The 115,343-nt window shown below is 39.2% G+C and carries 95 protein-coding genes, 2 tRNA genes, 1 other RNA gene and 3 pseudogenes (2 of these 101 running past the window's edge); 44 read left to right on the top strand and 57 right to left on the bottom strand.

Features of this window, described 5'->3' with window-relative positions; genetic code table 11:
- Nucleotides 1-229 carry the start of an efflux transporter outer membrane subunit gene (locus BLS33_RS13425; protein WP_089890021.1) on the bottom strand. 1,166 nt of this gene lie to the left of the window's left edge, so the window shows 229 of its 1,395 coding nt (coding positions 1-229); the start codon lies at nucleotides 227-229; its stop codon lies beyond the left edge, outside the window.
- A 373-nt stretch (nucleotides 230-602) separates the two neighbouring features.
- Here BLS33_RS13425 and BLS33_RS13430 point away from each other — a divergent pair, with 373 nt between their 5' ends.
- Nucleotides 603-2,957, top strand: a complete 2,355-nt coding sequence (locus tag BLS33_RS13430; RefSeq protein ID WP_218129560.1) for a hypothetical protein — start codon at nucleotides 603-605, stop codon at nucleotides 2,955-2,957.
- 17 nt (nucleotides 2,958-2,974) lie between these two features.
- On the opposite strand, the gene BLS33_RS13435 is transcribed toward BLS33_RS13430, so the two are convergent.
- From BLS33_RS13435 to BLS33_RS13445, 3 genes are all read right to left on the bottom strand, one after another.
- Nucleotides 2,975-3,196 (bottom strand): hypothetical protein, encoded by a 222-nt coding sequence (locus tag BLS33_RS13435; RefSeq protein ID WP_089890024.1) that lies wholly within the window; start codon nucleotides 3,194-3,196, stop codon nucleotides 2,975-2,977.
- A gap of 476 nt (nucleotides 3,197-3,672) precedes the next feature.
- The gene (locus BLS33_RS13440; RefSeq protein ID WP_089890028.1) at nucleotides 3,673-5,808 is read right to left on the bottom strand and encodes an outer membrane protein assembly factor BamB family protein; all 2,136 of its coding nucleotides are present in this window, start codon (nucleotides 5,806-5,808) and stop codon (nucleotides 3,673-3,675) included.
- 113 nt (nucleotides 5,809-5,921) lie between these two features.
- On the bottom strand, nucleotides 5,922-6,809 hold the full coding sequence (locus tag BLS33_RS13445; RefSeq protein ID WP_089890031.1) for a LamG-like jellyroll fold domain-containing protein: 888 nt from the start codon (nucleotides 6,807-6,809) through the stop codon (nucleotides 5,922-5,924).
- Nucleotides 6,810-8,335: 1,526 nt separating this feature from the next.
- Between BLS33_RS13445 and BLS33_RS25425 the strand changes: the two genes are divergently transcribed.
- The 4 genes from BLS33_RS25425 (at nucleotide 8,336) to BLS33_RS13465 (ending at nucleotide 12,528) form a co-directional block, all read left to right on the top strand.
- Nucleotides 8,336-8,527 carry an acyl-CoA-binding protein gene (locus BLS33_RS25425; protein ID WP_089890034.1) on the top strand — a complete coding sequence of 64 codons (192 nt, stop codon included), beginning with the start codon at nucleotides 8,336-8,338 and terminating at the stop codon, nucleotides 8,525-8,527.
- A 90-nt stretch (nucleotides 8,528-8,617) separates the two neighbouring features.
- Entirely contained in the window at nucleotides 8,618-10,315 is a 1,698-nt protein-coding gene (locus BLS33_RS13455) for a pentapeptide repeat-containing protein (protein WP_089890038.1), read from the top strand.
- A gap of 111 nt (nucleotides 10,316-10,426) precedes the next feature.
- Nucleotides 10,427-10,903, top strand: coding sequence for a patatin-like phospholipase family protein (locus tag BLS33_RS13460; protein ID WP_089890041.1), 477 nt, complete (start codon nucleotides 10,427-10,429; stop codon nucleotides 10,901-10,903).
- A gap of 38 nt (nucleotides 10,904-10,941) precedes the next feature.
- Nucleotides 10,942-12,528, top strand: coding sequence for a hypothetical protein (locus tag BLS33_RS13465; RefSeq protein ID WP_089890044.1), 1,587 nt, complete (start codon nucleotides 10,942-10,944; stop codon nucleotides 12,526-12,528).
- 580 nt (nucleotides 12,529-13,108) lie between these two features.
- On the opposite strand, the gene BLS33_RS13470 is transcribed toward BLS33_RS13465, so the two are convergent.
- The 6 genes from BLS33_RS13470 to BLS33_RS13500 form a co-directional block, all read right to left on the bottom strand.
- Nucleotides 13,109-14,059 (bottom strand): hypothetical protein, encoded by a 951-nt coding sequence (locus BLS33_RS13470; RefSeq protein ID WP_089890047.1) that lies wholly within the window; start codon nucleotides 14,057-14,059, stop codon nucleotides 13,109-13,111.
- Between the two features lie 261 nt (nucleotides 14,060-14,320).
- Nucleotides 14,321-14,653, bottom strand: coding sequence for a hypothetical protein (locus BLS33_RS13480; protein WP_143017612.1), 333 nt, complete (start codon nucleotides 14,651-14,653; stop codon nucleotides 14,321-14,323).
- 189 nt (nucleotides 14,654-14,842) lie between these two features.
- Nucleotides 14,843-16,615 (bottom strand): amidohydrolase family protein, encoded by a 1,773-nt coding sequence (locus tag BLS33_RS13485; RefSeq protein WP_089890056.1) that lies wholly within the window; start codon nucleotides 16,613-16,615, stop codon nucleotides 14,843-14,845.
- Between the two features lie 33 nt (nucleotides 16,616-16,648).
- Entirely contained in the window at nucleotides 16,649-18,124 is a 1,476-nt protein-coding gene (locus BLS33_RS13490; protein WP_089890059.1) for a ComEC/Rec2 family competence protein, read from the bottom strand.
- Between the two features lie 5 nt (nucleotides 18,125-18,129).
- Nucleotides 18,130-20,175: a gluzincin family metallopeptidase gene (locus BLS33_RS13495; RefSeq protein ID WP_089890062.1), complete on the bottom strand. Its 2,046-nt coding sequence runs from the start codon at nucleotides 20,173-20,175 to the stop codon at nucleotides 18,130-18,132.
- 1,345 nt (nucleotides 20,176-21,520) lie between these two features.
- Complete coding sequence (locus BLS33_RS13500; RefSeq protein ID WP_245731445.1) at nucleotides 21,521-21,799, bottom strand: LuxR C-terminal-related transcriptional regulator; 279 nt, start codon at nucleotides 21,797-21,799, stop codon at nucleotides 21,521-21,523.
- 138 nt (nucleotides 21,800-21,937) lie between these two features.
- Between BLS33_RS13500 and BLS33_RS25460 the strand changes: the two are divergent.
- A pseudogene (locus BLS33_RS25460) lies at nucleotides 21,938-22,121 on the top strand (hypothetical protein); the annotation flags it as partial.
- A 278-nt stretch (nucleotides 22,122-22,399) separates the two neighbouring features.
- On the opposite strand, the gene BLS33_RS13505 reads toward BLS33_RS25460, so the two are convergent.
- The 3 genes and pseudogenes from BLS33_RS13505 to BLS33_RS25465 all read right to left on the bottom strand — a co-directional run.
- Nucleotides 22,400-22,834 carry a hypothetical protein gene (locus BLS33_RS13505; protein ID WP_089890065.1) on the bottom strand — a complete coding sequence of 145 codons (435 nt, stop codon included), beginning with the start codon at nucleotides 22,832-22,834 and terminating at the stop codon, nucleotides 22,400-22,402.
- Between the two features lie 19 nt (nucleotides 22,835-22,853).
- Nucleotides 22,854-23,708, bottom strand: coding sequence for a hypothetical protein (locus BLS33_RS13510; protein WP_143017613.1), 855 nt, complete (start codon nucleotides 23,706-23,708; stop codon nucleotides 22,854-22,856).
- 155 nt (nucleotides 23,709-23,863) lie between these two features.
- A pseudogene (locus BLS33_RS25465) lies at nucleotides 23,864-24,055 on the bottom strand (IS256 family transposase); the annotation flags it as partial.
- Nucleotides 24,056-24,382: 327 nt separating this feature from the next.
- On the opposite strand from BLS33_RS25465, the gene legP reads away from it, so the two are divergent.
- From legP to BLS33_RS13540, 4 genes are all read left to right on the top strand, one after another.
- Entirely contained in the window at nucleotides 24,383-25,921 is a 1,539-nt protein-coding gene (gene legP, locus BLS33_RS13520) for a Dot/Icm T4SS effector Zinc-dependent metalloprotease LegP (protein ID WP_089890071.1), read from the top strand.
- 1 nt (nucleotide 25,922) lies between these two features.
- On the top strand, nucleotides 25,923-26,267 hold the full coding sequence (locus BLS33_RS13525; protein WP_089890074.1) for a YbaY family lipoprotein: 345 nt from the start codon (nucleotides 25,923-25,925) through the stop codon (nucleotides 26,265-26,267).
- 367 nt (nucleotides 26,268-26,634) lie between these two features.
- A complete protein-coding gene (locus tag BLS33_RS13535) occupies nucleotides 26,635-26,919 on the top strand; it encodes a hypothetical protein (protein ID WP_089890080.1) in 285 nt (94 codons plus the stop codon).
- 15 nt (nucleotides 26,920-26,934) lie between these two features.
- A complete protein-coding gene (locus BLS33_RS13540) occupies nucleotides 26,935-28,734 on the top strand; it encodes a hypothetical protein (protein WP_089890083.1) in 1,800 nt (599 codons plus the stop codon).
- A gap of 304 nt (nucleotides 28,735-29,038) precedes the next feature.
- Here BLS33_RS13540 and BLS33_RS13545 read toward each other — a convergent pair whose 3' ends face one another.
- The 9 genes and pseudogenes from BLS33_RS13545 to BLS33_RS13590 all read right to left on the bottom strand — a co-directional run bounded on the left by BLS33_RS13545 (nucleotide 29,039) and on the right by BLS33_RS13590 (nucleotide 35,513).
- Nucleotides 29,039-30,670: an FAD-binding protein gene (locus tag BLS33_RS13545; RefSeq protein ID WP_089890456.1), complete on the bottom strand. Its 1,632-nt coding sequence runs from the start codon at nucleotides 30,668-30,670 to the stop codon at nucleotides 29,039-29,041.
- A gap of 1 nt (nucleotide 30,671) precedes the next feature.
- Complete coding sequence (locus BLS33_RS13550; RefSeq protein WP_143017614.1) at nucleotides 30,672-31,010, bottom strand: hypothetical protein; 339 nt, start codon at nucleotides 31,008-31,010, stop codon at nucleotides 30,672-30,674.
- A gap of 604 nt (nucleotides 31,011-31,614) precedes the next feature.
- Entirely contained in the window at nucleotides 31,615-32,640 is a 1,026-nt protein-coding gene (mobB, locus tag BLS33_RS13560) for a MobB family relaxase (protein WP_089890093.1), read from the bottom strand.
- Between the two features lie 3 nt (nucleotides 32,641-32,643).
- Nucleotides 32,644-33,201 carry a BfmA/BtgA family mobilization protein gene (locus BLS33_RS13565; RefSeq protein WP_143017615.1) on the bottom strand — a complete coding sequence of 186 codons (558 nt, stop codon included), beginning with the start codon at nucleotides 33,199-33,201 and terminating at the stop codon, nucleotides 32,644-32,646.
- Nucleotides 33,202-33,591: 390 nt separating this feature from the next.
- Complete coding sequence (locus BLS33_RS13570; protein WP_089890098.1) at nucleotides 33,592-33,810, bottom strand: hypothetical protein; 219 nt, start codon at nucleotides 33,808-33,810, stop codon at nucleotides 33,592-33,594.
- A 6-nt stretch (nucleotides 33,811-33,816) separates the two neighbouring features.
- Nucleotides 33,817-34,271, bottom strand: a pseudogene (locus BLS33_RS25430) (JAB domain-containing protein).
- Nucleotides 34,272-34,340: 69 nt separating this feature from the next.
- Nucleotides 34,341-34,838, bottom strand: coding sequence for a DUF6876 family protein (locus BLS33_RS13580; RefSeq protein ID WP_245731446.1), 498 nt, complete (start codon nucleotides 34,836-34,838; stop codon nucleotides 34,341-34,343).
- Entirely contained in the window at nucleotides 34,789-35,148 is a 360-nt protein-coding gene (locus BLS33_RS13585) for a single-stranded DNA-binding protein (protein ID WP_089890100.1), read from the bottom strand. The genes BLS33_RS13580 and BLS33_RS13585 overlap by 50 nt, the downstream gene beginning before the upstream one ends.
- Nucleotides 35,145-35,513: a hypothetical protein gene (locus BLS33_RS13590; protein ID WP_089890102.1), complete on the bottom strand. Its 369-nt coding sequence runs from the start codon at nucleotides 35,511-35,513 to the stop codon at nucleotides 35,145-35,147. The genes BLS33_RS13585 and BLS33_RS13590 overlap by 4 nt, the downstream gene beginning before the upstream one ends.
- A 29-nt stretch (nucleotides 35,514-35,542) precedes the next feature.
- Between BLS33_RS13590 and BLS33_RS13595 the strand changes: the two genes are divergently transcribed.
- From BLS33_RS13595 to BLS33_RS13605, 3 genes are all read left to right on the top strand, one after another.
- Nucleotides 35,543-35,746, top strand: coding sequence for a hypothetical protein (locus BLS33_RS13595; protein ID WP_089890103.1), 204 nt, complete (start codon nucleotides 35,543-35,545; stop codon nucleotides 35,744-35,746).
- Nucleotides 35,747-36,015: 269 nt separating this feature from the next.
- Complete coding sequence (locus BLS33_RS13600; RefSeq protein ID WP_089890106.1) at nucleotides 36,016-36,528, top strand: hypothetical protein; 513 nt, start codon at nucleotides 36,016-36,018, stop codon at nucleotides 36,526-36,528.
- A 368-nt stretch (nucleotides 36,529-36,896) separates the two neighbouring features.
- On the top strand, nucleotides 36,897-37,670 hold the full coding sequence (locus BLS33_RS13605; RefSeq protein WP_089890108.1) for a DUF1206 domain-containing protein: 774 nt from the start codon (nucleotides 36,897-36,899) through the stop codon (nucleotides 37,668-37,670).
- Nucleotides 37,671-38,018: 348 nt separating this feature from the next.
- On the opposite strand, the gene BLS33_RS13610 is transcribed toward BLS33_RS13605, so the two are convergent.
- Complete coding sequence (locus BLS33_RS13610; protein ID WP_089890110.1) at nucleotides 38,019-38,261, bottom strand: helix-turn-helix transcriptional regulator; 243 nt, start codon at nucleotides 38,259-38,261, stop codon at nucleotides 38,019-38,021.
- A 194-nt stretch (nucleotides 38,262-38,455) separates the two neighbouring features.
- Nucleotides 38,456-38,740: a DUF2188 domain-containing protein gene (locus BLS33_RS13615; RefSeq protein ID WP_089890112.1), complete on the bottom strand. Its 285-nt coding sequence runs from the start codon at nucleotides 38,738-38,740 to the stop codon at nucleotides 38,456-38,458.
- 219 nt (nucleotides 38,741-38,959) lie between these two features.
- Here BLS33_RS13615 and BLS33_RS13620 point away from each other — a divergent pair, with 219 nt between their 5' ends.
- Nucleotides 38,960-39,412, top strand: a complete 453-nt coding sequence (locus tag BLS33_RS13620; protein ID WP_089890114.1) for a ferritin-like domain-containing protein — start codon at nucleotides 38,960-38,962, stop codon at nucleotides 39,410-39,412.
- A 187-nt stretch (nucleotides 39,413-39,599) separates the two neighbouring features.
- Here the strand turns inward: BLS33_RS13620 and BLS33_RS13625 are convergent, their stop codons facing one another.
- On the bottom strand, nucleotides 39,600-39,971 hold the full coding sequence (locus tag BLS33_RS13625) for a hypothetical protein (protein ID WP_089890117.1): 372 nt from the start codon (nucleotides 39,969-39,971) through the stop codon (nucleotides 39,600-39,602).
- Between the two features lie 211 nt (nucleotides 39,972-40,182).
- Between BLS33_RS13625 and BLS33_RS13630 the strand changes: the two genes are divergently transcribed.
- Nucleotides 40,183-40,785: a DUF4403 family protein gene (locus tag BLS33_RS13630; RefSeq protein ID WP_089890121.1), complete on the top strand. Its 603-nt coding sequence runs from the start codon at nucleotides 40,183-40,185 to the stop codon at nucleotides 40,783-40,785.
- A 3-nt stretch (nucleotides 40,786-40,788) separates the two neighbouring features.
- Here the strand turns inward: BLS33_RS13630 and BLS33_RS13635 are convergent, their stop codons facing one another.
- Entirely contained in the window at nucleotides 40,789-42,033 is a 1,245-nt protein-coding gene (locus BLS33_RS13635) for a site-specific integrase (RefSeq protein WP_089890124.1), read from the bottom strand.
- A 238-nt stretch (nucleotides 42,034-42,271) separates the two neighbouring features.
- Nucleotides 42,272-42,671: a transfer-messenger RNA gene (ssrA, locus tag BLS33_RS13640) on the bottom strand.
- Between the two features lie 524 nt (nucleotides 42,672-43,195).
- Here ssrA and BLS33_RS13645 point away from each other — a divergent pair.
- Entirely contained in the window at nucleotides 43,196-44,401 is a 1,206-nt protein-coding gene (locus BLS33_RS13645) for an NAD(P)-dependent oxidoreductase (protein WP_089890127.1), read from the top strand.
- A gap of 105 nt (nucleotides 44,402-44,506) precedes the next feature.
- Here BLS33_RS13645 and BLS33_RS13650 read toward each other — a convergent pair whose 3' ends face one another.
- Complete coding sequence (locus tag BLS33_RS13650; protein ID WP_089890130.1) at nucleotides 44,507-45,619, bottom strand: Sb-PDE family phosphodiesterase; 1,113 nt, start codon at nucleotides 45,617-45,619, stop codon at nucleotides 44,507-44,509.
- Nucleotides 45,620-45,857: 238 nt separating this feature from the next.
- Between BLS33_RS13650 and BLS33_RS13655 the strand changes: the two genes are divergently transcribed.
- Nucleotides 45,858-46,217 (top strand): DUF1801 domain-containing protein, encoded by a 360-nt coding sequence (locus tag BLS33_RS13655; RefSeq protein ID WP_089890134.1) that lies wholly within the window; start codon nucleotides 45,858-45,860, stop codon nucleotides 46,215-46,217.
- Between the two features lie 58 nt (nucleotides 46,218-46,275).
- Here the strand turns inward: BLS33_RS13655 and BLS33_RS13660 are convergent, their stop codons facing one another.
- The 3 genes from BLS33_RS13660 to kdsA all read right to left on the bottom strand — a co-directional run bounded on the left by BLS33_RS13660 (nucleotide 46,276) and on the right by kdsA (nucleotide 50,149).
- Nucleotides 46,276-47,886, bottom strand: a complete 1,611-nt coding sequence (locus BLS33_RS13660) for a sulfatase family protein (RefSeq protein WP_089890138.1) — start codon at nucleotides 47,884-47,886, stop codon at nucleotides 46,276-46,278.
- Nucleotides 47,887-47,896: 10 nt separating this feature from the next.
- Nucleotides 47,897-49,243 (bottom strand): sulfatase family protein, encoded by a 1,347-nt coding sequence (locus BLS33_RS13665; RefSeq protein WP_245731447.1) that lies wholly within the window; start codon nucleotides 49,241-49,243, stop codon nucleotides 47,897-47,899.
- An 87-nt stretch (nucleotides 49,244-49,330) separates the two neighbouring features.
- Nucleotides 49,331-50,149 (bottom strand): 3-deoxy-8-phosphooctulonate synthase, encoded by an 819-nt coding sequence (gene kdsA / locus BLS33_RS13670; protein ID WP_089890141.1) that lies wholly within the window; start codon nucleotides 50,147-50,149, stop codon nucleotides 49,331-49,333.
- A gap of 155 nt (nucleotides 50,150-50,304) precedes the next feature.
- Here kdsA and BLS33_RS13675 point away from each other — a divergent pair, with 155 nt between their 5' ends.
- The 4 genes from BLS33_RS13675 (at nucleotide 50,305) to BLS33_RS13690 (ending at nucleotide 54,743) form a co-directional block, all read left to right on the top strand.
- Nucleotides 50,305-50,862, top strand: coding sequence for a hypothetical protein (locus BLS33_RS13675; protein ID WP_143017616.1), 558 nt, complete (start codon nucleotides 50,305-50,307; stop codon nucleotides 50,860-50,862).
- A gap of 86 nt (nucleotides 50,863-50,948) precedes the next feature.
- Entirely contained in the window at nucleotides 50,949-51,545 is a 597-nt protein-coding gene (locus BLS33_RS13680) for a hypothetical protein (RefSeq protein ID WP_245731449.1), read from the top strand.
- 413 nt (nucleotides 51,546-51,958) lie between these two features.
- Nucleotides 51,959-53,758 (top strand): translational GTPase TypA, encoded by a 1,800-nt coding sequence (typA, locus tag BLS33_RS13685; protein ID WP_089890148.1) that lies wholly within the window; start codon nucleotides 51,959-51,961, stop codon nucleotides 53,756-53,758.
- An 82-nt stretch (nucleotides 53,759-53,840) separates the two neighbouring features.
- Nucleotides 53,841-54,743 carry a hypothetical protein gene (locus BLS33_RS13690; protein WP_089890471.1) on the top strand — a complete coding sequence of 301 codons (903 nt, stop codon included), beginning with the start codon at nucleotides 53,841-53,843 and terminating at the stop codon, nucleotides 54,741-54,743.
- Nucleotides 54,744-54,921: 178 nt separating this feature from the next.
- Here the strand turns inward: BLS33_RS13690 and ppgK are convergent, their stop codons facing one another.
- From ppgK to BLS33_RS13710, 4 genes are all read right to left on the bottom strand, one after another.
- A complete protein-coding gene (ppgK, locus tag BLS33_RS13695; RefSeq protein WP_089890153.1) occupies nucleotides 54,922-55,674 on the bottom strand; it encodes a polyphosphate--glucose phosphotransferase in 753 nt (250 codons plus the stop codon).
- 157 nt (nucleotides 55,675-55,831) lie between these two features.
- A complete protein-coding gene (locus BLS33_RS13700; protein WP_089890156.1) occupies nucleotides 55,832-57,322 on the bottom strand; it encodes a sulfatase in 1,491 nt (496 codons plus the stop codon).
- Between the two features lie 60 nt (nucleotides 57,323-57,382).
- Nucleotides 57,383-58,198, bottom strand: coding sequence for an NUDIX hydrolase (locus BLS33_RS25370; protein ID WP_089890160.1), 816 nt, complete (start codon nucleotides 58,196-58,198; stop codon nucleotides 57,383-57,385).
- A 29-nt stretch (nucleotides 58,199-58,227) separates the two neighbouring features.
- Nucleotides 58,228-58,911, bottom strand: a complete 684-nt coding sequence (locus BLS33_RS13710) for a cell division ATP-binding protein FtsE (protein WP_089890163.1) — start codon at nucleotides 58,909-58,911, stop codon at nucleotides 58,228-58,230.
- A 165-nt stretch (nucleotides 58,912-59,076) separates the two neighbouring features.
- Between BLS33_RS13710 and BLS33_RS13715 the strand changes: the two genes are divergently transcribed.
- The 6 genes from BLS33_RS13715 to BLS33_RS13740 all read left to right on the top strand — a co-directional run bounded on the left by BLS33_RS13715 (nucleotide 59,077) and on the right by BLS33_RS13740 (nucleotide 70,790).
- A complete protein-coding gene (locus BLS33_RS13715; RefSeq protein WP_089890167.1) occupies nucleotides 59,077-62,097 on the top strand; it encodes a tetratricopeptide repeat protein in 3,021 nt (1,006 codons plus the stop codon).
- A gap of 102 nt (nucleotides 62,098-62,199) precedes the next feature.
- Complete coding sequence (locus BLS33_RS13720; protein WP_089890171.1) at nucleotides 62,200-63,954, top strand: TonB-dependent receptor; 1,755 nt, start codon at nucleotides 62,200-62,202, stop codon at nucleotides 63,952-63,954.
- A gap of 327 nt (nucleotides 63,955-64,281) precedes the next feature.
- Nucleotides 64,282-65,370: a lactonase family protein gene (locus BLS33_RS13725; protein ID WP_176801389.1), complete on the top strand. Its 1,089-nt coding sequence runs from the start codon at nucleotides 64,282-64,284 to the stop codon at nucleotides 65,368-65,370.
- 13 nt (nucleotides 65,371-65,383) lie between these two features.
- Nucleotides 65,384-66,676, top strand: coding sequence for a hypothetical protein (locus tag BLS33_RS13730; protein ID WP_089890178.1), 1,293 nt, complete (start codon nucleotides 65,384-65,386; stop codon nucleotides 66,674-66,676).
- 390 nt (nucleotides 66,677-67,066) lie between these two features.
- Nucleotides 67,067-69,379, top strand: a complete 2,313-nt coding sequence (locus BLS33_RS13735) for a GH92 family glycosyl hydrolase (RefSeq protein WP_089890182.1) — start codon at nucleotides 67,067-67,069, stop codon at nucleotides 69,377-69,379.
- A 310-nt stretch (nucleotides 69,380-69,689) separates the two neighbouring features.
- The gene (locus BLS33_RS13740) at nucleotides 69,690-70,790 is read left to right on the top strand and encodes an OmpA family protein (RefSeq protein WP_245731450.1); all 1,101 of its coding nucleotides are present in this window, start codon (nucleotides 69,690-69,692) and stop codon (nucleotides 70,788-70,790) included.
- Nucleotides 70,791-70,793: 3 nt separating this feature from the next.
- On the opposite strand, the gene BLS33_RS13745 is transcribed toward BLS33_RS13740, so the two are convergent.
- On the bottom strand, nucleotides 70,794-71,582 hold the full coding sequence (locus BLS33_RS13745; protein ID WP_089890185.1) for an NIPSNAP family protein: 789 nt from the start codon (nucleotides 71,580-71,582) through the stop codon (nucleotides 70,794-70,796).
- 208 nt (nucleotides 71,583-71,790) lie between these two features.
- Between BLS33_RS13745 and BLS33_RS13750 the strand changes: the two genes are divergently transcribed.
- The 4 genes from BLS33_RS13750 (at nucleotide 71,791) to BLS33_RS13765 (ending at nucleotide 75,066) form a co-directional block, all read left to right on the top strand.
- The gene (locus BLS33_RS13750) at nucleotides 71,791-73,095 is read left to right on the top strand and encodes an MFS transporter (protein ID WP_089890188.1); all 1,305 of its coding nucleotides are present in this window, start codon (nucleotides 71,791-71,793) and stop codon (nucleotides 73,093-73,095) included.
- A 164-nt stretch (nucleotides 73,096-73,259) separates the two neighbouring features.
- Complete coding sequence (locus tag BLS33_RS13755) at nucleotides 73,260-74,021, top strand: NYN domain-containing protein (protein WP_089890192.1); 762 nt, start codon at nucleotides 73,260-73,262, stop codon at nucleotides 74,019-74,021.
- Between the two features lie 88 nt (nucleotides 74,022-74,109).
- Nucleotides 74,110-74,538: a hypothetical protein gene (locus BLS33_RS13760; protein ID WP_089890196.1), complete on the top strand. Its 429-nt coding sequence runs from the start codon at nucleotides 74,110-74,112 to the stop codon at nucleotides 74,536-74,538.
- Between the two features lie 84 nt (nucleotides 74,539-74,622).
- Complete coding sequence (locus tag BLS33_RS13765) at nucleotides 74,623-75,066, top strand: hypothetical protein (RefSeq protein WP_089890200.1); 444 nt, start codon at nucleotides 74,623-74,625, stop codon at nucleotides 75,064-75,066.
- 174 nt (nucleotides 75,067-75,240) lie between these two features.
- Here BLS33_RS13765 and BLS33_RS13770 read toward each other — a convergent pair whose 3' ends face one another.
- Nucleotides 75,241-75,780, bottom strand: coding sequence for a DUF2911 domain-containing protein (locus tag BLS33_RS13770; RefSeq protein ID WP_089890478.1), 540 nt, complete (start codon nucleotides 75,778-75,780; stop codon nucleotides 75,241-75,243).
- A 242-nt stretch (nucleotides 75,781-76,022) separates the two neighbouring features.
- Between BLS33_RS13770 and asnB the strand changes: the two genes are divergently transcribed.
- Nucleotides 76,023-77,693, top strand: a complete 1,671-nt coding sequence (gene asnB / locus BLS33_RS13775) for an asparagine synthase B (protein ID WP_089890204.1) — start codon at nucleotides 76,023-76,025, stop codon at nucleotides 77,691-77,693.
- A 108-nt stretch (nucleotides 77,694-77,801) separates the two neighbouring features.
- On the opposite strand, the gene BLS33_RS13780 is transcribed toward asnB, so the two are convergent.
- The 4 genes from BLS33_RS13780 to BLS33_RS13795 all read right to left on the bottom strand — a co-directional run bounded on the left by BLS33_RS13780 (nucleotide 77,802) and on the right by BLS33_RS13795 (nucleotide 83,220).
- The gene (locus BLS33_RS13780) at nucleotides 77,802-79,592 is read right to left on the bottom strand and encodes an IPT/TIG domain-containing protein (RefSeq protein WP_089890207.1); all 1,791 of its coding nucleotides are present in this window, start codon (nucleotides 79,590-79,592) and stop codon (nucleotides 77,802-77,804) included.
- A gap of 135 nt (nucleotides 79,593-79,727) precedes the next feature.
- On the bottom strand, nucleotides 79,728-80,363 hold the full coding sequence (locus BLS33_RS13785; protein ID WP_089890210.1) for a response regulator: 636 nt from the start codon (nucleotides 80,361-80,363) through the stop codon (nucleotides 79,728-79,730).
- Nucleotides 80,360-82,261 carry a tetratricopeptide repeat-containing sensor histidine kinase gene (locus BLS33_RS13790; RefSeq protein WP_089890213.1) on the bottom strand — a complete coding sequence of 634 codons (1,902 nt, stop codon included), beginning with the start codon at nucleotides 82,259-82,261 and terminating at the stop codon, nucleotides 80,360-80,362. The genes BLS33_RS13785 and BLS33_RS13790 overlap by 4 nt, the downstream gene beginning before the upstream one ends.
- A gap of 47 nt (nucleotides 82,262-82,308) precedes the next feature.
- Nucleotides 82,309-83,220 carry a hypothetical protein gene (locus BLS33_RS13795; protein ID WP_143017617.1) on the bottom strand — a complete coding sequence of 304 codons (912 nt, stop codon included), beginning with the start codon at nucleotides 83,218-83,220 and terminating at the stop codon, nucleotides 82,309-82,311.
- A gap of 647 nt (nucleotides 83,221-83,867) precedes the next feature.
- Between BLS33_RS13795 and gyrB the strand changes: the two genes are divergently transcribed.
- On the top strand, nucleotides 83,868-85,823 hold the full coding sequence (gene gyrB / locus BLS33_RS13800; RefSeq protein WP_089890219.1) for a DNA topoisomerase (ATP-hydrolyzing) subunit B: 1,956 nt from the start codon (nucleotides 83,868-83,870) through the stop codon (nucleotides 85,821-85,823).
- A gap of 517 nt (nucleotides 85,824-86,340) precedes the next feature.
- Here gyrB and BLS33_RS13805 read toward each other — a convergent pair.
- Nucleotides 86,341-86,712, bottom strand: coding sequence for a hypothetical protein (locus tag BLS33_RS13805; protein ID WP_089890222.1), 372 nt, complete (start codon nucleotides 86,710-86,712; stop codon nucleotides 86,341-86,343).
- Nucleotides 86,713-87,010: 298 nt separating this feature from the next.
- On the opposite strand from BLS33_RS13805, the gene BLS33_RS13810 reads away from it, so the two are divergent.
- Both BLS33_RS13810 and secDF read left to right on the top strand, forming a co-directional pair.
- Entirely contained in the window at nucleotides 87,011-87,937 is a 927-nt protein-coding gene (locus BLS33_RS13810; protein WP_089890225.1) for a malate dehydrogenase, read from the top strand.
- A gap of 161 nt (nucleotides 87,938-88,098) precedes the next feature.
- Entirely contained in the window at nucleotides 88,099-91,077 is a 2,979-nt protein-coding gene (gene secDF, locus BLS33_RS13815; RefSeq protein WP_089890228.1) for a protein translocase subunit SecDF, read from the top strand.
- Nucleotides 91,078-91,142: 65 nt separating this feature from the next.
- On the opposite strand, the gene BLS33_RS13820 is transcribed toward secDF, so the two are convergent.
- From BLS33_RS13820 to folE, 7 genes are all read right to left on the bottom strand, one after another.
- Nucleotides 91,143-92,381, bottom strand: coding sequence for an ATP-binding cassette domain-containing protein (locus BLS33_RS13820; protein ID WP_089890232.1), 1,239 nt, complete (start codon nucleotides 92,379-92,381; stop codon nucleotides 91,143-91,145).
- Nucleotides 92,382-92,484: 103 nt separating this feature from the next.
- Complete coding sequence (locus tag BLS33_RS13825; RefSeq protein ID WP_089890235.1) at nucleotides 92,485-93,012, bottom strand: GNAT family N-acetyltransferase; 528 nt, start codon at nucleotides 93,010-93,012, stop codon at nucleotides 92,485-92,487.
- Between the two features lie 4 nt (nucleotides 93,013-93,016).
- A complete protein-coding gene (locus BLS33_RS13830) occupies nucleotides 93,017-93,505 on the bottom strand; it encodes a DUF192 domain-containing protein (RefSeq protein WP_089890238.1) in 489 nt (162 codons plus the stop codon).
- A 47-nt stretch (nucleotides 93,506-93,552) separates the two neighbouring features.
- Nucleotides 93,553-94,524, bottom strand: coding sequence for a prolipoprotein diacylglyceryl transferase (gene lgt, locus BLS33_RS13835; protein ID WP_089890241.1), 972 nt, complete (start codon nucleotides 94,522-94,524; stop codon nucleotides 93,553-93,555).
- Nucleotides 94,525-94,646: 122 nt separating this feature from the next.
- A complete protein-coding gene (yidD, locus tag BLS33_RS13840; RefSeq protein ID WP_089890245.1) occupies nucleotides 94,647-94,868 on the bottom strand; it encodes a membrane protein insertion efficiency factor YidD in 222 nt (73 codons plus the stop codon).
- Between the two features lie 82 nt (nucleotides 94,869-94,950).
- Nucleotides 94,951-96,432, bottom strand: coding sequence for a cysteine--tRNA ligase (gene cysS, locus BLS33_RS13845; protein ID WP_089890250.1), 1,482 nt, complete (start codon nucleotides 96,430-96,432; stop codon nucleotides 94,951-94,953).
- Nucleotides 96,433-96,447: 15 nt separating this feature from the next.
- The gene (gene folE, locus BLS33_RS13850; RefSeq protein WP_089890252.1) at nucleotides 96,448-97,128 is read right to left on the bottom strand and encodes a GTP cyclohydrolase I FolE; all 681 of its coding nucleotides are present in this window, start codon (nucleotides 97,126-97,128) and stop codon (nucleotides 96,448-96,450) included.
- A 137-nt stretch (nucleotides 97,129-97,265) separates the two neighbouring features.
- Here folE and BLS33_RS13855 point away from each other — a divergent pair, with 137 nt between their 5' ends.
- Both BLS33_RS13855 and BLS33_RS13860 read left to right on the top strand, forming a co-directional pair.
- Complete coding sequence (locus BLS33_RS13855) at nucleotides 97,266-99,068, top strand: T9SS type B sorting domain-containing protein (RefSeq protein ID WP_089890255.1); 1,803 nt, start codon at nucleotides 97,266-97,268, stop codon at nucleotides 99,066-99,068.
- Between the two features lie 119 nt (nucleotides 99,069-99,187).
- The gene (locus tag BLS33_RS13860) at nucleotides 99,188-100,630 is read left to right on the top strand and encodes a T9SS type B sorting domain-containing protein (protein WP_089890258.1); all 1,443 of its coding nucleotides are present in this window, start codon (nucleotides 99,188-99,190) and stop codon (nucleotides 100,628-100,630) included.
- 66 nt (nucleotides 100,631-100,696) lie between these two features.
- Here the strand turns inward: BLS33_RS13860 and BLS33_RS13865 are convergent, their stop codons facing one another.
- A complete protein-coding gene (locus BLS33_RS13865) occupies nucleotides 100,697-102,202 on the bottom strand; it encodes an OmpP1/FadL family transporter (protein WP_089890261.1) in 1,506 nt (501 codons plus the stop codon).
- A 43-nt stretch (nucleotides 102,203-102,245) separates the two neighbouring features.
- A complete protein-coding gene (locus BLS33_RS24655; RefSeq protein ID WP_143017618.1) occupies nucleotides 102,246-103,511 on the bottom strand; it encodes a hypothetical protein in 1,266 nt (421 codons plus the stop codon).
- Nucleotides 103,512-103,604: 93 nt separating this feature from the next.
- On the opposite strand from BLS33_RS24655, the gene proS reads away from it, so the two are divergent.
- The 4 genes from proS to rpsT all read left to right on the top strand — a co-directional run bounded on the left by proS (nucleotide 103,605) and on the right by rpsT (nucleotide 105,754).
- On the top strand, nucleotides 103,605-105,080 hold the full coding sequence (proS, locus tag BLS33_RS13880; RefSeq protein WP_089890270.1) for a proline--tRNA ligase: 1,476 nt from the start codon (nucleotides 103,605-103,607) through the stop codon (nucleotides 105,078-105,080).
- Between the two features lie 150 nt (nucleotides 105,081-105,230).
- Nucleotides 105,231-105,302 (top strand) — tRNA-Glu (locus BLS33_RS13885).
- A 69-nt stretch (nucleotides 105,303-105,371) separates the two neighbouring features.
- Nucleotides 105,372-105,446 (top strand) — tRNA-Glu (locus tag BLS33_RS13890).
- A gap of 56 nt (nucleotides 105,447-105,502) precedes the next feature.
- Nucleotides 105,503-105,754 (top strand): 30S ribosomal protein S20, encoded by a 252-nt coding sequence (gene rpsT, locus BLS33_RS13895; RefSeq protein ID WP_089890273.1) that lies wholly within the window; start codon nucleotides 105,503-105,505, stop codon nucleotides 105,752-105,754.
- 188 nt (nucleotides 105,755-105,942) lie between these two features.
- On the opposite strand, the gene BLS33_RS13900 is transcribed toward rpsT, so the two are convergent.
- The 3 genes from BLS33_RS13900 to rho all read right to left on the bottom strand — a co-directional run bounded on the left by BLS33_RS13900 (nucleotide 105,943) and on the right by rho (nucleotide 109,438).
- Nucleotides 105,943-106,671: a hypothetical protein gene (locus BLS33_RS13900; RefSeq protein WP_089890276.1), complete on the bottom strand. Its 729-nt coding sequence runs from the start codon at nucleotides 106,669-106,671 to the stop codon at nucleotides 105,943-105,945.
- A 42-nt stretch (nucleotides 106,672-106,713) separates the two neighbouring features.
- The gene (locus tag BLS33_RS13905; protein WP_089890280.1) at nucleotides 106,714-107,433 is read right to left on the bottom strand and encodes a hypothetical protein; all 720 of its coding nucleotides are present in this window, start codon (nucleotides 107,431-107,433) and stop codon (nucleotides 106,714-106,716) included.
- A gap of 322 nt (nucleotides 107,434-107,755) precedes the next feature.
- The gene (rho, locus tag BLS33_RS13910) at nucleotides 107,756-109,438 is read right to left on the bottom strand and encodes a transcription termination factor Rho (RefSeq protein WP_089890283.1); all 1,683 of its coding nucleotides are present in this window, start codon (nucleotides 109,436-109,438) and stop codon (nucleotides 107,756-107,758) included.
- 193 nt (nucleotides 109,439-109,631) lie between these two features.
- Between rho and BLS33_RS13915 the strand changes: the two genes are divergently transcribed.
- Entirely contained in the window at nucleotides 109,632-110,042 is a 411-nt protein-coding gene (locus BLS33_RS13915; RefSeq protein ID WP_089890481.1) for a DUF4293 domain-containing protein, read from the top strand.
- A 93-nt stretch (nucleotides 110,043-110,135) separates the two neighbouring features.
- Here BLS33_RS13915 and BLS33_RS13920 read toward each other — a convergent pair whose 3' ends face one another.
- Complete coding sequence (locus BLS33_RS13920) at nucleotides 110,136-111,587, bottom strand: sialate O-acetylesterase (RefSeq protein ID WP_089890286.1); 1,452 nt, start codon at nucleotides 111,585-111,587, stop codon at nucleotides 110,136-110,138.
- 89 nt (nucleotides 111,588-111,676) lie between these two features.
- Nucleotides 111,677-112,171 carry a metallophosphoesterase family protein gene (locus tag BLS33_RS13925; protein ID WP_089890290.1) on the bottom strand — a complete coding sequence of 165 codons (495 nt, stop codon included), beginning with the start codon at nucleotides 112,169-112,171 and terminating at the stop codon, nucleotides 111,677-111,679.
- A 101-nt stretch (nucleotides 112,172-112,272) separates the two neighbouring features.
- Between BLS33_RS13925 and truA the strand changes: the two genes are divergently transcribed.
- Both truA and BLS33_RS13935 read left to right on the top strand, forming a co-directional pair.
- Complete coding sequence (gene truA / locus BLS33_RS13930; protein ID WP_089890295.1) at nucleotides 112,273-113,031, top strand: tRNA pseudouridine(38-40) synthase TruA; 759 nt, start codon at nucleotides 112,273-112,275, stop codon at nucleotides 113,029-113,031.
- A 72-nt stretch (nucleotides 113,032-113,103) separates the two neighbouring features.
- Entirely contained in the window at nucleotides 113,104-114,870 is a 1,767-nt protein-coding gene (locus BLS33_RS13935; RefSeq protein ID WP_089890298.1) for an ABC transporter ATP-binding protein, read from the top strand.
- Here the strand turns inward: BLS33_RS13935 and cdaA are convergent, their stop codons facing one another.
- A protein-coding gene (gene cdaA / locus BLS33_RS13940) for a diadenylate cyclase CdaA (protein ID WP_089890303.1) crosses the window boundary here: on the bottom strand, nucleotides 114,871-115,343 show its 3' portion. The gene runs 313 nt beyond the window's last position; the window shows 473 of its 786 coding nt (coding positions 314-786); its start codon lies off the right edge, out of view — the gene reads right to left on this strand; the stop codon is at nucleotides 114,871-114,873.

Raw genomic sequence — 115,343 nt, forward strand, 5'->3', positions numbered from 1 at the left:
CGAAGTTTGATTGTAATGCACTATCGATTAATTGATTGAGTCTTTCATCTTCAAAGGACGTCCACCATTTATCTTCCACAACGCTTGCTCCATTATATGAGAATTCTTGTACATCATCTATAGGCAACGCTACATTTGAGTAACGGGGCGAACAACCAAAAAAGAACAAACCAATAGTAGCAATAAAAAATAGAAGTATGCTTTCTGTTCCTTTTGATTTGATTTTCATCTTGGTCTAGAAGAATGGTTTGTTGGTGTAATTGGTATGTCGAATATCGATACCCACCTAAAATAAATCTTTTTGTGGAACTATTGTATTAACAAAAACATAATTATCTATGAATGTACCCTTAGATTTGAGGCAGGGCCACCCTCCATTTTTCCTTTTGACTCATTCCATAGCGGGAAACGAACCGTTTGCTTTAAGGATAAGGAGCTTTCATTCTCGGTTGCCAAACAAAATTCGATTGTTTATAGAAGCTATTTAAACATATTCGATATTTGGAGGGACTATTCCATAATTTTTTTGCCTCAAAAAGAGTAATTTGCAAATTTAAAATGAACATTTATTACGTTCTCAAAGGTGTGAAATATTTAATAATATGGTAAACAAATTCGTCGCTATTACCAAGAGATTAAAATCCATTTTTCAGCGGAGTGGGATTGGCTCTAATTTGATTAGTTATAGAAGTAGTTGGCTTTTAACAGTAGTCCCCATATTGATTATGAGTTGTGGTAATAATGCCCCAACCAACTTCAAGACCAAGTATTTGGATATTAGCTTGAATGATAGAGGGCTAATTTACAGTATGAAGGACATAACCAAGCAACAGCCTCGCGAATTAAGTCCGTCAGACAAGCCATCCCCATTATTGACTTTGTACAATAGTAAACTGGACACCTTGTTTGAACCCATAAGTGCTGTTTATAATAGATCTAAGAATGTTTTAAACCTAACCTATGGAAACAATGCTGTAGCCGAAATCAGTGTTGAGCCAAAGGACAAGTATCTTAAATTTACCCTTATTTCATTGACCAACCGTGAAGATATCGAGGGAGTGCAATGGGGGTCCATCCATACGAACATCACCAATCTTTTTGGGGAAATTATTGGGGTAGCAAGGGATACCTCTGAAACCGTTAATTATTCCATCGGGATGCTTGCCCTCAACGACAATACGTTGGGCGGCACTTCAAGGACCATTGCCGATGCCGCACCTTTCCAATATATAATCCACTCCCCCGATAGCCTACAATACCCATTGCCGAAGGACCTTCATGAAGGACAGGTTTTTACACTTGGGGGCAATGGAATAAGTGATGTGGCATTTTACGCCCACAAGGAGCCCTATTATAGGATTGTTTACGGTAACGCAGCTGAGGTTGATGAAAAAGGAAGAATATCAATCACTTATAATTCAAGGGATAGGTCAAAAAAAAGAGAAGTATATTTTTCCTTGATACCCAATATGCCTGCCAACACGCCCAACCATCTGGAGATACAACCGCTACAAGGAGTCGATTATATAGGATCATCCGTAGCGTTATGGGGAAGTCCTGACAGTACCGCTCTTATGGGTGTAGTTCAGGATATTGTTTTGTCGGAAGGACTACCTTATCCCACTATAGATGGAAAATGGGTAAAGGATCCGACAGCTTATGTTCCCGATGCCATTACCAGTGGAGGTTTGTACGATAGTATAATATCCTACACCTCTCGATTAGGTTTTAAGGCAATCAGCCTATATGATCAAAGTTTCTTAAGACCAGATCGCGGAAATGAAGGGTATATTGATGGAAAGAATTTCGAGAAGAAACCATTAAAATTAACATCCGGGAATAAGTCGCACAAAGAATTCTCAAAAATGGCAGCAAAATATGGCATTACCATTGGGAGAACACCGATAACTAGTTCATTGGCACCTGGAACCAAGGATGCCAGCCCCATTCCTAGTGATAGTCTGTGTTATCAGCAAAAACGCTTGTTGATGAATAATATCACTTCTACAGATACTATAATTGTAGTGGACGATCCCAAATATATGGAGGAGATAGCCAGTTGGGAAGGGCATGCCGAAAATCTGAATATGGTGAAGATTGGTAAGGAGCTAATTCATTACCTAGGTATTTCCGATGCAGAACCATACAAACTTTTAAATGTCGAGCGAGGCTATTGGGGCACCACACCGACAGAACACGCAACAAATGACACCATTTACAAATTGCAAGTAACAATCAACTATGGCTATGACGGATTGATACCCAATATGCAACTTCAAGATAAGATTGCCGAATACTATGCCGATGTTGCTTTTATAAATGGTTTAGGATATTACGATTTCGATGGACAAGAATTTTTGTTCAACAACGGGCATGGTTATTACTCTGCCAAACGTTTCTTTAGAAAAATGTTCGAAAGGGCTACATTTCATGGTATTCCACCAATCCGTTTTACAGGTGCCACATTATCGGAAGGTTCTTGGCATTATCAGAGTATTTGGAATGTAGGAGGAGGAAAAAATCTTTATGATGTGGAAACTAGGGAATGGGGCAGTACCACTAGCCAAGGTAAAGATCTTAGAGATGTTACCTATGCAAATTATTTTCCGACGGGTATGGGAGGTAATTTTCCAATCAATGCCACTTCAACTGTGGATCAATACGAACATATACAAGCAATTTCTGTCGGTCTCGGAACCACTTATAGTCTGTATTTAAATCAGAAAGATGTGGAAAGCTGCCCTCACAAGGATGCCATTTTTAAGGTAATAAGGACGTGGGAAAATGCTAGAGCGGCAAATGCATTTCCACGTTACATAAGGAAACTTCTTATGAAACCCGATAGGGATTGGAAATTGGAACAAGTTGATAATAACAATTGGAATCTCTATCCTGTGGTCAATAAAACCTTGGGCACCGCAATAAAATTATCTAGGGATGTTGCCGAAGGATCTTAAATCAGATAATCTAGTGATTATGCAGCCGGCCTCCCTTTTAATCGTTTTTCGATTTTTCGTTTTTTATCGGTCAACCGCTTCATGACATCCATCAAATCAGGGTCTTTCGTCTGCTTATAGATTTCGTTGATAGCCAAAATCAATTTTTTAGCTTCACGAGAGGCTACAACCCTATCGCTAGTGGACATATTATTCATTTTCATATCTTCCAGTTCTTTTGCTTTATTCAGTAAATCCATTTTGTATTATAGTTAACGGTTTGATTTAAAGTTAAGGATATTCCGTTTTATATCAGGGTATAACGGATTGTATTTGGTTATAATTCGATAACGATTCTTTATGACAGAAAGTCAGATTTTTGTGTAGTCGAAGGGATTGCTATGGGTTTTCTCTTTAAGAGCCAGTCCTGTAAATGCAATTTGTTGGGCGTTTAGCCCCGGGCAAATAACCTTAAATGTGCAAGTAAGTTACGCTTAATCGTGAAGCCCATAGCCATTGGAATGAACCAAAGCTCATCGCTGAAAAAATCTTGGACATAAGGCATTCCTGCAATAGGGTAACCTATACCAATTACGGGGGGGCTAATGTGTAGCTTTTTTGAAATTATTCCTTTAAAAAACTCTAAACCTATTGTTCTTTCTTACATCATTTTGTTGTCGGTACTTACATTAATATGCTTTGCATAGTTATGAATTCAATACATTGCAGAATTTGCTTAGAGGCTAAAAGCTAAATAGCGGTCACCAGACTTCGTGCCGGCTTTGCCACCACCACAGGCGATGACTACATACTGCTTGCCTTTTATTTCATAAATGCTGGGTGTTGCATAACCTGCGGCGGGCAACTTGTATTTCCATAATTCTTCTCCCGTATCTTTATCGAAAGCCCTGAAATATTCATCGACTGTCGATGCAATAAAAATGAGTCCGCCAGCGGTGACTACAGGCCCTCCATAATTTGCAAGTCCTGTTTTGGGAATGCCTCTTTTAGTCAATTCTTCATATTCCCCAAGCGGTACCTGCCATGCCAAGGTACCTTCGTTCAGGTTTATTGCCGAAAGTGTTCCCCAAGGCGGTTTTATAGCGGGGTAACCTTCTGGATCGTAAAAGCGATTATAGCCGGTGTGCCTATATTTCGAGAGTCGTTCATTGGCCTCTTTCCCGAATTCGTGCACGTTTTCGACCGAGTTTTCAAGTCCGAAAATGTAATTGACGACTGCCGTTTTTTCCTTTTCGGAAATGTGTTTGAACCCGGGCATAAATCCGCGGCCATTGTTGATAATTTCGATAGCTTCCTCCATAGAAAGTCTTTCAGCACTATTTTTTAAGGGTGGGTAGATTCCCGATGCGTCCCCTTGCATTTGCTTGCCGTGGCACATCACACAACGAGATTGGTATACGTACGCTCCCGGATTCGCGATTTCCTTTTCGTCGGAAGCTCTGGTTTCTTCCATGGTAATGATACATGGAATTTCCTTGGCATTGACATACAAAAGTCCAGTCGAAGGGTCAAAAGCCGCACCGCCCCATCCGCCACCGCCATCAAAACCGGGAAAAACGATTGTACCTTGTTCGCTAGGGGGAATAAAAGGTTCACCGGTACGTAGTTGTGCCAACCTTTTGGCAACACTATCATGGGAAGCCGGAGACAGATCGGTTATCTCCTCTTTAGTGAATTTCTGTCGTGTGAACGGAGGCGGTTTTATCGGGAAGGGCTGGGTCGGCGAAGCCATTTCTCCCTTAAGGTCGGAAGGGGGAATCGGTCGCTCTTCAACGGGGAATAGTGGTGTGCCGCTTTCACGGTCGAGCAGGAATATAAAGCCCGATTTGGTATGTTGCGCTACGGCATCTATTCGCTTGCCATTGTGACTGACCGTTACCAATGCCGGGGGGGCGGGTACATCTCGATCCCACATATCATGGTGCACTGTTTGAAAATGCCAGATGCGCTCACCCGTATCCGCATTCAGGGCAAGTATACAATTGGCAAAAAGATTATCACCTAGCCTGTTCCCTCCCCAAAAATCGAACGAAGCAGATCCTGTAGGAACGTAAACTATACCACGTTGTAAATCGAGACTCATACCCGACCAAGCATTTGCCCCACCTGTATTCTTATAAACTTCTTCGGGCCAAGTGTCATAGCCTATTTCTTCTGGTTTTGGAATCGTGCTGAACGTCCATTCGAGCGCGCCGGTATGCACATTGAACGACTGTATGGTGCCGGGAGCGGCATCGGCATTTTCCGAAACCCTGGTACCATAGATGATCTTGTCTTTGTACAGCACACCCGGTGTGGTAGATACTACATACCTGTCTTTTGCATTTTCCCCAAGACCATCTTTCAAAGATACTTTACCGTCAATGCCAAAGTCGTCTGCCAATAGTCCAGTTTTGGCATTCAAGGCGAACAATTCGGGTCCGGCGGTAAAAAAAATGCGCTCTTTGTCTCCTTCCTTAAAATAGGTCACGCCACGGTTGACGTTCATGCCAAAATTAATTTTAGCATTGGGATCGAATATCCATTTTTTTTCTCCTGTGGTCGCATCAAGGGCAAAAATATTCAGTTTTGGGGAGCTACCGTACAGTACGCCGTCGATTATTATCGGATTGCATTGGATCTGTGTTTTTCCATTCGGATCGGCATCGCCGGTGGCGAACTCCCAAGCAACCTTTAGCTCCGTGACGTTTTTCTTGGTAATCTGGTCTAGTGGCGAATACTGAATACTATTGTTTCCACCCAAATAAACCGGCCAATCCTTGTCTGCTTCTCCTTGCTCTTTACTGTGCTCACTACACCCTGTTAAAATTAAAACTGCGGATAAAGCCCAGGTAACACATTGAATTCTCATATCAATTTTCTATCATATTCTTGGTAAAAACTCCCGACTTAGGAAGTTGTTTGGCGTTAATTATGTTGTGCTACACAAATAAGCACAAGTTTTTATATTGATCAAAGGAGGACTCATTTGTTGATGATAAAATTTGATTTTTCCCCAATATCACTTAATTCCTTATCGGACAAGGCTCGATCAAAAACAGCCAAACCTCCAATTAAACCTTTAAAGAAATTTCCCATACCTCGTTTTAATAAGACAGCTCCGACCGTGAAATCGGAACCATTATTTCCCATGCCAGATGGAAAATAATATGGATTTTTTGTCTGGGTCAATCCGTTCGGGTAGCCTTCAAATCCGATGGTGTGATCAATCAGTTCTGGTTTACGTTTTTCGAATTTACCATTTAAATAGGATTTGATATAAGTGCCATCGTAGGTGAAAGCGATGCACTGCCATGCATTTTTTTTAATTTCACCCTTGCTTGCTGAATAATCAATGGAGTACGGAAAAGGAGGTGTTGGTTTTCCCGTATTGGATATGTGTCCGCACACTTGGTTTCTGCCATTATAATGGGGCAAGGAGGCAAATAAACCATATTGGCGCTTGCCCCCATCTTTGTATTCGTTCCACATACCTCCTACAAAGCCGGTTTGTTCTCCTGTCCATTTTACCCAGGCTATTACCGTAACTTCTTTACTTGGTCCAAAGATATTGAGCGCTCCAGTTTTTGAATTTGCCAGTGTCAAGAAATTCGACCCTTCAAAACTGGCTGAATAGCCTGATAACGGGCCTTCATTAATTCTTGTCGTTGTGCCTCCAGCTTCTTTTAGAGGGAAGTCGCCGACGCCATATGCGTTACGCTCTTGGCCTTCAGGTTCCTTAAAATCCCATAAAGCAATTAGATTAGCAGTTGCTTTCAGCTCTTTTGATAGTCCCGATGTATGCTGCGCAATTATGACTGAGGTTTGAAGTGTTAAAACACAAAGTAAATAAACTGATTTTCTATTGTTCATTTTAAAAACGCTCCCTCTTTTAGTTATGACTTGGATATTGCAATATAAGAAGCAACTTACGGAAACAGATGGAGAATGTCGATAAATTAGTCAACCTAAAAATAAAAACCCTGTAAATCAATGATTTACAGGGTTTGTGGGTTGAGATAGTATCATTTCAGTGGAGCCGGAGGGACTAGAACCTACCGATGGAAACGTCTATTGATAGGGGTTTGGAAGGAGTAGGGAAATTGTGCTCACCGAATAGGCGACTTTTCAAAAGCATTTCTAATAAAACTTTAATTTTCGTCTAAGTTAAGAGAAGAACTTTTTTAACATTTCACTGCATTTAGGGCAAACAGCTTCACTACATAGTCTTCGACACTAACCCCTATTTTAGTTTTACCGCTCCTTTGCCCTCCGCTCTTAAACTAAAATACATGAAATGACAGTCAATGGAGAAAAAGAAAAGTATGTTTTCTAATCTGCACCATTTGTCAAGGTATTGCACGCCGATTTCTTGGAAATCGAGAAAGTGAGGAGATTTTTGGACAATCCACTTTTGGATTAGAGACAAAGGATTAAAACTTAAAGGCAAGGAGAATAAAAACTTTGAATAAGGATGCGGTCATGCCGATCAATACCTTTTGGAAATATTGGGAATTTCCCTGGTCGAAGACGATAGTCAGAATATACCAAGAGAAATAAGGACCCAAGTTATTTCAATGACGAAAGCAAATAAATATATTCCAAATGGAAACGCCATGATTAAGGCCCTTATTTTGTAAAAGGATAATAAGAAGCCCTACAAAATCATAGGTATGATGGACGATTCCCAGAATAAATCCTATTTTGACTATGGTTTTTTTGCGATAATGTAGTGCCATAATTATTATGTCGAGGAAGATTTTAACTGGCCGGCACAGAATTATTAGGCCCATGTTTAAATCATCAACTAAGCCGATGACGAACAATCATAATAACATAGGTAATCCCTAGTGGAGGATTCCATTATACCGGTGTTTAAGAGAAGTCTGAGGGAATCATAATATTGCGGTTAAAGAAGCGGAAGAGATTTTGTGCCTTCAGGGATAAGGATTTAAATAAATACATTAAACTTTTGGAATAGAATGTCTATAGTACGGCCGAATGAAATAATATCTCTAAGGGTATTTGTATATATTATTGTTTTTTCCTACCTTTATGAGTATCCCCTAACAATTGTAGGGGTTTTTTGTTTGCCAACCACAACGCAATGAAATATTTTCGGTTTCAAAACTTAGGCTTTTTCAATGAGCCATTTATATAGTTTGAAAATATTAAGTTCGTATTGTTCAGAGAAAAAGATTAAGGATTATTGATCAAATTCCCCTGTTAGCCTTATTTGAATAAATTAATCGATTAAATCTAAGTTTTCAAGTACTATTACGCTTGTATCTTAAATTTTTATATTGGTTAATACCTAATTTATAACCTATTACGGGAATTATGAAAGTAAATTTATTTTTTAAACCCGAAGGAGATAAAATATTCGATGAGGCCACCGAATTTATTTATTCCAAAATGGGGAAAGACACACCCAAAAAAAGCTTTTAAAGCTTTATGGACTATATAAACAAGCCATGTGGGGTTATACTCTTGCAGCCGCCAATCAACTAGGGTGGGATTTTGACTCTCCTAAATTTCAAGCATGGAATGCTGAATCAGGTAAAACTCTGGAACATGCCAAAAATCAGTGAATTACATCAAACAAGGTTTTGCCTCGAACGATAATGCCTTCAAGTAGAATATAGCATCAAAATATCATTAACCTAAAACAATGCACCGCTATGTCAACTGTATTCACCGACCCACAATTTAAACCAAAAGAACATGGTTTTCATTTTCGCAACAGTTTTAAAAACTCCGTACTCTTCGGGGAAATTGCCAAGCTATTTAATCTTCCTTTTACCTTGCCAGACTGGATTCTCCTTGGCAATCCGATAACAACCTCAGGGCGATGCGGCGGGATGACCTTTTCGGCTCTGGATTTTTTTCTTTCCAAGCGTTTTTCCGTTCCTGAAGCCGCACTAGAAGAACTGCCAGATGGCAATAAGGTCGTCAATCGAAGGCCTCCCCCAGACGGGGACGTACTGGCGGATTATATAATGGAAAGGCAGTTTGACTCCTTTTTAGTTTTTGGAGACGAATATCTTTCAAATGTATTGATTAAAGGAAAAGGGACCCAATATTATAACGACTGCCTGCCTCCTTACGGCCATCACTTTAATTTTTATAAAGACAGAATTAAGGCTAATCAGTGTCGTCCATTAGGCTTGATGCCGGCTAAAGAAGGAAGCTTGATTGGTCATATAGTGCTGGGTATTGGTTATACCGATCATAAGGACCCTGAGAAAGTGCTTATTCATATTTATGATAACAATAATCCAGATCAAGAAATAGTTTTAAAACTTAATCAAAAAAAAGGGGTCTGGGAAAGTAGATTTGCCAATTATGATAAGGTAAAAATGGAATGGATAATTGGAAAAAAGACTGGTAAATATATCGCCTGGATACCTGCTGACGGGTATACATGCCAAGAGCCTGATATTTACGATAACGCTATTGGAATCAGAAATTACTCGGGAAGAGATTTACGGAAATGGCAGACACCAAGTAAAGAGGACCTCACCAAATACAGGTTTGTAGGGTCTAATTTCTTTGGAAATCAAACTCTTGAAAGTTGTGATTTTCGCAATGTACATGCAGAAAAGGCCGTGTTTTCCAGTACCAATGCAAGTAATTGCAACTTCACCAACGCCTACCTCCATTATTGTGACTTCACCAATGCCAATTTACGAGGCAGTACATTTAATGGGGCAGAACTTTATGGCGCAAACTTCTCCAAGACCGAGCTAAGTGAGGCGAGATTCGATGATATTCAAGGTGATGATAAAATAGTCTTATTCATTCAGGCTAAATTGAATAAAACCTGTTTAAATGGTGCCCATATTTCAGGCAATTTCATTCAGGCTTCTATTGCCGAATCCTCTTTCCTAAATGCGCAAATGGAAGACTCGCATTTTATCACAAGTCTTATCAGCATGACAGCATTCAATGGCTCTAATCTTGATGATACCTATTGGCGAAATGCCACGCTGAATACCTGTAAATTTATTAATAATGGAAATATTAGGACATCTCTGAGAAGAACAGACTTTAATACGTCTGCTATGAAAGACTGCTATTTTCAAGGGGCCAATCTCTTTAAAGCTGATTTCCGGAATGCAGCCATCAATGCGGTGGCATTTACAGACTGTGACCTTAGGTTTGCTAACTTTTCCGGTGCTGCTTTAAAGGATACCGATTTATCCAAAGCTAATCTTTCTTATGCCAGGTTTGATGGTACAGCATTCCATGATGTAGACTTTAGATTTGTAACTTATGCAAGAAGCAGCTGGAAAGGGGCCAGTGTACGAAAACCATTTCAAATGAGCTCATCAATGTATAATTATTTATTGAGACAAGGAGTGAAGTTTATTGGCTGAACAAGGATTGGGTTCATGAGCATTTTTAGAAAGTTATTACTTATATCTGCTTTTTGATGAGAAATACCCAAATTAAGTTAAAGCAGTAATTGAATAGCAAAATCTAAAACAATGGAGCATCCATTCATAAAAAATATAAGGTGGTGGGAAAAACCATTAAAGTTTGAATTAGTATCTGTAGTTTTGAAGGGTGGAGGGGCCAAGGGGTTAGCCTATATAGGCGCTTTGGAGGCAATGGAATTACAGGAATGTTGGTTTAAAGCTGTTGCCGGAGCTTCCGCAGGCGCTTTGACGGCGCTAACCATAGCAGCCGGACTTAAGCTCCGTGAAATAAAAGAAAAGATGGATAAAGTAATCCCGACCTTAAATCTTGGCTTTTTTGTTCCGTTTGAAGAAGATATTACGCCATATCTGGCATTTGGCCCGGGTTTGACATTTACCGGTGATAAAGTGAAGTTCAGTTTTGGTGGGGGAATAGCCTATGGAAGTGTCAATTCGATCGCAGAGAGATTTGTTGATGTGGATGTAACTTCTGTAACAGATGTTACTACTTTATCGGAAAAATATGGGACAGTAGTTGGTATGTGAGTATTGGGTTTAGCTATAAATTAAATTGAACGGAACCAATGGGGCGTGAAACAGACAAGATACAACTTGATGAGCTGAAAAAGCTCAAGGAAACATATGTTGCTAAGTTTCAATCCACAAAAACCAATTCAAGAAATATTGGGGTTGCATTAATCTTTTTGCTTATCTATACTTATTTGTACTCTTTGTTGCCCAACGTAGTACTAGCACAAAAAATAGTAGATATAAATGAGGATGTTCGTTACTTTGAGCAACTATATAAAAATGCAGAAATCTATAAGAAAAATAATCGAGAAGTTCTTTACGATAAAAAATCCTTTGATTCGAAGAGGATGGTTCTTATTGGTAGAAAAGACAAGGTAATAAATGAGCATCAAAAGACATTTCTTTATAAGAAAGGCGAAGCTTTGAAAGTTGCAGATACATTATCGAATGGTGTAAAAGTTTCTTATGAGATACCTACTTTGCCTCCCATAATATTAGATGCAAGAAATGGCATAGTATTTTGGTTGATTTTGTTCTTGTTTCTAATAATGTTTTATTTGATTGCAAAAGGGAAATTGATTTTCTATTTGAAGAAGATACTGTATATACATTTTGTTGAATTGGACCAAGGTTGCGAAGAGGTTCAAGACTTAGATTTGAATATACCATTTTGGTTGTCACCCTTGATGTTAAAGAATGATTTGAAAAGGCATCTTTTATATTCTTTGGGATGGCAAAATTCAAAACTCAAATTCGCTCAGTTGATTTTAACAGTTCTCATGCTTGCAATACCCTTTATTCATACAGCATGGTTAAGTTGGATTGTAAATTCTTTGGATATATATCATTCTGCATTGGTCTATAAGTTCGCAACCATTTCTTTATTTTCGGTTACACTTTTTGTTCTATTAAAGTTCTTTGAAGTAAAAGAATTGGATTGGCGTAATTTCTATATTAGTTCTCCCAATATGAATGGACGAAGAGATTTTTTAAAATTTGGTATCCCGTCGATAATCTCTTTGTCTATTTTTCCTATTTCAATAATTTTTCCCAATTGGGGAATTATACCAAATTTGAAACCTCAGATTCTACCTTATAAAAGAGTAAAAAGAGGAATAGATTTGAAAGTCAAATTGAAGGATGGCTTTTATGAACACAAAATATCTAAGAAAATTCATTATGTTTCCAAAAACAAGTTAATTGCTTTAAAAACCATTGAGGAATCTTTAAAGACAAAGTTTCTTAAAAACCTTGAAAAAATTGAAGATGAAAACATTTTGGACGCTCAATTTTTGAGAAGAATTGATAAAAATATAGTCGAATACTCCATAAGTGAATTCATTGTGACACGTTTTGGAAGTGAGAAGAAGGCTATTTTATTGGAATTTCTTGAAAAAACTTTTTTAATTTATTATCGTGACTTAAATTTAAATAGATTGGTTGATTTATATATTGGTTTAATGGTACGATTTGATAAAGATTCTTCGAAATTGCTTGATAACCCTGAATTGCAAATGTCAAATGAAGAATTCGCAAATAGTGCATTTTTGATAAGGCTAAGAGGTAGAATTGAAAAAGCTTTAAATAATAAGAAATTTAAAAGAAAATGGAAAACCTCCGAGAATATACCTTGGGGGTAACACAATAATTAATCCCTCGTATTTTAAGTAAAATATCGCGTTAGCGCGAAGATTTGGGTTCGAATCCGCTTCGAGGGATTTGTTCATTATTTTAAATTTTCGACATTGGGCACTTTAGAATAAGTGTAAATGATTGTAAAAATTGCCCCCTTTTCGGGTGGGACTGGTGGCATTTGTCTATCAAACGCATCGGTACTAGATTAATTTCTGTTTCCCTTCGGCGTGTAAATATTGAATTTATGTGTCTTTTTTGCTTAACAAGAGGACAATTCCTTTAGGGGTGAATTAGCGTCATGCCCCTACAATATTTCTTGTAACCTGCTTTTTTCATTTTCCAATTCCTTAATTCTCTCGTGCCCCTTTGCAACCTCTTTTTTGAGCTCTCTCAGCTTTATTTCGAAATCCCCAACTTTGAATTTACTGATTCAGTCAATAAGTTTTGGTATTGCAAACATATATATAATGATAAGCAGTATTACTACTTCTCAGAGAGAAGTATTTTCAAAAATTAGTTTTATCACCTCCATTTTTGCAATACGAATTGATTTAATAATTTAGGCGCTAATTAATAGGTGACAATTTATTGGTCAGAATCTTCATTTTTCCTTTGTAAAAAATTAAAGCCTATCTGAAACGAGAACCATGGCCTATCATTATAAATCCAATCTTTTCCAATCTCACCACCTGCTTTGTCCCACCCCATCACAGCACCTAATTGAAAATCATCTAGGGCAATTACAATTCCGGCAGAGACAGTTCTGGCAAATACCAAACCGTCTTTTGCATCTCCCGTATTTTGTTCAACAATTACATTGTCTTTATTTAGGCCAATAATTGTTACTCCAGCGGTAACCACGGGTAGATAAATGTAATGTGGTTTATACGGATTTATTCTTTTTCTTAAACCAAAGAATCCTCCAAGAGATATTTCAGGTGTTATTTTCATATTTAAATCATTCACTTCGGGTCTCATTTTAAAAGGTAGCGTAAGTGAAGCGCCCCAGTCTATATGAAAGTTACTTGTATCGTAACGCTTGCGAATGAAACCCTCATCCAATTGATATTTGAAATCGGTCATTCTCATGACATAAACTTTATCTTGATCCTCCTGATCAATAATATTTGGAGTATTATCGATATAATAAAAAGGAGTAGACTTACCTTTGTATTTCCCCTTATTCCGATATTTTCCCCGCAGTATCATTTTTACCTTTCCAATTGCCAAACTATCTTGAATAGAGGTTGTAGCAGTTTTGTACTTCCAGTTTCTTAATTGAAGCAGAACATATTCAATTTCAAGAGATTCTACTAGAGTCTTATACTTGCCTACTAAATCGTAGCCATATTTTCCAGAGATTTCGGCACTATTGGTAGGAACCTTGTATTCGCCTTCGAACAACCTAAGAGCCACTCTTCCATTTACTTGGTAAAGAAATGGCTCATCACTAATTTGGTTGTTTTCTTGTGAAAAACTAGGAAGAACGAAAATCAAAACTAATAGTATTGAAATAAAAATCTTAATTGATTTCATAAAATAAAATGTTGATTATTATTACTTCAATTGGAAGTTTTGTCTTGAATTCGGTCCTCAATTTTAAATATTAAATCTTTTGGGGCACCGTAATTTAAATTTCTAATAGCATGCTCTTGAATTTTTCTGATCTCTTCCTGATTATCAAAATTATTCTGATTGTTATCTAAATACCTATAAATCTCCCATACTTGATGGTATGTAGGGTATATCGAGTCCACCGTTTAAACGTTAATTTAGCCTTCTGTAAGTTTCCTGAGGCTAGGTAATTAAAGCCTCCCTTTCCTTTCTTTTAGCCATCTGGGTTTTATTCAGTTTGGAAATTACTATGTCTGAAGTTTTAAGATTTTCTAGCAAGGTATTGCCTGGCTTGGAGTAATTTTCTATTGCGCTTAAGACTTTGTTGAATTGGGTCAAATCTGATTCTTTAGCGGTTTTGGATAAGTGCGCATCGACCATAGAACTAATTTTATTTGCTATTTTTTCATCGTTCAAGATTTCATATATTATACTTTTCATGGCAACCGTTCTTTCATATATGGTATCTGTAAAAATGTCGCCTAGAATAGCCTGAGTCATCTTGAGTCTTTGCATTTTATTTTCAGATTCTTGTATAGAGTTTTGAAACCAAAAACCCATTACACCTAGTATAAGGGGGAAAATTAAAAATTGTAGCCATAGACCTTTGGTTCCTTTCCTTTCTAATTTGGCTACACTCTTTTTGATTTCATTAACTTCCATGATTTTTATTGGTGTTAAATATTCTAGTAGCTTTCAAGCTAATTATTGATTTTTATATGAAAAATTGCGATTTCTTTCGTTAATTGTATTTTTTAAATATTGAAAGGGGTTTATTCTGGCTATTTTATTAAACTCTTCTGTTGTAAGCCGACCCAAAGTATCCGAGACCAATCCTTTTTCTGATGAATGGTTACGAACGACAAAAAAATCTGTGCCAAACAAGACTTTTTCACCAAGTTTGGGTGTGTTTATTGTTTCCTTTAATAGAGGGAATATTTCTTGGTTATGAAGAATATAACTTATGTCTGCATAAACATTTGGGTACCTAATCAGCATGCTACAAATAATGGAGTACCAATCAACATACTTCCAACAATCTTCCAATTTCTTCCAACTAAACGCACCCGATTTTGTATGTATAAAATCGATTCCTTCATCAGGGTTTTGAATTAATTCCTGAGCATAATTATATCGGTCATGTTCCAGATATTTCTGCCATTGATCATCACCACCAAAATGTGCAAGACATATTTTCAAGTTAGACAAATCCCTCTTCAACTTTGTTTTTTCGTTAATAAAGCCAAAAAGGTCTTTAGTTGCCTGACTTCCTTTTGCAACCCATATTCTTAATAATTCCTCCTCAAGAAGTACCAGATAATTTACGGGATTAGTGAAGTTTGTACAGAAATCCATATTCTTCCATTGAGATAACAATAGAGGCCCTATTTTTTCATGTTCCAAATTGACATATTCCTTAAATACAGGATGTTCATCCCATTGCTTTTTCTTCTTTCCTCGATAGAAAATAGTACCAATGATACAATGAGTCATTATTGGTATTTGATTATCAGCGGCATATAACCACAATGGCAATAGGACTTCATCGAATGGATAATAACCTAGAGCTGGATAAATTTTGAAACCACTAAACTTTTTGTCCTCTATGTACTCCTTTATAAAACATTCGTTCAAAACTACTTTCCCAGAATTAGGGTCAAAGCTATAATCCAAATGATTTTCTTCTTCTTTAATCCGTCTAGGTTCGGCAAACACAAAAGGTAATATGGCATCCTTATTTTTACTTTCAGATTTAATAATGGCGAGTTCCGCCATCTGATCTTTATACTTACTTCCATGTTTTAATGGACCCCCAGCCATATATTCCATATCCATTGGCAGCACTATAAATTTACTCCCGGGTGAATACTGTTGAACTAATTTGGAGAAGGTTGTTTTTTGATTTTCGTAAATGGTAAATCGACCTAATAAGGTATAACGATTTATTAAGTCTCTGGTCATTTTCCCAGGAAGTAAGGACAAAAACTTCAATGCTTTTTTAGCTATAAACCACAGTAGATTTCGTCCAGATTTTACAAATAGAACCACCAATGAAACAATTGTAATTTGAAATATCAGATTTTTAAAAGGGAGTAATAACTTATTGTCGGAAAAAGAAGTTTGCACCTTGTCAACTATTCTGAATTCCTCTGTAATTCCAAACCAATCACAAACTATGAATATTGCATGAATAGTTAAACCTATTTTTAAAAATTTAATTATAGTTCGTAAAAATAAATTCCTTTGGATTTTTATTTTTCTATTTACTTTTTTTCTCTGATTTTCAATACAAGGGTCTTCATATTTTTTTCGTTTACGGTTAATAAAATTCTTAAATACCCAAAGTATGAATGGTACGGTAAATATTCTATGCAGAGGCCATGGAACGAAGGTTTTTGCCAAATAAGGTGGCACATGATTACCTTTAAATATATGGGTATGGCAATTTATTATTGGTTGGTTGGCTGGTGTGCTCATATTTGATTTTTAAAATACCTATTCGGTTGACAATTAATTTTCTAGATTGGTCTGTACAGTATATTGTTTATAAAGTTTAGTTTCTTTAAAAGATTTTTTGAACGCTTTTTGTTGCTTTTCATTCAATCTAAGTCGTTCGCTTTCAATTTTATCTTTTAAGGTTACTTTTTCATCAAAGTCATAAAACAGGTCTTTTTCATTCATTATGATAAGCCGTCCTTTGGTCTTATTTATTAAATCCTTTAAAATACCTCGATTCGGCATTGTACTTTTCCAATTACTACTAATAGCTTCAAAATCTAATGTAGCCATTGCCACCAAATCTGAAGATGTCATCATTTCAAGTCCTTTTTCTTTAGCAGTACCGTTGTGACTCAAATGATGCGCTACTTTATAAAAGACAGTTCGGTTCAATAAATCTTCAGTTAAGTGTTTACCCTTTTTACCTTTCTTGTTCCATTCAATATTATGCCAACTTTCCCAGCTTCCAAACTCAGCATCTCCCGGAAACAACATTACCCTTCCAGAATCTTCAAATTCGATAGCCATTGCCAAACTTAAATTATTGATTCCTGTATTAACCCTAAGAGCCAAATTTCCAGCTCCACTTACTAACCAATCCAAATCAATCGTTCTCCAAAAACTATCTGATTGATTATAATAATTTTTGGACTTTGCAGAGGAATCGTTATATTTTTCATCAAATGGAGATTGGCCCATCGCTGAAGATTGCTCAGTGATTACCGCAGAAAAGGAATCACTCCTTTTTAAGACTTTATTGTGATCATAAGTGTCTTCGCTTCCTTTTTTACCATGCTCCTTTTTTATTGCCTCAAAAGATTCTGGAGGACCTAGAATGTGAAACTTAATTCCTGGAAGTTTAGATATGGATTCTATTTCTCCGGGCTTACAATATTTGATATTATCTTTTGCTATCTGCTTTTTGATTATTTCCATTCCTTTTAAACCACCTTTATATTTCCCTGAGCTATCAACAGAGAAATGGAGCTCTTTAAAATCGTTAAGGGAGCTAGAAAATTTCTTAAAACGTTTCACCACTTCAGTTCCATTGAACCCTTTACTAAGTTGTACTGTCAATTTTTCATCCTGAATTGCCAAACTTATTTTATCAGAAGCGATAGCCAAGGCTTTCTTCTTTTGACCAAATTTATCCTTCCATTCTTTAACCAAATCATTCTGGTCATCTTCGCTCCAAGCCATCCAAACCTCATCTATAGTAAAATTTTTAGTAAACAAGTCTGAACATGCATCAAATAGATAAACATGGTCCTTATGCTCGTGTGTAATAACCAGTAAGTCTATATGGCCGGAGACGTACTTTTTTAGATTTCTAACATATTTACTCAAATGTGATTTGGTACCTTTCCAAGTGCCACCATCGATCATCATTGTGAATTTTTGTGATTCATCAGAAAAAAATTTGAGGACAAAACAGTCCCCTGTACCGGTTCCGTACATCCTGATATCTGCGTGTGTAATATTTGACATAACTTCTAATGTTGGTGTAATAATGCAAAAGGCTCAAATGCATGATCATTTATAGTTGCACTAAAATATTTTTGAAATTCGCTCATGGCATTAACGCTAGTTTCGTTTTGAAACAACCATTGTTTTTCAATTGCCTCCTTATTAAGTAGTGGATTTCCCTGATTTCTATTTTTCAACCTGAAGACTAACAAAGGTTTTTTAATCGAATATTTTAGTTTACGGGAATCTAAATCAAGAATCAGCGTACAACCCCCACGATAAATAAAAGCCTTTTCCATTTTTTCCAAGGTTAAATCAACATTTCTATCTGGTATAAATGTTCGTAGTACTTTATCATCTTTTATTATCACACCAGATTTTTGAATGATTGAAAAAACAACTTGATTTACTTTATTGCCATTTGGCCCAACTCTATTAACTAGCCTTAAATTTTGAACGGAAAACGAAGCTCCGTTTGAAGATGAGGTGCGTATACCAAAATTCTCGCCTATATTACCAAACATCAAACCAGTCATCTTAATAAAATCGTTTGACTTGTTGAACTTAACATTTATCCTTCTATGCAGACTCATTACATACTCATCTGGCTGTAAAAGCATTTTTTTTCTTAATTCAAGACTGATGTTTCCAGAAATGATTCCTTTAGTAATCTCATAAATATCCTTTCTGTTTGTATAATAGGCTACTTTATGGCTATAATCTCTTAAAAAATTAGCGATAATTTCTATCATAGAATTAGGACCTTCTGGAATAGAAATTTTCGGATACCATAAACTTTCTATACTCAATGAAACAATACCTTGAGGATAGATGCCCCTTTTCTTAAATGCCTCCATAAACGCCAGTCGGTAGGCATATGGATCGGAGCTTACCAAATCACAATCCGCAGTTATAATAGCCCTTAAATATTCTCCAAAAGTGATATCCGTAGGTGGGCAATAGTCAATTGCACGTATACACATGTATAAAACATGTTGAGCAGTTTTAGAAGCCTCCGTGGCTAACCGATTAACCAAATCCGGATGCAATTCACCTTGTGGTAATATTCCAGTTCCATTAGAAGCTATTCTATTTAAATCAGCCACTCTTCTTTCATAAATGGCTAGAAAAGCATCAAATACGGCAGCTACTAAAATTCCGCCCCGATGATGCGGTTCCATTACCTCGTTATATTCATTGGGATTGGGAATATTTTTTTCCCATTCACCTGTTTCTTCGTTTATTCCGCCTATTGCATCCCTCAAGCTGCCGTAATGTCCGATGGCGACTCCAAATTGCTGAGCTAATTCTCCCAACAAATTTTGTCGTGATAAATCACCTCTTGTAACAGCAATTTGATGTTTTAGTACATCTGGAAAAGTAAAGTGTTGGAATAAAGCCACCAAATCTGCAAAGCCTTCATGAAAAGCCAGAACGTCTGGATTGGACGGTTCGTTATAATGTCTTTGCAACCCGTCCAGAATAGCATGCGTAGTCTCGTGGGCGATTATATCGTGACTTAGGCATGTGTAAACCAATGTTCCGGGCATTTGGTCCTTTTGATCCATAGGGTTTGAATGGAAGTATCCAAAAAGTAAAGCCTTTTTTTGAGGACTATAATAAGCATTGGCCTCTCTTATAGCATGAGGATAAATACGAATTCTATCTATATATTCCTCATATTTTGATTTACCATTTTGTGGGTCATAGTCTAATTTTCGTGTAGACCATAGCATCTTCCTTCCTAGAGCACGTTCAAAGTTTTTGATTGTGGTCATTACAACAGCGTAAACCATTTGCTGATGGAATTTTGGGTTACTCTCACTTGGAGCTAAACCATTTTCTGCTAAAATACTTTGATTGTTAAAATCAATGGTTTCATAAAACTCTTTTACAGAGGGGTCGTAATCAATTATTTCAACATACTCTCCTCGCAAGGTCCCATCGGAGTAATCAATTTCCTCCCACGGAACTTCATAAGTGATTTCATTAATTTGATGGGTTTCTAAACGGATTGATAATGACGGGTCAAAAGCGTATCCACGCAATTTCCTAACGGATGGTAAATCCATATAAATGGTTGTTTTAGTCTAAATAATAATTCTGCTTCAAACTAGCAATTGGGGGAGGTGTAGGAACTCACGTTCATTGGAGAAAAACAAGATACTAAAAATAATTTAATTCTTACAAAATAAATTGATTTGATTCTTACAAATATAAAATTTAACTAGTAAGCTCGATTTTTTTTGAAATCTCGGATTTTGCGAAATAGGGTATGTTCTTATTGGAAAATTGGTTAATTTTTAAATTGGTAAAAAGACCAGAACCTAACCTTCAAGTAGCCAATATATAGAGTTTCACCAAACTTTAGTTTTTTATGCTTATCGAATAGCTGACTTTCTATTATGCGTAATGACACATACTTTGTTTTTTTCTTGAAATTATATGTTTTTACGTATAATTATATTTTGTTGCCTAAATCCCACTCAGTACATTCCCGCTCCATTACGTTGCACTGCATTCCAGGGAAAGAGCCTCGCTACAATAGGTTTTGGATACAACCCCGAAGTTTGAAATCTCCATTTCATTATTCCCGTTGAAAATACATGAGACGCAACATTCCCGACCTAAAACTTTGGGATTAAGTCCGCTTGGCCTGAATTGACATTTTCCTATTTTTTCTGCTTCAAGGAGGTTTCGAACTCGAAGAATAATGGTTTTCAACCTACTACCCGAATCTACACCCCGTCCCTTTTCCGATTATAAAGAAAACCGATTTGTTCTTAGATGAACTGCATAATCAGGCTCGTGCCTCGCTCTTTTTATAAATCCTTACTAAGCCCAAATCAGTTTTTAGTAACGATATCGAAAAGGAGAAGCGCAACGGCTCTATGGGAAGTAAAAGGAACAATTGACGGAAAAATCAATAGAATTTGTTGTCAATTATTCCTGTTTGTAGAATCAAAAAGGAAAAACGCTCTGGATATAAAAATTAAAAGGATTCTAATTTCTTATACTTGAATTTGATAGTGTTTAAAGGGCGGAACGTTTACATATTGGAGCGAGCTTTTGCGAGTGAGAATTGTAAAGCAAGAGGGTAACACGCTAAAGCGATGTCACGTATTTTATTTATCTCATTTTCAAGTACTTGGGTGAATATGCGATTTTTATAATTACTCATTTTTACTGTAAAAACCTTGGGAAGCCCCTAAACACGGCAAATTTTTACAGTAAAAACCAGATTCTGAAAATATTAGTAATTTATAATTCATAGAAAACCAAATAATTATGAAAATTCGAAATTTGGGATTATAAAGTTTTTGCGTTAAAAACGATGGGAACCGCGGTAAACATTGAAAAATTTTGACGCAAAAAATAGTATTTGCTTCAATATGTAGCCATTCGAGCCACCCTTTTTTAAGGATTTAATTTGGTGTCCTTTGGCGCTGTATGTTGGGTGAACCAAGAGATAATTTTGAAATGTAGGGATGATATGAGGCCATAGCAAGTGAGACGGGCATTATCGAAGGACAGCAGTTCCTTAAAGGTGTGGTCGCTCCCCTTGAACAGGCCCATATATGTGTTCACCGTGTTGCGGGAAATGCCGAGGGCGGTCCCGATCTTACGGTTGCTGTAACCGTCCAAGTGCAAGGTAATGATGTGTTTTAGGTCCATTGGATCAAGTGTGTTGGCCATATCGTGCTTTTATGTTAGCGCGATAAGGTAACTGCTTGATCTCCCGAAGTGGCACAAAACGAAACGTTACGGTGTCCGCCATAAATCAAAATGGCACAGATCGAAACGTAAATACTGGCACGTTTCGGACCGAAATGCCTGGCACAAAGCCTCCGAAATCAGTGGCACAATCCGAACCGAAATAGCCACTATTTTCTGAAGCAGTTAAAGACCGGTTGACGAGCTTAACGGTTTTCTGAAGGAACCCCAAAAACGCGGCATCGAGAAAATGCTCAAAGACGAACTCGATGGACATTTGGATTATGAAAAGCACCGAAGGGCCACCTGTTGTCTCAGCCTTACCTGACTATGGCCTAATGTAATTATGCTTTTCTGGTTTAATATATTTGGGTATAATTATTTTGATCTTCTTTTATTTGGTATCGGTCATAATCGGGGAATCTGAGCTGTTTTCGTTCATCCCATGTAATCATTGGGGATATATCCCCCAATGAGGCTGACTTGTTAGCTAAACATATTTAGAATTGCTAAGTTGTCTTAAGCTAATAAAGTTAAACAGCAAAGGCTTCGTATTTTTATCGTAGACCGTAACCTATAATACTATTCTGTTAAACCCCTTAATTTATCAATTGATGTAGAAATAGTGCCCAATGCGGCAGAAAAGCTTACTGTTGACGGGGCAATCGTGAATGTAGCAATTGAGGCTGCTGATGCTAATAAATAGATTATACCCCCAAATATCTCTTCAGACCTTTTTAATTTTTTGGCTACTTTTTTGAGATTTTCGGTTGATTGCTGAATTTCATCAATGTAATCTTCCATATCATCGATGATGATATTACTCTTATCGATTAGAATTTTAGAGGAGTAGTTCATCAAGGGCAAATAATAATTATCCATAATTTCTTTATACTCTCTATAGGTTAGGGAATTTTCTTTAACCAATACCTTTGCATTCTCAAATACTTTTGAGGCCATTTCATCAAAAGCATAGGAAATTTCAATCGTTTTCTTGATTATATCATCTTTTGCCATAATTTTTAATTAAGATATTTTATTCTGACATTAGTTTATCAAAACCCTTATAGATTCCTTTGAGATCTTTGAGTATTAATTGCATCACTTTAATATCATTTTTAGTTCCAATTGATTGGTAATTTGTTGCCAAAATGCTGTGAGCATCGCCCGATGCGGTTAAAAATTTCAATGAGTTATTTATAAGATCAATTTCATTTTTAATCTTATTCTGTAAAAACCTTATATTTATTTTATCCAATCTGTTTCTTTTGGCAAAACCAATCTGATTATCATTATTATCTATAATCTCTCTTCTGTCGGCATCGAAGTCATCGTTCTCATTCATATAGTCTTCAATAGTATTGTTGATTTTGACATAGAATTCTTTTCTTAATTCCAGATCCCCTTCTAATGAACCGATTATGTTTTGAAAAGAGTCATTATTTTTCAAAATCTCATTTCTAAGTGTCTTTTGCCTTACAGTGTTATTAATTAATGAAAATATAGAATTTACAATTCTTTGTGTTCCCTCGACTGAGTAATGTGATAAATGTGTCCAGTTGGCAGAATTAGAATTGTTCATCAGTAAATCAATCTGTTCATCAGCCGAAAAATCTGATTTTTCTGCAAATTCCTCCAGTGTTTTCCCATACGTAACTAGAAGGTCAATAGTCTTCATTCTCACGGAATCATTCAATCTAAATTTTTGGCAGTAATCGCTTTTTGCGTCATTAAAAACAAAATCTATGTCGCAAGGTTTGTTAACATAAGTTTCCTTTAGCCGGTTTAGATTTTGAGTTATTTTTCCCATACTCTTCACAGAATCAAAAGTTGCACAGGAATAGCATGAAATTAATAATGATGAGAAAAAAATATAATACAACTTCATCATAAATATTTTAAGTTACTTATTCAAAGCCAATCGAAAAATAAAATCCATTCAAATAATATTGCTTTCTCGATGTTGCTCAATCCATATCTTGAAATACTGATTGAAACTATCTTGGAACCTGACCCGCAAAGTGTGTAAATCAGAATGGCTAGGGTTTACTGCACGTAAAGTTGGGCCCTTTTTTCATAAATCGTTAGGAACTGATTCAGGAGAATGCAACAGTCCCTGATAGGCATCAATCATTATTTAGTCGCAACCCTTACCGCCAAATATGCAGATTTCATTACTGTGTCGTCCGTCGGGAGTGAGAGATTATTCTTTGTATAATTCCTGATCTTCCCATTAATGTAGGTAGATATATCAAATTTACTAAAGAAAAAAGCTTCCGACCACCTAATTGCATGTTTTTTTTTCGTAACTTATTGTCAGATTTCAGTGTCATCAATTTAGACAAATTCCTTCTAATAGATTCCTCCTTGATAATAGCTGAAATCGTTATAGAACTTCACATCCAATATTGGATGCATCGCTGATTTTTCTTATTTGATTTGTTAAGTGGATTTACGGAATAATCCCCCCTTCTCCCATTATTTCATAGGAGCATAAATATTAGGTGCCTACTCTTCAAATCAATATTTTAAATTTTAACAATTAACAACCAAAATTACAACGTGATGGCTAAAAAAAATGAAAAAAAGTCAAATTCAAATTCTGACGAGAATAAGGCAAAATTGGAATGGTTCAGGTCTTCTGATGATGTGCGAACTTCTTATATAAAGGGAGATACTTTTAACTTTAAGGAAGTCGAATACTCGGTTATCGAAGATAAAGCTATTTTCGAAGGTGATATCTGTCTAGGGTCGGTCGAGGACCTTGAGAGAAAATCCAGCACGGTTGACTCCGATCAATTGTCGGCAAGAGGAATAGCACATGGAGTAGGTATTACCGGCGAAGAATATAGATGGCCCAATGGTATATTACCTTATATTATTGATGATAATGTAACCGCTACCGCCAGGCGGAATATTGAGCGTGCTATTGAACATTGGAGACAAAACACCCATATTCGATTCATTATCAGAACCCCTGCTAATGCCAGACGCTACCCTGACTTTATTCGGTTCATCTCGGCCGATGGCTGTTGGTCCTACATTGGAAGAAGAGGCGGACGTCAGGACATCTCCATTGCTTCTGGATGTGGACTAGGGGCGGCAATTCATGAGATTGGTCACGCTGTTGGTTTGTGGCATGAACAAAGCCGCGAGGATAGAAATAGATTCGTGAGGGTTCAATGGGATAATGTTCAGCAGGGACGTGAGCATAATTTCAACCAGCACATAGCCGATGGTGACGATATTGGCAATTATGATTATGATTCTATTATGCACTATGGTCAGTTTGCTTTTTCAAGAAACAATCGACCGACTATTGTTCCATTGGTTGGAAACCCCAATATTGGTCAAAGAAACGGATTGAGTGCAGGCGATATTGCTGCCGTGCGAGCACTTTATCCAAATATTCAACCTCCTCCTCAAACTACTCGTGTATTCCGATACTGGGGCAATAGTGATCATTTTTATACGACAAATTGGAACGAGTTGGGTCGCGGTCGTAATGGGTATGCCCATGAAGGAGTCCAATGCTATATTCATCCTCGTCCGGTTACGAATACTGTGCCACTATTTAGATATTATAATGCCCGAATTAAGGACCATTTTTATACAACCAACTGGAGAGAATTGGGGGCCGGCAAATCTGGTTGGGTTTTGGAACAAATTATGGGCTACGTCTTTCCCAAAAGACATGCGGGGACCATACCATTGTATCGATATTGGAATTCAAGTATAGGAGATCACTTCTACACAACATCCTGGGGAGAACTTGGTCGTGGTAGAAATGGTTGGAAGTTCGAGGGAATCCAATGCTATGTATTCGCATTGCCACCTGCGGATTTTGAAGAAATACCTGCGATGAGTGAGTTTAATCAAAAGGAGACCGTTCAGGTGGTCGAGAACGTTGCAAATCTGTCGGATATGAGCAGTTTCCCGGAACTTGCCGAATTTGAGTCCGCCGATCTGCAATCTGATTCTTTTACTATTTCCAATGGTCATGGTAAAGATCGTTCCAATGGCGAATTGAAAGTTCAATCAAATGGTCAAGATCATGAAGAGAGGGCCAATCGCACATTATCTGTAAAGGTCGATTTGGATTAAAATGAATATCGAGGGATCTTTAGTATTGCCGGCATCTCATGAAAAGCTTGGAGATGCTAAGATTACCGTACGAATTTTGGATGTGAGTAAATCCGATAGTGTTTCGGAAACAATTTCGGAATTGACGCTTCACCTTCCTGATAAATTTGATATAGGCGATAAGCTTCCATTTCGATTTCATGATATAAATAGTGGGCAGGGTAAAGAAATCATTATTAGTGCTCATATAGATCTTAATGGAAATGGAAATATCGATAAAGGTGATTTTATTACCACCCAAAGTTATCCGGCATACTCAAGATCCCTCGATAATCAACATATTGTTGAGGTTCAATTAGTAAACTGAACATGATATTCAAGTGATTTAACTGAATGATTACTAGTATAAAATATCATAAATAAAATTTATTTTGAGTCCATATTCAGAATTTAGTGATTATTTGAGCCTCAAGGCCATGACCGTGGAAACCAAGTTTAATTTTCGCGCCCAAGGGAGTCGTACAGGTCATGAAAAGGGCCATTGAAGAAAATGCAATACCGGACTTAATCACTTTTGAAGTAAAAGGTGGTCCAATAGATAGTCCGAAAAAAGGGAGCGTTACAGTTCAATTCTACATTGTCATTAAAATCTGTAAATGGCATTTTAAATTTGAAATCATATTGTGCCATCAGTATAATAACAATAAAAATTAATTTTTCATAATGATTAAGCCATGAATGCTGACGTAACAAAAATTATAATTAATCAAATTAAAAAGATGCAATCCGAGAATGAAGATGAAGGCGAAATATGGGGATCTTCACTTTCCTCTCTTGGATTGAATCAAGAAGAAATACCAGGTTTAATTAAGATTGCAATCGATAAACCAAACACTTTGAATATTCAATTTGAAGGAATGAAAATAAGTCAAGGAGAATATCTTAAGTTAGTGTCAAAACTAAAAAGTCAAGTTTATAATCAACTAGACCTTAAAATCGGTGATATTTATATCAAATAACATTTCCTGAAATCAATGAAGAAGTATCAAGTAGAGCAACCTGATGGCACTAACGTCATTATAAAAAAGATTTATCAACAGGCGACAAGCGGTGAAAATCAGGTAGGGAGTACCAATGAATTTTATATCTTTTATCGTGATGAATATGGTGCTTTTCGATATGGTGCAGGCGGTAAGTATAGGTCTAGGTTAGCGCCATTTACGAAGTATTTGACAGAATTAGCTCATTTTTCTGAAAAAATCGCTTCCTTCCATAAGGGTAAATTAAAATTAGGAATTGCCAATAAAGATAGGGTTTACGCTCTTATTTCGAGTTATGTTGCAAGCTTCCTTAACAAGGAGGGTTCATTTGAAAACGGATCTTCGATAGAAAAAGAAAACCTTAAAGAACTGACAGAACTCAAGAAATATCTAACAAATGAGATTGACTCTTTAGCACGATATTACTATACGCTCAAAAGTTTGACCTTATTTTTGGTGTTCGTTATAGTCGCAATTTTCGTATGGTTTTATGAGAGCAGATTGGCCAATTCTGGAGAGCTTTTCATACATTTTAGTGAAAATTTTTCGAATTCTGTTTATTTGGCCGCAGCAGGAGCAACCGGAGCCTTTATATCTGTTACACAAAAGATCAATAACCTGAAAGCCGATCTGTTTTTACCACAGCTAAGGTCAAATTTAGATTCCAAAATTAGAATTTTGCTAGGTGCCCTTTTTGGAATTTTGTTGGTATGGATGATAAAGTCCAATTTTATACAAATTGTTGATGGCAGTAAATTGGGATTTAATTCTTTAGATAGTGCCCTTCTATCTTTACTTGTTGCAGCTGTTGGCGGTTTTAGTGAGCGAATAGTGCCCGATATTTTTAGTAAGAAAGAAAAAGACTACCAAAGTGAAAATAGCGGTAATGGTGACCAAAATAGATCACATGGTGGCGAGAGTGGCGATAAACCAAAAGTTACAAATGGAAAAAATGGTCAAGCAACACAAACTGGAACGTCAACCGAAGCTGGAAATAGTAATGGCAAGAATGATATTGGACAAAATGGGAAAAAGGGAAGCAGTGATGAGGTCGGACAAAAGGAACCAAAAGGCGATCAAACAAATGAGGAGATTTTGACTTCAACTTTGACGGAGGAGGAAAGAATTGAAACACCAAATTCCAAACAGTTTAATGATATCAAAGAATCAGAACTAGATCATTTCTTGAATCAAATTAAAGATTTAAACTTTGAAAGTTTATTTTCTGGACTAACTATTTATACAAAAGCCCTAGTCGAATATTTTGAAGAAAAAAATTTAGATACCGAATCATCCAAGAAAGTTCAAATAATCTTTAATCAAACCCTTGAGGAGGAAAAAGAACTGGTGGGTGGTGATATGAACAATCCTTTTTTCAAAACATTAAAAGGTATTAGAGAAATTGACTCTAATTTTAAAATACCGAAAAATTTGGTCGAAGCTGCCATGGAGAAAGAGTATAACTACATGGTTGAATTATGGGGAAGCGCCGAATGGCTCATGTTCCCTGGAGCGAGACTACTTTTCAATTTTTCAAATGCCTTTAAGGATACACTTAAAGAAAACGGTTTTGTGGTAGATATATATACACCAAAAGAAGCAGATTTAGATAGTTTAAAGTTTGCAAAAGATATTGGAATCAAGATTCTAACCAAAGAGTTTTCTGCTGAGCCAAAGTGGTATCCATTTGTTTTATTTATAGGGTATTTGATAGCTGAAATATCGAACAACAATTTAAGAACTTATTATGAATGTCTGGACCTGGAATACCTAAGGAAAAATATGTACAATTAACTGTTGTTTGAGTAAAGGCTTGATTTTAGGTGGCATAAGCGTACGATTAGTTTGTATAATGATTAAAAAGTTGAGATGAAAAACCATTTTCAGTTAGCTTTGAGCTTTAAAATATGATTCCCAAGGATTGTGAATTAAGAAGTCGATTTATTTAGGACTATTCCAAAAAGAGTAAATAGAAAATTGTCTGGGGCATGCCCCCACTAATTTTTTTTCTAATCTTGCCTGCCGGCAGACAGGTTTTAAATATTTGCACGCTATGAAGAAAGAGGAACCAATGTACATTATTCTTGTTATCCAATTTTTAAGTTTTTAGTGGTTGACCATTTTTACTTAAAGATTCAATAAAATTTGGCGGAACTTCTATATATTCGTTTAGTCCTGTCGTCGATAGAAAGTCGTTGGAGAATACCTTTGCCATTTCTTTAGAAAGCAACCAACTTCTGCATTTTTTCCAATTTTCCGAGGATTTTCCATACATTTCATTAACTAGATTTGGAAAAGCCCAATCGGCATTTTTACCCCAATGCAGCGTAAAGGGAATGTTATTGTTCTTTAATACTTCAATCATTTTTGTGGAATAGTCCATCAGAGGAATAATCTTATCCTTATCTCGCCACTGTATACCGTCTATCTCCACCATACAGGTAAACGGAAATTTAGAAAAGGCCAGTGTGCCCTTAGATTGCTTTATAAACCGCATAGCGAAAATACCTGGAACAGGATGCTCACGAGTTAGTTTAGCCAGTAATTCCATGGCTTTAGATGAATGGGTATGGTCTACTCCAAATGAACAGGCAAACGCCTTTCCCTGATATCCGGCATCCCAAAAAATTTCAGACAATTTCCCTACTGTTGTTTTTTCTTCTTTCGGTAGTATGGAAGATTTTAACAGATTTATGAGTTTGGGTATTGATTTTGGAATTTTTCCTGCAATTTTGATGAACAAGTATATAAGATCCAAATACACAAATTCTTTCTGAAAAGGTATAGGGTTTCCAAAATCTACCATATAATTCTCATAGTATTTTATTTTGTAAATGAACTCTACAGCATATTTTTTCTCATCGGTGTTGTAGGGATTCATAAATATTTTGTAATGAAATGGGCGTACCCCTTTGAAATCTGTATTGGGAATCTTGGGGTCATAGTTGCTAAAATCCAATGTATCTGCAAGTTTCAGCGCTTCAGCCCTATCTATCTTCCTAACATACCTATGGAGCAGGTACAAGTCTTCGGCCTCTATGACAACTCCGTGTACAAAACCCATTGATCCCAGGCCAACCAGGGCGGCATTGAAGATCTCATCATCTCGTATAATTTTAGCAGCGTTGAAGTTTGCAGCGTAAGTATCTCTCAGTGCTGGCTTTGACTTCCGTTCAAGGTAGATATTGTCTTCGGGTTTAGGGCCTGTAATCAGATTGAGCCCCACAACATAGTCCTGTACCGAGCCTACATCAATGGTAGAACCGTGTACTCCTGTAGAAATACAACCTGCAATGGTTTGCCCGTTACTCGCCCCTGTTGTCTTTAAAGATTTACCTCTGCGTTCCAGGTAGCCTGAGATTTCCTTAATTTTGTTTCCGCACTGGAACCAATGCAGATTACTGTGTTCATAAGTGGAATCCTTGTGTATTTCACCTTCGAATATGGGAAACTTGAGATTCATAAAGCTGTTATAATGCATCCTATCCTTACAATGCGCTATGTTGGACATTGACCATTTGGAACCAATGGCTCGAAACTGTTCATTGTTGTCTGCCGCTTGTTTTATCAGCTTTTGAATTTCCTTTGCCGCGTCATTGTATTTTTCAAAATCAGTAAGCCCTGAGGAATTTTTCTCCAGCTTTGTAGTTATAAATAATTTTAAAGCAAAGGGGCCATTCTTATGAAGGGTATTCCAACGTTGTCGCTTTTCTATAGTAGTTCTTGCCATATCACATGCTGTTTTCCTGTATACATACATATTTGATTTTCACTTTCTTTTTACGACCAAAAGTGATGGCATTAAGGAGAATGCCCCCAAAAGTAGTTCTGTATTCCACCGTATGCAGTGCTCCTGAATCGCAATCAGAAATATTAAAATAATGCTCGCCTGTTGTTAATTTTCTACTGACAACAGTATCCAATGTACGTACATTATACCCGGCCCAGGCGCTTTCTTCTTCGTCGTCTCTTGGTTCCCATTGTCCATTTGCTACCTGGAACCGCACAGAATAACAACTGCCCAAGGTTAAGGCTAGACCTAAACACAACAAAATTTTGAATAAACGCATAGCTGAAGTATTTAAAAATGTTAACTCCAAAAAAGCAATAAAATAGGGGGGAATCACTAAGGTGATAAATAAAGTTATCAATTTATTTGATAATCCTACAAGATTTGAAAGAAAGATGTGTAAATGGTTGGATTTTTTGTATAATTCGGAATTTTATTGACAAAAGAGTCTCTTTTGGATAAATATCGTCAAACTTGTATTCCGTATCATCCATATATGGGGCAAGCACGCTGGATATGCCATTTTAGTTTTACTATTTTGAAATTTCGAGCTTAGCTTTTACACGAATATTTAGAGAAATGAACGATATTACCCCATTTCTAAGCTGGAATTTAGCCTGATACTTTTTGGGAATGTTGTTAGTATCGCTGTCACTTAAGGCGGCGTAACAAACCATACTGATGGCATATAACGGTAAAATCCATTTGAAGCAAAAAAATAGGCCATACTCGAAGCTGTTTCCTGAACATCCCACAATTGCCAAATAAAAGATGATAACGGCAAGACTGATAAAGGCATGGCGGTAATAGCGATGCATCAGGAGTATCAAGCCCGAAGCCGAAACATAATATAGCAGGATGACCGAAAGAGTATTCATAAGCGTTTAAATGCCAATTGAACTGGATGACCGGGCCAAGTCCATGGCCTTCTTAAACTGTTTAATAGTTTTTAATGCCATTTGTACTTTATTCGTAGGAATGTTCACCTGCGGAACCCGTACACCAACTTTACCTAAAAGTTTGAATGCTGCACTGCGCTCATTAGTGGGGAGTCCGAGTAGGCGTGCGAAATACTCATGTGGATCTTTGATATAGGTTTTTCTAGCTTCGTAGGATTCTACAAAATTCCGTTTGTAGTTGAATAGGGTGTCAAAAGTGTTTTCAGCCCTTTTATAAAATAGGTTACGGTTAAAACCTCGTTTGACCATCTTACCGTTTAACTTGCTTTCCGATTCCATGTATTTGCTGCCAGGGGATAGGCTATACCGGTTGCTGACATCTTTTCTGCTCACGATAATATGAACGTGGGTTTGGAAACCCGGCTTTTTCATTCCCTGTTCAATGGGCTTTCCATATATTTTATGGGGTATTTCAGCTTTAAGGCTTTTAATTTTTTTGGTTTTTGATGAAATATTACCAGAAAGTTCCCCGCGCTCTATTTTGCGAATTTCATTTTCAAGTCTAACGATTTGTGCACGGTACGGTTGATTTTCTCGAACCTCCCGGTCAAAACCTTTGAAGGTTCGTTCGTGTTCAATTTTTGCGAAGTATTTAATATCTTCCACGGTAACCTGTGGGTCGCGATGAAATGAGGCAGCATAGTCCTTCATGACCTCCCTCACGTACTTCCTCAATTGTTCAGGGTCGTTGTTGATAGCCTTCAGTTCCTGTTGGCTCGGATTGATGGTCAAGGAATAGAACTTAGGTTCTTCCTTTTTGAGTTTGGCGGTATTCCCATCGATCTCTTTAACAACCTGTTCCGGTGGTATCCGGTCATTGTTTTGGTCAAAAAAATGTTCTTGCATCTCCGGCAGGACGCCCTCATTTTCTTTTTCCAAATAATCCACAAAATCGGAAGCGCTCTGAGAAAAATTGTTGTCTAAATGCTGTTTTGTAATGCTGATGTACATGATTCAAACTGTTTTAAGTGATGCTTTCAAATGGTTGTATTCCTCGAGGTTCATATTCAAATACAATTTTGATCTGCCGAAACTTGATCTTGAGACTTCTACTTTCTCTAAGGTTTCCATAAACTGTTGCTGCAGTTGTTCGAGATTTTGCTTTATTATGGTATTCTCTTTCTGCAGTTCTATGGTTTCAAATGCCGATTTAAAGAAGGCGTCATCTTTAACGGGCATGCTTGGTTTGATCGAAGAAGATGATTTTTGCTGCTTGTTCTTTTGTGGCGCATGTTCAAAGAGCAGTTCCATCATGGCCCTGGTGGGATTCACTCCATGCTTTTCAATATCTTTCACAACGGCTATAAGGGCATTGATGCGCTTTTTAATATTGGTTTCCATACCTCTGATATTAGGACCAAAATCCTGAAAGGGCGACATTTGGTATTTGGTAAAAAAGTCCATCATGCCCTCCAGTACATCGCTATGGGTCTTGCCATGTATCTTGGAGAAACTCCGGAATCTAGTCAGGGTATCCACTCTAAAATTAATACGGCCAAATTGGACTTTCATCGTTTTCTATATTGATTAGGATAGTGCACCTTAGTGTTTATGGGGCTTCACATAGGAACTATCCTATCGGTTCTGGTTTTTACGGTTGGAAAATAACCGTTTTGAAATTTTAAAACGCTGGAATACAGTGATTTGAATATTGATAAATCATTGCAACACTGCGCTAGCATGTTGCCCTCTTGCTCTTCCTTTTTCCTCCGCAGGAGAAAAATCCAGCTCTATCCCAATTTAGTTTACCGTATTTACAGCCAATCCGGATATCAAAATTTTAAGAGTTTTTGATTCGAACTTTTGAGGAATATTCAGGTTTTGGCACAAAAAGCTAAAAATTACCAAACGCAAAAAGGCAACCGAAAAAGGCTGCCTTGTATCGATTCAAGTAATACTATTTTAGATGGTAAACTTGAATTTGTAGTTATAGAGGTTCTTAATGGCTTCTTCTTCCAGGAGCGCATCGAAGTCCAGGGAATTTTCGGCTGCGTACGCTATTAAGTCCTCACCAAATTTCCGTTCGACCTCTTGCTTCGATAGTTGCATGAGCTTTTCTTGGGTTTCACGGTCCAGATTGTTGAAATTTAGACAAAACGGTATTTCAATAGTTAGGTCCATAATCGCTCAATTTTTCATTAACCCATTGTCCCTAAAACTAAAATAGTTACCATCGGGAAGTATGATCAGGTGGTCCAAAACCCGAATGTCGAAAAGTTCGGCAGCCTGTTCTATTTTTTTGGTCAAGGTCATGTCGGCACCACTGGCTTTGTTGGTTCCCGACGGGTGATTGTGGGCAAGGATAATAGCCGTAGAAAGGGTTTTAAGGACAACCGTGAAAAGTATTCTCAAATCTACCAGTGTCCCGGTCAATCCGCCCGAAGAAATTGAAAAGTACCTTTCACTTTATGGGCATTGTTAAGAAGTAGCACCTTAAAGGTTTCCTGTAATCCGATAGTGTTTTTATCCCAGGTTCGGTATAACAATTCGGCAACCCTATCCGACGAGTTCGCAGGTTCCGAATTTAGTACCCCTAGTTTTTCGCAATAACTTATTTGAATTTCATTAACTTCGTTTTTCATTGTTTTCTTATTAAGATTGGACGATGAAAAGGAGGGCGTAACTTTCCACGGGAACGCCCTCTTTGTATTTTAATATTCACTCGGTAACATCAGCGTATTATTTGTAAAAAATAGTCGGATTCGCTCCAAAGGGAAATCCGTAAGATGGTACTTCCGTGTCTCAAGGATAGTATTGTTCCCATCACTATATTCTATAATAGCTTCGTAGCCCAACGCTTCCTTCTTTTCTGGCGATAGCTTCTTTAAATCCACGGTTACGAAGGGGCTTCGGTCCATCAGGCTTTTGGCGATGACCGATGCATCGGTAACCAACCAAAAGCAGTTTGCCGTATTGGCCAGATACAGGATTCCATCCGTAATGATCGTATTTAGCAACGGAATCTTATGTAATGATTGAGTTCCGCTGAATGCTGAAAGGGCATTTTGTAATTGTTGTTCTCCTAGTGCTTCCATACCTATTGTTTTTAATTTGTGATAAGGATGCCATCCCGCATGAACGGCATCCATGGAATTGACTTTAATCGGTAGTTGTTTTATCCGTTTTAGCTCCCAATAGGAATATTTCATTCGCTACCACTTCGGTAACATAGCGTTCATTACCCGCTTTGGGCTCGGTATAGGTTCTGCTTTTCAGTTTGCCCGATACTGCAATCTGCTTGCCCTTGCCCGCATACCGTTCCACAATCTCAGCGGTCTTGCCCCAAGCCACAATGGTGTGCCAGTCGGTTACCTGTTGCTTTTCCCCCTTATTGTCCTTGTAGGTTTCATTGGTGGCCAAAGAAAACCGCGCCACTTTTTTACCACCATCGAGTTCCGTTACTTTAGGGTCATCCCCGATGTTCCCTAACAGGTGCACATAGTTTCTGATATTGCTCATAATTGAAAAAATTTAAGGTCCGCCTTTAAGCAGACGTGGTTAATAATTAAATTGATAGTTGCTTTAAGTGATTTACTTATTACACCTAGAGCGTTTTCCTTTTTGTTGTTTCCCGCCTGCCGGGCGGGCTGGTTAAACTTTTGTTCCGCTTCATTTTTAAGGATTTGATATGATTTCATGATTTCCGGTTTTGATTTACTTCCCACAGAGCCGCCGCTGTTACCTTTTTTGTTGCTTAACGCTTTACAATATTCAGGCTTGGTAAGGCGTATAAAAAGGGAAGCGGCTTTATGCCGCCGTCCAAGAATGAATGTTGTTTTTTCGCTTTCAAAAAAAGGAAAGGGTGGGGTCAGGTCGTAACACAAAACCCTTAATCGAGAAGTTTCTAATGCCTATGAAACGGAACAAAAACGGAATGAATAATTTAGGTCAAACCTGCCTTTGCCGGCAGGCAGGCGGACTCTATTCCAAAGTTTTATATTGGGAACGAAGCCTTCCTGCCAGTTTCGGCGGGATAGAGCGAAGTGGAAATATACAACTTTGGGATTGTGTCCAAGAGAATTGGGCACGAAGCGCTTTGCCCGGAATGGAGCACTGAGGAATGGAGCGGGAATGGGCTGAGGGGAAATTGGTAAGGCTGCAGTAGGAAGGCCAGATAAAATAATTTTTAGTAAAAGAATGTTAGAAGTTACTGTAAAAAAAACGTTTAGATCAGAAATACTCTAGGGTGAATAAAAGGTTAACTGAATTCATAGGTAACCCTCCTTCCTAGGCGTTAAAATAGCGACTGTTTAATAAAGCGATAAGTAAATTCAAAGAGTCATTTATCTCGACCTATAATTTTAAATTAAACGCTAACTTTATGGTATGACAAGTGAAAATAAATCCATTCAAATGGACTTCTCACAATTTGAGAAGGCGATATCAATCCTGAAAAAGGAGCAAAGAAATAACTTGTTTTCCCGTCGTCAGGATATTATTATTAAAGGTCAAAATATTGGCTTGCTAGTATTTTTAATAATTTCATTAGTTAATACATATCTCAAAGAATTTTTAGAATTAGAAAGTATAATTTTTAAGCTTTTACAGATTGTATTACTCCTCTCATTCATAATGTTCATTATTTGCCTGTTTTTAGGATTACCCTTTCACATAAGAATTTATAGATTTAACCGACAAATTAAGAGGTTGGGATTAAGTGATGTACTGGACAAACCTTGGAAAAGTGGAGAAAATAAAACAAGGATATCCAACACGCTTGATGGAATTGCATACCTACTTGGGTGGGGTTATATTTTATTGATACTGATAATTCCATTTATATTTTATTTTGTCACATTTGATGAAATAGGTTTAGTTCAATACCTACTACTTTTTTAGGGAAGGCTACAAGATGAAGACTTGCTAATTGAACTAAAGAAATGGTTGAAACCTTTGGAAAAATAAAATCTTGTCAAAATTTGGGATGACAATGAAATAAGAGCCGGGGATAAATGGCTTCAAGAAATTGAAAACGCACTTGATTCTAGACCTTTGGGCATTTGCTTTTTACTTCTGTATTATATTCCTATACTTTTTGGTCTGTCCACTGTTCCAAACATACTCTACATTACTCCTGACCATTCAAGACCGTTCAAAGCGCATCATTTAAAAGGTCTTGAACCTTATTCATTTTCGAAAATAAAAACGAATGAAGTTCGCTTTGATAATTATATCTTTAAGTTGAACTTTAAAAAAAATCAAAACCCTTGAAAAAATCATTAAAAAACACAGCTAATATAGGTTTTATTTCAAAGGGCTTTATTTATCTGGTAATTGGACTGCTTACCCTTTTGGCAGCCTTGAACATGGGTGGTGAGAGCTCGGGAACCAATCAAGCCCTGAAGTTTCTAAAAAGACAACCCTTTGGACAAGTGCTGCTGATGGTTTTGGGCATAGGTTTGCTGTGTTACTCGTTTTGGATGTTTGTACGATGTTTCAAAGACCCCGAAAATATTGGCAATGATAGAAAGGGCAAAATGATGCGTTTCGGGATTTTAATTACTGGGCTGGTCTATACCTTTTTAGCATTCCTCTGCTTTTACCACTTGTTTACTTATTCTCCGGAAGGCAGTTCGGGTTCCCGTTATATCAATTTATTGGGACCATCCCTCGTATCGATTCTTTTTATTGGTATTGGTGTCATTTTGGTGATTCAAACCATCATCCTAATGGTGGGTATTATTAAAGGCGGTCTGTTAGATCAATTTAACCTTGAAGGTCGTAAGGGATCATACATTATGCGACTTGTGGGCAAATTCGGCTTTTTTTCGCGGGCTTTTATTGTGGGTATTATCGCCTATTTCTTTTTACGGGCCGGATTGTATTCTGGAAGCCACGAAATAAAGGGTGTCCAAGATGCTTTTTCGTTCTTAGACCAATCTAACTTCGGCACAGTTTTGATGGTTTTTACCTCGGTGGGGTTTATTTCGTACGGCTTGTTTTTTATCTTTCTTTCCAGATATAGAACTTTTGAAGACTAATAAAGGCTGATGCGGACCGGACTTATTGGAACTGGGTATGATATAAAGCTCAAAAGGTAATGGGTTTATATTTTGAGTGGACTTTTGCGGGCGAAAATAATATAGCGTAAAAGGGCAACACGATATCATTTTAGAAGAATGTACGGCAGGACTATTACAATGGTATTTAAGTAAAGATAAAATTTTTAAATTTCTCGAAGATAGTCTAACGAATAGAGTCGAACTTCAAAAATAAATAAGAATAATTCAACCATTTGACTCTGCAAATGCATTTTCCATTTCTATATAATCTTGGGAATAAGTAAAATGATGCCTTCCTCATCCTCGGTCAAAACACCGGCCAAGGTCTTATTTGCCCATATTTCTCCCTGTCGAATCACTTATAGGTTTAGTGCTTAATTCGTGCCCGAAAAACAATAAAACCTGATTGATTTTATTCGTCATCAGATTAGGTTTTCCTTGCTCCAATTCACGCACAAATCGAAGCCCGACTCCAGTTGTATCGGAAAGTTTGACTTGCGTCAACCTAAGTTCTTTTCGCCGCTGGCGAATAAATTGGGCAATGGAATTATCTCTATTCCAATCATTCATTGCTATACCTCTTTGGGTACAAAATAGTCAAAATATATCATATTATACCTTTTTGGGTATAATATATACTTATTTATACCTGTATAGGTACAAATTATAGCCTTGGTGGTTTCTTGGTTGAATTCAATCTTATCTACTATCCTGTTGAACCTTTATAAAAAAACTCTAATGGCCTCCTGCAGTGAATTTCGTTTTTACTCATCATAGCTTATCCGGTCTCGAATACCGCCACTCTCTCGGTGAATAATCACATCGGACTTGTATTTCCGAGCTAATCTTTTGGCCTTGTCGATGGCCGTGCTCTGTTTTCGATGTTTGCTAGTTATACGTTGGTTGCCCTCGCGACGTACAGCCCAACCCTCTTCGTAGGGTACCACATGTTGGTGCCAAGTTCGGCCGCGTTTACTTTGTTGCGAGCTGTTAAAAAAGACTTCCAAGAGGTCTATGAGGGTCCGTAACCAAGATTTGACGTTTGTCATATACGATTATTGTTGTTTCGAAGATACCAATATTTCGTGTTTTATTGAGCGGTAAATTAAAGTGACGCTAAGCAGGCAGCTTGTGATGATTTTTGTCTTTGGCTGATACAATCAAAAATTCAGTGTATTGGGTCCTTCCGTATCCTGGGTTTTGAATACATTGGACAAAGGCCGCAAACAGTTGGCCAATAATATCATTAAAACACAAACTCGGAAACTATGAATACAGATGTAAAAAAGATCGAAAAGAGATTACAGGAAGTCGTTGAAAAAAATGAAGATGCCATTAAGGGTTTCGACAAGGCGGCCGAAAATTCCAAGGATGAGGCTATCAAAAGCTATTTTAGGGGAAGGATCGAAAATAGGAAGCTTTTTCTGGTACAGCTCAAAAACGCAGCTTCCGGACTTGATCTGGGCGACGGTGACATCGATGGAAGTACCAAAGGGAGCATGCACCGCACATGGATGGATGTAAAGGCTTTTTTTTCCGGTGATAATGATGAAGCTATGCTCGAAGAGGCGGTACGCGGTGATAAAGCGGCCATCGAAGAATACTATGAGGTGCTGGCCGAAACACAGGTTCCCGCCCGAATAAAGGAAATTTTAAGGGAACAGCGTGACTTTATTCAAAACGATCTCGAGACTTCCCATATTCTAGAAGAACATAAGTAGAAATAATTGATTGGTTAATCCAGAATCAAATTTAAATGACGGGGCCCTATTTGGGCCCCGCTTCTTTTTGGAGGAGTCGCTCTGCTAAGACATTCATTAAATGGGCAACTATTTGGTTTTTATCGGCTAAAAACTACCAACTGAAAACCTAAAAGCAAAATAGATTTTTGCCTATTTTTTCTACAACTCAAGAATTCGCCATCAAATATTCCACATTTTCTATATTGGCCCTATGGTATGCAACAAGCCGATTTAACGAGAGGGAGTAGCCAAGGTTTTTGATGGTGGGGCTGTGGTCGCTTTTAACAATATCATGAAGGTTTTCAGTGATTTCATTGACTATGGAGTCCGAGGTGTTGCCAGGGTTGACCTCCATTTTCCGTAGCATCTGGGAAGTCTGTTCTTCGCTCGCGCAACTAAATTTCGCATAACTGCTTAGAATAGTTTTCACTTTTTCATTGAGAAAACTGATATCACTACCATCGAAATAGGTATTTACCTGTTTGGCGATAGCATATAGGTTGCTCAGTTCTTTTCCTAATAATTCTTTCTTGGTCATATCATTTGATTCAAGTTCATATTTTTCTAACCCGAAATTGGGGTCTTTGGGAAAAATAAATATTCAAAGGCACTTCTACGAACCCATTACATACAAATAGTGACCCATTTGGCCCTTTTTAAGGTTACAGATTTAAAGCGTTCAAGACAAATTGTTTTCAAGTACAAATACCGTTTAAAACGTCATACCTTCAAAGGGAATAAACATAGATATGAAAAATATACGGTTAACACTTCCCATAAAAATTCCCTATCCCGTCTTGCGACAGTTGTTGGAAACCAAGCTAATTGGAATGGAAATCGGTACAAATGAACGAAAAAGGGGTCAAATTTCACGCTTGGGCCTACAGGTAAGCCCATTACCAGAATATGACATAATCTTAGGGCTACGCGTCGGACTTGTGCGCAAAGTGTTGTGGACCGAAGAAGTGCCCCTCTATCTTCACGCTGTCCTGGCCTTTGACCCCGAATCGGGTCGACTGTCGGTAGGCGCTTTTAAAATCGATTTTGAAACTAAGAACGTTGTGTTGGACAAAGCCCTGGCATTTTTGGCCAATCGCATATACTACCGGAAAGTGCTCGACAAGGCATCTGTCAATTTAAACGAAATGATAGCCTCAAAAATGGCAATATTGAACGAAAAGTTGCAATCGGGCATTTCCTCTTCACAAGGGATGGTTTTTAACGGAAATATGGAAAATATATCGATAACTCGAATTGAGCCGGGTCAGGAGTATATTGTCGTGTATGCACGTTTTAAAGGTGGGGCGGAAGTGACCCTGCAAAATCTCCCCGATATGGACTTTATATGGTAATTTTTATTTCAGACTGCCTGTCTTTTTGTGGGAACTCATCCCCGCCAATTTCTCCCTTAAAATCGCCATATCTTCCTCGACCTTCGAATCAATGATTTTGGCATAATGTTGTGTTGTCCTTAAATTCTTATGGCCTAACATTTTGCTAACCGTTTCAATGGGAACACCATTGGTCAAGGTCACCGTTGTGGCAAAGGTATGGCGCGCCAGATGCGTAGTAAGATTCTTTTTGATATCACAGCGGTCGGCAATTTCCTTTAAATAGGCGTTGGACTTTTGATTGCTCAACACGGGAATCACGCACTTTTTGTTGACCACTTTGGGGTGGTTTTTATATTTTTCTATAATGGCCATCGCCGTAGGCAAAAGCGGAATCGTAAAACCGGTATTCGTTTTAGAGCGTTTCGATTTGATATAATAACCGCCTTCTGCATTTTCTAGAATTTCGTCGGGAGTCAAAGTTTGAATATCGATATACGCCAATCCTGTAAAGCAACAAAGCACAAACATATCCCGGACGATGCCTAAGCGCGCTCCTTCGAATTCTTTGTCGATAAGTCGCTGTAGTTCTTCTTTTGTCAAAAACTCGCGTTCTACGGTCTTGAATTGCACTTTGTAGTTGTAGAAGGGGTCTTTGCTGATCCAATCATTACCCACGGCAATTCGGATGATCTTTTTAAAATTATTGACGTATTTTAAGGCGGAATTATGGTTACAGGCTTTGGTTACCTTTAAAAAGTATTCAAGCCCCTTGATAAATTTTAAGTCCACATCCTTTATCGGAATATCGTTTTTACCGTATTCGCTTTTAATATATTCCGAAACATGGCTTCGGGTAGTGTGATATCTTTTGTAGGTTCCTAAAGCGAACTCAATCCCGACCAGTTTTTTCATTTGCTGGTTGTGCTCATCAAAGAGTTTTACCAACATTTTTAGTTTGGCATTCTTTCCTAAATACTTGTCTTTGACATCATGAACCGTAAATGGACTACCTTCTTCAATCAGCTGATGCTGAATCTTGTTCACTTTATGTCGAATAGTGGTCATAAATCTGTTCAGCTCTTCCGCTTCAATAGTTTTTCCCTTCAATTTGTTCATTCGGGAATCCCATTTTTCAGGATCAATTTTACGATGCAAACTGATAGATGTTCGTCTCCCATCTACCGTAATTCTTAGGTATAACCCTGCTTTTCCGTTCTTGTCGCGGCGCTCATCTTTTAGGTAAAAAAGGGTTGAAAAAGAATTCACGTATTTTTAGGTGTCGATTTATACCAAATAAAGGTATAAAAAATAAATTATATAAATTTGTAATAATCTAAAAAAGAGTGAATTACAGAGAAATCGACACCACTTTTTAATTTTTAAAATAGGTGTCGATTTGGTGACTTGTTATATGGTTTCATGTACTTTCTTCTGAATGAAAATATAACAAAAAACCCTGTAAATCAGCGATTTATAGGGTTTGTGGGTTGAAATAGTATCATTTCAGTGGAGCCGGAGGGATTCGAACCCTCGTCCAAACAAGCAATTACAAAGCCTTCTACATGTTTAGTTTCTAATTGATTTTCGATGCGTACCTGACTAGAAACAGCCTAATACACACTTAGCTTCTTAAGGTTTTGGTGGCAGTACCAAAGCGAATACTGCCCTTATATCGACATTTATGGTGCCCCTAATTGAATCGCCGTCGACAGAGGCTATTCAGGAACATCTCGCTTCTCTACCTAGTAGAGACGAGGCTAAATCCTACTATAATTCGGATTAAGCGGCAAGAGCGTAATTGTTATCGCCAATTAAAAGTGTGAAATATGAGATTTACGAGCTGTATCCCAGCGCTCGACATGCTTACATTGCCATTGGTCTCGCTGTCAAAACCAGTCGGCCCCATAATGAGATAGGCGCGCTTTGCGTGCCTTAAACGAATAATGCCCTGAATTCATTTCAAGACCTTCTTCTCCCATTGTTTTTTCAAAGAACTTAACCCCGCCCCGCTGCTTTGGGGTCTCAGAGACTATTTATTACACTGCAATACTTGAATTTGAACTTACCCTTTATCTTAGTGCGTTACCCTTTGCGGCAAAAAGCCTTAAAAGGTCGGGCTATCGGCTGTACAAGGTACTTGCCTCTATCCCTAACGCATAACCCAGATTTTCAGTACACACCCATTTGCGAGCACAAAAAATATTGGGCAGCAAAGCTAAGAAAAGTTTGCTTACCCCTGATAATCCTGTTACATTTAATGCAAACTTTGTACCAAGTCTATACTATGAGCACTTGCATTGAAAATGAGGTTTCTGTTTGTAAAAAAAAAGTCTGGTATTGTTAGCCATTAAAAAGTAGAACGAGACATCTTTACAAGTCGAATTATTTTAATCTATTTATTATCAATCAATTAAGTAATTAGAAGAACGTGAAATTCGGAATCATTAAAGAACGTAAAACACCGCCCGATCAACGTGTGGTGCTAGCACCAATTGCCTGTCAAAAAGTCTTAGAGAACCATGATAAGGCCGAAATCAGCGTTGAAGCCTCTCCCATTCGCACGTTTACCGATGCAGAATATAAAGCATCAGGTATCAAAGTGAATAACGACATGTCTGGCTGTGAAGTGCTCCTTGGAGTTAAAGAAGTACCGATAGACGCCCTTATTCCGAATAAAAAATACTTCTTTTTTTCACATACCATCAAAAAACAGCCATATAACAGAGAACTTTTGCAGGCTTTATTAGACAAAAATATCGAATTCTATGACCATGAGGTCATAACAAACACAAAAGGTACACGCTTGGTCGCCTTTGGTCGGTATGCCGGTATCGTTGGGGCCTATAATGGTATTCGGGCCTATGGATTAAAGTTCGGACAGTTTGATCTTCCAAAGGCCGAGACGCTTACGGACCAAAAGGCACTGATAAATGAACTTCAAAAAATAGAGCTTCCTAATATCAAGATTTTACTGACCGGTAAAGGTCGGGTAGGCAATGGGGCCAAAGAAATGTTGGATGGTATGGGCTTAAAGGAGGTCGGTGTAAAAGCATATTTAGAAGATGCATTTAACGAACCTGTCTACTGTCAGATCGATATTTCCGAATATAACCTAAGAAAAGACGGCGTAAAAGGTTCGATGACTGATTTCTTTGAGAATCCCGAACAATATAAATCCAATTTTTTGCGATTTGCAAAAGTCACGGATCTCTATATCGCGGGTCATTTTTACGGTGATGGAGCTCCCTATCTCTTTACACGTGACGATGCAAAGTACCCCGATTTTAAAATTAAAGTGGTGGCCGATATCAGCTGTGATATTGACGGTCCCGTCGCGACAACAATTCGAGCTTCTACCATCGCCGAACCAATTTATGGTTATGATCCAAAGACCGAAAAAGAGGTAGATTATAAAAATGAATCTGCCATTGCGGTGATGGCGGTCGACAATTTACCTGCCGAACTTCCCCGAGATGCAAGTGAAGGTTTTGGCGATGCTTTTGTGAAATATGTAATTCCGTCATTTTTTAATAATGATGCCGATGGTATTTTAGAAAGGGCCCGTATGACCAAAGACGGAAAACTTACCGAACGCTATGCCTATCTACAAGGTTATGTAAATGGGGAAGAATAGATCTTGATTATCGCTTTTCCCGAATAAATTAGGGTATCTATGTTTTTATAAAAAGCCTCGACCAATGGCCGAGGCAATTGTATACTTCTTGTTAATACTTTTTCGTTAATCGGTCGAAAGCTTCCATTCGATAATGGGGTGCTCCTTGGGTGCGGTATAGGCTCCCAATGCTTTGAGTTGCAAGTCGATATTCTTCAAGGGCTCCAAGGTTTTAATCTGTAAGGTTTTGGTTTGGCCTGCTGCTACTTCAAAAACAGGAGAACTACTGTAAAAGGTATAGGGCATTTCATTTTCGAACAAAAGGTCACTGCTCGAGATATTCTCAATCTCAACTTTCAACACTTGCGTTTTCTCAATATAGGAGGCACTGTTCACCCTAATGCTAGCTTTTAACAATGGTTTTAGATATTCTGGGCGACCGACCAAAAGCGAATTGTAAACTGCTACGGTGCGGCCGGCAAAGAGTGCTTCTTTTAATCCTTCCAAGCTTTTATCCTTGGCGAAGACCAAGGTAATTGGGCGGTGGTTGCCTTTTTCGGTATAGCTCCAATCAACGAGTCCGTGAATATCACTCGTGCCCATAATGGTCAAGTTATGTTCTAAGGCCAGCGCCAAAGACTCTTCGGAGTAATCGGTCGTGTTGATGACCTCGATACCATGTAATTCCCCTTTTTTGGCTCTCTCGATTTGAAAATCGCTCCAAACAGGGTTGCCTTGGGGGCGTTGTCGGTGCCAAGCGGGATGATTCCAAAATACAAAAGCGCCCTGCTTATTCGCTTCGGCAAAGGTGTTTTCGGGCCTTTCTATTAAAAGTTTGTTCGCATCCGAAATAAAAATAGCATTATTATGACCGACAGGCGCAGAGCGCGTTATCTCCGAACCTCGAACAATCAGCAGGTCATGTTCTTTAGCTTCGGCCAATGCCAAATCGAAGGATCGGTTACGGTCTGGGTGCGGAATATCTTCTTTATGGGGCTGGTATTCTAAATGTTCGGTTAACGAAATGGCGTCCAAATTTTCTCGAAGGGCCTCTTGTACGCGAATTGTAGGCCATACATTTCCGTCGGAAAAAACAGTATGCATGTGTAAATCGGTCTTCAGGGTATTATATCCTTCAATATCGGGATATGTCATAGGTTTTGCCCCACTATGGGAATGCGATTGGGAATAACCGTTATATAAACCTAAAAGGACAAGGAACAGCAGTATTTTTTTCATGGTGGTATATTTTCTATAAAAATAAACAACCTGATGAAAACTTGTCTAAAGCTTAGATTAAGTAATGTTAAAGTTTGGCATCCCCTACATTTATGCCGTTGGAGCCACGAAGAAAAGCTTTTAATGCCCAAAAGATACCCAGATGAAACTTCCGAAGCACATGAAAAAAAAGTAAATTAGTCTACCAAATACAAACGGGTCAGGCCAGTATTTGCTGTTTTAAAAATAATTTTTACCGATGAATCCCGCAGAAGATTACATCTTACAACAATCCGAACCCCATCGCAGTATATTGCTGCATCTGCAGTCGGTTATTGAACGCACGGTTCCCGATGCAGTTTTAAAATACAAATACAAAATTCCCTTCTATTATGTCAATGGCAGACGGTATTGTTATTTAAACCAAAGCAAAGATTACGTAGACCTTGGTTTTTGGAACGCCGCCCACCTTACGGTCAACCTTGAATATATGACAACCGCAGGCCGTAAAATGATGAAGTCGTTACGTTACAAGTCGCTTGACGAAATCGACAATACTATTTTAATCGAAATATTGCAAGATGCCTGTTCGGTAGGTGATAAAAAGTTTTGGAAATAAAGTGCACGTTCAAGAATTATGTTGGAGTTGAAAAAAAATCCCAACTCCAAATTCCTAACTATTCCTTGATAAGCCCCTTATCTTTATATTCCTCAATGAACTGGTTATCAAGTTCATCGGAATCTTTATATTTTTTACGTAATTCCGTGAGTTTTTCTTTCATATCTGCAACGATATCGGCGTATTCGGGATCATTGTAAACATTGTTGGTTTCGTTGGGGTCTTTTGAGTGGTCATAGAGTTCCCAGACATCAACATCATAGTAAAAATGAATCAACTTGTACGCTTTGGTAGCTATCCCATAATGCCGTTTTACGGCATGTTCCGCAGGAAATTCATAGTAGTGGTAATACACGCCATCTCTAATCCATTTTTCTTTTTCTCCCTTTAACAGAGGTACTAGGCTTTCTCCTTGCATGTCTTCCGGAGCGGTGACACCTGCAACTTCTAAAAAGGTCTGGGCAAAATCAAGGTTCTGTACCATTTCTTCCTCAGTGGTTCCAGGGGTAATGACGTGGGGCCACTTTATCAGTAAAGGTGTTTTGAAAGACTCGTTGTACATAAAGCGCTTATCGAACCATCCGTGCTCACCCAAATAAAATCCTTGATCAGAGGTGTAAACCACAAGGGTATTGTCGCTGAGGTCGTTGTCATCCAAATAATCTAGTAAACGACCAACATTTTCATCTACACCAGCAATGGTTCCCAAGTAATCTTGCATGTACCGTTGATATTTCCAAACCATTAGCGTACTATCGTTCATCTCAGGAAAACGGTTCGCAAAGTCTGCGTTGATAGGATCATAAATGGCATCCCATGCCGCTCTTTGTTCAGGGTCGAGGCGCCCTATGCGGTTTCCGATAGTATTCCAATTCTTAATGTCAAGTTGTTCGGCAACACTGTCGGTCACCTTCAAATCATATGAAAGTTGCATATGCTTTAATATGTTCATTTCAGCGGGACCAGCGGTAGTTTCACGAGTCACATAATCATCGAAAAGTGTTTCGGGAAGTGGGAAAGTTTTTTTGGTAAATTCTTTATAATGTCGTTCTGCGGGCATCCAGGTTCTGTGTGGCGCCTTGTGCAAATACATCAACATAAAAGGTTTCTCGGCATCCCTTCTGTTTTCAAACCAGTCTATCGCCAGATCGGTAATAATATCGGTGACATACCCGGTAACCGTAGTATCTCCAGTTGCGGTAATAAATTTTGGGTTGTAATAATCGCCCTGTCCCGGTAATATTTTAAATTCATCGAAGCCTTTGGGGTTGTTGCCAAAGTGTAATTTTCCGAACATTGCCGTTTGGTATCCGGCCTTCTTCAATAGTTGAGGAAAAGTAACATTGGTCGTGTCAAAAGGGGAGATGTTATCAATTTTTCCGTTGACGTGCGAATGTTTACCAGTCAATATTACGGCCCGTGAAGGGGCGCAAATCGAGTTTGTTACCGAAGCATTGGTGAAAAGCATGCCTTCTTTGGCGATACGATCGATATTCGGAGTTTGGATTAATCGGTCATCGTATGCACTAATTGCTTGGTAGGCATGATCATCTGACATGATGAAGACAATGTTGGGTCTTTTTGCCTTGGTTTCTTTTTGAGATTTTTCCCCGCACGACAAGATGACAAGGCTTCCGATAAGCAAAAAATAGCATGTTAATTTCTTCATTCTGTTAGATTTATTTGGCGAATTGATTCAAGACCGATTGAAACTTAGTCACGGTGGCTTGTATTTCGATGGATTGTTCTTTTGTGTTCAAAGGATTTTTTTCCAAGGAATCTTTTGCAAGATTATAAAATTCCCCGTTACCGTACAATTTCCAATCTTTATTCTGTACATACCTTCGGGATTCGAATTTGCCCCAATTGGGAGCGTAATGGCAAAAAATCCATTCGCGGGTATTTTCATTTTCACCGAACAGTTGTCCGTAAAAACTGATTCCGTCGGTTTCTGATTTTGGTAAAGAGGGCTGCCTGGAAGCTTGTAACAGCGTAGGTAAAAAATCAGTAAAATCGATAAGGTGGTTATTAATCTCACCGGGTTTTATTTTTCCTTTCCAATTGGCAATAAAAGGTACTTGGGTACCGGCATTTGTAGTGTGCCCCTTGTCTCCTCGTAGCGGTTTTCCATTTACGATAGAGGTTACGTCCCTGTCCGTTCCATTGTCTCCGATAAAAAGAATTAACGTATTCTCTCTAATTCCTAGGTCTTCCGTTTTCTGTACAATGTCTCCTACCAACTTATCCATATAATTCACCATTTCACCAAAATAGATCGGGTCGTTGACTTTTGATTTGGCATCGAAACTTTTAAACTCAGGGTTGTCAGGCACGGGCACAAAGGGGTCATGGGTCAATACCATAGGGTAATAGATGAACATGGGGACGTCTTTGTTTTCCTCCATAAAAGCTTCAATATGCTTCACGAAAACATCCGGACCATATTGGTTTGGGAATTTGACCGTGCCTTTTTGGTATGTGCTCAGCAATGGGTCTTTGTAACGAGAGCCTATTTGGTCTATTTGCCATAAACAATGGGCATCGAAACCCGCCTGCTCTGGTGTTGAACCTATTTTCCCGCCTGCTAATTTTTGTTGATGGGCATTCCCCAACAACTGCCATTTTCCGGCAATAAAAGTTTTGTATCCCGTTGCTTGCATAAAGTGACCGAATGTTTTTTCCTTGGGGTCGAGCAATCCGAAACCAATATAGTTTTTATGATTATACTTGCCCGTCATAAGTTGTACTCTCGATGGTGTGCAGAGGGGAGTGGCATAACATTGGTCGAAACGCATACCTTCATTGGCCAATCTATCTAAATTCGGAGTGGCATAGCTATCGCTTCCGTAAACGCCTAAAGTCTCTTGGCCCAGGTCATCTGCCATAATCAAAATAATATTCGGCTTGGTCTGAACTTTTTTAACCTGTGCTATTGCAATTGGAGTATGTAAAACGGCTAGAAATAGTAAAATAGGAACTAGGCTTGTGCCAATTATGTGATTAGTATACTTTATAGAAAACTTCAAAGGCCCGAAATATTAGTGAATGTCTTAAATAAATTTCTTTCTGTTTATTAACCCTACTATGGCGTATGATTTTCCATACATAGGCTTCTAAAGACTTACTATGGTTTTCCGAATGGCTACCAAGTTGGTCAATAGTTTTTCCAAATGATCTAAATGCAACATGTTGGCACCGTCACTTTTGGCATTGGCAGGATCAAAATGGGTTTCCATAAAAATACCGTCTACCCCTGCTGCAATTCCTGCCCGAGCCATCGTGCTTATGAGTTCTGGTCGCCCCCCGGTCACCCCACTAGCTTGATTGGGTTGCTGTAACGAATGGGTAACATCTAGAACAACTGGCGCATATTGTTTCATCGTGGGGATTCCTCTAAAATCAACGATCATATCTTGATATCCGAACATAGTACCTCGGTCGGTAATAACAACTTGGTCATTTCCTGAATCAGTGACTTTGGTAACGGCATGCTTCATACTTTCAGGACTCATAAATTGTCCCTTTTTGAGGTTGACTACTTTTCCTGTTTTGGCGGCGGCCACGAGCAAATCGGTCTGACGGACCAAAAAAGCGGGAATTTGAAGTACATCGACATATTCGGCAGCCATGGCGGCATCAGAAATCTCATGAATATCGGTAACTGTGGGTACCTTGAAAGTCTCGGAGACTTTCCGTAATATTTTTAAAGCTTTTTCGTCGCCTATACCTGTAAATGAATCTACGCGACTTCGGTTGGCCTTTTTAAAACTTCCTTTGAAAACATATGGAATTTGAAGCTTATCCGTTATACCGACTATTTTTTCTGCAATACGTAAGGCCATTTCTTCTCCTTCAATAGCACAAGGACCTGAAAGTAGAAAAAAGTTATTACTGTCGGTATGTTTGATTTGGGGTACAAGGTCTAAACGCATTGCTTTTTGTTTTATACAAAGATACTATTTTGGGATATGAGTGGTTATATAAATTCCTCTCGGTTTCCATTCAGGGTGATTTGTAAGGTGGCTTACGATATGAAGACTAAGATATGGCGAGTGTATACTAAAAATTGATCCCAAATCAATCTACTATGCAAAAAATTATACTGATAACGCTGCTACTGTGCAGTGTGCTGACGATGGCCCAATTTGGTAAAAACTGCGAACTTCGACAGTTTAAGATTAACATTGCCAATCCGGGAATCGAATACGAAATGGCACTAGGTGTGAATACTACCTTTGATATAAAAGCAGGTTTACAGGTGGCTTTGGACCCTGCTGAGCCGGAACTTTATAAAGATTTAGGGTTCTTTCCGGCAATCGCTGGGCAATATCGCTATTATTATAATTTTGAAAAAAGACAACGTAATAGAAGGCAAATTTATGGTAATTCAGCCAACTATATAGCCCCAGTGGCGGCTGTTTTCTTTCCAGGTTCGCGAACAATAGACAACGCCGAAATTAACAATATTATAAGCTATGCCGGCTTCGCAACCGGATTGCAACGAAGCTATGACTCCGGAATTAATTTTTCAATTGATATAGGTGCCGCTTATTATTTGGGGTCCGCGAATGCAGGTATTTATCCCGTTGCCAATCTAAGTATTGGTTGGATTATCAGTGAAAAAAGATGGTGCATCGGTAAGTAATTGTCTAAATATTTCATAAAGTTTATGTAAACAGAACTGTCAAAAATGGGAATCGTGTTAGTTTTAAGGAATCAAAAAACACGGTCATGATCAAGAAGCTGCTACCACTCTTTACCTTGTGTTTTGTATCTATCTTCTATTTACACTCACAAAAAATCACAGAGAAAAATTCAGGAAGCCCCTTCGCATTGATTAATTTAGAAAGGCACCAATTTAATTTTAATCTATTAAGTCCGGGATTTACCTATGAAATCGGACTCTTCAAAAACCAAAGTGCTTCATCGAGTGTAGGTTTCGGTATGGCAACTTATGAGCCAGGTTATGCTATAGGTTTGGTGATGAATAACAGATATCGATATTACCACAATTTCAATCGGCGAATTCGTAAAGCAAAGAATGTTTCGGGTAATTCAGGAAATTATATTGCAGCAGCACAGGCTATTTTCTTTTCTCAACTTCGTTTGACTACTAATATATTAGGCCCCGATGATTTTAATGTGGGTTTTTATGGTATGGTGTATGGGGTACAGCGTACTTACACGAAAGGATTTAATTTTAATGCGGAATTAGGAGCGGGCTATTACAAAGGCGATGGTATTGATTCCGGATTCGGTCCGATGATCAACCTTACATTAGGTTGGGTAGCAACGAAGCGAAAATCACGAAAGCCTAGTTTTGAATGATGCACATCGTCAACTGCTATTCGATTAATTTCAAGTTTGGGTTGAAACCACCTAAAAAGAAAAGGAAACAAGTCTATGGTAAAATTGGCGATAATAACTTCTAGTCTATCGTGTTGTTTTTTAATGGTTTACGTTTTAACCAACCTATATTTGTACCTGTATTTTCTTTACTAAAAACATAGCCTGATCAAAATATCGGAACCTAAAAACGTAAGTGAAATGGATTTTGGTTACGACTACGCTCGACATTGGCATTGATAATAAACCTGGTTTGGTACCTCAGAAATCACTTTATAATAACTCCCTCAAAATCAACAACATAAAAATAACATCACTTTTATGCAACTAGAGAAAATTAGCAGTATCTTTGCACGCTCAAAATAGCTGCTCGTATTGCTATTAATTTTATAATTATGTCCATAACAAAAAATATTGCGATTATCGCCCACGTTGACCACGGCAAGACCACCTTGGTAGACAAGATCATGTATCACTGTCACCTGTTCAGAGACAATGAGAATACTGGCGACCTCATTCTAGATAATAATGATTTGGAACGGGAAAGAGGAATTACTATTACCTCTAAGAATGTTTCAGTTGTTTATAAAGATATCAAAATCAACATCATAGATACTCCTGGTCACGCCGATTTCGGTGGTGAAGTGGAACGTGTTCTGAATATGGCAGATGGCGTACTTTTATTGGTCGATGCTTTTGAGGGTCCTATGCCACAGACCCGGTTTGTGTTGCAAAAGGCTATTGATTTAGGGTTGAAGCCATGTGTAGTAATCAATAAAGTCGATAAAGAAAACTGTACTCCTGAGGAGGTTCATGAAAAAGTATTCGATTTGATGTACGAATTGGGTGCCGAAGAATGGCAATTGGATTTCCCGACCGTTTACGGTTCGGCCAAAAACAATTGGATGAGTGACGATTGGAAAAATGAGACCGACAATATCGAACCGCTATTGGATATGGTTGTAGAGCATATTCCTACTTTTGAACCTAAGGAAGGAAATACGCAAATGTTGATTACCTCTTTGGATTTTTCTTCTTTTACCGGACGTATCGCTATTGGAAGGTTGCAAAGGGGAAGCTTGAAAGAAGGGCAACAAGTTTCTTTGGTCAAGCGCGATGGAAGCATTGTAAAATCAAAAATAAAAGAACTTTTTACTTTCGAAGGTTTAGGCCGTTTGAAAGTGAAAGAAGTTGTTACCGGTGATATTTGTGCCATAGTCGGTCTTGAAGGCTTTGAAATTGGTGATACCATTGCCGATCTTGAAAACCCTGAAGGTTTGAAGACTATCGCTATAGATGAACCTACCATGAGTATGTTGTTTACTATTAACGATAGTCCGTTTTTTGGTAAGGACGGTAAGTTTGTAACTTCACGTCACATCAAAGAGCGTTTAGAGCGTGAGTTGGAAAAGAACTTGGCATTGCGCGTCAATGAAACGGACAGTGCAGATAAGTTTTTGGTTTTTGGCCGTGGGGTATTGCACCTTTCGGTTTTGATAGAAACCATGCGACGAGAAGGTTATGAATTACAAATAGGACAACCACAGGTTATTATAAAAGAGGTCGATGGTGTCAAATGTGAGCCTATCGAGCAATTGACCATTGATTTACCAGAGGAAGTTTCTGGAAGGGCAGTAGAAATGGTTTCTATTCGAAAAGGAGAGATGACCAGCATGGAAGCCAAGGGAAATCGTATGGTTTGTGAATTTTTGATTCCATCACGTGGTATCATTGGTTTGCGAAACCAATTGTTGACCGCTACGGCGGGTGAAGCCATAATGGCTCACCGCTTTTTGGAATACCAACCATTAAAAGGTGATATTCCACAGCGCCAGAACGGTTCGTTGGTTTCTATGGAGAAAGGAAAGGCAATCCCTTATTCTATTGATAAATTACAAGATCGAGGTAAATTTTTCGTTGATCCGGGTGAAGATATTTATGAAGGTCAGGTCATTGGTGAGAACTCGCGTGGTGACGATATGACCATTAATATCACGAAGACCAAAAAATTATCGAATGTACGTTCTTCCGGAGCTGATGATAAGGCCAAGATTGTACCGGCTATCAAGTTTTCTTTGGAAGAAGCTTTGGAATATATTCAAAAAGATGAGTATGTAGAGGTGACGCCGAAGCATTTGCGACTTCGAAAGATTTACCTGACCGAAGTTGACCGGAAACGGAATAAAATTACATAAAGCTAAAAACCCTGAACTTTTCAGGGTTTTTTTTTGAAATGAATTGGTTGGTTTAACGACTGAAAAGTTTAAAATTGAAGATATGCAAAAAGGACTATTTTTTTTAACCCTATTAGCTGTAGCAGGTGTTACCTCCTGTAAAGAACAAACTAAGCAGGCAACAGAAGTAGTTGCCGAAGAAAATGAAGTTATCGAGAATATAGCCTTGGTTCCCGAAAAATGGATAAATAATCGTGTGGCCAAAGCAAAGAATAAGTTGCAAGGTTCAGAAGCGGGTAAGGTGATATGGAATGCGATGGAAGCCCACGGTGGACTTTCAAAATGGTATGGGAATGGAGCCCTTGCTTTTCGTTTTAATTACCAGCCGCTTGATGGCAAAACGGCAAGGGATAGTTATCAGGTAGTCGATACTTGGCGTAACCGAGCCGTGCATACGAGCGTTACCGATAGCACAGCCAAATTTGGCTGGGATGGAAAGGCGGCGTGGGTGAAGGCGAAAGACTCCACAGCTTTTGCTTATGATACGAAGTTTTGGGCGTTGACGCCGATATATTTATTTGCACACCCTTTTGTGTTGGATGGGGAAGGTGTAAATTTAGAACTGTTGCCGCAAGCGACCTACATAGCGAAAACCAATGACGTTATCAAAGTAACTTTTGATGCGGGTACGGGAGACGCCCCCGATGACTATTATATATTGCATTTTGATACCGACACCCACTTGATGACGGCCATTAGATATATTGTTTCTTATCCCGCGTATTTTAAGGATGGTGGTCATAATCCGGAAAAGTTTATGGAAGTTGGAGAACTAGTGAATGTAGACGGACTTTTGTTACCTAGCGAATTGAAGACTCATTGGACGGTCGAAAATGGCCAACCAGGCGAATACATTACCAAGATTGAAGTGACCGACTTGCATTTTGAAAAAACATTGGAAAGTGATTTTTTTGATGTGCCGGAAGGTGCTAAGATTTTAGAATAGTCTTGATAAAAGACATCATAAAAAAGGGATAAAAAAGGCTTGTTTTACGACATTGCGAGGTACGAAGCAATCTGTTAATTATTAGCAGTCAATTAACAGATTACTTCACTTCGTTCTTGTTCTAACTTTTTAGCCCGTTTATTTTACGAATTTCATAAGGTGAAATTACTACCGGTTTTTAGCTAAAAATATTCTTTCTCGCCTGGCAAGCCGCTGCGGCTCCGATGATTCCGGCATGGTTTTGCAATCCTGCGGGAACTACCCGTGTATCTATAGTAATATAGTCTTTGAATTCTTCCCAATCTTTAGAAGTGCCACCACCAAGAATGATAAGGTCGGGTGCGACTATCAATTCAACAAGCTCTAGGAACTTATTAAAACGTTTGCCCCATTTTTTATAGCTGAGCTCTTCTTTTTCTTTAATAGAAGCTGCTGCCCATGCTTCTATTTTAACGTGTTTTTTATACGGAATTTGACCCAATTCAAAGTTCGGGATCAACCGACCGTCTAAAAAGGCACCGCTACCTAGTCCGGTTCCAATAGTAATCATGACAACCAATCCTTTTTCTTGCTGGCCAATACCATAGTTCATTGTGGCGTAACCAGCGGCATCGGCGTCATTTATTACAGTGACATCCAAGCCTGTTGCCTTTTCAAAAAGGGCTTCGACATCCGTATCCTTCCATTTTCTATGAAGGTTTCCCTGCGACTTGCAGACACCTTTTTTGATAACCGTCGGAAATCCGCACCCAACAGGCCCTTTATAATCAAAATGTTTTACGATTTGAGCAACTACTTCGGCCATTTCATTAGGCTTCCTTGATTTCGGAGTGGGTATGCGAAAGCGTTCTGAAACCATTTCACCGGTTTCCATATTTACCATTGCACCTTTTATTCCAGAACCGCCAATATCAATACCAAGAATTTCCATCAATACATTTTGTGATTATGGGCGCAAAGTAACAAAAAAGATTCGGGAGTATTTGCTCTATGACGTTCAGCAGCCGCTTTTATTGTTGAAATTTTCGCAAATATCGTTCTATTGATATGCCAAAGCAATAACTGCATAAGAAAATAGATACTTGAATTTATTCATTTTTTGCATAAAGACCCGTATTTCCTTCTTCCCATAAAGGCATTAGTTTTTCAACAATTTCAGGATTGTCATCGACTATGTTTTTGGTTTCCAAGGGGTCGCTAGTATGGTCGTAAAGTTCGACAGTCGGAATTTCTCCCCGGAAATATTTCGTGAGCCTATATTTTTCGGTCCGGAGTGAAATTCCATTTTTAAAGTAGCTATATGCGGCTTCTGTGGTTTGTTGTTTTTTCGAACTCATAAGGTCGACCAGACTTTCACCATCAAGCGGATAATCGTTGTCTAGGCCACAAAGGTCTAAAAGTGTCGGATAAATGTCTACAGCTTCTACAACACTTTCTACTTTTTGAGTTTGGTGTTCCAAGTATGGTGATTTTATGATAAGTGCGCTTTTTAGCGCATTTTCGAAAAGGGTATGTTTACCCCACACCCGTTGATCTCCTAAATGCCAACCGTGGTCTCCCCAAATAACGATGATGGTATTCTTTTCCATGTCAAGGGCCTTTAATTCTTGCCATAACCTGCCGATTTGCGTGTCGATATAACTTACGGAAGCAAAGTAGGCGTGACGTAATTTTTTGGCATATGCATCGGAAACGGAAGCCTGTAATGACGCCCTTTCTTCACCAAGTGCATACTGATTGAACTCCCCGCTCTCATGAAGACTTTTGAGATTTATGTTCTCTGGGATATTTGGGTTGGGAGATACCGGTAAAGTTGTCTCATCATAGAGGTCCCAATATTTTTTTGGGGCATTAAAGGGAAGGTGGGGTTTGAAAAATCCGACGCCCATAAAAAAAGGCTTTTTATTGTCTTTTAGTTCACGAAGCTTGGTAATCGCCAAATTTGCCGTTAACCCATCGGGGTAGCCGTCATCGTCTACTTCACCTGCCTCATAAGGTTTTACCTGTTTCTTTAAACTTTGGCGGTTTTCACCATCGGCATAAGCGAAAAAAGCGTTCCAGCCCGTTTTCCATTTTCCCGGATTAAAGACCAATTCGTCCCAGCTATGGGGGAGTTCCCTTTTTTCTGAAACGGGTTCTTCGTATCCATAGACATATCCGTCAGCGGAATGACTAATTTTTCCTATACCGACGGTATGGTACCCTGCCTGCCTAAAACGATGAATGAATGTCTCTGGAACTTTGCTTTCCGGTTGGCCGGAAATTTCTTTTTCAATGGCCGAATTGGATAAATGTATCGGTTTTGAAGGGCGCATTCCTGTTAAAAGCGCATGGCGCGAAGCTCCACATGTGGGTACTTGCACATAATGATGGTTGAAAAGGGAGCCTGAAGCCGCAAGGGCATCCATATTCGGTGATTGTATGTAATTATTGCCGTAGGCGCCTAGTTCGGTGCGTAGATCGTCGACAGCAATAAAAAGCACATTGGGGCGTGTTTCCTCGGGTTTCTCTTCCTTGCAACCAAGAACGAATAGTATAAGCAATGAAAATATGAGAAAATGGCAACGTTGTTTTAACATAGGTTGTGTGTTGGTCGTTAGTGTTTACAGGTAAATTTAAATATTTAGGGTTTTAAAGCATCAGTTAAGGTCTTCTTTATCCTTTAAAAAATCAAAAATCATTTGGTCTACTTCCGATACTAAGTGTCGATCTTTATAATTAAGCCAAACGATTTCAGCTATCTCCGAATTTGGTAGCAGTTTGCCTTCGTAGTTTCCCGAATAACAGGTCCTTCGAACCAAGATGCCGGGTTTGTGACCATCTGCCTGACCTTCGAAAATTCCTATAAAATCTAAAGTTGGAATGTTCAAGTCTACGCTTAGCTCTTCTTTGATTTCCCTAAAAATTGTCTGGGTGTCCGACTCTCCGACTTCCCTTTTTCCACCAGGTATATAATATGTTTCCTTCCCATGACTGCGTGTGCACAATATACGGCCGTCGACAATGTGGATCCATGCCAGTGTATCGATAATTTCTTTCGTTGGTTCGATATAATAATCGATCGAGTTGAGTGAGTGGTTGGGGTCGATGACATCCAATACCTTATCCATGGCTTTTCCTAGAAAGGTCAATGTGCCTAATTTTTTGTTTCTACCCAGCGCACTGGAGATGGTTTCATCCCTGTTTCCGAATTTATATCCCCCAGTTTTTATCCAGAGGGCATTTAGTAGGTGTTGCATCAGTACATTGCCCAATTGGTCGATTGAAATGGCAATCTTCAAAGTGAACTCCCCGATTCCGTTAATGCCTCTCGCAGTAAATTTGCGCAGTAATCCATAGATGAGTCCGAAGGGTGCAGTGAGAACAAATAGGATAATGGAAATCAAAAAAAGCAAAATACCGATAAATGGATTTGCTTTCTTATCGGCTTGGTATACTTGCTTTTTTAGGATCATGATTAAATACTAGGTCGTAATATTGAGCGCTAAACCGTACGTTGTACCACTTCGAATATTTTACCGCCGTCACACTTTAGGGTTTTGGAAGGGTATTTTAAAATAAGGGCATAATCGTGGGTGGCCATGAGAATAGTTCGGCCAGACTTATTAATATCTTGTAAAACTTTCATAACTTCGACACTGGTCTGCGGGTCTAGATTTCCCGTAGGTTCATCGGCCAAGATCAGTTCGGGGTCGTTCAATAGCGCCCGGGCAATGGCAACACGTTGCTGTTCGCCTCCCGATAGCTCGTGCGGAAACTTGAACCCTTTGGTCTTCATTCCTACCTTGTCGAGAACTTCTTCGATTTTTGCTTTCATTTTGCTATTGTCTTTCCAGCCTGTAGCTTTAAGTACAAAAAGCATATTGTTGTTGATATTTCGGTCGGGCAACAGTTTGAAATCTTGAAAAACAACCCCTAGTTTTCTTCGAAGATGCGGAATATGCTTCTCTTTCAGTGATTTTAAATCGAAACCGGCAATGGAACCTTCCCCCTGTCGAAGTGGCAGGTCGGCATAAAGCGTTTTCATAAAGCTACTTTTTCCGCTTCCCGTTTTTCCGATGAGGTAAACGAAGTCCCCTTTTTTTACGTCTAAGCTTACTTCGTTCAGTACCAGATTTTCTTTTTGAAAAATGGCAACATCCTTTAACTCCAATATGGTCTCGCTCATGGTCTTCGTTGTTGATATAAAAGTAATAAGTTATTAGAGATTTGCCCTTGATATTTAGGAAAAATCTTTTTCTTTAAATTCAAATTCTACCTGACATATACTTAGGTACGATATTTGCCGTTATAGAGGTTAAAACACGGTAATTATTAAAATAGTTAGAACACTATGCCAAAAAATATCACCGCTTTTCTACCCCTTTTATTAGGGACGGTCATGTTGGGAACCGCCCAAGAGACCAAAGTTTATACACATTCACAAAAGGAATACCAAGATGCCTTGGCGCTGTACAACAATGAGCAGTACCAGGCGGCCCAAACCATTTTTCAAAAGGTTAAGAAGACCACTAGGGACGAGGAGGTTCAGGCCAATAGTGCCTATTACGAGGCCAATGCGGCAGTACGGTTGAACCAATTAGGGGCAGACCATTTGATGGAAGATTTCGTTGAAAAATATCCTACTTCGACCAAACGTAATTCGGCCTTTGCCGATGTGGCCGAGTATTATTTCGCCACAGGAAAATATCCATATGCCTTAAAATGGTATAATAAAGTGGACCAAAGTGCACTTTCACGGGGAGAAATGGATAAGTTCAATTTCAACTATGGATACGCGTTGTTTTCTTCCAAGAAGACCAAGGAAGCCGAACGTTATTTGGGAAAAGTCACCGATTCTCCTATTTATGGCTCCCAAGCGAAATACTACTTAGGCTATATTTCGTACCAACAAGATGATTATGAGGCGGCCAACCAACGTTTTGATCAAATCACAGATCAAGAAGTACTTGAGGAAAAGCTTTCGTACTATCAGGCTGACATGAATTTTAAATTGGGCAAGTTCGAAGAAGCTATTACCCTGGCGAAAAAACAATTGCCAAAAGCCGACCGTAACGAAGTTTCTGAACTGAACAAAATAATAGGGGAGAGCTATTTTAATTTAAAACAATATTCGAACGCAATTCCCTATCTAGAAGATTATAAGGGTAAAAGGGGTAAATGGAGCAATACCGATTATTACTTGTTGGGCTATTCTTATTACAAACAGAACGATTTCGCCAATGCCATACAGCAGTTCAATAATATTATAGGGGGCACCAACAGTGTTTCTCAAAATGCCTATTACCATTTAGCGGAATGTTATTTGAATCTTGATAAGAAACCTGAGGCACTGAATGCATTTCGAAATGCCTCACAGATGGATTTCAGTCCGGAAATTCGAAAAGATTCTTATTTGAACTACGCCCGTTTGAGTTATGAAATAGGTAATGCCTACGAGCCGGTACCCCAAGTGATTTCTAATTATTTGGAGGAATACCCGAATGATGGTAATGCACAAGAGATGCAAGAGTTGTTGGTAGATTCCTATATCACTTCCCGAAACTTTCAGGGAGCGATGGAACTTCTGGAAAATAACCGCAACTATGCCAGCAAGAGTACGTATCAGAAGGTTGCGTTTTATAGGGGAGTCGAGCTTTTTATGGATGGGGATTATGAAGCTGCGTCAGAGAATTTTAAAAAATCGCTTGATAGTGCCGAAGATGGCATCTTCAAAGCAAAAGCTAGTTATTGGAAAGCCGAATCAGATTATTTGTTGAACCGGTTCGATGATGCATTGGCCGGATTTCTTCAGTTCAAACAAAACCCCGTTGCAGAAAGAACAACGGAGTATGCGGAATCAGATTACAATTTGGCCTATACCTATTTTAAGCTAAAAGATTATAATAAAGCGATTTTCTTTTTTGGGAATTTTACAGCTTCCGGTACGACAGATACCCAAAAATTATATGATGGGTATTTACGTATGGGTGATAGCTATTTTGTTACCAGCAAATATTGGCCAGCCATTGAGACCTATAATAAGGCTTTGGCGTTGACCGGTCCCGAGAAAGATTATGCGGCCTATCAAAAAGCCATAAGCTATGGTTTTGTTGGAAAGCAAAGCACTAAAATAGAAGAACTACAGAATTTTGTTTCGAACTATCCAAAGTCGACCTTAAAAGATGATGCCTTGTACGAATTAGGAAATACCTATATCGCAGCCGGGCAAGAAAATCAGGGGTTGCAGACCTATGATCGTTTGATTCGCGATTACCGTGGTAGTTCATTGGTGCCTCAAGCTATTATGAGACAGGGCCTTGTACATTACAACGCAAACCGAAACGAACAGGCCTTGGCCAAATTCAAGACTGTCGTGCGGGACTACGCCAATACCCAAGAAGCGATTCAAGCTGTGGCTACGGCCAAATTGGTGTATGTAGATTTGGGCCGTGTTGACGAATATGCCGAATGGGTTCGAGATTTAGAGTTTGTCGAAGTAACCGATGCTGAACTTGACAATGCCACGTTTGAGTCGGCCGACAAACAAAATTTAGAAGGTAAGAAAGATGCCGCCATTAGGGGGTACGAAAATTATATCAAACAATTTCCGAGCGGCCTACATGCCGTAAATGCCAATTTTAATTTGGCACAATTGTATTTTGGCAAAGGACAAAAGGACAAAGCTTTGACCAACTATATGTATGTAGCGAATAAAGGTGGCAGTGAATATGCGGAACAAGCTTTGACACGGGTCTGTGAAATTTATATCGCGAAAAAAGATTATAGTAATGCATTGCCATATTTAGAACGTTTGGAGGCCCAGGCAGATATTCAACAGAACCGTACTTTTGCCCGTTCTAATTTGATGAAGGGATACTATGGGCAGAAAAATTATGACCGTACCATTGACTACGCAGAAAAAGTATTGGCAACACCAACAATCGATGACCGTATAAAAAGTGATGCCCATGTCATGATCGCGCGCTCGGCCATTCAGACCAATGATGAAGCCATGGCACAAGCGGCGTATGCAGATGTACAAAAGATAGCAACCGGAATTCTTGCCGCTGAATCGCTTTATTACGATGCTTATTTCAAAAATAAGGCGCAACAGTACGAGGCTTCCAATGTATCTGTCCAGAAACTAGCGAAAGATTACGCGGCCTATAAAGAATGGGGAGGTAAGGGACTTATCATTATGGCTAAAAATTTCTATGCTTTGGATGACGCCTATCAGGCAACCTATATTTTGGACAACGTAGTTTCCAACTTTGCACAGTATCCGGAAGTGGTGGCTGAGGCAAGGGGAGAATTGTCCATTATAAAGGCAAGGGAGGCCCAAAGCAATTCATCGGTAGATCCTGGCAACTAAAAAATATATCAGACAGGAAACGTGATGCCGAAAATGTCGAACCAGACAGTCGTCATATTGAATAAATTACATATTAATTTCGATTTGCAAAAAGAACACTGCATGCACAAGAACATAAAATTAACGCTATTCACTTTTTTTGCCATTGCCCATGTTGTCGTGGCCCAAGATGAGAAAGAAGATGATATTGGAACCGAGACCGTAACCGTTACCAAGGCCTATACTCCCACGATTTCAGATGCTTTTAAGATTCGTTCGATGCCGACTATCAACGATTCTATTGTGCTTCAGAAGAAGAAAATCGATTACAGCATCTTTTCGGTCCCAGTGGCATCGACTTTTACCCCTGCGAAGGGCAAAGCTTCGACCGTGGAAAAGACACCGCCTCCAAAACTGTTTAATTCCTACGCTTCGGCGGGTGGAGGGAATCCGGCCAATATTATTGCTGACTTTTATACAAGTAGGGCAATTGACAGGGAAACCCGTTTAGATGTGGGGCTTACCCATAATTCTTCACGAGGTGACCTAGATGGGGTGGCATTAAGTTCTGTCTATTCCAATACCAAGCTCAATACGGCCTATACCAAAAGGGATAGCGATTTTGATTGGGGGGCAGATGTTGCCTTACAACATCAATTGTATAATTGGTATGGCATACCCGATGGTGAATTTACCGAAGAAGCGATACACAGTATTGACGAAAGACAAAATTATTATATGGGCCAAGCGGGGGGGCATATCAATGTCGAGGATTCCTATTTCAAAAACGCCGAGCTACAATACAGATGGTTTTGGGATGCTGCAAAATCAGGGGAGAACCGTGCTGTACTCAGCACAGGATTCGAGTTTCCTTTAAATGAAGAGTCTTTGGATATTAAAGTGAATGCCGATTACGTCAATGGTAATTTCAAAAATGCATCACTAAATACGACCACCAATGATGCAGGTATCAAATACAGCCAATTTCAAGTCGGTATCAACCCGAGTCTGACGTTGCTGCGCGATGACCTTTCTTTGAACCTGGGTGTTAACTTGGTTTATGGATTGGATACCGAAAATAGTGAAGGTAATTTTTATATATATCCGGCGGTAACGGCTTCGTATCGTTTAATGGATGAGATGGCCATTGCCTATGGCGGGGTTGTCGGTGAGTTAAAGCAGAATTCCTATTATGGCTTTGTTGAGGAAAATTCTTATGTGTCACCGACGTTGACTATTGTGCCGACCGATAAGCAATACGATGCTTATATTGGTTTAAAGGGGCAGCTCTTACCTAATTTGAGTTATAATATCAAAGGGTCTTATACAGCGGAAAACAGAAGGCCTTTGTTTAAACTGAACCCTCAGAATACGATACGTAATGACGAAAAGGGCTATAATTATGGCAACTCTTTTGATGTATTCTATGATGATATAAAGACCATTGGAGTCTTTGGGGAATTGAATGTGGATGCAAACCGAAATTTTACCTTGGGGGTAAATGCTGAAATCTATGATTATGATACGGAAACCGATAACCCGGCATGGAACCTTCCCAACCTAACGGCATCGTTGTTTTTGGATTATCAGATCGGAAAAAAATGGTACATGGGCGCTAATCTATTTTATGTGGGTGAACGTGAAGATGTGTCCTCGGAGGCCATCATTGGTCTGCAGCCTACAGATTTTCCGGCTACCATTGTCAATCTTGATGGCTATTTTGATGCCAATGCACACGTAGGGCACCGGTTGAACGATCAGCTTTCCATTTTCTTAAAAGCGGCAAATATTGCGAACAACAACTATCAAAAATGGTCTAATTACCCAGTCCAAGGATTGCAGATTCTGGGTGGGGCGACCTATAAATTTGATTTTTAATGACAAGAATTTTTTGTGTCATTTTTTTTCTTAGCGATAGATAGCTAGGTTCGTTCGTTTATAGTTAGGCATATTTTCAATGGGTCACCGTACTTTTCTTGAGATTATTTACTTCCAGAGATTTTAAATTCTCGATTGGTTGATTTTTTTATTTATAAGAGCTTCGAAATCCTCGAGAGGTATATTGTATCGTTACCATAAATGGACAAAAAACGTTACATTTAGAGCAAAGATCAGTTCAAAAATTAATGTGTTTAAAGAAGTTTTGTAATGAGGGGAGAAGTATTCAGAAATTTTACTACGTGTGTTGCTTTAATACTGATGTATATGTCCTTCGGTCAAAATAGTCCTGAAACTTTACTTTTTGTCGGTTCGTATACAGATGGGAAGAAAGACGATGGTATTCATGTGTTTTCTTTGGAAGCCGATGGTAGTCTTACCGAACAATACAAACAGTCAGATTTAGTCAATTCATCCTTCTTAACAGTTTCTCCCAATGGAAAGTACCTGTACTCGGTCACTGAATCGAAAATGGAAAAAGATGGGTCCGTTTCCGCATTTAAAATTGATAGCGTTTCAGGCAAGCTGACCTTTCTGAACAAGCAGACGACCAATGGAAGAAATCCAGTTCATCTTAATATCAACGATAATGGCAAGTATATAGTAAGTGGCAACTATTCTGATGCGGTAGTAAATATATACGAATGTGCGACCGATGGCAGTCTCAAGCCTTCAAGCCAAGTTATTGAGTTTTCAGGTAGTAGTATTTTGTCACCCAGTCAAGATGTCGCCCATGCGCATTCTACAGGCTTTTCCCCCGATGGTAACTATCTATATGTTATGGATTTGGGTACTGACAAAATTCATGCGTTCAAGTTCAACCAAGAAAACTCCACCAAATTAGAGGCATTTGGCGATGGCACTTACACGGCTACACCAGGTAGTGGGCCACGGCATTTTGCTTTTCATCCCAATGGGAAATATGGCTATTGCATTAATGAGTTAAGCGGAACAGTAACGTCTTTTGCTTACAAACAGGGCATATTAAAACCGATAGCCAATGATTTTTCATATGCCGAAAAACGGGAAAATTATCATGGTGCCGATATTCATGTGTCCCCAGACGGAAGATTTCTGTACGCATCCAATAGAGGAGAAAACACCTTAGCGATTTTTGCTATTGATAAAAGTTCAGGCAGCTTAAAATTGGTAGGGCATGAATCTACTTTTGGTGACCATCCCCGTAGTTTTGTAATCGACCCCTCGGGAAAATTTCTTGTGGTTGCCAATCAGATGTCGGGAAATCTGGTCACTTATAAAAGGAATATGGAAACGGGCAAATTGACCAAACTCCCAAATGAGATTCAGTTAAAGGCACCGGCCAGTTTGAAGATGAGAAAATATACCACACACTAATGTAAAATTGGCTATGGTAAAGGTTGTTTTGGCGTTTTTTTTAGGTCTTGCCACAATAGTAATGGGGCAAAACAACGTTACGGGCAATCAAAGTACATCGGTTCCACCGGATAGTTATATTTCCGATTATGATATTGTTAAACTCACTGCTGGCCCCAAACAACATTGGTTCGGTTACTACGACAAGTTACAGCTAGACCCTACGGGTAGGTATGTGCTGGTCGCCCAAGTCGATACGATACATCGATCGCCTACCGAGAATGACGGTTTGGTCATTGGCATGATAGATTTACATGATAATAATAAATGGATACCTCTTGGGGAAAGCCATGCATGGGGCTGGCAACAAGGGTGTATGCTGCAATGGATTCCTAACTCAAAGGAGGAAATAATATGGAACGATTTGGAGGATGGTAAATTCGTAAGCCATATTTTAAACGTATTTACCAAAGAAAAAAGAACGCTACCCAAAGCTGTTTATACCTTGAGTAATGATGGTTCTTTTGCGCTGGGAACCGAGTTCAACCGTATTCAAAAATTACGACCAGGCTATGGGTATGCGGGTGTTCCGGATCCCTTTGAGAATAATCGACACCCCGATGAAATCGGACTTTACAAGATGGATTTGAAAACGGGCCGTTCAGAACTTTTAATTTCTATCGACGAGATGGCCGGTCAAGAACATCAAGGAGAAAGTTTGAGTGGCTATTGGCACTGGTTCAATCATATTTTAATCAGTCCCGATGACCAGCGTTTTATATTTCTGCATCGCTGGCGGAAGGAAAAGGAAAATGGGACGAATAAAGCTACTTCTGGTTTTATAACCCGAATGATTACCGCTGATCTTGATGGAGGCAACCGTTATATTTTAGATCCTTCGGGGTACACATCCCATTTTATATGGAAAAACCCGAACGAAGTCTGTATGTGGACAAAGCCCCTTGGCAAAGATTCCGGCTTTTATAGTTTTACCGATAGAACCGATAGTATTGTCCCTGTTGGGGCGGGAATCATGACTGCCAACGGTCATAACACCTATGTCAATGGTACATCGGGCGAATGGATCCTTAATGATACCTATCCACAAGGAGAAGATCGTTTACAAGAGTTATACCTCTATCATGTACCGACCAAAAAGAAGGTGTCGTTAGGTAAATTTCATGAACCCCTAAAATACAAAAGTGAGGTACGTTGCGATTTGCATCCTAGAAATAGTCGTGATGGTAATTTCGTTTTCTTCGACTCAACACATGGCGGTGATGGCAGACAGCTTTATATGGTAGATATTTCTCAAATTATCAAGTAACCAAAGTATTTGGATTTCTAAATTTTAACGGTATTGTAAGTAGCACTTCCAGAGACTATTTTTGCGCTATCTCTAATCGTTCTTGCCAAGTGCTTTTAAAGTAGGGCGGCCAAATGATTTTGAACTTGTAAAAAGTGCCGAAGAGCGAATAGGGAAGATACTACTCGAGGCGTTCAAGGTTTAAACTCTCGATAATCAAAAGAAAATTTCTATTATGACTATATTTATCGACCGGTACTTTTATATTCGGATTTGATTGTTTTTGAATGCCTAAGGCACAAATTGATTTTCCCAGGAAATAAGAAGACCGACAAAATAATGGATTTCCATCCTATAAAATGATGAATCCCATTGCACACAATTACATATAACCGTTAAACAGAACAAAAAATGAAGATAGGCAAAGCTTCTTTATGGAGTATTCTTGGGGTGATTTCCCTAATATTATTTTTTACCTCATGTGAAGAATCTAAAACTGTAGAAACACCGGACACAGATTCCGTTGATTTTGTTGAGTTGGTATATCCGCAACTGGATACCGAAAATTCAAGATGGTTTTTCTTTTCATCCGCCAGCCGTCCGTTTGGTATGGTGAATCTAAGTCCAGATACAGAGGTCGATGGAGCATGGGGCAGTGGCTATCGCTACAAAGTCGATACTATTCAGGGTTTTAGTCACATTCATGCTTGGCAACTTTCCGGACTTTCTTTATTGCCAGTCACAATATCCGAAGAAAATAAGAACACCATTTTCAGAGATTATAAATCAAAATTCAGCCATGATAAGGAAAAGGTGTCCCCGGGGTACCACGCTGTAGAATTGGACAAATACGGAATAAAAGTTGAGCTTACCAGTACGAAAAGGGTAGGGCTTCATAAATATTCTTTTCCGGGTGATACGCAGGCTGCGATTCTATTTAATTTGAATGGGATGTTGGGGCCATGTGAGAATGAAGAGGGGGCACTTAACAAGGTGGATGATAAAACGCTTTCAGGTGAACTGACAATTGCCAAAACGCACCGAAGACCAAAACCTTCCAAATTGTTTTTCTATGTTCAACTAAATACTAAAATCGAAACACTTGACCGTGACGAGGAAACTGGAAATTACCTTGTCGGAGTTGATGCAAAAGGCAAAGAAGTACTGATGAAAGTAGGTATTTCATATACCTCAATCGAAAATGCCAAAGCCAATGTCGAGGCTGAACTGTCGCATTGGGATTTTGAAAAAGTAGTTTCAAATTCAAAAGAAGAATGGAACAATGTACTTGGTAGAATAAAGGTGAAGGGCGGAACGGAAAAAGCCCAACGCAGATTTTACACCGATTTATGGCATGCGTTACAGGGCCGAAGGGTAATCAGTGATGTAAATGGTGCTTACCCCGATAATACGGGCGATAGCTTTAGAGTGGGGCAGTTGCCACTTGATGACGCTGGAAAGCCAAAGTTCAATCATTATAATTCCGATTCTTTTTGGGGCGCACAATGGACAATAAATACCCTATGGGGATTGGTGTATCCTGAAATCATGGAAGAGTTTGTTCACTCTTTATTACAATATTACAAAGATGGAGGACTTGTTCCCCGTGGCCCATCCGGAGGAAATTATACCTATGTTATGACGGGGTCTTCGTCGACTCCCTTTGTGGTAAGCGCCATCCAGAAAGGCATTGTAACTACTGATTTAGAAAATATTTATCAAGCTTTAAAGAAAAATCACATGCCCGGAGGCATTATGGAAAAGGCCGGTTACGAGCATAAAACAGCACTCGGGGGCGGATTAAAATATTACATTCAAAACGGGTATGTACCTTACCCAATTCCTGAAGGTAGATTTGGTGGCCATCAAGATGGTGCCAGTCTGACAATGGAATATGCCTATCAAGACTGGACGTTGGCCCAGTTAGCCAAAAAGTTGGGGCATCAGGAAGATTATGATTATTTCTTGAAGCGATCGAAAAATTATAAAAATGTCTTTGACGAGGCTTCGGCGTGGATGCGGCCTAAGAATGTCGACGGTGTGTGGCTTGCGGATTATGATCCTTACCAGCATCAGCATGGCTTTATTGAATCTAATGGAGCACAATCTACTTGGTTCGTACCTCAAGATCTTCCGGGTTTGGCCGGAGAGATGGGTGGAAAAGAAAAAGCGGTGGAGAAACTGAACGCCCAGTTCGAGACCGCCGAAAAGCTCGGTTTCACTTCTGGTAATTCACATGCTCAGGAATTGCATCCCGAGTATCGACAAATTCCGATCAACTATGGCAATCAGCCTTCGATGCAGACCGCCTTTGTATTTAATCAATTGGGAAGGCCGGATTTAACGCAATATTGGTCGCGAAAAGTAATAGATAAAGCTTTCAGCGGATTGTCTCCTTCAACGGGTTTCAATGGTGATGAAGATCAAGGACTCATGGGCAGTCTGGCCGTATTGATGAAAATTGGGCTCTTTCAAATGAACGGGGGAACGGAGGAAAATCCGAAATACGAATTCGGAAGTCCTATTTTTGACCAGATAACTATTTCCCTAGCAAATGGAAAAGAATTCATTATCAATGCGCCTGGGACATCTGAGGGCAAGTATTATTTAAAATCCGTAAAATTGAACGGGGCTTCATCCGATAAAAATTATATAAATCATTCCGATATCCTACAAGGGGCTGTATTAGATCTCGAGATGGAAGATAAGCCGGAAAAGAGGTAAGGGTTCAAGAGTGTATTTTGTGAACTTTTGGAAACCAAACCTTTATAAATATTCGATAGAAATACGTCAGCCAAAATAGACGTAAATTTGTTTGACCCATTTGAGGTGGCTTTTCTTTGCGCTTCCGATGTTTCAATTATGGAAATTTTCCCATAAATGTTTTGAAGATTTTACAGTTTTATGGTTTCCCACCCCGTAAATTGATGAAATAGGGTTACCGATTTTCTGAGTTTAGATAAGTGTTACCTATGGTGATGTCTAAGTCCATTTTGAATTTTCTACTTTTAGAGCTACTAAACGCTCTAAATTGTTGTTCCGTATTAAACATATTATTGGTTCGGCCTGTTTGCTATATATGGCAATGGTTCAATCTCAAAACCTGGTTCAAAACCCGAGCTTTGAGGTATTTGAGAACTGCCCTGAACGGCTAGGTAATTTTGATGTAGATGTACGTTTTTGGTCGACTCCTACAGAGGGTTCGACGGACTATTTCAATGTTTGCAGTACGAAAATGGGTGCTCCGGAAAACTTTAATGGCCGTCAACACGTGAATTTTGGTGAAGGTTATGCTGGGTTATACCTATACGCTCCTGATGATTATCGCGAATACTTGCAAGGTGAATTGACCAAACCTTTGGTCAAAGGAAAAAAGTATCAAATATCGTTTTATGTGAGTTTGGCCGAACGGTCAGATTTTGCCATAAAGGAATTCGGGATTCTTTTTTCAGACGAAAAGTTGTACGTTCCTATTAAGAAAGAGCTTTCTAAAAAGCAGTTATACAAAATTAAAGGCAACACCTATAATTATTTGGAAATTGGGTATTCAAATTTTTATTCGGATACAAAAGATTGGGTTTTGGTACATACGCAGTTCGTGGCCAAGGGCACTGAAAAATATTTTGTCCTGGGAAATTTTAAAAACAATAATCGCACGCGGAAGTTTAAAACCAAAAAAGATGCTAAGCAAGGAAGTTATTATTACATTGATATGGTTACGATAAATGCAATTGATACATCGGTGGCGACCACCATTTTAGATTCAGGGTCTTTGGAATTGGATAAAACACATGTTTTTCGAAACATTCTGTTTCCATTCGATACTTTTCAATTGTTGGAATCTGCAAAAGCAGATATTAATAAACTATTTGATTTTTTAGGCAATGATTCATCATTGCAAATTACCATCGACGGACATACCGATAACGTGGGAACTGTAGCTTATAATCAACAGCTTTCTAGTCTTCGTGCCCAGGTCGTGGCCGAATATTTGATAGAACTAGGTGTGGCGCCAAATAAAATAAAGTGGCGCGGATTTGGCGGGTCAATGCCGGTTGCAACAAACAGCACCGAGGAAGGACGGCAGCGAAACCGGCGGGTAACGTTTGTCATTACCCGACAGCCAGTTCAATAATATTTAGTATTCGGAATATTCAGTGGGGTAAAGAAGTAAAATATCGGCTTTACTAACTGTGTTCTTATATTTTTGCAGGGCGGATATCTCCTTCCATTTTGGGGCTGAAAAAAAGGCATCCCAATGTTCGTCCCTGCTTTTTTGATCCGTAAATGTTGTCATATACATCAAATTTGGCATCCGGTCCCCAGATAGGACTTCGGCATAAAAAACGGCATTAAAACCTAAACTGTCGAAGAGGGTAACTTCCCCGCCCGCATTGAACATATCCACTTTTCGCCAATAAAGTGCTTCTGTAGGTGATTCGTAGCTGCGCAATTCATATACCCTATCTTTTCTAGGGCCTTTTACCTCAGATGCTTTCATTGCGGGCATCTCGGTGAAGGCACGCATGAAGGTAGAGGTGAAATGTTCATAGGGCGCATTGTTGTGGGCGGCATTGATGTATTCCGAACCAGCCGATTGGTAGGCTTTATCACTGGCAAGCGTCTTGTCCAACTTCTCAAATTGATCAAAAGAGTTAAAAGGAATCAAAACATAAATTTTATTTGCAGCAACATAGTTGCTAGGTCTTATTTTAAATACCCCAACAGCGCCAATGCCCATTCGCTTAAGTGCAGGTAGATAGGCATTTTTCAAGTAAGTGTCGGTTGCTTCTTCTTGTTTTTCATTGGCTAGAGTATATGTTTTAAGCTGGTAATATTCTCTTTTTTGTTCTTGAGACCATAGGCTCGAAGTTGTGATAAGAGTAAAAAGTAGAACAAAAAGGGGTGTTCGGACAATCGTTTTCATACGTATTTAGATTTTCGTGCGATATCAAAATTAGTGAAGTCAAGGCATATATCCTATGCGTAATTAGCCTAGTGCCGGTAGTTTGTATCTATCACAAGGCAGAAATGCCAAATTTGAATTTTTATTGGACCATTTTCTCATGGAAAAGCCCCAATTGCCAAAGACAACTTCGGTCTAAACCTTTACCTTTGCCGCTTTCTTTAAATTTATGGTTAGTTCCAATCGTTTTTCAATTGTAAACCCTAGTAAAAGTCCGATTTTCTATGGTTATGTCGTGCTCCTAATTGGAACCATCGGTATTTGGGCCAGCATTCCAGGACAGACTATTGGTGTATCGGTTTTTACCGACCCTGTAAAAGATGCTTTGGGGCTTTCTCGAAATCAGTTCAGCAATGCGTACATGATAGGGACTATCGTAAGTTCCTTGATTATCGGAAGGGCAGGTATTTGGTTTGATCGTTATGGAGCGCGCTATGTTGCTTTTTTTGCAGCAATAGTGTTGGCACTTGCTGTATTATTTTGCTCATGGTCGGTACAAATAAGTAATTTCTTCAAGCAGTTGCTGAACCAAGATACCTGGATGGTTCCCTTTGTTATAATGACCTTTTTATTCTTTATGCTCCGTTTTGCCGGTCAAGGGGTGTTGACCATGGCATCGAGGAATATGATCATGATATGGTTCGATAAGAATAGAGGAAAAGTGAATGCCTTTAGTAGCGTGGCACTTTCCTTTGGATTTTCTTCTTCGCCTTTGTGGATAAATGTGTTGATTGAGAGTAATGGTTGGCAAGGAGCTTGGCAAATTTTGGCGGTAGGGTTGCTTATTTTTGCATTTTTTGTGCTTCAATTGTATAAAAACAGGCCAGAAGAACATGGTTTGGTGCCTGATGGTGTAAAGACCTCAAAAGTACAAGATGCCGATCCTGTTACCGAAACCCTTCAATATACCCTGCCGCAGGCCAAAGCCACTAGGGCATTTTGGATGTATGGGCTTATTTTGGCTTTTAATAGCTTCTTTATTACAGGACTTGCATTTCATGTGGTTTCCATTTTTGGCAGCGAGGGCTTTTCTAAAGATGATGCGATTTCCATTTTTTTGCCGGGATCCGTCGTCGCAGTCACCGTATCTACCGTATTTAATTTTTTAAGTGATTACCTGCACTTAAAACTGTACTTGTATCTCATGATTTTTGGAGGATTACTTGCCTCGGTCGGTTTATTATTTCTTCCATCGGTAATCGGAATACCATTTTTGGTAGGAGGTTTTGGACTAATGGGTGGTTTTTTTGCGGTACTCAACGCTATGGTCTGGCCTCGCTTTTTCGGACGCACCCATTTGGGTGCAATTACGGGCAAAATCATGTCATTTTTAATACTGGCAAGTGCCTTGGCCCCACCGTTATTTAGTCTTTGCTTCTCTACTTTTGACTCATACCGCCCCCTAGGATATTTGGGACTAGCTTTTTTGGTGTTCTTGGGTATTGCCTCAATAAAAGCCAATAATCCGCAATAATTTAATAATTAGTTTTTTTGATTGGTTTCAAAGCGAATTTTTGACCGATTTCATAATTTTGCTATTCAACTCAAAACGCAGCCTTAAAAACCACCTCGGTATTCTGGTTTTGAAAGTATTTTGTTACAAAAAACCGAGTAACTTGCATTAAAATAAAATAAATTATGGATTTAAATATAGCGGTATTAATTGATGGCGATAATATTCCGTCGGCGTATGTCAAGGAGATGATGGAGGAAATCGCCAAATATGGTAATCCTACCATTAAACGGATATATGGAGATTGGACAAATCCCCGATTGGGCAAATGGAAAAATGTGCTTTTAGAGAACGCCATTACACCTATTCAGCAGTATGGCTATACGGTTGGTAAAAATGCTACGGATTCGGCAATGATTATTGATGCTATGGATATTCTCTATTCAGGTAAGGTCAATGGCTTCTGCCTCGTAAGTAGCGATAGTGATTTTACGCGCTTGGCAACACGTTTACGGGAAGCAGGTATGCAGGTATTTGGCATTGGCGAAAAGAAAACACCCAATCCGTTTATTGTGGCCTGTGATAAATTCATTTATATCGAAATATTAAAAGATCAGTCTGAAGAAGATGCTACAGAAACAACGCCCCAAAAATCAGCATCAAAAAGCAATGTAGATAAGATTACCGCAAAAGAAATTAAGTTGATTGCTAGTACGATAGAAGATGTAGCCGAAGATGATGGCTGGGCTTTTTTAGGTGATGTTGGCAGTTTATTGCAAAAGAAACAACCCAATTTCGATTCTCGTAATTATGGTTTTCAGAAGTTGACACCCCTAATTGGGGCTATAACTAATTTTGAAGTGGAGCGTCGCGAAGATTCTCGGGGACGGAATAAGCTTATTTATGTTAAAATAAAGGAGAAAAAACACGCGCGTTCAAATAAATAGGTGGTTAAACGGTTCTAGCATGATTTTTGAATAGCAAGTACAAATCGTTATATTTAGAGATAAATATGAACCTCAAACAAATTAAAATATGAAAAATACCGTGATGAAATCTGTAGGACTTATAGCCATGGCGACAATTTTGCTAAATATTCCTGTACAGGCCAATACCCCTAACCCTATGGGTGAAATGTCTTCGGATGTTGTTACTGTTTTAAAAGATAATCTTTCAGGTGGCTGGGCCTATTCTGTTGCGGAGGCTCCAGAGGGCTATGAAAAAGGATTTTTGCTGATTTTTAAAGAAGGTGACAGTTACAAGGTTCAGGTGCAGGTGGGTAACATGACTATGCTTGGTGAAAATGTCTCGGTAAAAAAGAATACAATCAGTTTTGAGGTTCAGGTGGAAGGTGAAAACGTTTCGGTAGTGCTTACGGCTGATGGTAGTAAGATTTCCGGTACTAGTACTTCATCTGCGGGTGTTCTAAAAATTAATGGCACAAAAAGCCTATCTGCTGGGTAATAAACCTCGAGTTTTAGTCGTTTCCAAAGTAGTTCGTGTTTGCACTTTATTAAATGCGATAGCGATATCCGTAAATTATAACCTATGAAACAAAAATTTTCAAATTCTGCGATAAACTTCCTATGTACCATTTTATTGTTGGTTTCCTCGGGCATGGTATCTCTACAGGCCAAAGCACTTAATGGAACAACGGGTAGCAAATTGGAAGCTACTATTGTCGATGATAGCGATGCTATTGTAGGGCGCTGGCTTTATACTGTTGCAGACGTGGCTTATGAATACAGTCATGGCGCACTTTACATTTCTGAAGATAATGGTGTATATCAAGTAGAGGTTCATGTTAATAATGGAACGCTGCGCGGTCAGGATATTGAAGTAGCGCAAAATAAAATAACATTCAGCTTGGAAATTGAGGGCAGCAATGTAGTGGTAACACTAAGGGCTAAAGAAGATAAGCTTTCGGGTGAAAGTTCTTCTGCTGACGGTATTTTTAAGATAAAGGGTAAAAGAAAAGCACAGCCTCAATAAAATCTTAATTTACATTTTGATCATATAAAGCACCTTACGGAACATAGTCTAGGTGCTTTTTTCATTTCCATACGCCCGCTCGGCACAAAATAAAAGTGGCCGTCTAAAAGTTTTAAACGGCCACTCTCAATCTGATGTACTACTACTTATATAGTGTTCTTTTTTTTGTTGGATTTAAAATGTGATGGGCAGTGAAGCTCTCGCTTTATCCCAGCCCATTAACATCGTAGCTCCGCCATTGGCTTCGTCAAATGCAATTGAAAATGCATCCAATGATTCACCGTTCGTGCTTACGCTGCCATTAACACGTACAACATCAGCGGCTTTGTCATATGAATAGGCTCCCCATTGATTCAAGTTACTGTTCAAGATAAAGGTCCATTCTTTTTCCCCAGGTATAGTGAAAAGAGCATAAGTGCCTGCTTTTACAGGTTTTCCTCCAAAATTAACATCTTTATAGAATGTGATTTCGGGGGCTTCATTGGCTCCGGTTCTCCAAACCTTTCCATTAGGTGCAAGTTGAGAAAGGGAACGACCCTTTAGCTGAGGTCGGCTATAAGTCACTCGAACTACTTTTACAGGTTCTTTGTAGCTAGAGGGATAGGTAGCCATGTCCATGGGACTTTTATCAAGGCCGTCGAACTTTTGAGCATTCGTCTCGGTAAAACATACCATGGTGATAATCAGAGTGGTAAGAGTAAGTAAATTTTTCATAATTTTTATTTTTGATTTTGCTAAAACTAAGTAGTATTCCATATACTATTTACTAAAAAGTCGTTAAATTTTACCCAGCTTACATACTGCGATAATTTTATCGATTGTTTGTATTTTTACTTATACTATTTTAATTAAAATAGTATTTTAAGTTTCAATATGATGCTAAAATAGTGTTTTGTGTTTTTAAATTGAAACATTAGTGTCATCTTTGTCTTTTATTTGAAACTAAAAATCAGGTTATGTGTGGAATTGTATGTGCATTTGATGTAAAGGAAAGTACCGAAGTTTTAAGACCTCAGTTACTCGAAATGTCGAAAAAAGTAAGGCATAGAGGTCCAGATTGGAGTGGGATTTATGCAGATGATAAAGCTATCCTTGCTCATGAAAGGTTGTCAATTGTCGATCCTGCGTCAGGAAAGCAACCGTTGTTCAGTCCTGATAATAAACTGGTGCTTGCTGCCAATGGGGAAATATATAACCACAGGGAGTTACGAAAGCAGTTTGAAGGAAAATATGATTTTCGTACGGAATCCGATTGTGAGGTCATTTTGGCATTGTACCAAGAAAAAGGGGTTGATTTTATTGATGAGATGAACGGTATTTTTGGTTTTGCCATTTACGACTCTGAGAAAGATGAATATTTTATAGCTCGCGATCATATGGGAATTATTCCTTTATACATGGGGTGGGATCAGAACGGCACTTTTTATGTAGCCTCGGAGCTTAAAGCTTTGGAAGGTACTTGCACGAAAATTGAACTTTTTCCTCCAGGCCATTACCTGCACAGTAAAGATGGTGAACTAAAAAAGTGGTATTCCCGTGATTGGATGGAGTACGATGCGGTGAAAGACAACGCAACCAGTATTCAAGAGATAAAAGAAGCTTTGGAAGCTGCCGTGCACAGACAATTGATGTCAGATGTGCCTTATGGGGTATTGCTTTCTGGTGGTCTTGATTCGTCGGTGACTTCCGCTATTGCGAAAAAATATGCACAAAAACGTATCGAGTCAGATGATACGACTGATGCTTGGTGGCCACAATTACACTCTTTCTCTGTAGGGTTGGAAGGGTCTCCCGATTTAGCGGCCGCTCAAAAAGTCGCCAAACATATTGGTACGGTACATCATGAAATCAAATTTACGATACAAGAAGGTTTAGATGCGATTAAAGATGTCATCTATAACTTAGAAACTTACGATATTACCACTATCAGGGCTTCGACTCCTATGTATTTAATGGCGCGGGTCATCAAATCAATGGGAATAAAGATGGTGCTTTCAGGGGAAGGTGCCGATGAACTTTTTGGTGGATACCTTTATTTTCACAAAGCACCGAACGACAAAGAATTTCATGAAGAAACCGTGCGCAAGTTGAGCAAATTGCATATGTACGATTGTCTTCGCGCCAACAAATCATTGGCGGCTTGGGGAATTGAAGGTCGGGTACCGTTTTTGGATAAAGAGTTTATGGATGTGGCTATGCGCATCAATCCGAAAGACAAGATGATCAATGGTGAGCGTATGGAAAAATGGGTTGTTCGTAAGGCTTTTGAAGATATGCTTCCCGAAAGTGTGGCGTGGAGACAAAAGGAACAATTCTCCGATGGGGTAGGATACAGCTGGATCGACACTTTGAAAGAATTGGTTAATGAAGAAGTGTCAGATGAGCAATTGGCCAATGCCAAATTCAGATTCCCTATTCAAACTCCCCAGAATAAAGAAGAGTTTTATTACCGTACGATTTTTGAATCGCATTTTCCTTCGGATGCCGCGGCACTTTGTGTTCCTCAAGAACCATCAGTGGCCTGTAGTACCAAAATTGCCTTGGAGTGGGATGAAGCATTCAAGAACATGAACGACCCATCGGGTAGGGCAGTGGCCAAAGTTCATGAAGATGCATATTCAAAGTAAAAGGAACCAAGATTCAGAGTTAAAAAAAATCCCGCAGTATGCGGGATTTTTTTCCTAGGGATGATGCCCTTCAATAACACCATCTAATTTATCTTGAACAAGTAACCATTACTCACGAGTTACTTTCTGAATTCTATGTTTTGTTTGATCTGCTACATATAAATCTCCTAAAGCATCAATCGTAATTCCATATGGAGAATTAAAATCTGTAGTAGTTCCGTCTCCGGCTATAGTAGTTATATTACCATCGTGTGATATTTTTCGAACACTATTATTATTTCTATCAATGACATAAAGATTACCTTGTTTATCTACTACAATGCCCGAAGGTCCATTGAATTGCGCAGCTGTACCTTGACCATCTGCAAAACCTTCGGAGCTTCCTGCAATGGTAGTTACATCAGCATTAGGCGTTATTTTACGTATTAAATGATTGCCACCATCTGTTACATACAAATTATTGGCTGAATCAACTGCAATTCCCCGTGGAAAGGTAAATCTGGCATTGGTGCCATTACCATCATTCATTCCATTCTGACCACCTGCAAAAAGACTTACCTCTCCGCTAGGGGTTATTTTACGTATACTATGATTATCGGTCTCAACGACAAACACATTGCCTTGACCATCTATAGCCATACCAGAGATTTGCTTAAATGTTGCACTCAAAGCAGGTCCGTTATTAGACCCATTTAGACCTGTACCAGCAAAAGTGGTTACCACACCAGCTGTCGTTACTTTTTTTATTTTATGATTGCCATTATCAGACACCAACATATCACCTGATTCGGTAAACACAATGGAGTTGACTCCAGTAAATCTCGCTTCTGATCCTGTGCCATTAACATCTCCAGATTCCGCAGCTTTACCGGCTAAAGTTGAAACCTCTCCATCTGGTGTGATTTTTCTTAATATATAATTATCCCTATCGGCTACATATATATTTCCGAGATCATCTATGGCAATCCCTATCGGTGATCGAAATTGAGCAGCGGTGCCAATACCATCATCAAATCCGATGCTACCGCTTCCGGCAAAAGTAGAAACTTCAATTTCTGATACGATATAATTAAAAACGGGCCCAACATATTCATCATCCTTAATAATCACTTTTACAGTACCTGAAAAGGCTTTAGCGGGCACTATAACTTTTATTTGGTCATCAAGTACACTTGTTATTTGAGCTTCTTTATCATTAATAAAAACAGTGATGGGACCCATACCAGCTATCGTTCTAAAGGAACTTCCGTTTATGGTAACTTCAGTTCCCTTAATACCACTTTCAGGCACAATACCAGTAATGGCGGCTTCTAGAACAAATTCGTTTCCAATAAGCTCGGTACCATCAACTATTATTGATATTATTCCCGAGACTGATTCATTGGGAATATCTACTTTTATTTCGGTGTCGCTTATAGATTTTATCGCAAGCTCAAGTTCTTCATCCAAAAACACCTGAACTTTAGTGGCATCGATTCCAAATGTGCTTCCAGTAATGGTTACCTCAGTTCCAACTGGTCCGCTTTCGGGAGTGAAACCTACTAAAGTGGGTGCCAAAAACGTAAACTCTGGGCCTGTAACAGAAGTGCCATTCACTATTACTTTTACCGCTCCTGTACTTCCATTTTCTGGGACTATTGTTTTAATTTGAGTATTGGTTACTGACTGTATGACGGCTTCCGTAGTATTAAAAAGTACCTTCACCTTTGTTTTATCCGTTCCAAAATTAGTACCGTTAATGGTGACCTCTGTATCCTTGATTCCCTGATCGGGACTAATAGAACTAAGTGTGGCCTTTTGAATGGGCTGTGTTTTTGGTTCCTCTTCATCTTTGGAACATGCAAAGAATAGAAAAGCAGTTAAAACGGATAAAAGGATAATTTTAGAGATTGTTTTCATCAGATTTTTATTTATTAATTAACAGCTGTAAGTTGCTGTTAATACCCGAGGAGTACATCAGGTAAAATCTGTGTTTTTAAAAGTCAGGGTAAACCCTAGTATGGGGTTGGTCAATTAGCTGGGAAAATTTTGATGCTAGCCAAGCAATCCTTTTTCAAGAGCTACCCTGATTAGCCCGGCGGTATTTCGGACACCTAATTTTTGAATGAGGTTATTGCGATGGCTTTCTACGGTTTTGGTACTAATAAAAAGCAGTTCTGCAATTTCTTGATTGGTGTGTTCTTTTGAAACCAGATGAAGTACTTCGGTTTCTCTTCGTGTAAGTTTGGGTATAAAGGTTATTTGAGAAGGGTTTCCAATGCTTTCATTCAACAATATATCCTGAATATTTCTTGGAAGGTAAGTTCCTCCTTTATGTACTGTGGTGATGGCCAGTATTAACTCTTGCCTATCCGTGTTTTTAAGTAAATATCCTTTCGCGCCATTTCTAAGCATATTTTTAATGAATCCTGTTTCACTATAGTTTGATAATCCTATTATTAGTAATTGAGGATGTTTTTTAATGAGTTCTCTACATAATTCAATACCATTACTATCTGGTAAATTAATATCTAACAATAGCACGTTCGGAAGGTTGTTATCAATTTCCGCCAAGAGTTGTTTCCCCAGATTATAGGTTGCGGTAATAATGATCATATCAGAATCTTCCAACATTGTTTCTATGCCTCTTAGCACCATGGTGTGATCATCACATATCGCTACTTTAATCATTTTTTATTCTTTTTTAAATCTATTTCGATACAAAATGTGGTACCCTTAGCACTGGAATTAATATCTAGATTCGCTTTTAAAAAATCAACACGTGATTTTATATTTTGTAAACCTATTCCATTTTCAGTAGATTTCGTATCAAATCCTTGACCATTATCTTCTACGGTAATAATGAGTTTGTCATCATGATTGTTTAATTGCACTAGGGCTTCAGTAGCATTGGCATGCTTCATAATATTATTGATAAGTTCTTGAATGATTCGATAAATAGCCGTTTCATTTTCTTTTTTCAAAACCAATCTATTTCCAAAATATTGAAAACTGATATTTATAGGATTGGAAGCATTTTGTTTTGAACAGAATTGTTGAATAGCCTCTATCAGATCAAAATTATGTAAGGAAGGAGGTGCAAGGTTATGCGAAATTCTTCGCACTTGTTCTACGGCATTGTCTAACATACTTATGGCATCATCATAAAATATCTTTTCTTTTTTTGAAAATTTGTCGGGTTCGATTGAGCTTATCTTATACTTAATAACTGCGAGATCGCCATTAATACCATCATGAAGGTCTTGTGCCAGTCTATTGCGTTCTTTTTCTTCACCATCTATCAATGCTTCTAATTTTACAACTTCTTGTTGGCTTTGAAGTGCCAATATTTCATTGTTCTTTATTTTTTGTCGTTGTCTATAAAATAACCAAAGCCCTAAACAACCTAGCAATATAAAACCACCTCCACCTAAGGCAAGGTTATATTGATTTTTCTTCTTAAGGATGTCATTTTCTTTTTCTTGTAATTGAAGCTTTTGTGAGGCTATCTCGTTGTCTTTTTTTTCGGTTTCGTATTGTTTTTCGAAAAGGCTGATCTGTTTTAAATATGCTTCATTGAGCAAAGAATCCTTGAAATTCATGTGAAGGTTCAAATATTTGTAGGCTCTTTGGTAATTCTTTTGGTCATTATCTATTTTTGCTAGCGTATAATAGGCTTTCTCTTGAATTTCCTTGATCTTATTTTTTTGCCCCATCTCCAAAGCTTCTTTCAAATAGGAATTTGCTTTTGAATACTCTTTGATCATGGCATGGGCTTCTCCGAGATGCGTTAACAGTAGACTCCTGTAATAGGGGTCATTAATCTTTTCATTAGTTTTTAAAGCTCGGTTCAAAAAAAGGATAGCCTTTTGATAAGAACCTGACAACAGATAATATTCCCCGAAATTACGCTGAACAAAAAAGTCAAGTTTTGGGTTGTCAACATACTTGGATAAACTGTCGGCTTTTGTAAAATATTCTAAGGCTTTAGGGAGGTTATCCATTTTGGATTGTGATAAACCCATATCCCCATAAATCATTCCCATAAGTTCCAGGTTCGCTTTCGGTACGATCAGCAAAGCTTTCTCAAGATAGCTCATTTCTTTCTGGTGCTGTTTTACCGAACTGAATAGTGCCGCCAGATTCTCGTAGGTTACAGCCATACTTGCACTGTCTTTTATGACCTCAAAAACTTTGATTCCTTTGAGATAATAGTCGGCTACTCTATCATAGTCGCCTAGAAATTGATATACATTACCGATATTGATATAGGTAGCCGCTGTTCCTTTCGGGTATTTCGCCTTATCGCTGAAAGCTAGGGACTTTCTATAGTAATGTAGCGCTGAATCATAATTAACCATGTTTGAATGCACAATACCACTATAATGTAAAGATCTAAAAGCTCCTAGGTCATATGCACTTTCTTCACTTAAATTATATGCCTTTCCATAAATTTCCAACGCCTTTGTTGGATCTGTGTCTTCATAGCCATATGCCTCATCCAACAAGGCTTTTACTTCAATGCTATCCCCTTGTGCTACTGCAATTAGAGGCAATACCGTTAAAAGGAATATGAATTGAAGCCTCATTATACCGTTTTTATAATTTAAGTAATACTATACTGAGATAAAGAAAGCTAATAACAATCAGGCCCATAATCGCCTTCGTACACTCTAAAATAGCGGTCGCCATTTAAAAAGGTTTTGTCATCTTCATCTGTGGTTACAATATACTCATAAACCTCCCCATTGTAAAAGTTCAGTTGTAGAACATCTTGTCTTTGGGCGTTCACATAGGTTTTCCAATGCCCCGTGCCCTTATTATTGCCCCCATACTTCGCACTGGCACCCCCGGTGTCAATTCCCATGCTATTATAGGCGGAGTGGTTAAAATACCCTTGACCACATAAATCTATTTTGATTTTTTTGCCATAGCCGCCCCCTGAGGTGTTGTAAGATTCCATATAGATCAAGCGGCAGTTTTTCAACAGTTCGCCCCATTCAGAAGGATTTTCATGTGATGTCATCGCAGTGGTTTGCGTTTGTGGTTCATAAAAATTCACGGATGCAGTTACCCATAGTCCAGCGTTTTGAAGATTTTCGGAATAGGCGCTTGAACTGGCAGTGCATAATATCGTCAGTCCGTACCCATACGGGTTTACCATTCCTACAATTAAGGCCTTGGAAGATTTTGCGTCTATGACACCTTCATATAAACCGGCAATAGTATTATCAGAAATTTTCTCCATACTATTTATAGGCTTAAGAAGCGTATTTTTCCCGATTTGAAAGCCGTTTTTAGCTTCTATTTCCATTTCTTGAATGTGCTGTACATCATGGGTGATGATCAGTAGTACACCTTCTGTTTTTAAGGAGGTGATGGCAAACCCCGATGCTACCGTAGTCCCTACCCAGCCTTCGGGTACGTGAAATGAGATGCCGAGCTCTGGGTAGTCTATTTTTTCCGATTTTTGTGCCTTGAGCGTACTTAGAAAAAACAAACAAAAAAATAGGAGGGATGCTGTTATGCTGTTAGTTTGTGATTTCATTATCAATCTTTTTTCGTTTTTTACTGAGATTTAATACCATCATTTAATTTAAGCTGTGTTCCGGTGTTGTTTAAATTGCAAATTGCTTGTGGAATAGGAGTAATCTAATTTCTCCATAAACTAACTTCTTAAGTTAGTTGACCCTTTTCTGCCGGAATATTTCTAACCACTGGGTTAACAGTTATATTTAATTCGGTTAACTTGCTAAGTTGGCCAATTTCTTCAGGAATTCTGTATAGCCGATTATCTTGAAAAAGCATTTTGGTTAGGTTGCTTTACTGTTCAATATGAGGAGGTAATAACTATAATTTACAAGGTGCTATAAATATTTCTTTCAAGTTGTTTAGTCGTCTAATTTCATCAGGATGAACTAATGGATAGTTATTATAATTTAGAATTTTTTCATTGTATTCGGGTGTTAATGTTATCAGTGCAAGTTGCTAACAATTAAACCTTCATATATCAGGTAAACTATGTGAATTTAAAACTCAGGGTTTTCCCTAAGTGGGCAAAAAAAAGACGCTTATATTTTCCACAATTATTGTTGATAACTTCAAGGTTAAAAAAAAGCCAAAGACCCATATTTCATGGGGTATTGCGTATATTTGCTAGATTGCCAAAATTAGAATGAAAACAACCTTTAATTTATGAGCGAAGAAGCAAAAAACGAGGAACCGAAAAAGAATAAGTATTCCGCCGATAGTATTCAGGCCCTTGAAGGCATGGAGCATGTGCGCATGCGACCATCGATGTACATTGGTGATGTTGGGATGCGAGGATTGCACCATTTGGTCTACGAAGTCGTCGATAACTCTATCGATGAGGCTATGGGTGGGCATTGTGATACAATCAGTGTCGTAATAAATGAAGATAATTCGATAACCACACGAGATAATGGTAGGGGTATTCCTGTAGACCTGCATAAAAAGGAAGGCGTATCTGCTTTGGAAGTAGTTATGACCAAAATCGGTGCAGGTGGAAAATTCGACAAAGACTCATATAAGGTTTCCGGAGGTCTGCATGGTGTTGGGGTTTCAGTGGTTAATGCACTTTCCAATCACTTGAGGGCTACTGTATTTCGAGACGGTAAAGTTTGGGAGCAAGAGTACGAACGAGGCAAAGCTGTATACCCTGTTAAGAGTATCGGCGAAACAACCGAAAGAGGGACGGAAGTAACATTTCATCCTGATGATACTATTTTCACACAGACTATTGAATTTAGTTATGAGACCTTGGCCAATCGCATGCGCGAGCTATCGTTCTTGAACAAGGGTGTTACAATAAGCATTACCGATAAACGTGAAAAAGACGATAAAGGCGAGTTTATTGGAGAAACTTTTTATTCTGACGAAGGGTTAAAGGAGTTTATAAAATTTCTAGACAGCAACAGAGAGCCCTTGATCCAAAGTGTTATCGCTATGGAAGGGGAAAAGAATGATATTCCAGTTGAAGTCGCGATGATTTATAATACATCGTACACTGAGAACTTACATTCTTACGTGAATAATATTAATACCCATGAGGGAGGTACGCATTTGTCCGGATTTCGAAGAGGGTTGACCACTACATTGAAGAAGTATGCAGATGCTTCAGGAATGTTGGATAAGCTGAAATTCGAAGTGCAAGGAGACGACTTTAGGGAAGGGTTGACAGCAATTGTTTCGGTTAAAGTTGCCGAGCCGCAGTTTGAAGGGCAGACTAAAACCAAATTAGGGAATAGGGAAGTATCGTCGGCTGTTTCACAGGCGGTATCTGAAATGTTGACCAATTATTTGGAAGAGCATCCCGATGATGCCAAGATTATTGTACAAAAAGTAATTTTGGCGGCACAGGCCCGTCATGCCGCGACCAAAGCACGGGAAATGGTGCAGCGAAAAACGGTGATGAGTATTGGCGGATTGCCTGGAAAACTTTCCGATTGTTCAGAGCAAGACCCTACGCTTTGTGAAGTATTTCTGGTTGAGGGAGATTCGGCAGGCGGAACGGCCAAACAAGGTAGGGATCGTAATTTTCAAGCGATTCTTCCATTGCGTGGAAAAATTCTCAATGTTGAAAAGGCAATGCAGCACAAAGTCTTTGAAAATGAAGAAATCAAGAATATATATACCGCATTGGGTGTTACGATTGGCACCGAAGAGGATAGTAAGGCACTGAACCTTGAAAAACTACGCTATCATAAAGTAGTTATCATGTGTGATGCCGATGTCGATGGTAGTCATATTGAAACACTGATATTGACCTTTTTCTTTCGATACATGAGGGAGCTCATTGAAGGAGGGCACGTTTATATTGCGACTCCCCCATTATATTTGGTGAAAAAGGGAAGTAAAAAACGGTACGCATGGAGTGATAAGGAACGCGACGAAATTGCTGAAAGTTATAGTGGCGGTGTTAGCATACAGCGTTACAAAGGTCTTGGAGAGATGAATGCGGAGCAGTTATGGGACACGACCATGAATCCTGGATATCGGACACTAAGACAGATAACAATTGACAATGCGACCGAAACTGATCGTGTTTTCTCGATGTTGATGGGAGATGAGGTACCGCCTCGTAGAGAGTTTATCGAGAAGAATGCAGTCTATGCAAATATAGATACCTAATATTTTATTTATTAGGATACCTTTTTAAGTCAAAACCCCACGATTTTAATTGTGGGGTTTTCTTTTTTTAGCATCATTCGATTCGAGAGCCCGAAAGTTTAATGTCGGGAGATGCCCAGTTTTCATTGTAGCGCTTCACTTTCTGCAACTTTTTCGTTGGCATTTAATTTTTTATAGGCCAATTTTAGACTATGCTTGACCCATCCGTTTTTTTGTATACGGTTATGAAATTAGTTACCTTAATTAATTTCTTAAAGGCTTTATTGATTAATAAGTGTACGAAAAATCAAAGAAATAATAATTGATATTGAAATATTGTGAACGTAATTGGATATCGCATAATGAAATGACAAGAACTGTTTGTTTCTCACTTTTCTAGAAAGGAATATTAACATCAGCGATATTCAGCTATAAGCAACAAAAAAAACCATGCGAAAGCACGGTTTTTTGTTACAATTCCCAAGGTTTGCCCGTCATCTAAGACGGACGCTGCCTCGGGGTTTTTATCTTAAATATTTTATTCTCTTATTGCTAATATATTGCCATCGGTATCTTCCAATTGTTCTCCTTTGGAAGACCTTTTTAAGACAGCGACATCATCGGCTTTTTCCAGCCCAGGATAGCTTATAGTGTAGACTCCATCGATTTCGATCCATTCGAAATCTGTTTTTGTTGTTATGGTTCCACCTTCGACAATTTGGTATCTTCCAAGATAGGCGTCGTTGAAAATCCATTCAGAACGGATCGAACGATCTTCGGCTTTACCCGTGGTTGTTGTACCGGTATTGGTCCAGATTCCTATTACAGGGTCATTATTTTCGGCTATTCGCGAACAGTTACTCAATGAGATAATCGTGATGATAGCAAGAAATGAAAATATTTTTTTCATTTTGTAGGGTTTTTCTTATTTGGGACTTCTAAATACGAACGCAGAAGGGCTAATCTGTATTGCTATTATTCGATGTATGACCAATTATTTTGCTTTTCTTCGTTGAAGCGTCGTTTTCTTTAACATTAAGACAGCTTAACTCGCCATTAAAGCCATTCATCTAAGCATATTTGCATCTCGACGAATTTTGAAAATCCTTTTTTCATGGGAGATTAATCCGTATTTCGGTCGCACAATTAAGTAAAGAATATGTATTTTTGTTCCTATTCAAAATGATCAATTACTAAAATTTAAACATATGAAAGTTACTGTTGTAGGTGCAGGTGCTGTTGGTGCAAGTTGTGCCGAGTATATTGCTATTAAGAATTTTGCTTCGGAAGTTGTTTTGTTGGATATTAAGGAAGGTTATGCCGAAGGAAAGGCAATGGATTTAATGCAGACCGCATCGTTAAACGGTTTTGATACCAAAATAACAGGGGTTACAAGTGATTACTCAAAAACAGCAGGAAGTGATATTGCTGTAATTACTTCAGGTATACCGCGCAAACCTGGAATGACTCGCGAAGAGTTGATTGGAATCAATGCAGGAATTGTCAAAACAGTATCATCTAGTCTGTTGGAACATTCTCCCAATGTTATTTTAATCGTGGTCAGCAATCCTATGGATACAATGACATATTTGGTACACAAGACAACTAGTTTGCCCAAACATAAGATCATAGGTATGGGTGGGGCCCTTGACAGTGCCCGATTTAAATACCGTCTTGCTGAAGCTCTAGAAGCTCCTATTTCCGATGTTGACGGTATGGTTGTAGGCGGCCATAGTGATACAGGTATGGTTCCATTAGTTTCGCATGCTACGCGAAACAGTATAAAGGTTACCGAGTTTTTGTCAGAGGAACGTTTAGATCAAGTTGCGGCAGATACCAAAGTTGGTGGAGCTACACTTACCAAATTATTGGGTACTAGCGCATGGTACGCGCCAGGGGCAGCTGTTTCCGCTCTTGTTCAAGCCATAGCCTGCGACCAGAAGAAAATGTTTCCTTGTTCTACGTTTTTAGAGGGTGAGTATGGGCTTAATGATATTTGTATCGGTGTTCCGGTAATCTTAGGTAGAAACGGAATTGAGAAAATCGTCGATGTGCCTTTAAGTGATGCGGAAAAGAATAAAATGCAGGAAAGTGCCGCTGGAGTAAAGAAAACTAACGGCTTACTCGAGCTCTAATCAGAGGCTTTCGTTTAACTTATATAAAAACATCCGCCTGCCTTTATAGGTTAGCGGATGTTTGTGTTTTACAATAACTTGTAAATATGTTGTTAAATCCTAAGGGAAAATCATATATTTGCACGCTGTTAGAAAAAGCATACACGTAATAAATACAATCCATGCAAAATAAAGGACTTATAAAGCTTTTTGCTTTCTTGTTCGGACTAGTAAGTATCTACCAACTATCCTATACTTTCATTGCCAATAAAGTCGAAAATGACGCTGAAGCCTTTGCGATAAGTCGCGTAGCCGATTCCTCAGAAGGCTATTTGGCGGAACGCGAAGCACTCGAAGCACGCTATTTAGATTCCATTGGGCACAACTCTCAATTTGGGTTTACTACCTATGATGAGGCCAAGAAAAAGGAATTGAACAAGGGACTGGATCTTAAAGGAGGTATCAATGTAACCTTGCAGATATCGGTAAAAGATATCTTGAAAGGTTTGGCGAACAATACCAAAAATCCGGTTTTCAACAAGGCGCTTGCCGATGCCGACCTTGCTTCTAAAAGTAGCGACGATAGATATCTCGATTTATTTTTTGACGCTTTTGATAAAATCAAAGGGGATACAAAATTGGCTTCGCCCGATATATTTTTCACCAAGGGTCTGAGTGATGAAATTCAGACGATGGATGCCGATGATGCCACTGTAAAAAGAATTATCGAGACGAAAGTCGATGAATCTATAGTATCGGCTTTCGAAGTTTTACGTGAACGTATCGATGGCTTTGGAGTTACCCAACCTAATATTCAAAGAGAAGGAAATTCGGGTCGTATCTTGGTCGAGTTACCAGGTGTTCGTGATATTTCACGTGCTCAAGATTTATTATCCAGTACCGCTCAATTGGAGTTTTGGGAAACCTATAGTTCTAGCAACCAAAGTATTTCAAACTTTTTGATTGCAGCCAATGAGAAATTAAAGACATTAATTGATACGGCGACCGTAGAGACACCTGCGAAAGAAGAATCGGAGTTAGACTCCTTACTTTCCGATGTATCTCAAGACTCTTTGGATCTGGCAAGTCAAGTGAATCCACTTTTAGATTTAATAGCGGGTCCGGGTAGTCAACATGCCGTAGCTAAATTTGCTATTAAAGATACTGCCAAGGTGGGCGCTTATTTACGCATGCCACAAATTCGGCGCTTGATACCAAATGATATTCAATTTGTAAAGTTTTTATGGGAGCGTCCCTCAACGGAAGATACTGAAGTTGTCGATCTTTATGCCCTTAAGTCGAATCGTGATGGCGTACCTAGAATAAGTGGTGATGTCGTAAGTGATGCAAGAGCTGATTTCGATCAATTTAGCAAACCGGCGGTCTCTATGACCATGAATACCAGGGGAGCTAAAGAATGGGAAGACTTAACGGGTGATGCTTATAATAACAAGACCGGTATTGCTATTGTTTTAGATAATAAGGTATATACCGCACCGGGTGTATCGACTGGTCCTATTTCCGGCGGTCGCTCTGAAATCACTGGTACCTTTACCGTAAACGAAACTAAAGATATCTCGAACGTACTACGTGCAGGTAAGTTACCCGCATCTGCCGAGATAATTCAGTCTGAAATTGTTGGACCTTCCTTGGGACAAGAGGCTATTGACAGTGGTTTTATGTCATTCTTGATTGCCATGGCCATTGTTTTGGTCTGGATGGTTTTCTATTATGGTAAAGCTGGGCTTTTTGCTGATATAGCGTTATTGCTCAACATCCTATTGATTTTTGGTGTATTGACCAGTTTGAGTGCGGTATTGACTTTGCCGGGTATTGCCGGTATCGTTTTGACCATTGGTATGTCAGTTGATGCGAACGTGCTTATTTTTGAACGTATTAAGGAAGAATTGGCCAAGGGCAAAGGTAAATCACAAGCTATCTCAGATGGTTTCAGTAACGCTCTTTCATCAATTCTCGATGCGAATATCACTACTGGGCTTACGGCATTGATATTGTTCGTATTCGGTTCAGGTCCGATTAAAGGGTTTGCAACTACTTTATTGATAGGTATACTTACATCATTGTTCACTGCTATATTCATTACGCGTTTATTGGTAGATTGGTATATCAGTGGAAAAACAAGAAGACTTGATTTCTCAACGAGTTTGACCAAAAACTTATTTACGGGTATCAATATCGACTTCTTGATCAAACGTAAAATAGCTTATATATTTTCTCTTGTACTAATTGCAATTGGCGTATTCTCATTAGCTACTAATGGCTTGCAGCAAGGTGTTGATTTTTTAGGAGGCCGTTCGTATCAAGTTCGATTTGATCAAGAGATCAATCCTTCGGAAATCGCATCGGAACTTAATGAAGTTTTTGGAAGTGGTACCAAAGTCAAAGAATTTGGTGATGCCAATCAAATTAAGATTACGACGTCTTATAAAGTAGATGTTGAAGGTATTGAAGTGGATAACGAAATTCAGAACAAGTTATATACTGTCTTGCAGAAATACCTTCCGAGCGGAACAACATATGACGATTTTGTTGTAGGCAGCGCCGACAAATCGATTGGTATACTACAATCGATAAAAGTAGGTCCGACTATAGCCGATGATATCAAGAACAATGCATTTTTGGCCATTTTAGGGTCTCTTGCAGTTGTCTTCCTTTATATCTTGTTCCGATTTAGAAAATGGCAATTTTCTTTGGGTGCTGTTACAGCGGTATTCCACGATGTATTGATTGTGTTGGGTATCTTTTCTTTAACCAGCGATATAATGCCCTTCAATATGGAAGTGGATCAGGCCTTCATTGCGGCTATTCTAACGGTGATTGGGTATTCATTGAACGACACGGTGGTAGTATTTGACCGGATTCGGGAAATCGTTGCGGAAAAAGGCTGGAAATCGGGAGAGAACATTAATTCGGCGGTCAACAGTACCTTGGGAAGAACCTTGAATACCTCGATGACGACATTGGTCGTGCTTTTGACCATCTTTGTTTTTGGTGGAGAATCGCTTCGAGGCTTTATGTTCGCCATGATTATTGGTGTAATCGTAGGTACTTATTCTTCCGTATTTATCGCTACACCTGTAATGTTCGACACGATTAAGAAAAAGATTTTGGCTGGTAAGGCAGATAAGATTGTAAAGTAACTTTTAACCTTACTTTACTTTAAAAATCCGTTTGACTTTCATCATGAAAATCAAACGGATTTTTTTTATTGCACTTTTCCTATTGAGCCTTGTTTCGATGTATTAAGTTCGTATATGTAGTCGGGCTCAAGGTCTTCTTCTTTTCTATGCGAGACAAAGACTATCGCTGTATCGCTTTCTTTGGCGAATTTGTTGACAAGGGCAACGAACATAGCCGCACTTTGATCATCTAAACCTGCGGTGGGCTCATCCAAGATGAGTAATAAAGGATGTTTTATCATTGCTCGAACACACATGACCATACGTTTTTGGCCCATCGTGAGATCATGAAAATGAACGTCCTTCATGTGCCACATATCCATAAGCATCAACCATTGTTGGGCAACTTTTAATTGTATTTCGGTGGGTCGAACATACAGCCCAATGGAATCATTAAGGCCTGAAATCAACATATGTTCAAGACTGTGGTAACCGGTAAATTTATCGGTCATAGAAGGGGTAAAGTATCCGATATGTTTTTTGATGTCCCATACGCTTTCCCCACTCCCTTTCTTAATCCCGAACAAATAGAGTTCTTGTCCGTACCCTTTTGGGTTTTCACCCGTAATCATAGATAATATAGTGGTTTTTCCACTCCCGTTTTTTCCGACCAATTGCCAGAATTCCCCTTTTTTTATTTTCCAGTTGATAGCTTTTAGTATAGGCTTCCCAGAATAAGAAACATTGATACCCCTGAGGTCTATAAGAGTGTCACCATCAAACTTCAACTGTTTAATGGGTGAAGGAATTGCTCCCATAAAGTTGATGGCATTTCGAAATGTATGGGCAGAAGCATCATCATCGTAAAATGTTAGCACTCTTTTTTCAAGTCTGGCAAAGGAGTCGATAAAGGGCAGTAGATCTCTTTTTCTGCTTATCAATTGAACTAGGGATGTCGTATCCGAAATGTGCTCTAGACGTTCTTTTAGTTCTGCCTGGGAGGCAATATCTAGATTGTCAAAGGGATTGTCAAGTACAATGAAATCAGGATTGTTTTCCAAGATGTAATTAAGAAGCGCCTTTTTCTGTTCCCCACTAGACATGGTTTTTAAGCTTTGGACCGTGCCAGAGGTGATAATTTTGGTGTCATGGCGGTCTTCCTCATCAATAAACCTTTCTAACATTAATTTCGAGAACAAGGCTCCGGAAGCCCCTTTGAGTTCTTCAAAGCCCTTCGGCATATCAGGATTAAATAAGCTGTCAATCAAATACTCTTTATCGGATGTATTATCGATAAAAACAGCCCAATGTGCAATTTGGGACATAAAATAGATTTACTTGCGAAGTTATACTTCTATTGGAAAATTGCAAAAACGAAACTTAGGGAATTTAAAATTGTAGCGAGAAAGCCTTTTGCCCAATAATAGTTTATGTAAACTGGAGTTTAGTTCTAAAGATGTGTACTGGGTTAGTGTTGTAAATTGTTGTCTTGTCTTGTGACATACCGATTTTTGAAGCTACTTTTTGAGAAGGAATGTTATCGATATGTATAATGGAAATTAATGAATCTGCCAGTTGGTTGTTAGCGGCATATGATTTGCATTTTAGAGCGGCTTCCGAAGCAAAACCATTTTGCCAGTACGCTGGAAGGATGGAATAACCTATTTCCAGTTCTTGGATTTTATCAACGTTCTGAACTAAAAGTCCACAAAGACCTACCATTGCTCCATTCTTTTTTAGAATTAGAACATTCATGCCCCCAAGATTTTTATCATACCGTTCAAAAACGCGTTCAAATTGCTCTTTGCAAGCTTGTACGGGATTAGAAGGCAGACCTTCCCAATATAGTGAGGACCTAGGATCTTGATGAAATGGGAGCCATGAATCAAAGTCTGAGGCTTTTAGCTTTCGAAAGAGTAATCTTTCGGTTTCTTGGTTCTCGAGCAATAGATGCATGGTACTAAAGTCTTATAAAAGAAATACTATCGCCTACTTGTAAAGACCACTGTTCCACCATACCGGCATTTACTTCAAGAACGTATTTTACCGGTACTTTCGATGATAGGCCCTTTTGGTTATAGGGCTCGGCATTTTCTTGAAAACTGGCAATGCGTAAATCGTCTCCGATAAAAATAATATCCAACGGAAACTCAGTGTTTTTCATATAAAATGAATGCATTGCAATATCCGGAAATATAAAAAGCATGCCTTGCTCTTTGTCCATTGAATTGCGGTACATTAAACCGGTTTGGGTCTCATAATCACTTTCGGCGATTTCAATAGCAAGGTGTACCAACACGGAGTCTTTTTCGGTCTGATGTATCGTAAGCTCGCCCTCTTTTTTAAAGATAACAGGTTCGGTCTTGATGGCTGCTTTTGGTGTGTCTTTGCAAGACTGAAGGCTTATAGATACGATTGCGAAAAGCAGCGCTATTTTAAAGCATTTCATGGTATTCTTTTTAAAATAAAAATAATTTCCAGTATCGAATTGGCAGCCTATTTTTTACTGCGAACAAAACTTGGTCTGAACATAAAGTACAGCCCTATGATAATGAATGGAATACTAAGCCATTGCCCCGTCGAAAGCAGTCCCAAAGATTCTTCGAAACCTCCTTGGCTTTTTTTGACGAATTCAACAAAGAATCGTATCGTCCACAACAACACCAAAAAGAGACCGAATAAATAGCCGGGCTTATTTTTCTTATCCGTCTTCCAATACAGATGGTAAAGAATTAAAAAAACAAAGATATAGCAGAACCCTTCGTACAATTGTGCAGGATGTCGGTAAGGTATCTGAGCCAGATAATCTGAAAACTGCGGATTGTTTACAAGGGCATCATAGGCTGCAGGTACCGATTTTTCTTGGGTGATACCCATAACTTGGGCCGGATGCATGTCATCGGAATCTCGAACGAATTTTGTGGCAAAAATGAAAGATTCATCGGTAACCTTACCATTGATTTCTGAATTGAAAAAATTTCCTAAACGCACACAAAACGCCCCAATCGCAACAGGAATTACGATACGGTCCAATATCCATAACATTTTGAACTCGGGAAATTTTCGTGTGTAAAGGTACATGCCAATGATGATTCCGATAGCGGCGCCATGGCTGGCCAAACCTGTAAAACCAGTAAATTCATACCCTTTGATTAATCCGAACAACAAGCTTCCGTCGGCACTTTCCCGAATGGGTAATAATATTTCCGTTATATGATTTTGATAGTAAGGCCAATCATAGAAAAAAACATGGCCTAAGCGTGCGCCCAACATGGTGGCCAGCACGGTATAGATGAAAAGTGAATCTAGCTGCTCCACCGTCTTTTTTTCATTCGTAAAAATTCGCTTCATAATAAACCACCCTAGGGCGAAAGCGACAATCCAAAGTAGATTGTAATATTTGATCTGTAAGGGGCCAAGATTGAAAATTGTCTCGTTCGGATTCCAGATAAAGCTTAAAAAGTGCATAGGGATTATTTTACGGCGCTAAAGATAAGAAAATTGATGTGGGGTTATTCCGTTTATTATTTTTAAAGTTGGCTGATGATGGTTAAAATTAACCTAAAATGGGCAAGAGCAATTCGAATACGCTAAGGCACTGGGTCATACCCTTTGCCTCCCCAAGGGTGACAGCTGAAAATTCGCTTTATCGAGAGCCAACCGCCTTTGAAAAGACCGTGTTTTTGGAGTGCTTCGAGCGTATATTGTGAGCATGTAGGGGAGTAGCGACAGGAAGCCGGAGTATAGGGTGAAATCGCATATTGGTAAAATTTGACCAAAAAAACAAAAGGGGCTATGAGTATTTTTTTCATAAACGCTAAACTTGTTTTGCCATTGGCCGCTATTTTCTTGGTACAAACGCTTATTTCTCGAAATGGGAGAAACTAGAGTTGCCTAAGAAACGCTGAATGTAGTACCTTCTTTTCCATCTTTCAATTGAATGCCCAAAGCAGTCAATTGATCACGTATTTTATCGGAGGTCGCAAAATCTTTATTGGCCCTGGCATCGTTTCGTAATTCGATCAAGAGTTCTACTACCCCTGAAAGTTTGCTTGAATCATTGGCGCCCATGCTTTTGTTTTCTAGCCCTAAGACATCGAATACAAAGGCATTTATAACCTGGGTCAATAATTCTTTATCTTCGTTGGTAATGGTTTCTTTTCCTTCTTTGATCAGGTTAATGTGCTTGACGGCTTCGAACAAATTGGCAATTAAAATAGGCGTGTTGAAATCGTCATTCATCGCATCGTAACATTGCTGTTTCCATTCCAGAATTTGAAAATCAGAACTAGTGCCGGTATCAAGACCTTTGAGGGTTTCAATAGCATCCATCAATTTGCCATATCCTTTTTCTGATGCGAGAAGTGCGTCGTTGCTCAGATCTAAAATGCTTGTATAGTGGGCCTGCATCATAAAAAACCGAACAACGGAAGGTGAAAAAGCCTTACTTAGAATTTTGTTTTCCCCAGAAAAAATTTCGCCAGGTAAAATATTGTTCCCCGTTGATTTGGCCATTTTTTTTCCGTTCAGGGTCAGCATGTTGGCATGTAACCAATAGTTGACCGGCGAATGTCCATGGCTGGCTTCCGACTGTGCTATTTCGCATTCGTGGTGCGGAAATTTCAAATCCATTCCGCCGCCGTGAATATCAAAAGTTTCACCAAGATATTTGGTACTCATAGCCGTACATTCTAGATGCCAACCAGGGAAACCATCTCCCCATGGTGAAGGCCATCTCATAATATGTTGAGGCTCGGCTTTTTTCCAGAGCGCAAAATCTTGTGGACTTCTTTTATCATCTTGGGCGGCAAGTTCGCGTGTATTCGCGATCATATCCTCTAATTTTCTCCCGCTGAGCTTTCCATAATCGTGAGATTCATTGAACTTCTTTACATCAAAGTAAACCGATCCATTTATCTCATAGGCGTACCCCTTGTCGAGAATTTCCTTAATGATTTCGATTTGTTCTATGATATGCCCTGTTGCGGTAGGTTCTATGCTTGGTGGTAGAAAATTGAACTTTTCAAGTATGTTGTGAAAATCGACGGTGTATCGCTGAACCACTTCCATGGGTTCCAATTGTTCCAGTCTGGCCTTTTTTGCAATTTTATCTTCCCCGTCTTCCGCGTCATCGACTAAATGTCCGGCATCTGTGATATTGCGTACATATCGCACTTTATAGCCCAAATGCTTTAAATATCGAAAAATCATGTCGAAAGACATAAAGGTTCTGCAATTGCCCAAATGTACATTGCTGTAAACGGTAGGACCACAGACGTACATGCCGATATGACCTTCGTTTATAGGTTTGAAAACTTCTTTTTTGCCGGTAAGGGAATTGTAAACTTTTAGGGTTTGGCTTTTGTACAATTGCATGGGGTGCTCAAACAATTAAAATTTGGTTTCAAGGTTGATATAGTCCAAAAATTCTCTGCGAACCGCTTCATCTTTGAATTTTCCGCCATATTCCGCAGTAACTGTGCTACTTTCAATGTCGCGTATGCCACGTGAATTTACGCAAAGATGCTTCGCGTCAATGACACAGGCCACATCTTCTGTATTCATGACCTTTTGAAGTTCCCTTACAATTTGGATGTTCAAACGTTCTTGTACTTGCGGCCGTTTGGCATAATAATCGACAATTCTGTTCATTTTGGAAAGGCCTACCACCGTTCCACTTGAGATATAGGCAATGTGTGCCCTGCCCACAATAGGAAGCAAATGGTGCTCGCAAGTAGAATAGAGTGTGATATTTTTCTCAACCAACATCTCTCCGTATTTGTACTTGTTCTTGAAGGTAGAAGATTTGGGTTTTCGATCGGGGTGAAGCCCGCCAAAAATTTCATTTACAAACATTTTGGCTACCCTGTTCGGAGTGCCTTTTAGGCTATCATCCTCTAAATCGAGTCCCAGAGTAAGTAAAATGTCTCTTACACTTTCTTTAATCCTTTCAATTTTGTCTTCATCGTTCAATACGAACGCATCATTACGCAAAGGGGTTTCTCCAGAGGTCGAAACGTGGTTGTTTCCCATTTCTTCAAAATGATCTTCCAATGTACTATCGATTTTCATGCTACTGTGGCTAAAACGAATGGCAAAGATATACATTATATGGCACTTTATAGTCCATTAGGCCTGTTACGCAACATAAATTAGTGTTAACATAAAACCCTATTTATTTTTACACTTTCCAAAAGTCATGCCTGCTCATGAAGCGTTCCTTTATAGTTATTGGTATATTTTATTTCTTATGGATGCCTGCATTATTTGCACAAGTTTCCCCAGATTGTATCAATGCTATACCCATTTGTAATAATACTCCGATCAATGGGGGTGTGAATGGTTTTGGTGACGACGATTTTAACGGGGCTTCTAGAAGTGGTTGTTTCGAACAAGATTCGGGAACGGTAGAATCAAATTCAGCATGGTACAGGTTTCGTACTGGCGCAGCGGGTCAATTAGGGTTTAATATTGGTTTTGATGCTGACGAGGATTGGGATTTTGCACTTTATAAGACCGGTGACTGCACCAATTTAGGAGAACCCGTTCGATGTAATTTTTTTGATAACCGCAATAAGGCCTCTTTTACGGGCATCGGTGAAGACCCGACAGGTATATCGGATACGGCCAGATATGACGAATGGCTGCAGGTCGAGGCCGGGGAAGACTATTATTTACTTATCAATAACTTCAGTAATAACAACTCAGGATTTTCCATTCAGTTCTCAGGAAATATATTTGTGACCAATCCTTCCGATGCCTTAGACTGTTCTATTATCGATAATCTGCTGGGGTCTCCCGTATCTGCTTGTGAAAACGACAATGTAGTACTTGATGCTACGACTCTTAGTGCTATTGATTATGATTGGTTTAAAGATACAGGTAACGGATTTGAACCCATTCCTGGGGAAAACGGACCTACTTTACAGGCCACCGTTTCCGCAATTTATCGTGTTTTGGTGATAATGCTTTCAGGAGTTAATACAGTAAGTGACGTGCAAGTCGCATTTTCGGAGGTTCCTTTGGCTTTTGCTTTGTCTGATGAAACTATGTGTTCCATAGATGAAACCTTTGACCTTAGTTTAAAAAATGGAGAGGTTTTAGGAAGTCAAATTGCGGATGATTATATCGTAAGTTATCACGCATCTATGTTAAATGCGATTAACGGCAGTGAAAATCTTCCAAAACAATATAATCCCGATTCAGAATTACAGACTATTTATGTTCGGGTAACCTCATTAAGCAATCCGAAATGTTTTGACGTCTCACGGCAATTCGAACTTAACGTTATGGTAACGCCTGACCTAAGTTTTTCCGAGGAAGTTTATTTGTGTCAAGATAGTTCAAGTATTATGATTGGCGCATCAATTTCCAATCCTGATTATACGTACAGCTGGGATTCTGGTGAAAGCACGTCCATGATTTCCGTTTCTCAAGAGGGAACTTATAGACTAAGCGTAACCAACCACCAAGGTGGCATTAGTTGCGTCAGTTCACGAACGGTGCAGGTAGTTATTTCAAAACCGCCCGCTATTGTCGATGTGATAATTGAAGATTTACAAAATAACAATTCGGTAGAAGTGCTAACCGACCGGCCGGGTGACTTTGAATACCAGCTTGACAATGGTGATTTTCAATCTTCGGATACCTTTGAGGGTGTTCTTCCTGGAATGCACACCGTTACGGTAAACAATCTTTCAGGTTGTGGTTCAATAACCGAACAAATAATTGTGGTGGGGTTTCCGAAGTTTTTTACCCCAAATGGGGATGGTGTCAATGATGGATGGACGATTACGGGAATTTCAAAGTTGGAAAACCCGATGTTATTCATTCATGACCGTTATGGAAAATTGCTATACCAAGTTGCGGGAACAGCTTCCAATTGGGATGGAACCTTTAATGGGCGCACTGTGCCATCTGCCGACTATTGGTTTAGACTGACCTATGAAGACGCCAACGGGCAGCGAACGGAAGCGAAATATATCAATAATCATTTTGCCTTAAAGCGGTAAAAGTTCAAGAGCTATAAGATCATATCGATGACCTGCATAAATCAACGTTATAATATACTAAATCGGGGGTGTTCGAGTTATACTATTGACCTATAGTTTAATGTTAGCCCCATAATGCTATGCGAACACTAATTTGTGGCGTTGGCCTTTTGCTCCTTTTTTCGTTAGGGGTAAACGCGCAAAACTCACCTGATTGTAGAACAGCTATTCCTGTATGCGCCGACGCACCCATAATGGGTGTTGCCGATGGTGCTGGTGATATTGAAGATTTCGACCCTGAGGTCATACGAACGAGCGGATGCCTTGAGCGAGGTAGTCTGACTCCGGGTGGAATCGAACACAATACCTCTTGGTTTGTATTTAGGGCAGGTACTGGAGGGCAAGTAGGTTTTGACCTTGAGGCTTTGCCGGTGACTGGCTCTGGAAGCCCCACCGCCGAATGGGATTTCGCCGTCTATGGTCCTGATGTAGATTGCGCCGACATAAGCAGTGGCGATGCCCAGCCGATCCGATGTAACTACGAAGTGAACAATACGAATTTTACGGGTATTGGAGTGAATCCGGAAAGTGGCCAAGTGGGCGCGCCAAATGTACCTCAAAGTCAAAATACCTATGACGAATGGTTGGATGTTCAGCCTGGGGAAATCTACTATATATTAATCAACAACTACAATACTAATTTTGACGGGGATCCTGAACCGTTCATGTTGACTTTTACCGGAAATTCCGTCGAAGATGACCAGAACACAGCCTTGGATTGCACGCTGAGGGATGAGTTTTTGGGGTTAGATATTATTGCCTGCGAAGGTGACCCAGATATTACTTTAAGTGCGTTGAACACGCCAGCAGGTCCTGATATTAATAATGTGGTCTGGACAGTAGATTATGAAGATGACGGGGTGGTTGATGATACTTTACCAGGTTCAGGACCCTTTGGTGCCGAATATGTGGTCACTAGTCCCAATTCAGGACGCTATTTTGCCGAAGTAACCACCGCTTCAGGTTCACCGCCTACAGTTGCCGATGTAGGTGGTATTTTAATTACTTTCTACGGAATGCCTGTTTTAGATCGTGTCGATATTTTAGATTCCAATTTATCCCTTGATCCCGATTTGAACAATATCGAGATTTTAATCGATGGGGACGGAAGTTATGAATATGCTATTAACGGAGGTGAATTTCAAGATGACCCCTTTTTTAACGATGTTCCTCCAGGAGTCAATACGGTTATAATTAATGATAAGAATGGTTGTGGTATTACCGAACCTATAGAGTTTTTGGTAGTAGGTTACCCAAAGTTCTTTACCCCCAATAACGATGGTGTTCACGATGTTTGGAGTGTATACGGTCTGGAAACAATAACTGAAGCTACTGTATCTATTTTTGACCGTTACGGTAAACTTTTAAGACAATTAAATGCCAATACAATTGGCTGGGACGGTACTTTAAATGGTCGTCCATTGCCTTCTACCGATTACTGGTTTCGCTTGGATCATGCGGGTCAGGAAGATGCTATTTTGATAGCCACCCCAGTAAAATCACATTTTACCCTGAAGCGATAATATAGTAAAAGACCAGCTATTGCCGGTCTTTTAAATCGTAAGTGTCTTTATTTCGGAAAAATTTTTTTAGAAGTTCAAAGTATAGCCTAAAGTAACATTAGTGTTGACCGTATTAATTAAAGCTGGTGTGGTCAAGCCTGTGTCGAACAAAAATTGGTCAACATCTTGCTCGCTTCTATTGAAAGCAAGGTCTATTCGGCTTCCGCGAAAACTGTATCCAATTCCAGCAGAAAAACCGTTTAAATCTCCAATAGTGTTCCCATCGGCATACGGGCTCTGCTCAAAGCGGTAGCCCCCTCGTAGGCTTAAACGTTTGATGCGATACTCTCCACCGACCCTAAAAGAAGATACGGCGCTTAATTCGCTATCGATATCGGAATTTACCGCTGCAAAGTTAGCATCGCTATCTGGCCGTAATTCGGCTTTTGACATGTCTTGATAGCCGTAATCAAAGCTTAGTAGTCCGTCTTTACCAAAAATGACGGCCATGCTGCCGGTTAGTTTACCGGGAGTTTTAATTGTGTAAGTATCAAATAGGTTTATCACATTCAAAGTGATAAAATCAATATCGTCTGCGGCAAGGTCAGAGTTGATACGTTGCGAAAAATCATCTTTCAGTCGATACCAGGTAGGGGATTGGTAGCTACCACCAAGTCTAACGAATTCATTAAGTTTTGCAATGGCACCCAAACTGAATGAAAATCCGGAACCTTCGGTATGCAAAAGATTATCAAATGTTGTGAATTGAATTTCGGAATCGGCGTTATATCCTCTTTCGGTAAATTCATCATATCTATCATAAAGAACATTATGAAAGTTAAGGGATGCCCCTAGATATAAACTTTCCTGAAACTGCGAAGACATGTTTAAGGTGAATTTGCTATTGTAACCAGAGGTGTTTCTAGAGAACTCTTGATTTACCGTCTGATAATCAGAAGTTCTAATATAGGCAGTGTTGTCGTCTTCCATGTCTACTGGATCGATTATTCCTCCATAATAACCGAGAAATGCCTGTTGATCGGAAAAGCCCTGACTTGAGCCAATATCAAGATAGGCATCCTCCAAGAATTCACCTTCCTGAGCCAAAATGGCGCCAAAAGGTGTACCCTGTGCAAAATTCAAGAAGTAATTATCGATTCCTTGATTACTGTTTCCGGTAATATAGATATCATCTTCCAAATTACGCACCACATCATAATTGGCCGCTATTGAGAATTTTTTCCACGGAGAATTACCATCGGTATTCTTAAAAACAAAAACGCCACCTAGTTGATTAATTTCCAATTGGTTCGAAGTGTTTTCGGTCATTGTGCCGAAATAGTTGGAGGTGTTGTTTCGGGAATAACTGCTGACCGAAACGGTGAACAAGCTATTGTTAAATACCGAAGAACCTGCGGGATTGATATTTAATGCCGAGAGGTCGCCCCCTAGTGCTCCAAAGGCTCCTGACATACCTTGAAATCGTGCGGTTCCTTGAATGTTTTCGGTACTGTACCGCAATACGTCATCGATATTTTGTGCACTTGCAAGGGTGCATACCAATAGTGTTATGAAAGTTAAATATTGTTTCATTATCGGGAATTTTTTAAATCAATTTTTAAAGATTTTGGATTTTTTAGTTACGTCCTCCTCTACTGCTTGAAGTTCTTGTTCCGGAAGAGCGCGACGAACTACTACTGCTTGAACTTCTGACGCTACCGCTACTTCTGCTGGAAGAAGCAGGAGTGGTCGATCGGTAGGTACTTGTTTTAGGAGCTGTACTACGATAGGTCTGATTGCTTCTTGAAGATGAACTTCGGCTATAGGTACCACTGTTTTGTGTTCGGCTACCAGAACTTCTATATGTAGATGTTCTAGTCCCGACTTTTGCAGGGGAGCTACTTCTCGGCGAAGAACTCCGATACGTTTGGCTGCTTCTTGAAGAACTGTTGTAATTTGGCACTGCCCTTGTGCTCCTACTTGTTCTATAAGACTGATTTCTATCTACGCCGACCCGTTGTCTCGAGGTTGCATTATTGCTGTAAGTTCTTGAGCTTCTTGAAGTGGTGCTTCTGCCCACGGTAGACCTCGAAGAGGTGCTAGTTCTATATCGTGGCGAATCTGTTCTTGAAGTGGTATTTATTCGGCTTCTCAATGCCCGTGAACTAGTGCTAGCTGTTAGGGAATTATTGTAATACCCCCGTCTTCCTCTGTTGTACGCATAGTTTCTATTTCCGTAATAACCATAATTGGCGTACCCATAACGTCTTGAACCATACCAGGGATTGTAATATCCTCCCCATCCATAACCGTAACCATAGCCATATCTACCCCATCCGCTGCCGTAGTATCCTCCCCATCCCCATGGGCTTCCGTACCAAGGGTTGTAATATCCTCCCCATCCATATCCATATCCGCCATAGCCCCAGTTGTTCCATCCCCAAGGACCTCCAAAGCCGTAATACCTAAAACCTGTTCCCCCATAGATATTGATGTTTACGCTTGTAGCATTGTCTCCCCATCCCGCATATCCTGGATATTCATTGCCATTGTCGTAGTAATCGGTCAATTGTGATTCGGGTATACTATCGCCTTCAACATCGCTTGAGTAAGAATCGATGTCGGTAAAAACCTCATTTTCTAAAGCCTGATCATATTGATTCGCCTTTTGACCAAAGTAATCCGCGTAAGTATTATTTTCCTCTTGTTGTTGCGGTTGTTGATTTCTTTGAACACGTTCCGTAGTAACGGGCTCGCTCCCCCGACTATAAATGCCGTCGTTGTCGTAGTATGAAGCTTGTTGGTAAGAACCACATGAAATTAAGAATATACTAGAAAGGGCCAGTAAGGTAAGCCCAGTGGCGGTTCTGATTTTCGGAAGGGGTAGCGAATATATCATCATATCAATTTTTATTGTTGAACAGGTTAAAAATAATTAGTTTTACCGAATTATTTTGCTATACTGAGCACAAGTTTTGTGCCAAACTATAAATGGATGGGTAAAAATTTAACGAAGAGAAACGAGGATTATTCTAAATGGTACAACGAATTGGTGGTTAAGGCAGATTTGGCCGAAAACTCCGGTGTTAGGGGGTGTATGGTCATAAAACCTTATGGTTTTGCTATTTGGGAGAAGATGCAGGCTGGGCTAGACAAGATGTTCAAGGAAACAGGACATGAAAATGCCTACTTTCCACTATTTATTCCAAAATCGTACCTGAGCAAAGAGGCTAGCCATGTCGAGGGGTTTGCCAAGGAATGCGCTGTAGTCACACACTACAGATTGAAAAATGCCGAAGACGGTAGTGGAATTATTGTTGATCCCGATGCAAAATTGGAGGAAGAATTGATTGTTAGACCTACGTCGGAAACTATCATCTGGGACACCTACAGAAAATGGATTCAATCGTATCGCGATTTGCCCTTGCTGATTAATCAATGGGCCAACGTGGTACGCTGGGAAATGCGGACACGACTTTTTCTGCGAACCGCAGAGTTTTTATGGCAAGAAGGGCATACGGCCCATGCCACGGAAGCTGAGGCCATTGCCGAGGCCGAGCAGATGATGAACGTTTATGCGGATTTTGCGGAGAACCATATGGCGATGCCCGTAATTAAAGGAATTAAAACGGAGAGTGAACGTTTTGCAGGAGCCATAGAAACGTATTGTATCGAAGCACTGATGCAAGACGGAAAGGCACTTCAAGCAGGAACCTCACACTTTTTAGGGCAAAATTTTGCAAAAGCATTTGATGTGAAATTTGCGAACAAAGAAGGAAAACAAGATTATGTATGGGCTACTTCTTGGGGCGTTTCGACGCGACTCGTTGGGGCCTTGATTATGACCCATAGCGATGACAACGGGTTAGTGTTGCCGCCAAAACTAGCTCCAATTCAGGTAGTTATTGTTCCTATTTATAAGGGATTGGATCAGTTGGATGATATTTCGGAAAAAGTAGAACCTTTAGTGAAAGAATTAAGGGCAAAGGGAATATCGGTCAAGTTTGATAAAAGAGATACCCACAAACCAGGTTTCAAATTTAACGAGTATGAACTCAAGGGAGTTCCCGTACGCTTGGCTATTGGTAAGCGAGATATGGAAAACGGAACCTATGAAGTAGCGCGAAGGGATACTTTGGAAAAAGAAATCGTACCTATGGATGAGGTAGTCCCGAAAATTGAGTTTTTATTGGAGGATATACAAAGAAATATATACCAAAAAGCTTTTGATTTTAGGAAAGATCGAATTACCGAAGTAGAAAATTATGAGGAGTTCAAAGAAGTACTCGAGCACAAAGGAGGTTTTATTTCGGCGCATTGGGACGGTACCGTTGAAACTGAAGAGCGAATAAAAGAAGAAACCAAGGCGACTATCAGGTGTATTCCTATTGATGCTAAGACCGAAGTGGGGGCTTGTATAATCACGGGCAAACCATCTTCTAAGAGAGTATTATTTGCAAAGGCATATTAATGATCAGAAAAAATAATATGAAGGAGTTGCGATAGTAAAAAATAATTGTATTTTTGCATCCGCAATTAAACTAAGTTGTAAGATCAAACTTTGTAAATGTGTCTAAACACACAGCGAATAATTTTTGAAATTTCACTTGTAAGTTTTAATGGCCCGTTCGTCTAGGGGTTAGGACGCCAGGTTTTCATCCTGGTAACAGGGGTTCGATTCCCCTACGGGCTACTGAGGAGCAATGAATAGTTGCCCGTGAAGATTAAAATTGAGTTTTTAATTTTAGTAAACTGTTTTAATGGCCCGTTCGTCTAGGGGTTAGGACGCCAGGTTTTCATCCTGGTAACAGGGGTTCGATTCCCCTACGGGCTACCAAATTCAAGAGCAATAGAGCTCGGAAAATATATAATAAGTAGAATAACAAAAGAAAGATGGCAAATCACAAATCGGCATTAAAGAGAATTAGAAGAAACGAAGCCGTACGTCTTCGCAACCGTTATCAGCATAAAACCACCCGTAACGCAATTCGTAAATTACGCGCGGAGGAAAAGAAGGAAGATGCCGAAAAATTGTTGCCAGAGGTTATCGGTATGATCGATAAACTTGCAAAACGCAATATTATTCATGCGAATAAAGCAGGAAACCTTAAAGGTAAATTGACGAAACACGTAGCGGGTCTATAATTTTAGATTTTCTACTTGTACAAAAACGCCCTGGCAGACCGTCAGGGCGTTTTTTTGTTTGATTGAAAGTTTTACAGATTGACCACAAAGTCTATAAAATTTTGTCTTGTCAATTGTCTTATAAGAATCGATAAGCGTAAAACTTGTCAAGTTGGGCCGTAAAATACAAAAGTTTCCGGCAGCCCCATTTAGCTAAGTTCCATTTGTTCACGTTGTTTTACGCTGGGTGGCAATCTCCTTTTCATTCGTAAAAGCCCTATAATGAAACAAAGGTACATGGCGGCGATCAATGATAATTGTATTCTTCTTACATAAGATGCCTCCCCCACGCCATTCAGACTATTTATATAGCGGTATATCTTAATTGGAATATAACCGGAGTAAAAAATTAACAGACCCGCACTTAGCCAACCCAGGATATTGTTTCTCAATTTCAAATTATTCTTCTCTGATCGGGCCTGTATCAAGTAAAATAATACACTGAGTATTAATATCAACCCGCCCACAACGTAGGTGAGAACTTGATTTTCGATTAAAATATTCTGAAAAAAGGGATTGATTGCTGCGACAATTAGAAAAACAATACCTCCGATAAGAATTATATCACGGTGCTTTTTGCTCTCTATATAACTCCAGAATAAGTAAAAGAAATAGCAATAGAAAAAAACATTATAAATATTATAAATCACTACGGTGTACGAGTCATAGGCGTCATCAAAAATTAGAGCGTACTCCTCATAATTCAATACAAAATACCCCAAAATTTCGTTCAAAAAGGTATACAGGACAATAATGGGAAGATACTTTAAAGGAGTATCGTAGTACTTTGAATACCTACTAATCGATAATATCAGCGTTATGCCATAAAAAGGTATGAATGAATTTTCTAAGATTAAGTCCAATAGACTGAGATACATCTGCAGTGAGGGGATTTGTTATACTACATGCGGAATTGTTTCTTAGTGTGGTGGCGGTGCCGAATTTCCTTCATTCATTGTCAAGCTTTTAAAGCCAAAGAAAACGGGCGCAGCGGTTGAGGGTACAGTGGACAGATTGGGTAAAACCGATGCTTCATTCCGTTGAACGGGGCCTTCGGTGTATCCTGTTTCTTGCCCGGGGTATTTGTCGAAATTATCGGATAAAAGTACTGCTTTTCGCTTGCCACCTTCTCCATCAGCAGTATAAAAAATATAATCGCGTTCCCCTTTTAAAGTGGTAGGGGAAATCATAACGGAATTTTGTTTGGGATGCACCACAGCTTTCCCATCGGGAAATTTATCCTTGTCTGGGTAATTTGAAAAATAAAAACGCAGTTGTGATATTTTTACATCTGCAGCCTCTGCTTCTTTCTCTATGTACGCTAAATATTGTTTTATGGTATCATAATCGTAATAGACATAGCGAGCGACATCGAATTTGGCAGCTTCATCGCCCTGCTCTTCCGTCTGATTGGCGTTCCTGCCTTTGTCTTCATAGGCTTGAATAAGGGGAACTCTATGCTTCCCATATGAATCGTACATTTCTTTTGCATGTTCTATGGTAACTATCTGCTTCGGTGGTTCTGCACTGGTTCTTGGATCTGCTACGACGGCATCATCCTCACATTTAGAACTGGTAAGACTTAAGAAAAGAACTGAAAGCGATAATAATTTCAGTAACCCATTTTTTGCATTTTTCATGTAATTGGTAAATTTAGTATTAGAATGATTTTATTTGGTTGTTTGCCGCAAAAAGGGGGAATTGTATGCGTTTGCCTACAAATATATTTGAAATTGCCGATTTTTTAACATTTGAACGAAGAATTCAAGTTATAATCTTAACATTTCTGAATTTTGAAAATATGGGCGTTGTACTTTGGGTTCCTAATAATTTTAAATTGAATGTGAAATTCCTGTAATCAAAAATGTGAATGTTCGATAAAAGGATGGCAAATTTCATGGATAAAAAAATCCCGATAACTTTTGAAGTTATCGGGATTTCTAATGTATAAGTATGTGAATACTATTGGTTCATGGTCATCAAGAACTCTTCGTTGTTTTTAGTTTGCTTGATGCGTTGTTCTATAAATTCCATTGCTTCCACAGGGTTCATATCGGCAAGATATTTTCGTAAGACCCACATGCGATGAATGGTGTTTTCATCCAACAGAAGATCATCACGACGTGTACTGGAAGAGGTAAGGTCGATGGCCGGGAATATTCTTCTATTGCTAATTTTACGATCGAGTTGTAGTTCCATGTTGCCGGTACCTTTGAATTCTTCAAAAATAACTTCGTCCATTTTAGAGCCCGTTTCGGTAAGTGCTGTTGCAATAATCGATAACGATCCGCCATTTTCAATGTTACGCGCAGCTCCAAAGAAACGTTTTGGTTTGTGTAGCGCATTGGCGTCAACACCACCACTCAATACTTTACCCGAAGCCGGTTGTACTGTGTTGTAGGCTCTTGCCAAACGCGTTATAGAATCTAAAAGAATAACTACATCGTGTCCGCATTCCACCAAACGTTTTGCTTTTTCCAAAACAATATTGGCTACGCGCACATGTTCTGTTGCTTCTTTGTCGAATGTAGAGGCTACTACTTCGCCTTGAACATTACGTTGCATGTCTGTAACTTCCTCAGGGCGTTCATCGATCAATAAAATAATCTGATAAACCTCTGGGTGGTTAGCGGCAATAGCGTTCGCTATGGCCTTTAAAAGCATAGTCTTACCCGTTTTGGGTTGCGATACGATCATACCACGTTGTCCTTTACCTATAGGAGAGAACAAATCGATAATTCGCGTAGAGATATTACTCTGACGATCTGCTAGATTGAATTTTTCTTCAGGGAACAAAGGGGTCAAGTGTTCAAACGATACTCTGTCGCGAACTACTTGTGGATCGATTCCGTTTATTTTATTCACCTTGATCAAAGGAAAATATTTTTCTCCTTCTTTTGGAGGGCGTACATTGCCCAGAACGGTATCCCCCGTTTTTAAGCCGAAAAGACGAATCTGAGATTGTGATACATAAATATCATCGGGAGAAGACAAGTAGTTGTAGTCTGACGAACGCAAGAAGCCGTAACCATCTTGCATAATGTCTAATACGCCTTCACTTTCAATGATACTGTCGAACTCGAACTCGGGCTCTTTGTATCTGTTCTTTAAATCTTTATCAAAGTTGCTTGTACGCTTGTCTTGACCATTTTTTTGATGATGGCTAGCTTTTTTATTGCTTGGACCCTTGTGGGGCGTGGGCGCGCTTTGATGGTCCTTTTTCGGATGATTGGTATTTGTGCTCGCCCGAGGCTGAGGTTTTTTGTTTTCAGGCTCATTTTCCGGGGCCTTGTCTGTATTGTTGGGCGCTTCTCTTTTTGCTAAGCGCTCTCTTTTAGGTTTCGGTTCTCTTTTTTCAGCCGGCTCCCTCTTTTCAGAAGGTTCCCTTTTTGCTGCGGGCTCTCTTTTGATAGTGGGTTTCGCCTTTGCAGCTGGAGCTCTTCTTGGCTTTTCTTCGGTAGGTTTTTCCTCCGTTATTTCGGTAACCACTGCGGCGGCGGCCTTAGGATTCGAAGCTTGTAGGTCTAGAATTTGATATACTAGATCCAGTTTTTTTAAAGTCTTGAATTTTGGAACGTTAAGTCCCTTTGCAATTTCCTGAAGCTCAGGCAGCTTTTTTGCTTTTAAATCTGAAATCTCAAACATTAAGTATGGTATAAATTATACGTCTTTAGATAATAGTAAGAAGTGTATTGTTATCTGGGTATTACATGGGAAAGATTTCCCGTTTGGTAAGGGCTATAACTAATAACGGTACAATAATACGAATTATTTTGATCAATTAGTCGATATTTTTTGAAAAGACATGTATTTTTGCATCTATAAAGGTAAAATTATAATGATCCAGCGTATACAGACTATTTTCCTCTTCGTAGTTATCCTCTTGACCGGAGTGTTACCGTTCTGGGTGAATTTGTGGTCAGATGCGAATGGTAACGAAATTTATGCTGACAATGAAATCATGGTATCGGGACTATTTTACGTTTCTGCCGTATTGGCCATGATTGCCATTTTACTTTTTAAAAATCGAAAAAATCAATTTGTATTAAACAGATTGAATATGATATTGAATCTTTTTTTACTAGGATTTTTCGTTTATCGGTCGCTAAACTTATCCGGAGAGACCTCGGTCTCAGAGAAGGGTATTGGGATGTTGATTCCTGTATTTTCTATCGTTTTTTTGGTCCTGGCCAACAGGGCTATCAAGAAGGATGAAGATCTCGTGAAATCTGTTGATCGTCTGCGTTAAACCTAACATCTTAGTAAGTATTAGTGCGTGTAAACCCCGATGGAAGCATCGGGGTTTTTAATTTTCAGAAAGTTACTTATTGCGAATAGACTTTTATTCCGCAGCTTTTGTAGCATCGTTCCAATCGTCAGTTCTAAATGAAGATGCCGGTAATAGGTTGGTGTCAAAAAGCGTACCTACGACCCAGTTGCGCCATGCATATCTTACAGCGGCAGGGTTTGGTACTTTGACGCTCTTCACTAATACATCTTTACGGTCTATGATGGTTGCTTCGGCAGGGTAAAAGACTTTGTCTTCTCCTGCAATCTCGAAGCCTTGTAGCTCGTCGTGGGCGAAAAGACCCGTTTCAGCGTTGTCAAATTTTAAAAGAAGACCTCCTTCTTGGGCCTCCAAAGAAGCAAAGGTCGGCCCGGCATAATCTATGGTCTTGAAACCGTATGTCTCATTCAGTGCATTGAAAAGCAAACGGTCGGCCACTTCTTTCTTTTTTGGAGGATGAATACAATAGTCATCGCCTATATCCATGGTGACGGCCATACCCGAATTCGGAATAAGGTCTAAACATTGTAATTGTGTCTCGCGAATAAATGCAGAGTTGTCAGATGTTGCGAACACTTCATTGTCACCATACATATAAGGTGCTATCTGTACATAATAGAACGGAAAATCGCCAATGCCCCATCGTGTTCGCCAATCTTTTACCATGGCTGGGAATAGGTTTTTGTAGTTTTCCGGTTCTCCCCGGTTTGATTCCCCTTGATACCACAATGCGCCTTTTATGGTGTATGGAATCAACGGATGGATCATCGAATTGTATAGTGCCGTAGGGATATGATTGGTGCCTTTTGTGATGTCAACGCCATCAAGGTCCACTTTTTGATAATTTTCCATGGCTTCTTTACTTAGCCAGGCCTGTACACTGCTTCCTCCCCATGAGGTGTGAATCATGCCCACCGGAACGTCTAAAATTTCTTGTAATCGTTGTCCATAAAAATAAGCTATAGCACTAAAATCTTTGACTGTCTCAGGACTTGCCGCTTGCCATCCGGTAAATTTTTCTATATCTTTTAAGGGGGTTTTAGAACCGATACGATCTACTGTAAATAGACGTAAATTCGGATTTTTAGATGAGGAAATTGCTTCTAGCGCTCCAAAAGTAGGTTGGCCGGTATAGCCGTTCAGCGGTTGTTGCATATTTGATTGTCCTGAACAAAGCCAGACCTCTCCAAAAAGAATGTTTTCCAGTAAAATATTCGAACCATCCCCTGTTATTTTTATCGTTTGAGCGTTTTTGTCGTTGGTGGTCTTTATCTCGGTTTTCCAATTCCCCGCCTTATCGGTCTTTATCTGTAAAGGGGTGTCGAGCCATGACGCACTGATGGTTATTTTCTCACCCGCATCGGCCCACCCCCAAAGTGTTACGGTCGTATTGCGTTGCAAAACCATATCGGAGGAAACAATGGCGGGCAATTTTACTTCCGCTCGGCCCGGAGTGGTAAGTAATAGGCATAAAAGCATTGCAAAATAAAATGGTGTTTTTTTCATTCTTTAAGGTTTTAATTGGAGCGTTGTGCTTCCTTTAAATTTAAGTGTTTCGTAGTATTTCTTAATTTATTCCCTAAAAATAAACAATCTTATCGCTTTCCCAATTCAATGACTTCCAAATCTTTAATATCGGCACCATTGATGACAAATCGCAACATGGTGCGTACTTGGTGAAAACCGTGTTTGCCGCACGCTCCGGGGTTCATATGCAAGACTCCAAGTTTTTTGTCCCACATGACTTTTAAAATATGGGAATGGCCACTTATAAATAGCTTTGGGGGGTTCTCAAGTATTTCTGCTCGTGTTCTGGCATTGTATTTAGGAGGGTAACCACCGATGTGTGTCATGTAAACGGCCACTTTTTCACATAAGAATCGGGCATTCAACGGAAATTCTTTTTGAATTATATGGTCATCGATATTGCCATGTACGCCTCTAACCGGTTTGATTTTCGCCAGGGTATCGGTTACCGCAAGATTTCCGATGTCGCCGGCATGCCATATTTCATCGGCCTGTTTGGCATATTTTAGAATAGCATCATCGATATGGCTATGGGTATCGGAAAGCAGTAGAATTTTTGTCATATATTAGAATTCATCGTCGGCCGCTCGGAGTTTATGGGAAGTATCTTGGTACTCCTAACTCCTAACTATTATCTTTGCACGCACAAAGCTAAAGAATCACGTTGAGATATTTTATAGAGTTTTCATACGTCGGGAAACAATACCACGGCTGGCAGAACCAACCCAATGCCATAAGTGTGCAACAAGTTTTGGAAGACGCGCTTTCAAAGCTTCTTCGGCAAACTATTGCGCTAGTTGGCGCAGGGCGCACCGATGCGGGGGTTCATGCAAAGCAAATGTTCGCGCACTTCGATTATGATTCGGTCGATGACACGAATGGTCTCGTATACCGATTGAATGCTTTTCTGCCAGATGACATTGCCGTACACTCTATATTTGAAGTCGAAGCTGGTTCCCATGCCCGTTTTGATGCCATTGAACGTGCCTATGAGTATTGGGTCTTACAAAAGAAAAATCCGTTTTATGCAGAAGCAGCGCATTATGTAAAGCATCCGCTAGATGTGAAAAAAATGAACGAAGCGGCTGCGCAACTTTTGGAATATGAAGATTTTGAATGTTTTTCAAAATCGAACACTGATGTTAATACCTATTTGTGTGCTATAAAAAGGGCGGAATGGGTCGACCAGAAGGGGGTTTTGGTGTTTACCATTGTAGCGGATCGCTTTTTAAGAAATATGGTCAGGGCCATTGTGGGCACGCTACTGGATGTGGGCACAGGGAAGAATAGTATTGAAGATGTTAAGGCCATCATAAAAAGCGGTGACCGAAGAAATGCAGGACCTTCAGTCCCTGCAAAAGGGTTATATTTGACGAAAGTTTTGTATCCAGAAACCATTTTAAATAGTACCAAAATTAATTAACTCTAGCCTTCTAAATCACGATATAAAATTTAGATTTGGTCGAAAGTTGGTCGATTTTAATAATAAATAAGTATGAGCACAGACACGGGGAAAGCTTTTGATACTCGACTCTTCAAACGGGTAATGGCGCATACCCGGCCTTACAAGTTTACTTTTATTTTAGTGGCCGTAGCGGCCATTGTTTCATCAGGTTTTGCAGTAATGAGTCCTTATATTTTGCAGAATATAGTTGATGATGCGATCATCAAATCCGATTCCGAAAAATTACTGTCACTTACCTTGCTTATGTTGGTCGTGTTATTAGGGCAGGTCATAAGCCAATTGTTGTTCAATTACTACGCGAATTGGCTCGGGGAATCTGTAATCAAAGACGTTCGTATCGACCTTTTTAAGCACATGCTTGGGTTTCGTATGAAGTATTTTGATAATTCTTCCTTAGGGGTTTTGGTTACACGGGCGGTAGCTGATATGCAGCGTATCGGGGAAATTTTCAGCCAAGGCTTTTTTGTCATTTTTGCCGATCTATTAAAAATGCTTGCTGCTGCCGCAATGATGTTGTACATGAATTGGAAGTTATCGCTTATCGTTTTCGCCATACTTCCGGTTATCTTGTATGCTACCCGTTTGTTTCAGCAAGCGATGAAAGTAGCCTTTATAGAAGTACGTGCCCAAGTCTCTAATTTAAACTCTTTTGTTCAAGAGCGTATTACGGGTATGAAAATCGTGCAGTTGTTTACGCGGGAAAAAATTGAGGCCGAAAAATTTCGTGAAATCAATGAAAAGCATCAAAATGCCTGGCTTAAAACGGTATGGTACAATTCCATTTTCTTTCCTATAGCAGAAATTGTTTCCTCGGTTGCAGTTGGTTTGGTGGTTTGGTACGGTGGTCTTCAAAACGTGACGAATATTGGTGATAACATTGCAGGAACGATATTCGCATTTATTTTATTTATTGAGATTCTATTTCGACCGCTCCGTCAAATCGCCGATAAATTCAATACGTTGCAAATGGGTATGGTGGCCGCAAATCGGGTTTTTAAGATATTGGATACCGAAAGCAATATTGAAGATTTGGGTACAGAAGTGAAGGATACAGTTAAAGGAGATATTAAATTTTCGGATGTACATTTTGGGTATTTGGAAGATGAAGAAGTGCTACACGGAATTTCCTTTGAAGTGAAAGCCGGAGAAACCGTGGCCATTGTTGGAGCTACCGGTGCCGGAAAATCTACCATTATTAATCTGCTCAACCGGTTTTATGAAATCAATTCCGGAAGCATTTCCGTCGATGGAATTGATATCAAAGATTACAAATTGGCTTCCTTAAGAGGGCATATCGCCGTAGTTTTGCAAGATGTTTTCCTTTTTGCCGATACCATAGCCAACAATATTTCATTAAAAGATCCTTCCGTAAGTGTTGATGATATTGAGCGGGCGGCCAAAGAGATCGGGGTGCATGAATTTATAAGCAGTTTACCGGGCGGGTATCAATACAATGTTAAAGAGCGGGGCACTATGCTTTCAAGTGGTCAACGCCAGCTTATAGCATTTTTACGGGCGTATGCCAGCAATCCGAGTATTTTGGTATTGGATGAAGCAACATCTTCGGTCGACACCTATTCTGAACAACTGATACAGCGGGCTACCGATAAAATTACTGAAGGTAGAACCAGTATCGTTATAGCGCACCGTTTGGCAACAGTTAAGAAAGCGGACAAAATTTTGGTTATGGATGCCGGTAAGATTGTCGAAACGGGTACCCACAAACAACTTTTGAAACAGGATGGTTATTACAGCGGACTTTATGAGGCCCAGTTTATGGCCGAAGAGGTGGCCTAATTAAATCAAATCCTCCTCCAACATGGTTTTGAGTTCCTCTAAATCTTTGAAATGGGCAAAACCTCCATTCTTTATATAAGATATGCCCCCTGTTTCTTCGCTTACCACTAACGATAATGCATCTGTCTTTTCTGAAATACCTAGTGCCGCGCGATGTCGCAATCCATATTTTAAAGGAATCTTACGTTCGTTGGAGACGGGAAGGATAACCCTTGTTGCAACGATGTAATTATTTACGATTACCGCTGCACCATCATGTAGCGTACTGTTTTTATAGAATATACTTTCTATAATGGGCTGGTTGATTTCAATGTTCATTTTATCCCCAGTAGATTTTATAAAATCCAAAGAATTATTACGCTCGATAACCAAAATGGCACCCGTTTTGGTCTCACTCAGTTTTTGGCATGCATTTACAATTTCATCAATATTTGTAGAGGTCGTCAATCCTTCTTGCCGTAAAAATTTAAAGT

The organism is Kriegella aquimaris, from assembly GCF_900103215.1.
Classification (GTDB): Bacteria; Bacteroidota; Bacteroidia; order Flavobacteriales; family Flavobacteriaceae; genus Kriegella; species Kriegella aquimaris.

Excerpts from the sequence above, each read along its gene's own strand:
- BLS33_RS25370 (WP_089890160.1), bottom strand. The coding sequence starts at position 58,198 with ATGATCCTAAAAAAGCAAGTATACCAAGCCGATAAGAAAGCAAATCCA.
- BLS33_RS13565 (WP_143017615.1), bottom strand. The coding sequence starts at position 33,201 with ATGAAAGTCCAATTTGGCCGTATTAATTTTAGAGTGGATACCCTGACT.
- BLS33_RS13650 (WP_089890130.1), bottom strand. The coding sequence starts at position 45,619 with ATGAAAAAAATACTGCTGTTCCTTGTCCTTTTAGGTTTATATAACGGT.
- BLS33_RS13435 (WP_089890024.1), bottom strand. The coding sequence starts at position 3,196 with ATGGATTTACTGAATAAAGCAAAAGAACTGGAAGATATGAAAATGAAT.
- BLS33_RS13600 (WP_089890106.1), top strand. The coding sequence starts at position 36,016 with ATGACAAGTGAAAATAAATCCATTCAAATGGACTTCTCACAATTTGAG.
- BLS33_RS13430 (WP_218129560.1), top strand. The coding sequence starts at position 603 with ATGGTAAACAAATTCGTCGCTATTACCAAGAGATTAAAATCCATTTTT.
- BLS33_RS13585 (WP_089890100.1), bottom strand. The coding sequence starts at position 35,148 with ATGAGCAATATCAGAAACTATGTGCACCTGTTAGGGAACATCGGGGAT.
- BLS33_RS13580 (WP_245731446.1), bottom strand. The coding sequence starts at position 34,838 with ATGAAATATTCCTATTGGGAGCTAAAACGGATAAAACAACTACCGATT.
- BLS33_RS13480 (WP_143017612.1), bottom strand. The coding sequence starts at position 14,653 with ATGCAAAGACTCAAGATGACTCAGGCTATTCTAGGCGACATTTTTACA.
- BLS33_RS13760 (WP_089890196.1), top strand. The coding sequence starts at position 74,110 with ATGAAAAATACCGTGATGAAATCTGTAGGACTTATAGCCATGGCGACA.
- BLS33_RS13785 (WP_089890210.1), bottom strand. The coding sequence starts at position 80,363 with ATGATTAAAGTAGCGATATGTGATGATCACACCATGGTGCTAAGAGGC.
- BLS33_RS13920 (WP_089890286.1), bottom strand. The coding sequence starts at position 111,587 with ATGAAAAAAACACCATTTTATTTTGCAATGCTTTTATGCCTATTACTT.
- kdsA (WP_089890141.1), bottom strand. The coding sequence starts at position 50,149 with ATGCGTTTAGACCTTGTACCCCAAATCAAACATACCGACAGTAATAAC.
- yidD (WP_089890245.1), bottom strand. The coding sequence starts at position 94,868 with ATGAAAAAAATACTCATAGCCCCTTTTGTTTTTTTGGTCAAATTTTAC.
- BLS33_RS24655 (WP_143017618.1), bottom strand. The coding sequence starts at position 103,511 with ATGATGATATATTCGCTACCCCTTCCGAAAATCAGAACCGCCACTGGG.
- cysS (WP_089890250.1), bottom strand. The coding sequence starts at position 96,432 with ATGCAATTGTACAAAAGCCAAACCCTAAAAGTTTACAATTCCCTTACC.
- BLS33_RS13525 (WP_089890074.1), top strand. The coding sequence starts at position 25,923 with ATGAATATCGAGGGATCTTTAGTATTGCCGGCATCTCATGAAAAGCTT.
- typA (WP_089890148.1), top strand. The coding sequence starts at position 51,959 with ATGTCCATAACAAAAAATATTGCGATTATCGCCCACGTTGACCACGGC.
- BLS33_RS13865 (WP_089890261.1), bottom strand. The coding sequence starts at position 102,202 with ATGAAACAATATTTAACTTTCATAACACTATTGGTATGCACCCTTGCA.
- BLS33_RS13505 (WP_089890065.1), bottom strand. The coding sequence starts at position 22,834 with ATGGCAAAAGATGATATAATCAAGAAAACGATTGAAATTTCCTATGCT.
- BLS33_RS13625 (WP_089890117.1), bottom strand. The coding sequence starts at position 39,971 with ATGACCAAGAAAGAATTATTAGGAAAAGAACTGAGCAACCTATATGCT.
- BLS33_RS13735 (WP_089890182.1), top strand. The coding sequence starts at position 67,067 with ATGAAGATAGGCAAAGCTTCTTTATGGAGTATTCTTGGGGTGATTTCC.
- BLS33_RS13795 (WP_143017617.1), bottom strand. The coding sequence starts at position 83,220 with ATGAAATCACAAACTAACAGCATAACAGCATCCCTCCTATTTTTTTGT.
- BLS33_RS13720 (WP_089890171.1), top strand. The coding sequence starts at position 62,200 with ATGCACAAGAACATAAAATTAACGCTATTCACTTTTTTTGCCATTGCC.
- BLS33_RS13780 (WP_089890207.1), bottom strand. The coding sequence starts at position 79,592 with ATGAAAACAATCTCTAAAATTATCCTTTTATCCGTTTTAACTGCTTTT.
- proS (WP_089890270.1), top strand. The coding sequence starts at position 103,605 with ATGGGTAAAAATTTAACGAAGAGAAACGAGGATTATTCTAAATGGTAC.
- BLS33_RS13810 (WP_089890225.1), top strand. The coding sequence starts at position 87,011 with ATGAAAGTTACTGTTGTAGGTGCAGGTGCTGTTGGTGCAAGTTGTGCC.
- folE (WP_089890252.1), bottom strand. The coding sequence starts at position 97,128 with ATGAAAATCGATAGTACATTGGAAGATCATTTTGAAGAAATGGGAAAC.
- BLS33_RS13610 (WP_089890110.1), bottom strand. The coding sequence starts at position 38,261 with ATGAATGATTGGAATAGAGATAATTCCATTGCCCAATTTATTCGCCAG.
- BLS33_RS13770 (WP_089890478.1), bottom strand. The coding sequence starts at position 75,780 with ATGAAAAATTTACTTACTCTTACCACTCTGATTATCACCATGGTATGT.
- ppgK (WP_089890153.1), bottom strand. The coding sequence starts at position 55,674 with ATGGAAATTCTTGGTATTGATATTGGCGGTTCTGGAATAAAAGGTGCA.
- BLS33_RS13710 (WP_089890163.1), bottom strand. The coding sequence starts at position 58,911 with ATGAGCGAGACCATATTGGAGTTAAAGGATGTTGCCATTTTTCAAAAA.
- BLS33_RS13535 (WP_089890080.1), top strand. The coding sequence starts at position 26,635 with ATGAATGCTGACGTAACAAAAATTATAATTAATCAAATTAAAAAGATG.
- BLS33_RS13470 (WP_089890047.1), bottom strand. The coding sequence starts at position 14,059 with ATGAAATCAATTAAGATTTTTATTTCAATACTATTAGTTTTGATTTTC.
- BLS33_RS13620 (WP_089890114.1), top strand. The coding sequence starts at position 38,960 with ATGAATACAGATGTAAAAAAGATCGAAAAGAGATTACAGGAAGTCGTT.
- BLS33_RS13765 (WP_089890200.1), top strand. The coding sequence starts at position 74,623 with ATGAAACAAAAATTTTCAAATTCTGCGATAAACTTCCTATGTACCATT.
- BLS33_RS13460 (WP_089890041.1), top strand. The coding sequence starts at position 10,427 with ATGGAGCATCCATTCATAAAAAATATAAGGTGGTGGGAAAAACCATTA.
- BLS33_RS13820 (WP_089890232.1), bottom strand. The coding sequence starts at position 92,381 with ATGTCCCAAATTGCACATTGGGCTGTTTTTATCGATAATACATCCGAT.
- legP (WP_089890071.1), top strand. The coding sequence starts at position 24,383 with ATGGCTAAAAAAAATGAAAAAAAGTCAAATTCAAATTCTGACGAGAAT.
- BLS33_RS13550 (WP_143017614.1), bottom strand. The coding sequence starts at position 31,010 with ATGCGTTTATTCAAAATTTTGTTGTGTTTAGGTCTAGCCTTAACCTTG.
- asnB (WP_089890204.1), top strand. The coding sequence starts at position 76,023 with ATGTGTGGAATTGTATGTGCATTTGATGTAAAGGAAAGTACCGAAGTT.
- BLS33_RS13715 (WP_089890167.1), top strand. The coding sequence starts at position 59,077 with ATGCCAAAAAATATCACCGCTTTTCTACCCCTTTTATTAGGGACGGTC.
- BLS33_RS13495 (WP_089890062.1), bottom strand. The coding sequence starts at position 20,175 with ATGGATTTACCATCCGTTAGGAAATTGCGTGGATACGCTTTTGACCCG.
- BLS33_RS13595 (WP_089890103.1), top strand. The coding sequence starts at position 35,543 with ATGAAACGGAACAAAAACGGAATGAATAATTTAGGTCAAACCTGCCTT.
- BLS33_RS13745 (WP_089890185.1), bottom strand. The coding sequence starts at position 71,582 with ATGAAAACGATTGTCCGAACACCCCTTTTTGTTCTACTTTTTACTCTT.
- BLS33_RS13860 (WP_089890258.1), top strand. The coding sequence starts at position 99,188 with ATGCGAACACTAATTTGTGGCGTTGGCCTTTTGCTCCTTTTTTCGTTA.
- BLS33_RS13805 (WP_089890222.1), bottom strand. The coding sequence starts at position 86,712 with ATGAAAAAAATATTTTCATTTCTTGCTATCATCACGATTATCTCATTG.
- BLS33_RS13490 (WP_089890059.1), bottom strand. The coding sequence starts at position 18,124 with ATGTCAAATATTACACACGCAGATATCAGGATGTACGGAACCGGTACA.
- lgt (WP_089890241.1), bottom strand. The coding sequence starts at position 94,524 with ATGCACTTTTTAAGCTTTATCTGGAATCCGAACGAGACAATTTTCAAT.
- BLS33_RS13825 (WP_089890235.1), bottom strand. The coding sequence starts at position 93,012 with ATGCATCTATTGCTCGAGAACCAAGAAACCGAAAGATTACTCTTTCGA.
- BLS33_RS13690 (WP_089890471.1), top strand. The coding sequence starts at position 53,841 with ATGCAAAAAGGACTATTTTTTTTAACCCTATTAGCTGTAGCAGGTGTT.
- BLS33_RS13905 (WP_089890280.1), bottom strand. The coding sequence starts at position 107,433 with ATGAAAAATGCAAAAAATGGGTTACTGAAATTATTATCGCTTTCAGTT.
- BLS33_RS13700 (WP_089890156.1), bottom strand. The coding sequence starts at position 57,322 with ATGTTAAAACAACGTTGCCATTTTCTCATATTTTCATTGCTTATACTA.
- rho (WP_089890283.1), bottom strand. The coding sequence starts at position 109,438 with ATGTTTGAGATTTCAGATTTAAAAGCAAAAAAGCTGCCTGAGCTTCAG.
- BLS33_RS13465 (WP_089890044.1), top strand. The coding sequence starts at position 10,942 with ATGGGGCGTGAAACAGACAAGATACAACTTGATGAGCTGAAAAAGCTC.
- BLS33_RS13500 (WP_245731445.1), bottom strand. The coding sequence starts at position 21,799 with ATGGCCAACACACTTGATCCAATGGACCTAAAACACATCATTACCTTG.
- BLS33_RS13750 (WP_089890188.1), top strand. The coding sequence starts at position 71,791 with ATGGTTAGTTCCAATCGTTTTTCAATTGTAAACCCTAGTAAAAGTCCG.
- BLS33_RS13485 (WP_089890056.1), bottom strand. The coding sequence starts at position 16,615 with ATGAGCACACCAGCCAACCAACCAATAATAAATTGCCATACCCATATA.
- BLS33_RS13440 (WP_089890028.1), bottom strand. The coding sequence starts at position 5,808 with ATGAGAATTCAATGTGTTACCTGGGCTTTATCCGCAGTTTTAATTTTA.
- BLS33_RS13655 (WP_089890134.1), top strand. The coding sequence starts at position 45,858 with ATGAATCCCGCAGAAGATTACATCTTACAACAATCCGAACCCCATCGC.
- BLS33_RS13570 (WP_089890098.1), bottom strand. The coding sequence starts at position 33,810 with ATGGACCTAACTATTGAAATACCGTTTTGTCTAAATTTCAACAATCTG.
- BLS33_RS13660 (WP_089890138.1), bottom strand. The coding sequence starts at position 47,886 with ATGAAGAAATTAACATGCTATTTTTTGCTTATCGGAAGCCTTGTCATC.
- BLS33_RS13915 (WP_089890481.1), top strand. The coding sequence starts at position 109,632 with ATGATCCAGCGTATACAGACTATTTTCCTCTTCGTAGTTATCCTCTTG.
- BLS33_RS13540 (WP_089890083.1), top strand. The coding sequence starts at position 26,935 with ATGAAGAAGTATCAAGTAGAGCAACCTGATGGCACTAACGTCATTATA.
- rpsT (WP_089890273.1), top strand. The coding sequence starts at position 105,503 with ATGGCAAATCACAAATCGGCATTAAAGAGAATTAGAAGAAACGAAGCC.
- gyrB (WP_089890219.1), top strand. The coding sequence starts at position 83,868 with ATGAGCGAAGAAGCAAAAAACGAGGAACCGAAAAAGAATAAGTATTCC.
- BLS33_RS13755 (WP_089890192.1), top strand. The coding sequence starts at position 73,260 with ATGGATTTAAATATAGCGGTATTAATTGATGGCGATAATATTCCGTCG.
- BLS33_RS13900 (WP_089890276.1), bottom strand. The coding sequence starts at position 106,671 with ATGTATCTCAGTCTATTGGACTTAATCTTAGAAAATTCATTCATACCT.
- mobB (WP_089890093.1), bottom strand. The coding sequence starts at position 32,640 with ATGTACATCAGCATTACAAAACAGCATTTAGACAACAATTTTTCTCAG.
- secDF (WP_089890228.1), top strand. The coding sequence starts at position 88,099 with ATGCAAAATAAAGGACTTATAAAGCTTTTTGCTTTCTTGTTCGGACTA.
- BLS33_RS13855 (WP_089890255.1), top strand. The coding sequence starts at position 97,266 with ATGAAGCGTTCCTTTATAGTTATTGGTATATTTTATTTCTTATGGATG.
- BLS33_RS13455 (WP_089890038.1), top strand. The coding sequence starts at position 8,618 with ATGTCAACTGTATTCACCGACCCACAATTTAAACCAAAAGAACATGGT.
- BLS33_RS13830 (WP_089890238.1), bottom strand. The coding sequence starts at position 93,505 with ATGAAATGCTTTAAAATAGCGCTGCTTTTCGCAATCGTATCTATAAGC.
- BLS33_RS13615 (WP_089890112.1), bottom strand. The coding sequence starts at position 38,740 with ATGACAAACGTCAAATCTTGGTTACGGACCCTCATAGACCTCTTGGAA.
- BLS33_RS13790 (WP_089890213.1), bottom strand. The coding sequence starts at position 82,261 with ATGAGGCTTCAATTCATATTCCTTTTAACGGTATTGCCTCTAATTGCA.
- BLS33_RS13935 (WP_089890298.1), top strand. The coding sequence starts at position 113,104 with ATGAGCACAGACACGGGGAAAGCTTTTGATACTCGACTCTTCAAACGG.
- BLS33_RS13925 (WP_089890290.1), bottom strand. The coding sequence starts at position 112,171 with ATGACAAAAATTCTACTGCTTTCCGATACCCATAGCCATATCGATGAT.
- BLS33_RS13510 (WP_143017613.1), bottom strand. The coding sequence starts at position 23,708 with ATGATGAAGTTGTATTATATTTTTTTCTCATCATTATTAATTTCATGC.
- BLS33_RS13680 (WP_245731449.1), top strand. The coding sequence starts at position 50,949 with ATGATCAAGAAGCTGCTACCACTCTTTACCTTGTGTTTTGTATCTATC.
- BLS33_RS13725 (WP_176801389.1), top strand. The coding sequence starts at position 64,282 with ATGTCCTTCGGTCAAAATAGTCCTGAAACTTTACTTTTTGTCGGTTCG.
- BLS33_RS13730 (WP_089890178.1), top strand. The coding sequence starts at position 65,384 with ATGGTAAAGGTTGTTTTGGCGTTTTTTTTAGGTCTTGCCACAATAGTA.
- BLS33_RS13675 (WP_143017616.1), top strand. The coding sequence starts at position 50,305 with ATGCAAAAAATTATACTGATAACGCTGCTACTGTGCAGTGTGCTGACG.
- BLS33_RS13545 (WP_089890456.1), bottom strand. The coding sequence starts at position 30,670 with ATGGCAAGAACTACTATAGAAAAGCGACAACGTTGGAATACCCTTCAT.
- BLS33_RS13445 (WP_089890031.1), bottom strand. The coding sequence starts at position 6,809 with ATGAACAATAGAAAATCAGTTTATTTACTTTGTGTTTTAACACTTCAA.
- BLS33_RS13630 (WP_089890121.1), top strand. The coding sequence starts at position 40,183 with ATGAAAAATATACGGTTAACACTTCCCATAAAAATTCCCTATCCCGTC.